This is a genomic window from Gordonia hirsuta DSM 44140 = NBRC 16056, from assembly GCF_000333015.1.
Lineage (GTDB): Bacteria > Actinomycetota > Actinomycetes > Mycobacteriales > Mycobacteriaceae > Gordonia > Gordonia hirsuta.
This window is the reverse complement of sequence record NZ_BANT01000025.1, coordinates 1-90,524: the sequence shown is the minus strand read 5'-3', so window position 1 is coordinate 90,524 and position 90,524 is coordinate 1. Positions and strand designations below refer to the sequence as shown.

Here is a 90,524-nt window from a genome sequence, read left to right as displayed (position 1 = left end):
CCGGGCGGAGGCGGTGGGCAGCGGACTGCCCGCGACGGCCCCGGAGCGTCCGGCGGCGGGGGAGCCGGCGCTACCGGCCTGCAGCGACCGGCGAACCTTCATCGCAGCACGGGCGCTGAGGATCATGATCGGCAGGAACAGGATGAAGCCGAGCATCACCAGCGACGAAAGCGCCACCTTGACCCAGCTGCCCAGCGGCAGCAGCCACAGCAGCAGCCCGCCGTTGATCACCAGCACCCGCCACAGCCACCAGCGATTCATCTGGGCCAGGCCGGCCGCGGTGACCGGGCCGCCGCCCATCATCGTCGGCAGGAGATGACTCATCACGCCGAACAGCAGCTGCGCGGCGAAACCGCCCAGGAACCACACGCTCAGAATGCTCAGGCGGTCGGTTTCGAAGGGCCCGTTCAACAGCATCACCAGGTAGGTGAGCAGCGAGCCGAGCAGCCATGCCAGCGCGGCGGTGATCGATGCAGAGGCATACGAATCCGGCGGGCGGTGCAGCAGGATCGGGACGAACGGCACCACGACGATCAGCCAGCCGGCCAGGTAGACGGCCACACCGGCCGCGGCCAGTGCGGGCAGATCGGTGAGCGCGCCGGCACAGATCACGGCGATACCGTCCAGTAGAACGACCAGGGCGTAGGGGCGACGGCGGGCATCCAGCGCCGGTCCGGTGGCGCCCAGCAGCCGCGGGAACATCAGCATCAGCACCCCGGCTGCGGCCAGCCCCAGGAAGCCCAAGATGTTCAGCGCCTGGTGGGTCAGCAGATAGCCGGCCTGCTGCGGGTCGGCGAAACCGTAGGCCATGGCGACACCGAAGCCGGCGCCGAAGGGCAACAGCGCCGCCGAGGCGACGAAGAACCAGGCGTTGAGGGCGTTCTCGGCCGGGCCCTCACCCCGTTCGGCGCGGGCGGTCTGCGCCTGCAGGATCAGCTGGGTCATCGCCACCGCATGCCAGGCCACCACCCCGCCGATCAGGACGGCGCCGACCAGGGTCACCTGCCAAGCGGCGGTGAGCATACCGACCATGGTGATGATCAGGCCCACGTTCAGGGTGTAGATGCGGCCCAGCTGCAGGGGGCGCCGTTCGTCCGGCAGGTGGTAGCCCAGGAAGCGCTCGGCCAGAGTCTGCGACCACAGCAGGATCGAGTTGGCCACCAGGCCGATGGTGAACACGTGCACCAGCAGCCAGCGGGATTCGGGAATCGTCCAGTGCGTCAGACCGATCGCGATCAACACCACCATCCAGATCCGGATCGGCAGTCCGGCGCGGCGATGCCAACTCATCGGTCGGCGTGGCGGCTGCTTGGCCCCTTCGGCGGTAGTCACACCTTTAGATATTACGGAGAACCCATCCGGTTAATCCTGGGTCGTTGGTCACATTTCTCAGGGCACCCTAACCCTGATCGACCGGTTCGGTGAACTGGGCGTTGTAGAGGCGGAAGTAAGCGCCGTGCGCCGCCAGCAGCCCCTCGTGGGTGCCCTGTTCGACGATGTGTCCGTCTTCCATCACCACGATCAGGTCGGCATTGCGGATCGTGGAGAGGCGGTGGGCGATCACGAAGCTGGTCCGATCGCTGGACAGATTCGCCATGGCCTGACTGATCAGCAGCTCGGTGCGCGTATCGACCGAGCTGGTCGCCTCGTCCAGGATCAGGATGGTGGGTTTGGCCAGGAAGGCGCGGGCGATGGTGATCAGCTGGCGTTCGCCGGCGCTGACACCGCCGCCCTCGTCGTCGAGCACGGTCTGGTAGCCGTCGGGCAGCGTCCGCACGAAATGGTCGACGTGGCAGGCCTTGGCCGCTTCGATCACCTGCTCGCGGCTGGCCGACGGGTCGCCGTAGGCGATGTTGTCGTAGATCGTGCCGCCGAACAGCCACGAGTCCTGCAGCACCATGCCGGTGCGGCCGCGCAGATCGTCCCGGGTCATCTGCCGGGCGTCGACGTCGTCGACCAGGATCGTGCCCGAATCGACATCGTAGAAGCGCATGATCAGATTCACCAGGGTGGTCTTTCCCGCACCGGTGGGCCCGACGATCGCGATCATCTGGCCGGGCTGCGCCTCCAGGGACAGGCCCTCGATCAGGGGGTGGTCGGGCCGGTAGCTGAAGCTGACGTCGTCGAAGACGATGTGGCCGGTGTCGCGCTGCGGGCTGACCGGGTCGACCGGATCGGGGCTCTCCTCCTGCGCGTCGAGGACCTCGTAGATGCGTTCGGCCGAGGCCACACCGCTCTGCATGAGGTTGAACATGGATCCGATCTGGCTCAGCGGCTGGGTGAACTGGCGCGAGTACTGGATGAAGGCCTGCACCTCGCCCAGGCTCAGCTGGCCCGAGGCGACCCGCAGCCCGCCGACCACGGCCACCGCGACGTAGTTCAGGTTCCCCAGGAACATGATGGTCGGCATGATGATGCCGGAGATGAATTGCGCCTTCCAGCTCGACTCGTAGAGCTTCTGGTTCTGCTCGTCGAAGACGGCCTCGACCTCGGCGCGCCGGCCGAACGCCTTGATCAGTTCGTGCCCGGTGAAGGTCTCCTCGACCTGCGCGTTGAGTGCGCCGGTGGCCGTCCACTGGCCGATGAAGTGCGGCTTGGAACGCCGGGCGATCAGGGCCGTGGCCAGGACGGCCAGGGGCACCGTCGCCACGGCGATCAACGAGAGCAGCGGCGAGATGGTCAGCATCATGATGAGGATCGCGATGACCGTCAGGATCGAGTTGAGCAGCTGACTGATGGTCTGCTGCAGGCTCTGGGACAGGTTGTCCAGGTCGTTGGTGACCCGGCTGAGCAGGTCGCCGCGGGCGGACTGGTCGTAGTACGACAGCGGCAGCCGGTGGACCTTGGCCTCCACCTCGGCGCGCATATCGGCGACGGTGGCCACCACCACCTGGTTCAGCAGGAATGCCGCCAGCCAGCCGAGGAGGGCGGCACCGACGTAGAGCATCAGGACCTGCAGCAGCACGGTGCCCACCGCGCCGAAGTCGATGCCCTCGCCCGGGACCACATCCATCGAGGCGACCATGTCGGCGAACGTGCCCTGGCCGCGCGCGCGTAATGCGTCGACGGCCTGCTCTTTGGTCAGGCCGGCCGGCAGGCGTGAGCCGATGAAACCGTCGAACAGCAGGTTGGTGGCGTGGCCGAGAACGCGCGGGGCGAATGCGGTCAACGTCACCGAGGCGATGATCGACGCCAGGATCACCAGCATGCGGACCCGGAAGGTGGCCAGGCGCCGGACCAGCCGTTTGAGGGTGGGCCGGAAACTCTTGGCCCGCTCGATCGCGGGGGCCTGACCGGGATGTCCGCCGGTCGCCGTGCGTCCGGGGCGAGTCATGAGGCCTGTCCGATCGCGAGCTGGGATTCGACGATCTCCCGGTAGGTCTCACACGACTGCAGCAGTTGTTCGTGGGTGCCCAGGCCGGTGATCATGCCGCGGTCGAGCACCACGATCTGGTCGGCCTGGGTGATGGTGGAGATGCGCTGGGCGACCACGATCACCGCCGACTCGCGGACGACGGGAGCCAGCGCGGCGCGCAGTGCGGCGTCGGTGGCCAGGTCCAGGGCCGAGAAGGAGTCGTCGAACAGGTAGACGGCCGGTCGGCGGATCAGCGCGCGGGCGATCGCCAGTCGCTGTCGCTGACCGCCGGAGACGGTGGTGCCGCCCTGCGCGATATCGGTGTGCAGACCCTCGGGCATGGCTCGCACGAATTCGGCGGCCTGAGCGATCTCCAGGGCTTCCCACATCTGCTCTTCGGTCGCCTCGGGCTTGCCCTGACGCAGATTGTCGGCGACGGTGCCGGAGAACAGGTAGGCCCGCTGGGGGACCAGTCCGATGTGCCGGCGCAACTCGTCCGGATCGGCGTCGCGCAGGTCCACACCGCCGATCCTGACGGCGCCGCCGGTCACATCCAGCAGCCGCGGAATCAGGTTGATCAGGGTGGTCTTACCCGAGCCGGTGGAACCGACGATGGCGGTGGTGGTCCCCGGTGCGGTGCGCAGCGTGATGCCCGAGAGCACCGGATCGTCGGCACCGGGGTAGCGGAAGGCGACATCGTCGAATTCGACGACGGCCGGATCTCCGGTCATCGGCCGTGGATCCAGCGGGGGCAGGACCGAGGTGGAGGTGTCGAGGACCTCGCAGATGCGGTCGGCGCACACGCCGGCGCGCGGGGCCATCATGGCCAGGAACGAGGCCATCATCACCGCCATCATGATCTGCATGACGTAGCTGATCATCGCGGTGAGGACACCGATCTCGACCCGGCCGTCGGCGATCTGGCGACCGCCGAACCACAGCACCGCGATCAGGGTGAGGTTGGTGATCAGCATGACCGCCGGGAACATCAGGGCCATCATGCGGCCGACCCGCAGGGAGGCGTCGGCCAGCCGGTCGTTGGCGACGCCGAAACGCGCGATCTCGTGGCGTTCTCGGACGAAGGCGCGCACCACCCGGATGCCGGTGATCTGTTCGCGCAGTACCCGGTTCACATCGTCGATGCGGGCCTGCATGGCGCGGAAGCCCGGGATCATCCGCCCGATGATCAGCCCCATCGTCAGACCCAGGACGGGGATCGCGACCACCAGGATCCAGGAGATCGGGAAGGCGACCTTCATGCCCATCACGATGCCGCCGATGCCCATGATCGGGGCCATCACCAGGATCGATACGCCCATCACGGCCAGTAGCTGCACCTGCTGGACGTCGTTGGTGGTCCGGGTGATCAGCGACGGGGCGCCGAACTGGCCGACCTCGCGAGCGGAGAAGTCGTTGATCCGGCGCATCAGATCGTGCCGGATGTCGCGGCCGGCCCCGAGGGCGGCGCGGGCACCGAAATACATCGCCACGACGGAACTGAGCACCTGGACGGCCGAGATCGCCAGCATCCAGCCACCGGTGGTCATGATGTAGCCGGTATCGCCCTTGGCGACGCCGTTGTCGATGATGTCGGCGTTCAGGGTGGGGAGATAGAGCATGGCGACGGTGGCCACCAGCTGCAACACGACGACCGCGACCAGCGGCCACCGGTAACGCACCAGATAGGTGCGCAGGAGTCGGATCAGCACCCGATCCAGCGTACTCGTCGCCGTTCGCGGTGCGGTCCGCCGACAGAAAGCGGCCGCCGGGCAGGTGCGGTCGCGGCGGCAGCACTATTTAGATGATCGCAGTTCCCTTATATTATGCGGGGGTGACCATGGTGGATATCAGGCAGGCGGTACTGGAGTCGCTCGCGCGGTACGAGGAGTCCCACGGTGATCCGACGCGGGCGATCTACGAGCGGTTCTACCGGGTGCATCCGGAGGCGATCGAGGAGCTCGCCTTCGACACTGTTCTGGAGAACCGCATGATGGCGGGCATCCTGGCGCTGCTCGCCGATGTCGCCGACGGGAGTATCGACCCCGGCGGCGCCGTCTACTGGGTCTCCGACCACGTGGCCTGGGAGGTGAGCGAGACGATGATCATGGGGATGTTCGGCGCGGTCCGCGATACCGTCCGCGAGGGCCTCGGACCCGAATGGACGGCCCGGATGGACGCGGACTGGGCCGGGCTGCTGGCCGCTCTGGCGCCGGCGATGCGCGATGCGGTGAGCGAGGCCGGCGGGATCGTGTCGGAGGGCTGAGCCCGCGATGCACCACGACCGCCGTCCGGGGGCCGGACGGCGGTCGTGGATCAGATGCGGGTCAGGAGCGCTGACGCAGCGGAACGGCCGCCTCGGGGCTGAAGGTCCGGTAGGTGAACGATTCGGTGAAGTACAGGCTCACCGAATCGGCGTCGTGCGAGTCGTAGCCGATCGAGACGTCCTGACCGATGGTCAACTCGAAGTCGCCGCCGCGGGTGCTGATCAGCACGGCGCCGTCGATGGCCGGAGCCCAGATGATCTCGCCGGAGCCGAGGATGCGCTTGAGGTGTTCCCGGATCGGGTAGCCGTCGTTCACCGACTCGCTGACCAGGCTGTACAGCTCGGCGGACAGCGCCAGCGAGTACGGGCCGTCGACCGAGGCCAGCCGCAGGGTACTGAGCGCATCGCTGAGCGCATCGGGGAAGTCCTTGGCGTCCTTGGGCACCGACAGCGTGGTCGGGGCGATCTCGGTCAGCCCGGTGATATCTGCCGCGGAGTATCCGGTGAAGATGGCCCGGTCCTCGGCCTTGGCCAGCTCGGCGGCGGCGTTGACCACCGGATCCCAATCCGAATCGGACGCGCCGCGGTCGACGTTGTCGATGGCCTCGCGGCTAACGGTGAACGGGACCTTCAGCTCCACCAGCGGTTGGGCCTTGCGCAGGTAGGCGATGATGCCCTCGCCGGGACTGTCGATCTTTCCACGATGCCCGACGGTGACGGCGTCCACGTCCAGGCCCAGCGGACCGTCGACGTCGACCAGACGCCGGCCGGCGCTGTTGCGCTTGAACGAGCGGCTCGCCTCTTCCTCGATCTCGGCCCAGGCGGCGGAGGAGATGGGTGCCAATTCGCGGTGCAGATTGTTCATGCGGAACTCCTTGAGCGGTGATGGATCGGGTTGACTGTGCAGCTGGGATCGACGTTACGCGGGCGACTCAGGTGTCGCGGCGCAGACTGCCGATGCCCAAAGAGCCGTCGGAGGGGCTGGTGCGCGGCGGAGTCGCCGGGGCCGGGGGTGCCGGGCGGGTGGGGGCCGGGGGCAGCTCGTCGAGAAAGTCGACGCTGGGAGCGAAGTACTCGTTGCCGGTCACCGCGGTGGTGAAGTCGAGCAGGCGGTCGTAGTTGCCGATGGGATCGCCGAGGAACATCTTCTCCAGCATCTGGCCGGTGATATCGGGATCCTTGCTGTAGGCGATGAAGAACGTGCCCTTGTCGCCGGACCCGGAGATCTGGCCGTAGGGCATGTTGTCACGGACGATTTCGAGCTCGTTGCCGTCGGCGTCTTCGATGACGTTGAGTGCGATATGCGCGTTGGATGGCTTCACATCGTCGTCCATCTCGATGTTCTCGGCCTTACTGCGGCCGAAGACGTCTTCCTGTTCGCCGACGCTGAGGCTGGTCCAGGAATCGAAATCGGTGACGTAGCGCTGGATGGTGACGTAGCTGCCGCCGCGGAAGCCCGGATCTTCGCCGTCGACGAGGATCGCCTCCAGGGCCTCGTCGCCGGTCGGGTTCTCGGTGCCGTCGACGAAGCCGGTCAGGTCGCGCAGGTCGAAGTAGCGGAAACCGTGGATCTCCTCGACGGTGCTGACCGCATCGCCGAAGTCGTTGGTCAGGATCTGGCCGACCTCGTAGCACATGTCCATCTCGTCGGACTTGATGTGCAGCAGGAGATCGCCGGGCGTGGCCGGCGCGGTGTGCACGTCGCCCTTGAGCTCGGTGAACGGTCGTAGCAGCTTGGGCCGGGGTCCGGCGAACAGCCGGTCCCACGCCGCCGAGCCGATGCCGGCCACGGCGGCCAGCGCCGCGTCGGGGTTGCGCGAGGAGACGGTGCGGAGTCGGCCGGAGAGCCCCTCCAGGGTCTCGCGTACCTGCTCTTCGCCGCCCTCGTTGATGGTGAGGACGAGGAAGATCGCATAACGCAACTTGCGGGTCAGGATGATCTGTCCGGTAGCCACGGTTACACCTTATCCCGGTAGCGGTGGCAGAAACGCCCGAGGCCGGGCTGATCGGTGTGATCAGCCCGGCCTCGGGGAGATTCGTGCGGGCGGTGCCGGTGTGCGCGGTGGGCGACCGGCGTCGTTATCGCCCGATCAGCGCAGTGCCGGAGCGAAGGTGGTGGCCCAGGACTGCTTGAAGCGGTCCTGCCAGTAGGTCCACCAGTGGTCGCCGTCGGGGGTGATGTTGGTGGTCAGCTGGACACCCGGAACCAGGGCGACGCGGGCGATGTACAGCTGGCTGCTCACCGACGCGGCGACCTCCAGCGGCACCATCTGGGCGAACTTGACGGCGTTGAAGCCCGGCGAGCCCGGCATGAGGGAGCTGTCGTAGCGGCTGCCCAGACCGGTGCCCGCGGAGATGTACACGCGCTTGCCGGCGAGGTTGCCTGCCGACAGGAAGGGGTCGTTGGCGGCCCATTCGCCGAACGGGTAGGTGCCCCACATGTTGGAGGGGTTACCGCCCATATCGGCGACCGAGGCCTGGATGCCCTGGGTGAAGCCGGGCATGGTGACGGTCGGGTAGCCCGAGTAGGAGGCGACGGCCTTGTAGAGGTTCGGGTGCCGCGAAGCCAAGTTCAGCGCCGAAGTGCCCGACATCGACAGACCGGCGATGCCGTTCTTGCCGCGTGCGGCACCGTGCTTGCGGGCCATGTAGTTCGGGAGCTCCCGGGTCAGGAAGGTCTCCCACTTGTTCTTGCCCAGGCGCGGGTCGCGCTGCTGCCAGTCGGTGTAGAAGCTGCCGCCACCGCCGTAGGGGATCGCCAGGTTGACGCCCTTGCCGCGCATGAACTGCGAGACGTTGGTGTTGATGTTCCAGCCGCTGTTGTTGTTCGGTGCGCGCAGACCGTCGAGCAGGTACAGGGTGCCCCGGCCCGGCTTGCCGGCGGCGACGATGCAGACCGGGATCGACTTGCCCATCGCCGGCGAGTGGACACGCTCGACGTTGCCGGCGCAGCCGCGGGCTTCGGCAGCCGGTGCGGTAGCGACGGTGAGACCACCGAGCACGGTGGTGGCGGCCAGGGCGGCGGTAAGCACACGCTTACGGGCGCTGGAGAACATACGCATTCCTTCGAGCGATCTCGGCCGGTGCGGCCATGGTCGTTGTGGTGGAACCCCGACGTTCCGGCTGCGCCGACGAGCGACACGCCTTCTGAGGGTACAAGGACCCAGGGTTTCATCCGAACTGAAGGGTAACGGAAACATAACGAGCGGGCAAAGGGTGGGGCCCGGTGCACTCCTGATTACGCTGTCCACCAGGGCGCTGTGCAACAGAACACAGTGGACAACCCAGACATGCGGGAAAAGAGGAGTCGGGCAGTGAGTTCGAGACAAGGACAGGTCGACGCGATCGTCGTCGGATCGGGGCTGGCCGGGCTGGTGGCCACCTACGAACTGACCCAAGCCGGTAAGCGGGTGATCGTCATCGATCAGGAGAACCGCAACAACCTGGGCGGACAGGCGTTCTGGTCGCTGGGCGGATTGTTCCTGGTCGACAGCCCCGAGCAGCGGCGACTGGGAATCAAGGATTCACCGGAACTGGCCCTGCAGGACTGGCTGGGGTCGGCCGGATTCGACCGGGAGGACCAGGACTTCTGGCCGCGGCAGTGGGCGCGGGCCTATGTCGACTTCGCCGCCACCGAAAAAAGGAACTACCTGCGCAAACTGGGGCTCAAGTTCACGCCGGTGGTCGGCTGGGCCGAGCGCGGCGGCGGATTCGCCGACGGGCACGGCAACTCGGTACCGCGCTTCCACATCACCTGGGGCACCGGCCCCGAGGTGGTGCGGGTCTTCGCCGAACCGGTACTCAAGGCCGAAGGCAAGGGACTGGTGGAGTTCCTGTTCCGGCATCGGGTGGACGAGCTGATCCTGGACGACGACGGCGCCGTGATCGGTGTGCGCGGGGCGGTGCTGGAGCCGACCGAGGCCGAGCGCGGGGTAGCGACCTCGCGGGTAGAGGTCGACGAGTTCGAGGTCTTCGCTCCGGCCGTGATCGTCACCACCGGGGGGATCGGCCACAACCACGAGATGGTGCGGGAGAACTGGCCGACCCAGCGGCTCGGCCCGGTGCCCGAGCACATGATCGCCGGAGTCCCAGCCTATGTCGACGGGCGGATGCTGCGGATCGCCGAGGGCGCCGGCGCCAATCTGGTCAACCGCGACCGGATGTGGCACTACACCGAGGGCATCCACAACTGGGATCCGATCTGGCCCGACCACGCCATCCGGATCATCCCCGGACCGTCGTCGCTGTGGCTCGATGCCAACGGCAATCGGCTCCCCGCGCCGAACTTCCCCGGTTTCGACACCAACGCCACCATGAAGGCGATCCTGGACACCGGCTTCGACTACTCCTGGTTCGTCCTGACCGGCGACATCATCGAAAAGGAGTTCGCCCTGTCGGGGTCCGAACAGAATCCGGACCTGACCGGTAAATCGTTGCGGACGGTGGCCAAGAGCCGGCTGTCGCGGGAGATCCCCGGCCCGGTGAAGGCCTTCATGGACCACGGTGTCGACTTCGTGGTGCGCGACAATCTCCCCGACCTGGTCGCGGGGATGAACGAGATCGGCCGCGGCGGGCACATCGATCTGCAGGATCTGGAACGCACCATCTCTGCCCGGGACACCCAGGTGGAGAACGGTTACGCCAAGGACGCCCAGATCATGGCGATGCACAACGCCCGCAACTACCTCGGCGACAAGGTGGTGCGGGTGGCCAAACCGCACCGGCTGCTCGACCAGGAGGCCGGGCCGCTGATCGCCGTGCGGCTGAACATCCTGACCCGCAAGACCCTCGGCGGCATCGAGACCAACCTCGAGGCGCAGGTCATGCGCCCGGACGGACACGTCTTCGACGGCCTCTACGCCGCGGGTGAGGTCGCCGGCTTCGGCGGCGGCGGCGTCCACGGCTACAACGCGTTGGAGGGCACCTTCCTGGGCGGTTGCATCTTCTCCGGCCGGGCCGCCGGTCGCGCCGCGGCGCGGCGGGGCTGACCGGGTCTGCGCGCAGCCCGGGCGGAGCGAAGACGCGGCAACGAACGAGCCCGGAGATCCTGTGCGGATCTCCGGGCTCGTTGTCTGCGTGCCGGCGGCGAGGGGACTAGTCGGGCTGACCGTGCCGGCCGCGCCGGACCGGATCGTCCTCGGCCGAGCGGACCACCAGCGGATTGTCCAGCACCGTCGTAGCGTCCTCGCCCTCCACGACGATCATGTCCTCGGCGCTGGGCTTCTGGATGATCGTGGTGTCGGCGTCTGCCTCGACCGGCGGGACCGGGATCGCCGCGATCGGGTTCTCGGCGACCGGCTGGAAATCGTCCCGGACCGTCTCGATCGTGACCGTGTCGACGGTCGAGTCGATCGGCGGTTCGGGGGCTTCCGGTGCCCAGTACTGGTCGGCGGCCAGGGCGGTGGTCGCACCACCGGGGCCGTCGGCGTAGCCCTGTTCGGTGGTCAGGACGGTGGTGTCCTGCTCGACGACGGGGGTCGCCGCGACGGACGCATCGTCGATCGGCGAGTAGCCGGACCGCTCGGCCGGATCGTCGCCCTTGCGGCCGCGGAAGACCAGCCATGCCCAGAGCGCGACCATCAGGGCGCCCAGGACGCCGAGGATGATCGGGATGATGGTGCCGCCCCAGCGGAGCAGACCCACGTACTTGTTCGCCCGGTCCACCTGCTGCGAGACGGTCAGATCCGACCACTTGAAGTCGGCGTTGAGCGCATCCATGCGGAATTCGGTGACGGCGGCCGGGATGTCGTCGGCCTCATCGACGTTCTTGAAGTACTGACGCTGCTCCTCCAGGCCGTCGACGATGGTGCCGGTGACCGGCTCCACCCAGACGTGGCGGATGGCCGAGCCGTGCCGGTGCATCTCGATCAGATCGTCCGGAGCGATGCCGCGGCCGGTGATGCCCCACCACTTGGCGGGCATGTTCAAGATGGTGCCCAGCGGAGCCTCGCCCTGCGGGTTGGGCAGCTCGGACAGGTCGGTCTCGGGGACATCGGTCTTGAAGTGGTAGACCTTCAGCCCGTTGATCGTGGTCTCCTCGACGAACGAGGCGACGGTGTCCTGACGCGTGTTCAGGTCGTAGTAGTAGTAGTCCTGCTTCTGCACGTCGAAGCCGAACTTGTACTGGAAGCCCTTGCGGTCGGCCAGGTGCACCGAGACATCGGCGACCGGGACGCCGGCCGGATCGGCTTCCAGCTGCAGCGAACTGACCTCGTTGTTGGGAGCCGAGGACTTGCGGTCCACCGACACCCGGTCGATGCTCGCGGTGAGGAGGCCGTCGTTGCAGGTGCGCGGTTCACCTGCAGCGGCGACGGTCGGGGTGGTCTCGGCACCGTCGGCGCCCTCGATGCGCTCGATCAGGACGGTCTGGGCGGACTGCAGTGTCGCCTGGTCGGCATTGGACGGCTCGACGATCACCGAACGACGCTGCTGCTTCAGATTGACGTTGAGCTGCGCGGCCTTGTCCTGCGAGACCGAGCACCGATCGAAGATCACGGCCGGGAAGCGGTTGGCCGGCTCGCCCGAGGGGGTGATCGTGCTGGCGTCGGAGGTGATGTCCAGGTCGAGCGGAACCACCTTGAGCTTGGGCACAAGATAGGTGGGGATCGTGATCGCCGCGGCGATGAAGGCAATCCCGAGGAAGGCTAACAGCGGCATCAAGATGCGTCTCATGTAAAAGACTCCAACTAGCAGGGGTCGTCCGTCCGGACCACGCGTGGACACCACACTATTAGGTCGCGGACGTAATCGGACTATTAGGTCGGGGAAATTACCGTTTCGTTTCGGATCCGCGGGCGCGCCGATCGCGTTCGGCTTCCTTCATGATCCCGGCCATGTACCCGTAGATCTCGCGATCGGAAATCGCCTTCCAGCGCGGGGCGAGCAGCTTCATGTACCTCTCCACGTACAGCAACTGCTTGCCCACCAGTACCAGTTCCCGGGGCAGGCGCGCATCGTGGGCCTTGGCCACGGCGGCCAGCTGACGGCCCAGATCGGTGTAGCTCATGGCGGCCATCTCGGTGGTCGACAGCGGGGCGGTGACCTTCTTCAGATCTTCGCCGCCCTTGGCGGTGGACCCGGGTTTGTGCACCGCGCCCAGGAGGAAGATGGCCCGCCCGGCCGAGTCGTAGTCCTGTTTGACGATCAGATCGACCACCAGCTGGCGCAGGATTCGGCGGGTACGGGCGTTGAAGCGTCCGACGATGCCGAAGTCCAGGAGCACCAGCTTGCCCTCGTCGTCGACCAGGACGTTGCCCGCGTGCAGGTCGCCGTGGAACAAGCCGCCGTGGAAGGCCGAGTCCAGCAGCGAAAGCAGCAGGTTGCGGCAGAGTGCCTCGCCGTCGTGCCCGGCGGCGCGCACGGCCTTCGCATCGTCGATACGGATGGCGTAGATGCGCTCCATCGTCATCACCCGGGCCGTGGTGAGGTCGTGATAGACCTTGGGCACGCGGACCCGATCGCCGAACTGTCCCGGCTGCAGGCAGGCGAACCATTCCTCCATGGTCGCGGCCTCGTTGCGGAAGTCCAGTTCGGAGTCCAGGCCATCGGCGAAGTCTTCGACGACGTGCCGGGCGCTGAGCATCCGACCGTACTCGGACAGTTCCATCAGACCGGCCACCCGCTCGAGGATGGCCACGTCCGGGGCCAGCCGCTCGGCGATCCCCGGTCGCTGCACCTTGACCACGACCTCCTCGCCGGTGATCAGGGTGGCGGTGTGCACCTGGGCGATCGAGGCCGAGGCGATGGGCTCGTCGTCGAAGGTCGCGAAGACCTCACTGGCGGGCCGGCCGAGTTCCTCGCTGATGATCCGACGGATCTCCCCGGCCGGGGCGGGCCGGACCTTGTCCAGCAGCGACTCGAACTCCTCGGACAGCGCCGGGGTGAACACGCCGGGGCTGGAGGCGATCAACTGGCCGAGCTTGACGTACGTGGGACCCAGGTGCTCGAAGGTCACCCGGACTTCGTGGGCGATATTCGCCGTGCCGGGAAGTTTGCCGTGGCGCAGGCCCTTGGCCGAATTGAATAGGAAACGCCCGACGCCGGCAGCGGCCTGCGAGGCGGTGGAGCCGAATCGGGTGACCTCCGAGGCGGTCGACACCGTCGGAAGCTGCTCCCGGACGACGTCGTCAACAGGCTTTTCAGTCATCACCTCTACGCATTGTAGTCGCCGCGGGGGTGAAATCGGCGTTTGGTGACCGGTGTCAACAATCATCGGCGGTTACCCCGGCGGCCGAGGACGGAGCGCTCAGGACGCGGGCGACCAGGCTGCGCACGCGACGGCGGTGGCGATGCTGATCGCGACCATCGAGATCTTCCACCACATCGGCGGGGACGTGTCCATGCGGGGGAGCCTAACGGTGCGAAAGGGGCAGGCCGGTGGGGTTCGACGCGCGGTGAGATCGGCGTACGCTGGCGGCGAGGTTTTCGATCAAGGGTCGATAACCTGGGAGAGCTGTTCTTGTCACGAACCGGAGGCGGGTGAAGACGGTGGGCGAAGAACTGCGGGCCGACGCGGTGGTGGTGGGCGCGGGAGTGGCCGGACTGACGGCGGCACTCACCGCGGCCCAGCGCGGACTCAAGGTGGTCGTGCTGAACAAGGGGCCGGCCTGGCTGCCGGAGCAGGCCGAGCAGTCCACGTCGACCTTCTACGCGCAGGGCGGGATCGCCGTCGTCGACCCGGACAACCCGGAAGACAGTGTGGCCCTGCATGTCTCTGACACCCTCGCGGCCGGTGCCGGGCTTACGGCAGAGCAGCCGACGGCGGAGATCGTCGCCGACGGCTGGCGCGCGGTGCGCCGGCTCGTCGACTGGGGAGCCCGCTTCGACACCGGGCCCGACGGCCGGTTCCTGCGTACCCGCGAGGGCGGGCATTCGGTGCGCCGGATCATCCACGCCGGCGGGGACGCCACCGGCGCGCAGGTGCAGGCGACCCTGGGAGCGGCACTGACCCGGGCTCCGGTCCGGTTGCTCGACGATTCGCGGGCCACAGCGGTGATCACCGATACCGGCGGCGAGGCGATCGGAGTGGCGTACCGGGACCTGGCCGGGGACGGTGTGGTGTGGGCGCCGACGGTTCTGCTCGCGGCCGGCGGCGTCGGTCATCTGTATGCGGCGACCACCAACCCGGCCGGTGCCACCGGTGACGGAATCGCACTGGCGCTGCGGGCGGGGGCGGCGGTGGCCGATCTGGAATTCATCCAGTTCCACCCGACGATGCTCTATGTGCCCGGGGCCCGTGGCCGCCGCACCCTGGTCAGCGAGGCGCTGCGCGGGGAAGGGGCCCGGCTGGTGGATGTGCAGGGCCGTTCGGTGACCGAAGGAGTGCATCCGCTCGGTGATCTCGCGCCGCGCGATGTGGTGGCCCGGGCGGTCACGGCCGCGATGGAGCGGACCGGCGCGGCACACGTGTATCTGGACGTCACCGCGATCGCCGATCTGGAAAGGCGTTTCCCCACCGTGCTCGCCGGAGTCCGGGCGGCCGGTGTGCCGGACGATACCGGCCGGCTGCCGGTGGTGCCCGGAGCGCACTACCTGTGCGGTGGAGTGGCCACCGATGCGGCCGGGCGCACCGGCGTCCCCGGGCTGCTGGCAGCCGGTGAGGTGGCGCGGACCGGGCTGCACGGCGCCAATCGGCTGGCTTCCAACAGTCTGCTCGAGGGCCTGGTGATGGGCCGGCGTGCCGCCGGTGTGGCCGTCGATCGCCGCAGCGCACCGGTCCGGCCGATCGCGTTCCAGGTACCCGCCGAGCTCCCGGCGGCTCCGCGCAGCACTCTGCAAGATCTGATGTCGGGCGAGGTGGCGTTGCGCAGGGATGCCGAGGGGCTGGAGCGGGTCGACGCTTTCCTTGCTGCCGCACCGCGCCGGGACCAGTCCGACGGTCAGGCAGCCGAAGACGCCGCGCTGACTCTGACCGCTCACGCGGTGGTCGCCGCGGCGAAGGCACGGACGGAATCGCGCGGCTGCCACTATCGTGTGGATCATCCGGATACGGCCGGATCGGCGGCGTCGCGGTGGTTCGTACTCCGAGACGGCGTCCTGCGGCCAGGATCGGTGCGGTCCTCGTAGACTGCGGGCGAGCAGAGATGAAGTGAGGTGGGCAGGGCATGGTCCGAGCTCGATGCTGGTCGTCAATCATCGCCGGTCCTGCCGACCGGGCCGCTCTGCACATCCGGCCGGGTGTCTCCTGGCCGATCGGCTGTGAACTGGCCGATGGGCATTCCGGTCTGCATGCCGGCGACGGCGGCGAGGGATCGGGGCGTCGATCCTGGCTCTTCTGGGGTGATTTCGCGGTGGCTCCGTACTCCTGCCGGGAACAGGATCCGTGTCCCGATCTTGCCGACGGCGGTGAGCGCTGTCGTCTGTTCGTCGGCCACCCGGGTGCGCATCGATCGGGCCGGCCGGTTCGAGCCGGCGGCTCTGCTGCGGCCTACGCCGGACCGACCGGGTACGTGGGCCTGCGGGAGGAAGGGGAGCACATGGGAAAGAAGTCCAAACGCCGCAAGCATCGGCTCGGTGACGGGGCTGCGGAGCACTCGGCTCACGCCCGGACACACACGCCGTCCCCGGCGGCGCCTCCGGCTCCACCTGTCGTATCGCCCCCGCCTGTATCGCCCCCGCCTGTGCCGACCCCGCCTGTGCCGACCCCGCCTGTGCCGACCCCGGCTGTGCCGACCCCGCCTGTGCCGACCCCGGCTGTGCCGACCCCGCCTGTGGTGAGTCCGGCCGAGCAGGTGCCGGCCGCCGATCCGGCGCTGGGGTCGATGATCCAGATCAACGAGTTCAACGATCTGACCCGGACCTCGATGGTGCAGGTGATTCAGCCCGACGGCCGCCGCCGCGTCGTCGTGCGGACGCCGTCGCAAGAACCGGTCACCCCGCTCCGGGAGGAGGTCCGATCCAGGACGGTTCCGCTTTCGGAACTGGAGATCACGAGCGTGCAGGCCTCTTCGGCGACGGTGACGGAGATGGTCGGTGCGGCCGATCGTGCGCTGAGCAGTGAAAAAGCCCAGATCACGGCCACCGCCGGTGATCAAGACCTGGTGCGGCGCCAGGTCGGCGACGCATTGCGCGACGTCGCTCAGGCGCTCGCCCGGCTGGCCGAGAGCCTGGACCCGCGCTGAGCGGTTTCGACCGAGAGGCTCCCGCCAAAACAGGAACGTGTTCTAGTCTGGCTGCATGAGCGGATTGGATATTCCCGAGACCGTGCCGGTCGGCGACGTGGCCGAATTCAGTGACACCGTCGATGTGCTGGTGATCGGTGCCGGGATGGGTGGCTGCTGTGCGGCGCTGGAAGCGGCCAGGGCCGGAGCCTCGGTGCTGGTGCTCGAACGATCGGCGGCCGCCGGGGGCACCAGTTGTATGGCCGGCGGGCACTTCTATCTCGGGGGCGGCACCGCTGTGCAGCGCGCTACCGGTCACGCCGACGACGCCGACGAGATGGCCAAGTACCTGACCGCCGTCTCGCGGGATCCGGAGCCGGAGAAGATCGCAGCCTACTGCGCCGATAGCGTCGAACACTTCGATTGGCTCGAGTCGCTGGGTTTCGAGTTCGAGCGCAGCTACTACCCCGCCAAAGCGGTGATCCAGCCGCAGACGCAGGGTCTGATGTACACCGGTAACGAACAGGTGTGGCCGTACCGGGAGCTGGCGACTCCGGCGCCGCGCGGACACAAGGTGCCGGTCCCCGGTGACACCGGAGGAGCCGGTTTGGTGATCGGTCTGCTGGTCGACCGGCTCACCGAGCTGGGAGTGCAGATCCGGTACGAGACCGGTGGGCGGCAGCTGATCGTCGACGGTGACCGGGTGGTCGGCGTGCAGTGGCGTGATGCGAGCGGGCGGACCGGAGCCATCGCCGCCGCGACCGTGGTGATCGCTGCCGGCGGTTTCGTCATGAACCCGGAGATGGTCGCCGAGTACACCCCGCAACTGGCGTCCAAGCCGTTCACCCTCGGCAGCACCTACGACGACGGGCTGGGCATCCGGCTCGGCGCCTCGGTGGGTGCCGAACTCAAGCACATGGACCAGGCGTTCATCACCGCGCCGGTGTATCCGCCGTCGATTCTGCTGACCGGTCTGGTGGTCAACGCCGACGGCCGGCGCTTCGTCGCCGAAGACTCCTACCACTCGCGCACCTCGGGGTTCGTCATGGATCAGCCCGGCGCCAAGGCCTTCCTGATCGTCGACGAATCGCACCTGGAACGCCCGGAGTTCCCGCTGTGCCCGTTCATCGACGGCTGGGAGACCATCGACGAGATGGCCGACGGTCTGGGGATCGACCGGACGACGCTGCAGGCGACGATGGACCGGTACAACACCTATGCGGCGCGCGGCGAGGATCCGGACTTCCACAAGAGCCCGGAGTATCTGGCGCCGCAGGACACCGGACCGTGGGCCGCCTTCGACATGACACTGGGGAAGGCGCTGTACGCGGGCTTCACCGTCGGCGGGATGGCCACCACCGTCGACGGCCAGGTGCAGCGACCGGGGGGCGAGGTGATCGAGGGGCTCTACGCCGCCGGAGCCTGCGCAGCGAACATCGCGCAGGACGGAAAGGGCTACGCCAGCGGCACTCAGCTGGGGGAGGGTTCCTACTTCGGCAGACGCGCCGGCCGGCATGCCGCCGCGGTCGCCGGGCACGTCGCCACCGCCGTCACGACCGGAGAGTGACCTGCGTTACCCGAACCGGGTAGGACTCGCGGTGCGTGTTATCTTACTGCCACGTTTTTGATGCGGACGGCTGCCTCACCTGGTGGCGCCGTGGAGAGACGCGCCGCGTCCGATCGGACTTCCGGCGAAAGAGCATCCGCCAGCTTCGCGACCCTTGCGTTGCTGGCTGTCGTGCTTGACCGCCGACGGCCCGGAGCGGGTTGTCGCTCTAGAAGACTTAGGTGAACGTAGAACAATGAGTGTGGGAGAGGCAGTGACATGCTGATCGGCATCCCCCGGGAATCCAAGCCAGGCGAGACGCTCGTCGCGGCGACCGGTAAGACGGTCGGGCAGCTGCAGCAGCTCGGCTACGAGGTCGTGGTCGAGGCGGGCAGCGGTGTGCTGGCCGAGCAGGCCGACGAGGCCTTCGCCGACGCCGGTGCACGAATCGGCTCGATCGACGAGGTCTGGGGTGCAGACATCGTCGTGAAGGTGAACGCCCCGGCCGACGAGGAGATCGCCCGCATGCGCCGCGGCGCCGTGCTGATCTCGATGATGGCCCCGGCCCGAAACCCCGAACTGGTGGAGAAGCTGCAGAACGCCGGCGTGACCGCGCTGGCCATGGACGCGGTGCCGCGGATCTCGCGTGCGCAGTCGATGGACGTGCTCAGCTCGATGGCCAACGTCGCCGGCTACCGCGCCGTCGTCGAAGCCGCCCACGAGTTCGGCCGGATGTTCACCGGCCAGGTGACTGCTGCCGGCAAGATCCCGCCGGCCCGCGTCTTCGTCGTGGGTGCCGGTGTGGCCGGTCTGGCCGCGATCGGTGCCGCCTCGGCGATGGGCGCGATCGTGCGTGCCTTCGATGTGCGGCCCGAGGTGGCCGAGCAGGTCGAGTCGATGGGCGCCGAGTTCGTGCACGTCGACTTCGAGGCGGAGAAGTCCGAGGACGGCTACGCCAAGGAGATGACCGCCGAGCAGGAGGCCGCGACCGCCTCGATGTACGACGAGGAGGCCCGTGCCGCCGACATCGTCATCACCACGGCGCTGATCCCGGGCCGTCCCGCGCCCAAGCTGCTGACCGCCGAGACGGTCGCCGGGATGAAGAACGGCTCGGTCATCGTCGATATGGCCGCGGCCAACGGCGGTAACGCCGCCGGCACCGTGACCGACGAGAAGGTCGTCACCGATAACGGTGTGACGATTCTGGGCTACACCGATCTGGCCGGCCGCCTGGCCGCGCAGACCTCGCAGCTGTACGGCACCAACATCGTCAACCTGCTCAAGCTCCTCACGCCGGAGAAGAACGGCGAGTTGACGCTGGACATGGACGATGTGGTGCAGCGCGGCATCACCGTGACCCAAGACGGCGAGATCATGTGGCCGCCGCCGCCGGTGCAGGTCTCGGCCGCCCCCAAGGCCGCCGCTGCCGCCGAGGTTCCGGTCGCCGCCGAATCCGAGCCGATGTCCGCAGGCAAGAAGATCGGCCTGGTGCTCCTCGGCGTCGTCGCCTTCTTCCTGGTCAACGCCTTTGCTCCGGGCGACATCCCGCGGCACTTCACCGTGTTGATGCTGGCGATCGTGATCGGTTACTACGTGATCGGCAACGTGGCGCACGCACTGCACACCCCGCTGATGTCGGTGACCAACGCGATCTCCGGCGTCGTGGTGGTGGGCGCGATCCTTCAATTGGCGACCAACAACACCACGGTGCTGGTGCTGTCGACCATTGCCATCCTGGTCGCCTCGATCAACGTGTTCGGTGGCTTCGCGGTCACCCGGCGCATGCTGTCGATGTTCAGCAAAGGGGCCTGACGCATGACTATCGAATCCATGACTTTCGCGGCGTACATCGTCGCCTCGCTGCTGTTCATCCTGTCGCTGGCCGGACTGAGCAAGCATGAATCCGCCAAGAGCGGTTTGACCTACGGCATGGTCGGCATGGTCATCGCCCTGGTCGCGACCATCACGATGATGGTCAAGGACCTCGACCACGTCGAGTTCGCCGGTGTCAGCTTCGATAAGTGGACGCCGATCGGGCTGCTGATCGGTGCCGTCGTCGTCGGTGCCCTGATCGGTCTGTGGCGCGCCAAGATCGTCGAGATGACCGGTATGCCCGAGCTCATCGCGCTGCTGCACTCGTTCGTGGGTCTGGCCGCTGTGCTGATCGGCTGGAACGGTGCGATCACCGGTGTCCACGCCCTCCCGACGGACCCGGACTACGGGGCCCTGGTCGGTATCCATGCCGCCGAGGTGGCCATCGGCATCTTCATCGGTGCGGTGACCTTCACCGGTTCGATCGTGGCCAACCTGAAGCTGTCGGCGCGGATGAAGTCGGCGCCGCTGATGCTGCCCGGCAAGAACTTCATCAACGTCGGCTCGATCGTCGTGTTCATCGTGCTGACCGGCATCTACGTCGCACGGGATGTGAAGGACGACACCACCGGCTACGTGCTGCTGGCCGTCATCACCATCCTGGCGCTGCTGCTGGGCTGGCACCTGGTCGCCTCCATCGGCGGCGGCGACATGCCGGTCGTGGTCTCCATGCTCAACTCGTACTCCGGTTGGGCCGCAGCCGCCTCGGGCTTCCTGCTCGGCAACGACCTGCTGATCGTCACCGGTGCGCTGGTCGGTTCCTCGGGTGCCTACCTGAGCTACATCATGTGCCGGGCGATGAATCGTTCGTTCATCTCGGTGATCGCCGGCGGCTTCGGCATCGAGGCCCCCGCCTCCGATGACACCGACTACGGCGAGCATCGTGAGATCCAGGCCGACGCGGCCGCCGAGCTGCTCAGCGAAGCCAAGTCCGTGGTCATCACGCCGGGCTACGGCATGGCCGTGGCGCAGGCGCAGTACCCGGTCGCGGACCTGACCGCCAAGCTGCGGGCCAAGGGCGTCGACGTCCGCTTCGGTATCCACCCGGTCGCCGGTCGTCTGCCGGGCCACATGAACGTGCTGCTGGCTGAGGCCAAGCTCCCGTACGACATCGTGCTGGAGATGGACGAGATCAACGACGATTTCCCCGAGACCGACGTGGTGCTGGTGATCGGCGCCAACGACACGGTCAACCCGGCCGCGTCGGAGGATCCGGGCTCCCCGATCGCCGGTATGCCGGTGCTCGAGGTCTGGAACGCCAAGGACGTCATCGTGTTCAAGCGCTCGATGGCCGCCGGCTATGCGGGGGTGCAGAATCCGCTGTTCTTCCGGGAGAACACCCAGATGCTCTTCGGTGACGCGAAGGACCGCGTCGAGGACATCATCGCCGGTCTATAGCCGCTGCGAGTGCCCGCGGGGCCGCACACCTTTTTCGGTGGGCGGCCCCGCGTGCATCTCTGATCCGTGAGATCTCCGAGGTGGGTGACTGGATCCAGGTCAGAGCACTCGGAGAAGGGAGCGGGGCGGGTCACTGGGGCCCGCGCCCCGGTGAGTCGGGCTTCTACCAGCTGGACAGGACCCGGAAGTGACTGGTCAGACGATGATCGTCGATCACGTGGAAGGCGATCCCGGGCCCCTGGGTGTGGTTGACCACGTCGGCGCCCTCGAAGGGCAGATTCAGGGTCGAGGACACTCCCGGAGCGACGATCATCGGTCGTCCGGCGAAGATCGATGCGGCCGGGGTGTGCGCGTGACCGGTCACCAGCCCCACCACGTTCGGATGGTCGGTGATCAGCGCGGCGGCGCGATCGGGTTCGTTGAGCCGCCGTTCATCCATCAACGGCAACCCGATCGGGACCGGTGGATGATGCCAGGACAGGAGCACATCGACGTCGTCACCGGCCGCGGCGATCTGGGTGCGCGCCCACTCCAGGCTTTCGTCGGAGAGGTAGCCGTCGGATCGGCCGGGAATCGAGGAGTCGAGCGCCAGAATGAGCAGATCATCGAGCCGCAGGGCCGAGTTGACCGGACCGGTGCTGGGTACGCCGTCGCGTTCTGCGGTGTAGGCGGCGCGGTCGTCGTGGTTACCCAGCAGCGTCAGCGTCGGAATATCGGTGACCATGGTCCGGGCCGCTTCGGCATACTCCGACGGAAGACCGACATCGGCCAGGTCACCGGTGACGAGCAGGGCGGCCAGAGGATGTCCGTTGGTTGCGGTGGAGTTGAGGTAGTTCAGGACGCCCTCGACGCGTTCGCGGTGTTCGGCGGTGCCGTTGAAATGCAGGTCGCTGATCTGTGCGACGACCACCATCAGTGCGCCCTTCCCGCAGTGGAACACCGCTGTCGCGGCTGCTTCGTATCAGGCTAGTCGGACCGCGGTCAGCTACACAGTTCAGGTCGTCGTCACCACCACGCCGTCGGTGAAACGGTAGGGGTTGGCCGCCAGCAGGCCACCCAGGTGTTTGCGGAGCCGGGACATCTCCGACCGCACCGCGATGCGCTGGTCGGCGTTGCCGAACACCGCAAGCGACAGCTGCGCTGCACTGAGACCCTCGGGATGGCGGGCCAACAGGTCCAGCAGCTGGGCGTGCCGCGGGGACGGCCGATGCACCCAGGCCGCGTTCGGGCCCGAGACCTTCACCAGGGGTTCCCTCCCGCCCACCAGCTCCACCCGGATCTGCTCGGGAGCATCGGCGGCGGCCACGCGGACCAGCCAGCCGCCGGGCATCGGTTCCAGATCGCAGTCGCCGATGCCGCGGAGGTACTGCCGGCCGGCCGCGGGATGGCGGGGCAGCGGGATCTGGGTCCGCGGCGCCACCCCGTCCAGGGCGGCGACCCAGCCGTACGGGTCGACGGCGAAGGCCGGTCCGGCCGAGCGCGCAAGAATCGGTGCGGCGACCGCACGCAGTTCGTCCAGCCGTGCCCGATGAGCCTCGCGCAGACCGGACTCGGCCAGCCGGGCCACGGTGTCGACCAGCGCCAGCGTCGTCGGATGGATGGTGGCCGCCGGCCCACTGACGTCGATGACCCCCAGGACCCGGCCGGTCCGCGGATCGTGGATGGGAGCTCCCGCGCAGGTCCATTCGTGATGGCTGCGCACGAAGTGCTCGGCAGAGAACACCTGAACCGCGCGCCCGGAGGCCAGAGCGGTGCCGATCGCATTGGTTCCCACGGAGTCCTCGGCCCAGGAAGCGCCCTCGGCGAAGCCCAGGCGGTCGGCTCGGTGCAGCACCCGGTTGACCCCGTTGCGCCACAGGACCCGCCCGGCAGCGTCGGCCACCACCAGGATGTTCTCGCCGTCGACGATCAGGGTGTCGAGGTGATGCATCAGCGGATCCACCAGTTGCTGCAGGCCGGAGGAGGCCCGGCGTTCGTGCAGGTCCATCGAGTTCAGGACCGGGGCCGTGGTGTCGATGTCGGGCAGAACACCTGCCGCGCGCACCCGTTCCCAGGATTGGCCGATCACCGACCGGGGTCGGGCAGGCGGCTTCCGGCCCGTCATCGAAGCGTCGTACACCGCTTGCAGGACCGCAGCGTACGCGCGCGGATCGTCCCCGGCGGCCAGCGCAGGTTCAGGAGACAGCGGCAGAGACACGACGACCCGTTCCAAAGAGTGTGGTTGCGATCACACACCACGGTCCCCTGCTCGCGCGGGTCCGTCAAGCGGTTCGCCATTGCAACCGGCTGCAACCCTTGCCGCGCCGGGGTGCGGCGACGTCTGCTGACAGGCACCACCAGAAGTGAGCTACCTCACTCGATATCGAAAGGGGTCCCCGTGACTTCGACACTCCAGCCCCCGGCCACGACCGCGGCCACCGCCCAGCAACGGATCGACACCTGGCTCCAGGACTTTTCGGCCGCCTTGACCGCCGGCGACGCCGACGCGGCGGCGTCGCTGTTCGCCGACGAGAGCTACTGGCGCGATCTGGTCGCCTTCACCTGGAACCTCAAGACCCTCGAGGGGCGCGCGGCGATCGCGGCCATGCTGCACGAACGACTGACCGATACGGCGCCGTCGAACTGGCAGACCACCGACGAGGCGACCGAGGCCGACGGCGTCGTCGAAGCCTTCATCGCGTTCGAGACCGCGGTCGGGCGCGCCGAGGGGCATCTGCGCCTGACACCGGGACCCGACGGCACCGACCGCGCCTGGACCCTGCTGACCACCCTGCAGGAACTCAAGGGCCACGAGGAGGCCAGCGGCTTCAGCCGGCCGCTGGGTGCGGTGCACGGTGCCGACCCCGACCAGCGCTCGTGGGCGCAGAAGCGTGACGATGAGGATGCTGCTCTCGGGCGATCGCAGCAGCCCTATGTCCTGGTGATCGGCGGCGGACAGGGCGGCATCGCGCTGGGAGCCCGGCTCCGGCAGCTGGGAGTGCCCTCGGTGGTAGTCGACAAGCACGACCGCCCCGGTGACCAGTGGCGAGGCCGCTACAAGTCGCTGTGCCTGCACGATCCGGTCTGGTACGACCACCTGCCTTACCTGCCGTTCCCGTCCAACTGGCCGGTGTTTGCGCCGAAGGACAAGATCGGCGATTGGCTGGAGTTCTACACCAAGGTGATGGAGGTGCCGTACTGGTCGCGCACCGAATGCACCTCGGCGTCCTACGACGAGGCCGCCGGAACGTGGACCGTGCACGTGAACCGGGACGGCGAGGAGCTGGTGCTGCACCCGACGCAGCTGGTCCTGGCCACCGGGATGTCCGGGAAGGCCAATGTGCCGCAGTTCCCCGGCCAGGACGTCTTCGCCGGCGAACAGCACCACTCCAGCGCGCACCCCGGACCCGATCAGTACGTCGGCAAGAAGGTCGTGGTGATCGGGGCCAACAACTCCGCGCACGATATCTGCAAGGCGCTGGTCGAGCACGGCGTCGACACCACCATGGTGCAGCGGTCCTCCACCCACATCGTCCGCTCGGATTCGCTGATGGAGATCGGCCTGGGTGCGCTCTACAGCGAACAGGCCGTCCAGGACGGCATGACCACCAAGAAGGCCGACTTCACCTTCGCCTCGCTGCCGTACCGGATCATGCACCGCTTCCAGATCCCGCTGTACGACCAGATCCGGGAACGGGACAAGGACTTCTACGACCGCCTCGCGGCGGCCGGTTTCGATCTGGATTTCGGCGACGACGATTCGGGGCTGTTCCTGAAGTACCTGCGCCGCGGCTCCGGCTACTACATCGACGTCGGCGCCTGCGACCTGGTGGCCGACGGCACCATCAAACTGGCCAAGGGCGGCGTGGACCGGCTGACCGAGGACTCGGTGATCCTCTCCGACGGCACCGAACTGCCCGCCGACGTCGTCGTCTACGCCACCGGATACGGCTCGATGAACGGCTGGGCGGCCGATCTGATGGGGCAGGACGTGGCCGATCGCGTCGGCAAGGTGTGGGGCCTGGGGTCGGACACCACCAAGGATCCCGGACCCTGGGAGGGCGAGCAGCGCAATATGTGGAAACCCACCCAGCAGCCGGGACTGTGGTTTCACGGCGGCAACCTGCACCAGTCCCGCCACTACTCGCTATACCTGGCGCTGCAGCTCAAGGCGCGGTACGAGGGGATCGACACCCCCGTCTACGGCCTGCAGGAGGTGCACCACCTCAGCTGAGCTGAGCCTAAAGGTCGCCAGGCAATTTATCGCGCCGGATACCGCGCCACGACGGGTGCCGCAGATGGCCGGTCGACGTCCAGTCGAGGAACTGGACGTCGGCCACCAGCGTGGGCAGCACCCAGGTCGCGCTGGAAGCCCCCGGCGCATCGACCCCGCCCACGAACGGGCAGGTACTGATCGTCAGCGGCCGGAGTTCGTCGAGCAGCTCGGCGGCCTGCGCCTGCGTCCAGCCGGTACCCACCCGCCCCAGATAGCGCAGCCCGTTCTCCTGCGGCAGTCCCACCAGCACCGAGCCCAGTGATCTGCCCGCGCGTTCGCGACCGTACCGGAAGCCGCCGATCACCACCTCGAGGTCGCTGAAGTTCTTCTGTTTGCGCCAGTCGGGGCTGCGTGAACCCTGCCGATACGCCGACGAGCGGCGTTTGGCCACGACGCCCTCCCAGCCGTTGCGGCGCGACTGGTCGACGGCGGCCTCACCCGGCGGATCCAGCAGTGCGGGGATCTGCACCGCCGGTGTCGAGGCGAACAGCGGCGCCAGTGACTCCAGGACCTCACGACGCTGCTCCCACGGCGCGGATTCCAGGTTCGTTCCGTCCCACTCGAGGACATCGAACAGGAACAGCCGGATGGTCGCCTCGCCCGGCTCGCGCCGCCGCGAGGCCAGCAGCCGGAAATCGGTTTGACCCGCCGCATTGAGCGCCACCACTTCGCCGTCGAGCACCGCCTCGTGGCCGTCCAGAACGCCGCCGAGGACGGCCAGTTCGGGAAAGTCGGCGGTCATGTCGATTCCCGACCGCGATTGCAGGCTCAGGCGACCGCCGGCCAGCTGCGCCAGGATCCGGTAGCCGTCCCACTTGCCCTCGAATGCCCAGTGGGTCTGGTCCAGACGTTCGACGGGTTCGTTCACCGCCAGCATCGGACGCAGCGGCACCACCGTCGCGCCGCGGATGCCCCCGGCCCCGGATGTCGGCGCGGGTGCGGTGGGCAGTGCCTGGCCGGCGGGGGAATGGTCGGCGGCGGCATCGCCGATCGCCGGGCCTTTCGCGGGATCGTCCGTCGACGTCCTTCGGCGCCGGTAGGCACCCAGATCGACGACGCCTTCGGCCGGCGGTACCGCGGGGCCGGGATCCAGACCGGACAGCAGATCGCCGGAGTCGGCGAGCCGGTCGAGGACCTGGCGGTATTCCAGCTGACTCAGGTCCGGCTCGGTCAGCTCGGACCAGGTGCGGGGTGCGGCCACCCACGGTCGTTCCCGGCCGCGCAGGGAGTACGGCGCCAACGTCGTCTTGGTGGCACTGTTCTGGCTCCAGTCGATGAAGACCTTCCCGGGCCGGGCGGCCTTGTTCATCGTCGCGGTCACATCGTCGGGGTAGGCCTGCGCCAGTGAAACCGCGATCTGTCTGGCGACGGTCCGGGCCGAATCTGCGCGCACCGGATCGGGCAGCCGGGCGTAGACGTGAATGCCGCTGCCGCCGCTGGTGACCGGGTACGACGACATGCCCGCGGCAGTGAGCACATCGCGGATCGTCAGAGCCACCTGCGCGCAGTGCTGCAGGGGCACGCCGGGCCCGGGATCCAGATCGAGTACCAGGCGCTGGGTCCGGCGTTCGGCTTCCTCGGGCAGCCGATCGGACAGGTCGATCCGCCACTGCGGTACGTGCAGCTCGAGTGCCGACATCTGCGCGAACCAGACCAGGGTCGCCGCATCGCGCACGACCGGATACGGCTTGTCCCCGCCCGCGTGCCCGATCGTGAAGCGGGCGATCCACGGTGGCGCCCCGGGTGGAAGCGCCTTCTCGAAGAAGGGAGCGCCGTCGACGCTGGCCGGCCAGCGCTTCCGGGTGACCGGACGCGAAGCGATGTGGGGCAGCAGTGCATCGGCGACGGCCAGGTAGTAGGAGATCACGTCGTACTTGCGGGTCCCGGTCTGCGGGTAGAGAACCCGGTCGAGATGGGTCACGGTGATCCGGTGGCCGTCGACGTCCAGTGCGGATCCGTTCATGAGTTCATTCTCACCTGTTCCCCTGTCGCCGGTAGCGGCCTACGGTGGAACCACGGCAGCGACGTCGGATGCAAAGAGTCCGGCTCCGAAACCTAGGAGTGGTCATGGACATCGGATATCGCAGACTTCTCGCCGGTGCTTTGACGGCGGTCGCGCTGGGTGCCGGCGCGCTGGTCGCCCCGTCGCCGGCGGCGGCTGCACCGGCCTGCCCGGTTAATCCGACCACCAGGGTGGCGCCGCGGGCGATCGCGGCCGCCCTCCGGGACAGCTGCACGCAGGCGCAGTTCGATCGGCTCTTCTCCCGCGCCGACGCCGGTCCGATCCCGCGCGGTGCCCTGCACGGACAGGCCCGTCCGGTCGGTGCTCCCGATGCGGCTGCCTCGGCGGCGATCGCCGCGATCTGGTCGGGTAAGACCTTCCACCGCGGCTGGCTCGCCAACCGGGCACTGGGCGGCCAGATCCTGCCCGCCGACGTCTACTACGCGCGCTCCGTGATCGACGGTCGCCGGGTGATCCGGATCGACTACCGGCGCAGCGGGTTGCCCTTTGCGCATGACGAACTGCGCCGCCTGCCCAACGGCGTGTACCTGGGATACGGATTCCTCGGCGCGACCAAAGCGGTGGACTTCTGGGTCTGGAAGTAGCGACGCAAGGCACAATGACAGCTATGCGTTCCATCTGGAAGGGAGATCTGAGCTTTGGCCTGGTGAATGTGCCGGTCAAGGTGTACTCGGCGACGCAGAGCCACGATCGTTCGTCCCACCAGGTCGATGCGAAAGACGGTACGCGGATCCGGTACCGGCGGGTCCGTGAAGGTACCGACATCGAGGTGGATTATGCGAACATCGCCAGCGCCTACGAAACCGATGACGGACGACCGGTGATCCTGACCAAAGAAGATCTGGCGACGCTGCCGGTCAGTCGCAGCCCGGAAATCTCGATCATCGAGTTCGTCCCGGCCGAACAGGTGGACCCGATCTATTTCGACAAGGCCTACTACCTGGAGCCGGCCTCGCGATCGCCGAAGGCCTACACGCTGCTCGCCCAGGCTCTGGCGAGCACCGATCGACTCGCCATCGCCACGTTCACACTGCGCACCCGCACGTCGCTGGCGGCGTTGCGAGTCCTGGACCGCGTCATGGTGCTGCAGACCCTGCTGTGGCCCGACGAGGTCCGCACGCCGGATTTCGGTTTTCTGGATGAGGACGTCGAGATCCGGCCGCAAGAGCTGGAGATGGCCTCGTCACTGATCGGCACCATGGCCACCGATTTCGATCCCGACCAGTTCGAGGACGTCTACGAGAACGAGCTGGCCAAGCTGATCGCGGCCAAAGCCGAGGGGGAGCAGGCCTTTCCGGAACCGGACGAGGCCGCCTCGGGGGTCTCCGACGACGATGAGGTGGCCGATCTTCTCGCGGCTCTGCGCGCTTCGGTGAAGGATCGTGCCGGTGACGGGCAGAACGAAACAGAAGCATCGGTGAGCACGGCAACGAAGAAGACCGCCGCGAAGAAGACGACAGCGAAGAAGACCACAGCGAAGAAGACGACCGCGAAGAAGGCGCCGGCAAAGCGGGCGCCCAAATCAGCCTAAGGAACTAACGAGAACTAATGCCGCACAACGATTCTGAGTACTACGACGTCCTGATCGTCGGAGCCGGGCTCTCCGGTATCGACGCCGCCTACCGGTTGACCGAACGCAACCCCGAACTGAAATACCTGATCGTCGAGCAGCGAGAGCGGATCGGCGGCACATGGGACCTGTTCCGGTATCCGGGCGTGCGCAGTGACTCCGACATCTTCACGCTGAGCTTCCCCTGGAACCCGTGGAAGGGGGACCGCACGTTCGGTGAGGGCGGTGAGATCCGCGACTACCTGGAAGCCACCGCTCGGGACTTCGGGATCTACCCGCACATACAGTTCTCCACCCAGGTGGTCTCGGCGGCGTTCTCTACCCAGACCGACCTGTGGACCGTCGACATGCTGGTCGACGGTGAGCCGCGCACGATCGCCACGCGGTTTCTGTACGCGTGCACCGGCTACTACCGGTACGACGCCGGATATCGGCCCGACTTCCCGGGTGAAGAGGACTACACCGGCCAGCTGGTGCATCCGCAGTTCTGGCCGGAAGAGCTGGACTACGCAGGCAAGAAGGTCGTCGTGATCGGTAGTGGTGCCACCGCGGTGACCCTGGTGCCGGCGATGGCCGAGACCGCCGACAAGGTGACGATGCTGCAGCGTTCGCCGACGTACATGTTCGCGCGCAACTGGTACGACCCGGTGACCAAACTGGCACAGCGCACCCTGCCGACCCAGTTGGCCCACGATGTCACGCGGCATCGCAACGCCGCCCTGACTCTGGCGATCTTCCAGATCGCCACGCGCTTCCCGAAGGTGTCGCGCAAGCTGCTGCGGCGCATGGCGATGCACCATCTGCCCAAGGGCTATGACGTCGACACTCATTTCAACCCCGACTACGACCCGTGGGATCAGCGACTGTGCCTGATCCCCGATGCGGATCTGTACAAGGTGATCGGTGAGGGCCGCGCCGACGTGGTCACCGCGACCATCGAGCGCTTCACCCCGACGGGTGTCGAGTTGGCCGACGGCCGCGAACTCGAAGCCGACATCATCGTCACGGCTACCGGTCTGGACCTGATCGCCTTCGGCGGCATCGCGCTGACGATCGACGGGGAAGCCGTCGACCCAGGTGACCACTACGGTTACCGCGCCTACATGCTCAACGATGTGCCCAACTTCGCCTGGTCGGTCGGCTACACCAACGCCTCCTGGACCCTGCGGGTCGACCTGACCAGCAAGGCCGTCGCCGATCTGATCGCCTACATGCGGGCCAACGGCTACACCCGCGCGTACCCGACGCTGCGCGGACAGCGGCCCACCGCACACGCCTTCTTCGAGTTGGACTCCGGTTACGTCAAGCGCTCGGCCGCGCGGATGCCCAAGGCGGGCGATCGGGCGCCCTGGCAGGTGCGCCATAACGCCCTGCTCGACGCGATCGACGCGCGACGCTACGACGTCACCGAGGAGATGGTCTTCTCCGAGCTGGGTGCGCCGGCGCGCCTGGAATCGGGGCAGGCGCAGTGACTCTGTCGCAGGAGCAGGCACGGACCCGGTTCTTCGAACGGGTGCAGAGTCAGCAGATCAGCGAACCGGCCGAGCTCGACGAGATCTGGGCGGCCCTGCCCACCGTCACCGTCGAGGAGATTCTGGGCGACTGGCGCGGCGGCGAACTGCCCTCGGGCCACCCGATGGACGGACAGTTGGCGAAGGTCCGTTGGCACGGGAAGTGGTTCCGTTCCTGGCATGACGTCGCGCCGATGGTGTGCCGCGACGACAGCGGGGCGCTGTATTCCGATAAGGAGATCGGCAAGGGTGAGGCCAGCCTGTGGCCGGTGGGCTTCCGCGGTGAGGTGACCGCCTCGATGGTGTACGACGGCCAGCCGGTGATCGACCACTTCAAGAGGGTCGATCAGAACACTTTGATGGGCATCATGAACGGCAAGACCTCCCTGGTGCGCGACCGGCACTTCTACTTCTATCTCGAGCGCGACGACGAGGAGGCAGTCGGCTAGATGGTGTCGGTGAATTTCGGGCGCTCTCGCCAGAACGAGGTCTATACCGGGGGGATCCACGGGCGAAAGCCGATCGTTCCCACCGATTTCGCTGAGCTCGAACGACGGGCCAAGGCGGTGATGTCCCGGCGTGGTTGGGCCTACATCGCCGGCGGCGCCGGCGAGGGCCGGACGATGGCAGCCAACCGCGCGGCCCTGGACCGGTGGGCGATCGTGCCCCGTGTGCTGCGCGATGTGAGTGAACGCAGTCTGCAGATCGAACTCTTCGGTCAGCAGCTGGCGGCCCCGGTGCTGTTCGCTCCGGTCGGCGCGGGCGCACTGGCGCATCCGGATGCCGACGTGCATATCGGGCGGGCCGCCGCCGAACTGGGCGTGCCGTACATCTTCTCCAACCAGGGGTGTGCGCCGATGGAAGATGTCGCCGAAGCAATGGACGGTGTCGTCCCGGGTGCTCCGCGCTGGTTCCAGCTGTACTGGTCCACCGACGACCGCCTCGTCGACAGCCTGATCGGACGCGCCGAGGAGATGGGCGCTGCTGCACTCGCCGTCACGCTGGATACCACGATGCTCGGCTGGCGCCCGCAGGACTTGAACTTGGGCTCGCTGCCGTTCGCCCGCGGCGAGGGGATCGATCAGTACACGTCAGATCCGTCATTCTGGGAGATCGTCGCCGAACGGCTCCGGGGGGCGGCGGACGAGAAGCCGGAGATTTCGCTCGGCGCAATCAAGACACTGTTCTCGATCGCCCGGAATGTGCCGGGTGGTCTGCGCAAGAATCTCACCGCGCCCGAGCCGCGGGCCGCGGTGCAGACCTTTTTAGATATCTACTCGCGCCCGTCGCTGAACTGGGGCGATATCGCCTCGCTCCGGGAGAAGACGACGCTGCCGATCGTGCTCAAGGGGATCCTGCATCCCGATGATGCCCGTCAGGCAGTCGATCTCGGAATAGACGGGATCATCGTCTCCAATCACGGTGGACGACAGGTCGACGGCTCCATCTCGTCTACCGACGCCCTGGTCGACGTCGTCGACGCGGTCGGCGGCAAGGCCAAGATTCTGGCGGATTCGGGGTTCTACACCGGTGCGGATGTCTTCAAGGCGCTGGCGCTGGGCGCTGACGCTGTCTGCATCGGCCGACCGCACATGTACGGCCTGGCTCTCGACGGTGCTGACGGTGCCCGCGATGCGGTGGCGAACATCATCGCCGAGCTGGATCTGACGCTGGGGCTGTCCGGACACACCGATGTCGCTGAACTAGATCGGACCGCACTCAGGAAACAGGATTGATCCGTACAGCGCTCAGCGGAACCGGGGGACACGCGGTCACACTAGGGACCGGTCCCGCTGAGCGGTGACTCACGCCGCGACGAATGCGTAGCCCATGCGGGCTTCAAGCAGTTTCTCGATGCGGGAACGTTCGTCGGGTGGCGCGTGAGCCGGCGGGTGAGCGAGACGCTCGTGGTGATGGAGCGGATTCAGTTGCCAGGGGCCGGTACGGCCGGCCGGACGCCAGACCATCCGGCCGGCGTCGGTGCCGTCGGTCAGGATCGTCGTCTCCCACTGCCCGCGTGCGGGGCCGACCCAGCGGTTGTTCGGACCACAGGCCGCTCCGAGATGGTTGATGTCGGTCGGGCCGCCATTCTGCCAGTCGGGGCTGTGATGGGCCTCGGTCCGAATGAACGGGGCGTCGCAGCCGGGCGCGGTGCAGCCGCCGTCGCGGGCGAAGAGCATGAGGCGTTGTCCCTTGGAGGCGAGCCGATGTTTCTTGGCTCGACCGAGGTACAAAGGCTCCTGGGTGTGTTGCCGGAACACCGCAAGATAGGAGGTGGTGTTGCTCTTCGCGGCCAGCTCGACCAGGTCGGCGACCGGCAACAGGGTGCCGGTACTGGTCAGCGCAATGCCGGCACGCCGGGCTAGATCCTCATCGGACACGGAGATGACCAGTTCGGTACTCAGCCGGCCTGGTTTCCCCAGGCCCTGACGCGCGATGACGAAGTCGCACATCGCCTCGAAAGCGTCGTGCCGGCGTTGTTCAGGATTGCGCTCGTCGCGTTCACGGGCCGCCGTCAGCGATGCGTCGTCGGCAGTCGTGCTGTCGGCACCGTGCACAGACTCCGGATCGTCAGGGTTGTTGACACCCGGGGCGGCCCAGGAGTGGGCGATGAGCTCCCACTTGGCCCGTGCAGCCGGGGTGAGATGCCCCATGAACTTGCTCATGAGCCGGTCGTCCTGCGGGAAGAGCCACAAGTCGCGCTGGCGCTGTCGGTCACTGGTATCGGTGAAGGAACCGTCGGGATCGAGATGCGCCAGCAACCGGGTGGCGACGATGCCCAGATCCTTCGGATTGAGGGTGCGCGCGAGTTCGGCGAGCTGCGCCTCGGCGTCTGACTTGACCGTCGCCCCGAGAGCGTCGGGGATCTTCTTGAGGGTTTCGGCAATGATCAGCGCGTGAGGTGCGCCGATATCGCCGTCGGCGATGGCTGTCGCGGTCGATGGCATTTGCGGCTCGAGCTTTTCGCCGGTGAGCGTGGTGCCAGACGTGAGCCGAGCGGCGAGCGCGGCGCGCCGCCGAGACTCGCCCTTGCCAAGACGCAGGCCCAGTGACAGGTAGAGATGCATGGACAGGTAGCCGGCGGCGGTGCAGACGCCGCGATCAGAACCTTCTCGGTACAGCTGTGCCGACACAGCGTCGAAGCGCCGCCGGCTGCGTTCGGTGATCTCGATGATGGCCGCGACGTCGTTCTCATTCTCCCCGCCCAGGTCGGCACCGGTGAGCTTATTCAGGGCGGTGTCGATGAGCTGGGCGAGTGCGGTCGGGGAGTCAGGCAGTACGACGCCGTGTTGCTCGGCGAGCTCGTCGGCGCTGAGAGGCTTGGCAGCAGCGGAGTCGTATCGCAGGGCGCAGTCCCGACCGAGTTCCATCGGACCCACCCCCGCCCCGCGATGTCTGAATCGCGCTGCCCACCAAACTAACGCCTAGCTCGAACGGTTGTTCGATACACTATCGATCATACGCCCTCGATTGAGAGAGGGCAAGGGAATTTTGAACGGCTTGCAGCGGGGCTCACCCGGGTGCGCGAGCGCGGTAATCGATGAGCTCGGCCGCAGCGTGTGCGGTCGAGCTCAGGCCAGGTCAGACCAGGGGGCGGCCGGTGCGGCGACGCCAGTTCAGGTCGGCCAGCAGTACGTTGAACGGGAACTGGCGGATCGGTTCGGGCATCACCTTGAGCGCGGCGCGAGCTACCGCATTGTGGGCGTCGAAGAACCGCCGCTGTGCCGGGGTCTGCTCCAGCCGCATCTTGTCCCGGAACTCCGGTGGCAGGTATCCGATGGTCATCGTCTCGGAGAACCAGCCGGCGACCCAGGACAGCGGTTTGAACGCGAACTGCACACGCATGATCTGCAGCAGGTACTCGCGGATCGTGTCGTCGATCTCGATCGAGGCCAGGGTCTCCTGCCAGTACTCTTCGAAGTCGGCCCGCGTGGCAGGCCACATGTCGCGCGGCATCTGCAGCGTGGTCCCCATCACCGAGCCCTGCTGGTATGCCTCTTCGGTGATCTTCGACGGATCGCCGTACAGCCGCTGCACGTCCTCCCAGCCGCGGTACAGGCAGGCCGCCACCCACAGCTGCAGCTTCGGGTCGAAGGCGTTGTACTCGACGGGGCTGTCCTCGGCTGAGCGCACGTGTACGTGCGCCTTGTTGATCGCATGCCGGTAGGTCTTGCGCAGTTCGGGTGTGCCCATGGCAGCCACCGCCAGGTAGGTCAAGGTGGTGCGGGTGCGTTTGATCGGATGCTTGAACAGGCTGCCGGATTCGACCCTGGACTCGTAGACGCCGTAGCCGACGGCGGGAACCGCCAACTGCATGATGACGTTCGCCGGGCCGGCCAGCAGTGCCAGCCCGATCATCTCCAGGTCGTCGATCTCGACCGCATCGAGCTTCTGTCGGGTGGACATCGGCATGTTCTCGGCGGCGTGGGCCAGTTTCTTCGCGCGCTCGGGACTCACGGTGTCGGCGGTCATCACGATCTCCTATATCTGATAACGGTCGTTACCACTTATTGTTGTAGATTCAACGCGCAAGCGAAGCCCGTGTCAATACTTCGGTGCCAAGATGGAGGAATGCCCCCGTCGAACCGTGCCCCCACAGAGCCGCCGCTGCGCGATTACGGCGGCGAGGCCGGCGATGCCCGGGTGGCTCGGCGCCGGGCCGCATTGATCGAGGCCACGCTGGATCTGCTCGCCGAACCGGAGGCCGGTGCGGTCACCGTGCGGGGGATCTGCAGCCGAGCGGGGCTGACTCCGCGGTACTTCTACGAGAGCTTCGCCGGGGTCGACGAGCTGGTCGCCGCCACCTACGACGAGGTGATCGGCGAACTCGCGCAGGCGGGGCTGACGGCCTTCGCCGCGGGAACCGACAGTCGGGACAAGGTTGCCCGGGCGGTGCGTGCTCTGGTCGACGTGGTCGATTCGGATCGGCGCAAGGGCAGTCTCATGTTCGCCGACACCATGCGCAGCCCCGTCGTGGCCGCCAAGCGGAACGAGTCGACGCAACTGTTCGTCGGGTTGACCACTGCGTCGGCGATTCAGGCGATCGGCGCGCCGCCCGGGCCGGTGACCACGGCGGCCGCGTACTTCCAGGTCGGCGGCCTGGGCAGGCTGCTGGCGACCTGGGTCGAGGGTGGGATAGATCTGGACCGGGAGGCGCTCATCAGCGTCTGCATCGGAATGCTGTTGCCCGATGGGCTGACAGATGCCTTCGCCGTCGACCGCTAGGTTCATTCTCATGACCACTTGGCGTGATTACGGCCCGCCGGACCTGACCGCACCGCTGGCCGCTGCCTTGGAGGCGTTCGCCGAGCACGGCTACCACGGCACCACGGTGCGCGAGATCGCTGCCCGCGCGGGACTGTCGGTGCCGGGGCTCTACCACCACTACCCGTCGAAGCAGTCCCTGCTGCAAGGGTTGTCGGAGCTGACGATGGGCGAGCTGCTCGAGCGCAGCGAGGCCGCGCTGGCCGAGGCGGGCGGGGATCCGCTGGCGCGTTTCGATGCCCTGCTCGAATCGCTGCTGCGTTTCCATATGTACCGCCGTGAGCAGGCCTTCGTCGGCTCGACGGAGATCCGCAGCATGGATCCGGACTACCGCGAGGTCTACGTCGGTCACCGCGACCGGCAGCAGCGGATGATCGACGACGCCGTCCAGGCCGGGGTGGATGCCGGCCTGTTCCGGACTGCGCACCCAGAGGATGCGGGCCGGGCGCTGGCGACCATGTGCGTCGGTGTCTCCAGCTGGTACCGTCCGGACGGGCCGCTCGGGCCCGATTGCCTGGTCGAGCGTTACCTGGAACTCGCTCGCGGTCTGGTCGGATATCGCGCAACTGCTTGACGTCCTCGCTCCGGGATGCGACGGTGTAGGTCACCGAACGATCGCTCGGTAGGGAGTGGAGAAATGGCTGTCGACCTGTCATACAGCGATGAGGTGCTCGACCTCGTCGACCGGACCCGCACTTTCATCGGTGATGTAGTGCTTCCGTTGGAGAACCTGCACGCCGGTGATATCGAAGCCGCCGGCGGCGACGGACTGCGCCGCGAGCTGAACGCACAGGCCAAGGCGGCGGGCATCTTCGCCCCACACGCGCCGGTCGAGTTCGGCGGCCTGGGCCTGAACATGTCCGATCGATCACCTGTTTTCACTGCCGCCGGACACTCCACCTTCGGGCCGGTGGCGCTGCACCTGGGCGCCCCCGACGAGGGCAACGTGCACATGCTGGCGCACGTCGCCAGTCCGGAGCAGAAGGACCGGTACCTGCAACCGCTGGCTACCGGCGAGATCCGCAGCGCCTTCGCGATGACCGAACCGGCCCCCGGCGCCGGCGCCGATCCGAACGCCCTGCGCACCCATGCCGTCCGGGCTCCCGGCGGCTGGAAGGTCAACGGTGTCAAGCGCTTCATCACCGGTGCCGACGGCGCCGGGATGTGGATCATCATGGCGCGCACCCGGGGTGAGCCCGGCGACCGCGGCGGAGCGACGATGTTCCTCGCTCCGGCCGATACTCCCGGGATCAGCGTCGACCGCTACGTGCACACCTACGACCGCGGGATGATCGGCGGTCACTGCGAGGTCACCTTCACCGATGTCTTTGTGCCCGATGAGGACGTCCTCGGCGAAGTGGACGAGGGATACCGCTACGCCCAGGTGCGGCTCGGGCCCGCCCGCATGACCCACGTCATGCGGTGGATGGGTGTGGCCGAACGGGCGCACGCGCTCGCCCTGGACTACGTCAGTGAGCGGGAGGGCTTCGGCGGCAAGCTCGGCGACCTCGGCATGATCCAGCAGATGGTCGCCGATAACGAGATCGACCTGGCGGCCACCAGTGCCCTGCTGACGCGCGCCTGCTACGAGCTGGATCAAGGCCGGCACGCGGCGAACGAGACGTCTATCGCGAAGACCTACGGCGCCGAAGCCTTCTCCCGCATCCTGGACCGCTGCGTCCAGATGTGCGGCGGTCTCGGCGTGTCCGAGGACATGCCGCTGGCGCGGCTGGCCAACGAGGTCCGCCCGTTCCGGATCTACGACGGCCCCTCTGAGGTGCATCGTTGGGCGTTGGCCAAACGCGCAGTCGGACGGGCCCGCAAGGAGCGCGACGCGGGAGTCAAGCATGTCTGATCATCCGGGCCTGGTGCCCGACGATCTGCGGAAGCTGCTGACCGCCAACCGGATCGATGTGACCGGCGAGCTGAAGATCGAATTGATCAGCGGTGGGCGTTCCAACCTGACCTTCATCGTCAACGACGACGTACATCGCTGGGTTGCCCGCCGCCCGCCGCTGGCCGGCCTCACCCCGTCCGCGCACGATATGGAACGCGAATGGGCCGTCACCTCCGCCTTGGTCGGGACCGGCGTACCGGTGGCCACCCCGGTGGCGATCGACCGCACCGGTGAGTTCATCGGCGCACCGTGCACCGTCGTCGACTTCGTCGACGGCCAGGTGATCCGGTCGGCGCAGGATCTGGACGCCTGGACCGACGACGAGGTCACCGCGAACTTCGATGCGCTGGTGCGCACCCTCGGCCGGTTGCACGAGGTCGACTACGCCGCAGTGGGGCTGGCAGACTTCGGCCGACCCGACGGATTCGCCGCCCGGCAGGTGAAGCTGTGGACACGGCAGTGGGGTCTGGTCAAGACCCGCGAACTGCCCGATGTGGAACGTCTTGCCGATCGGCTCGCCGAACGGATCCCGGGTCACGCGCGCTCGACCATCGTGCACGGCGACTACCGCGTGGACAACACGATCATCGCAACCGACGATCCCGCGCAGATCGCCGCCGTCGTCGACTGGGAGATGGCCGCACTCGGCGATCCGCTGACCGATGTGGCGATGATGTGCGTCTACCACGAACCGTTCTTCGCCCAGGTCCTGGGCTTCGACCCGGCCTGGACCAGCCCGCGCTATCCGTCGACCGAGCAGATGGCCCAGCGCTATGCCCAGGTCACCGGCGCCGACCTGGGCGACTGGGGCTTCTACATGGGGCTGGCCAACCTGAAGGTCGGCGTCATCGCCGAGGGAATCACTCATCGCGCGCTGCAGGGCGGATCATCGGGGGCGCAGGGTGCCGAACGCGCCGCCGAAGCCACCGCCACCTTCATCGCTGCCGGATTGGAGGCACTGTCATGACCGAGCGTAAAGCAGCACTCATCACCGGCGGGTCCCGGGGAATCGGCGCGGCCATCGCCGAACGCTTCGCCCAGTCGGGCTGGGATCTGACGATCAGCGCCCGCGGCCTGGACGCACTGGAGGAGACCGCAGCCCGGCTCCGCTCGATCGGCGGACGCGTCGAGGTGGTGCCGGCAGATATGACCGACGAGGATGCGATCACCGCGCTCGTCGCGGCACACAATGCCGCCTTCGGCCGCTGCGATGCGCTCGTGGTCAACGCCGGGATGGGCGTCATGGGCGCGGTGGCCGACTTCCCGGTCCGCCGGTTCGACAAGCTCTACCAGGTCAATGTGCGCGCCCCGTTCCTGCTGATGCAGGGCATGCTGCCGACCCTGCGCGCCACCGCCGGTGACAGCGGTGCGGCGAAGGTCATCGCGATCTCGTCGATCACCGGCGTCTACCCCGAACCGAACCTGACCGCCTACGGCGCCACCAAGGCGGCGCTGGCGTCGATGTGCGAGACCTTCAACCTGGAGGAATCGACCAACGGGGTATCGGCGACGTCGATCTGCCCGGGCTATGTCGACACCGATATGTCCGAGTGGACCAAGGGCGAGGACGCGATCCCGGCCGAGCAGATGATCTCCGGCGCCGACGTCGCGGCGATCGCCTACGCGGTCACCGAGTTGGGCCGGTACGCGGTGCTCCCGCAGGCCGTCCTCACTCGCTCCGGCACCAACCTGCACCGGGCCTGAGCCGTGGGCGTCCTGTATCTGGTGCGCCACGGGCAGGCTCCGGCGCACGCCTACGCGGCCGAACCGGTCGCTGCCGATGCACCCGGGCTCACCGATCTGGGTTTTGTTCAGGCCCGGCACACCGGCCTGGAACTGGCCCGGCAGGTGCCCGAGTTCACCGCGACCGTCAGCGGTGCTCTGCCGCGTCAGCAGGCGACGCTGACCGGGGTGATGGAGGCCTTCGAGGGCGCACCCGATCCGCTGGTCGATCCGGGCTGGGACGAGTACACGATCCCGGCTCTGCCGGGTGCCCCGACCACCGAGATGTACACCAATCCGGCGGCGTACCAGCAGATGCTTGACGCGGCGCTGGCCCGGTGGACCGCCGGTGCCGAACATGGAGGGGAGAGCTACGCCGACTACATCGCCCGGATGAATGCGGCCGCCGGCCGTGCGGTCGATCTGGCGGGCTCGGGTCAGACGGTGCTGGTGGTCTCGTCGGCAGGCACCATCACCGCGCTGCTGGCACGGCTCTGGGGTGTCCCGCCTGAGCAGTGGCCGATCATGGCGCGGGCGATGGTCAACGCCTCGATCACCAAGCTGCTGGTGGGCCGTCGCGGCCTCACCGTCGTCTCGATGAACGAGCACGGGCACCTGTCGGCTCGCGATGTGGGGCTGGCGACCTTCCGGTGACCAGGCCGCAGCAACGGTGACCGGCGCCAGGTATCGGACGCCGGGTGGGATGCTGCCGTAGCATCGAAGGATGAGCGAGCAACCCGAACTGAGTCCTGCCGACTGGGTCCGCGATCAGACACAGCAGATCTTGGCGACCGGCACCACCGACTCGGTCGGCATCGACGGAATGAAGGTGGTGCTCTACACGACCACCGGTGCCAAGTCCGGCAAGAAGCGCTACGTCCCGCTGATGCGCGTGGAAGAGAACGGCAAGTACGCGATGGTCGCCTCCAAGGGCGGCTCACCGGAGAACCCGGCCTGGTACTACAACGTCAAAGCGCACCCGCAGGTCACCGTGCAGGACGGCGACGTCGTCACGACGAAGACGGCCCGTGAACTGACCGGCGACGAGCGCGAGCACTGGTGGAAGCTGGCCGCTGCCGCCTTTCCGCCGTACGCGGAGTATCAGCGGAACACCGACCGGCAGATCCCCGTGTTCGTCGTCGAATAGTCGGCTGGTCGGTCTCGTACGCTGAGTGTCCTGCCGTGCGCTGGGTCCGCTGCTAGGCGTGGATCTTGCGGTACTCGCTGGGCGAGAGGCCGTATTCATCGCGGAACGCGCGCGCCAGATGGCTCGCATCGCTGAAGCACCACTGCTGGGCGATCGACGAGACTGCGGCCCCACTGTCGGTCAGGGCGCGGCGGGCGCCGGCCAGGCGACGTGACCTGATCGTCCCCATCACAGTCTCGCCGCTGTCGGCGAAGACCCGGTGAACCGAGCGGACCGAGACGTGGTGGAGTCGGGCGAGCATGGCGGGACCGAGTTCGGGGACCGTCAGATGCCGGTCGATGCTGGTCAGCATGCTGGCGCGCAGAGCTGCGCCGATGCCTTGAACGTGGTTCGCCGGCGCGTTCTGCAAGACTGCGGCGACCAGGCTCAAGGTGGCTTCCCTGGCGGCGCTCAGTGCGGCCGGCGCCATCCCGTCGACCGTCCGGGACAGGACATCGAGATAGCCGGTCAGCAGGGCCAGGCTCGAATCGTCGTGCAGTTCGATCCGCGAGGTCGAGATCCCTGGGACACCGACCTCGCCCAGGGCGCGGCGCGGGACGAAAAGACTTCGCTTGCGGACCGGGGTCAGCACCCGGAACGCGGCCGGTTCGGTGGTGTCCCAGAGGATCGTCGTACCCGGCTGCAGCGTTGCGGCCTGATCGTGTTGAGTGACGAGTTCGCGGCCGCTGCGAGTGATGAGGAAGACGATCTGCTCATCGTCTGACCGGTTGATCTCGTCGCTGTCGCGCCGGCCGCTGCAGGGGCTGCACTGGGCGTCGACCAATACCAGATCGCCGATCTGAGCGCGCCGGGCGCGTGCGCCGAACTGTGCGGCGGGCACGGCCGGATCCAGGCTGATCCGCATATCGGTGTGTGACCGGGACATGAGCTGTTCGAATGAGGCCTCGCGATGCTCGGATCCGTTGTCGACGACGAAGGTCTGCGTGACTGACGACGCCATGCGTCCTCCTAGCCCGTTACTCGGTCGCACCGGCAGAAGAAGATCGTGGCACTCCCGTTCAGGAGGCTGGCACTGGCATCCGCGCCGGTCTCACCCACTCTACGGAGCCTGGAGATGCAACTCACATAACGCTCTCAGGAGGGCTCATGACCAGGGAAGACATCGAATTCAACGGGCAGGGAGCGACTCTGCGCGGCTGGTTCTATCCGGCATCCACCGAGGCTTCGACGGCGCCGTGCGTGGTGATGCAGCACGGTTTCGCTGCGGTGAAGGAGATGTGGCTCGACGCCTATGCCGAGGTGTTCCAGGCCGCCGGATTGCACGTCGTCGTCTACGACCACCCGGGATTCGGGGCCAGCGATCCGGTACCGGGCACCCCGGCCCAGGAACTCGATCCGTGGCAGCAGATCCGGTGCCTCCAGGACGCGATCACCTATGCGCAGGGCCGCCCCGAGGTCGATGCCGACCGGATCGGTGTCTGGGGTTCCAGCTACGGGGGTGCCAATGCGATGGTGACCGCTGCGATCGACCGCCGGGTGGGGGCCGTCGTCAGTCAGGTGCCTGCGATCTCGGGATCGACGTCGTTCGGTCAGTTGGTGCGCATCGACAACTGGGCGGCGATGGATGCGGCCTTCGCCGCTGAACGGCAGAACCGGGCGGCCGGCGGCGCGCCGACGATGATTCCGGTCGTCGACGAAGACCCGACGGCCACGTCCGCGCTACCGACTCCGGACTCCTACGCCTGGTTCCACGACACGGCAGCCCAACGTGCACCGCACTGGCGCAACGAGGTGACGTTGACCTCGATGGAGTATTTCCGCGGCTATGAGCCCGGTATGTACCTTCCGCTCATCGCACCGACACCGCTGCTGATGATCGCCGCCCCGCTCGACCGGCTGGCCAGCGGGCAGCTCGCGACGGCGGCCTACGAGACGGCCGCACAGCCGAAAGAGCTGGTCCTGGTGCCGGGTGGACACTTCGATGCCTACACGGGGCAGGGGTTCGAGGTGACCTCGACCGCGGCGCTCGACTGGTTCACCGAGCACCTCGCCGGGCGGTGAGCCCTCGATCCAAGAATGCCGTGCGGGAGACGTCCGTCGGTGCTGAAAGGGGGATGCCTGTGCTATCTTGTCGATCATGACCGCCCAGCCGTACGCCATCCCTGAGGTCACCTATGTGACCTCTGCTCTGGGATGCCGCCTGCCGCTGGCTCGTGTCCTCTGTTGTCGTCGAATGCGCTGACCCAGCTTCCATCCCGCCTGCGGGCATTCGACCTCTGCTGCGCTTGATTCGCCGTTTCGGCAGCGCACCTGGCAATTTAGGACAACACCCATGACTTCCACTCTGGACCGCCGCGCTACGCTTCGTCAGACTCGTCCCGCAACGGGCGTCACTGTTCGACCTGGTCAGGGGGCGAGGAAGCTGCGTAACACCGTTCCGCCGGCCGGCGTCGCGAGCCTGCAGCTCTCGACCAAGGCCGCTGCTCTGGTGCTGCGGACCGCACGGGTGTCCGGCCCGGTCTTCCGGGACGACGCCGCGGCCCAGACCGGACTGTCGATCTCCACGGTGAACCGGCAGGTCAGCGCCCTGCTCAAGGCCGGGCTGATCCGGGAACGCGCCGACCTGACCCCGCCCGGGGCGGTCGGCCGGCCGCGGGTGCCGTTCGAGATCAACACCGGTGAGTTTCTGACCGTGGGGATCCACATCGGCTACGCCGTCACCTCGATCACCACCCATGACCTGCAGCATCGCGTGGTCGGGGCGATCAACATCCCCACGCCGCAGGCGGCGACGCCCGATCAGGTGGTCACCGCGATCGGGCACTCCGCGCGCCGGTTCGCCGACCGCTGGTCCGGCAAGCGACTGCTCTGGGGCGGAGTCGCGATGGGTGGTCGGGTCTACGGCAAGGGCGTCGTCGACCATCCGCGCCTGGGCTGGACCGGCGTGCGCGTCGGTGAGCTGATCGCCCAGTCGCTGGGGTTGCCGGTGTCGGTGGCGTCGCACGTGGAAGCCATGGCCGCCGCCGAACTCGTGGTGAATCCGGCTGACTCCGGCCACAACTTCCTGTATTTCTACGCGCGTGAGATGGCCGGTATCGCGTTCAGTGTGGACGGCACCGTGCACACGCCGGCCGCCGGTCCGCCGACCATCGGGCACTTTCCGACCGGTGGCACCCGGCTGCTCGATCCGGACAAGACCGGACGACTGGAAGAGGCGATCGGTGACTCTGGTGTGCTGCGGGCTGCGGCGGCGGCCGGACTGGAGATCGACTCGCTGGAAGGTCTGCGCAATGCCGCCCGTACCGGGAACGCCGTCGCGCACGACATCCTCGCCGAGCGCGCCGAGGTCCTCGGACGCACCGTCGCGTTGATCTCGGACATCTTCAACCCCGACCACGTGGTGCTCGGCGGCCAGGCGTTCACCGACTACCCGGAGGCATTGCCGGTGGTCTCCAAGGCGTTGCGGGCGACCTCGGTGATCACCAATCGTGATGTGCGGGTGGCGCGGTCGGCGATCACCGTGCAGCAGAAGGCCGCCGGTGCCGCCGCGCTCGATGCCGTCTACGCCGATCCGCTCGAGGCGCTGAGCCACACCGCGTAGGGCTCTCGCGCACCCGATGGGTGTCTCGCTCCGAATCCGTTGTGCCCCTGACGTTGTGCCCCTGAGTTCGGTCTCGCCCCCTCAGCTGAGGGGGCGAGACCGAACTCAGGATGCGCGGCACCCTGAATAAGGGGGCGGGCCGGGGGGGACTGGGGGACTACCGGGAGGACCGGCAGGACCGGACGGGCTGGGGGACTACCGGGCGCCGCTGCGCCTAGTGCTGATCCTGCCCGCTGCGCTTATGCGATCGCTTGGACTTCTTCGGGGACTTGTTCCCGCGGTCGTCGGTCCCCGCGGAGTCTGCCGAACCGGGCAGAGTCTCGGCGGGAGACAGGTGGTCGTCAACCGGGTCGGCGGCGGTCCGATCGCCCTGCAACGACGGTGCATACCGATTGCGTACCAGGGTGTGTGATTTGAGCCGGCGATAGCCCCGCACCGACTGGGTTCCGATCGGGTTCACGTAGAATTCGGGATCACCGTGCAAAGCCTCGGCCAATGTCTCGTCGATCAGCGTCGTACCCGAATACGCTGCGGCGGCCAGGCGTGCGGCGATGTTGACCGGCTCGCCGAAGACGTCGCCCAGGCGTTCCAAGGCGATCCCCGAGGCCATCCCGATCCTCAGCTGCGGCAGGTCCGAGTCGGCAGTCAGCGCATGCAGATCCAGGGCGATCTCGGCGGCGGAGGCGGCATCCGGAGCGGTGAACATCACCGCGTCGCCGATCTCCTTGACCACCGTGCCGCCGTGGCCGCTGATCACCCGGTAGGCGCCGGAGCCGAAGGTTTCGATGAGATCTTCCAGCTGCTGCAGGCCCAATCGCCGGGACAGTGAGGTGTAGCCGACGATATCGGCGAAGCCGATGATCACCGAGGAGCCGTCGGTGGCAGCCTCCACGGCGGTGGCCTCGTCCAGGTTGGCCAGGTAGGTGTCCAGGTGCCGGCGCCAGATGAGGCGCTGGATGTGCGAGAGGGCGGCGATGATCTGCTCGGTGGTCAGCGTGTTGTCGGGATCGTTGGCCAGCGTGTGGATCTCGGTGGCCTGCCACTGGGCGAGCCGGGAGGTGGATTGACCGATCACCCGTGCCGAAGCCAGCTGTGCGGCCGGTTTCAAGGCGCCGTCGAGGCCGACGAAGACCGCCAGTGCCGCCAGATCCGAGTCGTTGAACGCCTGGGCGTCGGCGTCCCCGGCGGTGAAGCCGAAGGCCGCCCACAGTCGCCGGGCGAAGTCCGGATCCACGCGCAGCCGGCCGATCATGTCGTCGCGGCTGTACTTGATCTCGAACTCCTCAGACACCCAGTAAGCCTTTCATGAGATAGGCCATGCGGGCGGCGAACTCGGGGCGGGGCGTGCTGCGCGGCATGCGCGCAGCATCGTTGACGATCGCCAGTGCCGCATGCACCGTCAGTGCGGCGACCTGCGGTGACTGCTCAGGTTGAGCGGCATTCAGGAGGTCGATCCAGCGGGCGACGTAGCGGCGCTGACTGGCCAGCAGCTCGGTGGCGTGCGGGTTATCGGCCAGGACGTGGCTGGAGGTCAGCGCCACGAGCAGGTCGGGGCTGCCGGTCAGGTTCTGCACATAGGAATCCACCAGCGCGCCGAGCAGTTCACTCGGGCCGGTCACCGTGAGCGAGGCGGCCATCGCCTCGGCCTCCAGCCTCAGGCTGCTGCGCTGACCGATCGCGACCAGGATCGCGTCCTTGGATGGGAAATGCCGGTACAGGCTGGGACCGGTGATTCCCACGGCCGCACCGATATCGTCCATGCCGGTGCCGGGAAAGCCTCGCCCGGCGAAGAGTTGTGCCGCGGCGTCGAGGATCTCGTCGCGGCGGCCCTCTGCGGTGGAGGCGACCAGGGGGTCTGACAGTGCCGGTGCCGTCGACGGCCGCAGCGTCAGGATCCGCCGGATCAGTTGTTGGACAAGGGATTCGACCAGGGCGCGGTCGCTCTTGGGGGCCCGGCTCATCAGGCTTCCCGAGACCGATAGCGCGGCCCCGGCCAGATACATCGATTCCCGTTCGGTCAGCTCGGGGCGGCCTTCGGCGATCGCCGCGGCCCAGCGTCGCAGCACCGACCGGGTGCGCCGGACCACCTCCCGGTTCTGTTCATCGGACAGGTGCTGACCCGACCACCGCCACAGGGAAGTCGCGCCGGGATCGGCCAGGCTCAGTGCGGTCACCGCGACGATCACCGCCTGTGCGGGTTCGGGGTCGGCCAGTTGGGATTCGGCTGCCAGGGCATCGTCGGTGACCGATTCGAAGGTGTCGACTCCGCACTCGGTGGCGGCGAACAGCAGTGCCTGCTTATCGGCGAAGTGCCGATAGAGGGTGGGGGCGCTGACACCGGCCCGCGCCGCGATGTCCGAGACCGCCACGTGTGGATAGCCGCGATCGGTGAACAGTGCCGTAGCAGCGGTGATCAGCTGTCGGCGACGGTCCTCCGCGCGGCTGCGTCGGGCACTCTTCGGAGTCGGCATCGTGAACAGACCATAACCGAAGAGGAAGCAGATTCATATGGAAGGACCTGCCGCTATAGCCAAATGCGTTATCGCGCGTTAGCCTGACGGGGTAACCATCTAGGTTCGTGTGAAAGGAACACAAGTGCCCGACCAAGCATTCATCTACGACGCGGTGCGCACGCCTCGTGGCAAGCAGCGCGGCGGTTCGCTCCACACCGTCAAGCCGATCGACCTGATCTCCGGCCTGATCAACGGACTCCTGGAGCGGCATCCCGATCTGGATCCGAAGGCCATCGACGACGTCGTCCTGGGTGTCGTCTCGCCGGTCGGTGAGCAGGGCGCAGTGATCGCTCGCACCGCGGCGCTGACCTCGGGCCTGGGCGAGAGCGTGCCGGGCACCCAGATCAACCGCTTCTGCGCCTCGGGCCTGGAGGCCTGCAACCTGGCTGCGGCCAAGGTCGCCTCCGGCTTCGACGATCTGGTGCTCGCCGGCGGTGTGGAGTCGATGTCGCGTGTGCCGATGGGCAGTGACGGCGGCGCGCTGTTCACCGACCCGGCCACCGCCTACGACAACTACATCGCCCCGCAGGGTATCGGCGCCGACATGATCGCGACCATCGAGGGCTTCAGCCGCGAGGACGTCGACGAGTTCGCGGCCGAGTCGCAGCGCCGCGCCGAGATCGCCTGGAACGAAGGCCGTTTCGACAAGTCGATCCTGCCGGTCAAGGACATCAATGGCGTCACGCTGCTGGAAACCGACGAGCACATGCGTCCGGGCACCACGGCCCAGGCCCTGGGCAAGCTGAAGCCCGCCTTCCAGGCACTGGCCGATATGGCCGGCTTCGACGACGTCATCATGCAGAAGTACCCGAACGTGGAGAAGGTCAACCACGTTCACACCGGCGGTAACAGCTCGGGCATCGTCGACGGCGCCGGCCTGGTGCTGATCGGCAGCGAGGAGGCCGGCAAGAAGAACGGCCTCACCCCCCGCGGCCGCATCGTCGCTTACGCCGAGGTCGGCAGCGAGCCGTCGATCATGCTCACCGGCCCCACCCCGGCCACCGAGAAGGCACTGGAGAAGGCGGGCCTGACCGTTGACGACATCGACGTCTTCGAGCTGAACGAGGCTTTCGCGTCGGTCGTCATGAAGTGGGAGAAGGATCTGAACATCCCCCACGAGAAGGTGAACGTCAACGGCGGCGCCATCGCCCTGGGTCACCCGCTGGGTGCCACCGGCGCGATGATCCTGGGCACCTGCCTGGACGAGCTGGAGCGCACCGGCGGCCGCTACGGCCTGGTGACCCTGTGCATCGGCGGCGGCATGGGTGTCGCGACCATCATCGAGCGCGTCTGAGACAAGACCAGAGACTAAGGAAACGACAGAACTCATGAGTGACAACATGATCGCGTGGGAGAAGGACGCCGACGGCGTCGTCATCCTGACGATGGACGACCCGAACCAGGGCGCCAACACGATGAACCAGCTGTTCATGGATTCGATCGCGGCCACCGTCGATCGCCTGGAGGCGGAGAAGGACGACATCACCGGTGTCGTGCTGACCTCGGCGAAGAAGACCTTCTTCGCCGGCGGCGACCTCAAGGACATGACCAGCGGCGCTCCCAAGGACAAGACCGCCGAGCAGGTCGCCACCGAGATCAACGATCGCACCAACGCCATGAAGGCCGTGCTGCGTCGTCTGGAGACCCTCGGCAAGCCGGTCGTGGCGGCCATCAACGGTGCGGCCCTGGGCGGCGGCCTCGAGCTGGCTCTGCACTGCCACCACCGCATCGCGGCCGATACCCGCGGCTCCAAGATCGGTCTGCCGGAGGTCACCCTCGGCCTGCTCCCGGGCGGCGGCGGCGTCGTCCGTACCGTCCGGATGCTGGGTCTGCAGAACGCCCTGATGGGTGTGCTGCTGCAGGGCACCCAGTTCAACCCGGCCAAGGCCAAGGAGACCGGTCTGGTCGACGTGGTGGTCGATACCGTGGAGGAGATGATCCCCGCCGCCAAGGCCTGGATCAAGGAGAACCCGGAAGCCCAGCAGCCGTTCGACGTCAAGGGCTACAAGATGCCCGGCGGCGCGCCGACCAACCCGAAGGTCGCGGCGAACCTGCCGGCCTTCCCGGCACTGCTGCGCAAGCAGATCAAGGGCACCAACATGCCCGCCCCGCGCGCCATCCTGGCCGCGGCCATCGAAGGCGCCTACGTCGACGTCGACTCGGCCGACCTGATCGAGACCCGCTACTTCGTCTCGCTGGTCACCGGCCAGGTCGCGCAGAACATGATCAAGGCGTTCTTCTTCGATCTGCAGCACATCAACGGCGGCGGCTCGCGCCCCGAGGGCTTCGACAAGTGGAAGCCGAAGAAGGTCGGCGTGATCGGCGCGGGCATGATGGGCGCGGCGATCGCGTACGTCAGCGCCAAGGCCGGGATCGACGTCGTCCTCAAGGACATCGACATCGATGCGGCCAACCGCGGCAAGGACTACTCGGTCAAGCTCGAGGAGAAGGCTCTCTCGCGCGGGCGGACCACCGAGGAGAAGAGCAAGGCTCTGCTCGACCGCATCCACCCGACGGTCGACGCGCAGGACTTCAAGGGCGTCGACCTGGTGATCGAGGCGGCTTTCGAGTCCGTCGAGGTCAAGAACAAGGTCTTCCAGGAGATCGAGGACATCGTCGAACCCGACGCCGTGCTCGGCTCCAACACCTCGACCCTGCCGATCACCGGCCTGGCCGAGGGTGTCAAGCGCCAGGAAGACTTCATCGGTATCCACTTCTTCTCCCCGGTCGACAAGATGCCGCTGGTGGAGATCATCTGCGGCGAGAAGACCAAGGATGAGGTGCTGGCCAAGGTCATCGACTACACCCTGGCGATCCGCAAGACCCCGATCGTGGTCAACGACAGCCGCGGCTTCTTCACCAGCCGGGTGATCGGCACCTTCATCAACGAGGCCATCGCGGCCGTCGGCGAGGGTATCGAACCGGCGTTCATCGAGCAGGCGGGCAGCCAGGCCGGTTACCCGGCCGCACCGCTGCAGCTGTCCGATGAACTCACGCTGACGCTGATGCAGAAGATCCGGAACGAGACCAAGGCCGGTGCCGAAGCCGCCGGCATCGAGTTCCCCTCGCACGGCTCGTACGCGGTGATCGACAAGATGGTGGACCTGGGCCGCACTTCGCGCAAGGACGGCGCCGGCTTCTACGACTACGTCGACGGCAAGCGGACCCTGATCTGGCCGGGTGTGCGGGAGAACTTCAACTCCGGCTCGGTCGAGATCCCGCTGGAGGACATGAAGGAGCGCATGCTCTTTGCCGAGGCACTGGAGACCGTCAAGTGCTTCGACGAGGGTGTGCTCACCTCGGTCGAGGATGCCAACATCGGTTCAATCTTCGGTATCGGTTTCCCGGCGTGGACCGGTGGCGTCGTCCAGTACATCAACCAGTACGACGGCGGCATCCAGGGCTTCGTCGCCCGGTCCAACGAGCTGGCCGACAAGTACGGCGAGCACTTCCGCCCGCCGGCCTCGCTGGTCGCCAAGGCTGAGGCCGGTGTCGACAAGCTGACCAACGAGAACCTGCGCCCCGCGTAAGTCTCAAGCGTCGCTTCGCGCGTAATGCGCAGTGGCTCCGATCGGATTCGTCCGGTCGGAGCCACTGTCGTTTTCCGGCTCGTGCCTCTCGGCTGAGCTTTCCGCACCTGTTCGGCAGGGGAAAGGCTTGACAAATTAGATACCCCCTGGGGTATGCTGATCATCGTTCACCAATACCCCCGGGGGTATACGTAGTATCGTTGAAGTCAACAGGACCGAAATCATCCGAGGAGTGCGTCATGTGCGGACCAGCCAACTGCCAGATCTGTGGAAAAACGACGTGGGCCGGGTGTGGCCAGCACGTTGAGATGGTGCGTCAGAGTGTTCCGGCCGCACAGTGGTGCGGCGGCGAGCACGCTCAGTCCGAGATCGTCGCGGCGAGGTCCGCGCGCGGAAACATCTACTCGCCCCTGTTCGCCCGCTAAGCCTTCACACTTACTCAACCGGAAAGAGTCTGATCATGCTGCTGGAACGCATCTACGACGAGGACCTGGCGCAGGCAAGCTACTTCATCGGCTGCCAGGCGAAGGGTGAAGCCATCGTCGTCGACCCGAGGCGCGATACCGGGGTCTACCTCGATCTCGCCGAGAAGAACGACATGAAGATCGTCGGGGTGACCGAAACCCATATCCACGCCGACTACCTGTCCGGTACGCGCGAGCTCGCTGCGGCCACCGGCGCGCAGATGTACGTCTCCGACGAGGGCGGTCCGGACTGGACCTACGGTTCCGACTTCGACGACGCGGTACGCATGAAGCACGGTCATCGGATCGATCTGGGCAACATCAGCCTGGAAGCGGTGCACACTCCCGGCCACACTCCGGAGCACATGTCGTTCCTAGTCACCGACGGGGCCCAGGCGTCCGCGCCCGGCTTCATGCTCACCGGCGACTTCGTCTTCGTCGGCGATCTCGGCCGCCCGGATCTGCTCGACGAGGCCGCCGGCTACGTCGACACCCGCTTCGCCGGCGCCAAAGACCTGTTCGCCAGCCTGCGCGATCACTTCCTCGCGCTGCCGGACTATGTGCAGGTGCTCCCGGCGCACGGCTCGGGATCGGCCTGCGGTAAGGCGCTGGGGGCGATCGCGGCGTCGACCGTGGGCTATGAACGCGAATTCTCATGGTGGGGCAAGTACCTGGCGGCCAACGACGAGCAGGGCTTCATCGACGAACTGCTCGACGGTCAGCCCGACGCGCACGCCTACTTCGGGCGGATGAAGATGCAGAACAAGTCCGGCCCGGCGGTGCTGGGTGAGGTCGCCGAGCTCGTGGAGTACACCACCGATGAGCTCAGCGCCGCGCTGGAGCGCGATGAGGTGATCCTCGTCGACACCCGCGAAGGCAGCGAGGTCCACGAGGGCACGGTGCCGCGTTCGCTGAACATCCCGGGAGTGGACAAGGCCGCCACCTACGGTTCGTGGGTCTACAACCCCGAAACCGAGCAGCGCCCCCTGGTCCTGCTCGCCGAGAACCGTGACGACGCCGAGGAGTTGCGCGACCATCTGGTGCGCGTGGGCATCGACTCGGTGCAAGGCTTCGTCACCTCGCTCGACGGCCTGGAACTGGTCGCGCCCACGCTGGTGAAACCCGAAGACCTCGACGGCTTCGAACGCAGCATGCTGCTCGACGTGCGGAACAAGACCGAGTTCTCCGACGGGCATGTGCCCGGCGCCTATCAGCTGTCCAGCGGGCGCCTGATGTGGCACCTCGACGAACTGCCGGCACCCGATGCGGGCACGATCGTCACCTACTGCCAGGGCGGAGTCCGCAACTGCGTCGTGGCCAGTGCGCTGCGCCGAGTCGGCTACGACGTGGCCGAGCTCGAGGGCAGCTACGCCGGCTGGATCGAGGTCCCCGGCAACGAACCCCTCGTCGCCTAACCGCCATCTCCCCAGGAGTCCCAGCATGGAAGCATCGCTCATCATCGTCGTGCTGGTCCTCGCCGGGCTGGTCGGCATCTCGCTCGGGCTCCTGGGAGGCGGCGGGTCCATCCTGACCGTGCCGATTCTCACCTACGTCCTCGGCATGGAGCCCCGTGCAGCGATCGCCGCTTCGTTGTTCATCGTCGGCACCACCAGTGCCGTCAGCATGATCGGACACGCCCGTTCCGGGCGGGTGCGGTGGAAGACCGGTCTCATCTTCGGCGCCGCGGGTATGGCGGGGGCGTTCGCGGGTGGACTGATCGGGGGTTTCATCTCCGAGATAGTCCTGATGGTCTTGTTCGCGATCATGATGATCGTGACAGCGGGCGCGATGCTCCGGGGCCGCAAGAGCGGACGGCCGGAGGATCCGGCCGTCGAACACAAGCCACCGGTGCTGCGCATCCTCTTGGACGGATTTCTGGTGGGCATCGCCACGGGGCTGGTCGGTGCCGGCGGCGGCTTCCTGGTGGTGCCCGCGCTCAACCTTCTGGGTGGTCTGCCGATGGCGGCGGCGGTCGGCACCTCGCTGCTGGTGATCACGATGAAGTCTTTTGCCGGGCTGGGAGGCTACCTGTTCTCCGTGCACATGGAGTGGGCGATCACCCTGGCCTTCACGGCGATGGCGATCGCGGGGTCGTTCGTCGGTGTGGCGCTGGCCGGTCGTATACCGGAGAAAGCCCTGCGTACCGGATTTGGTGTCTTTGTACTGGTCATGGGCGTCTTCGTGCTCGCCCAGGAAGTCCCCGCACTGGTTTCCTCGTTGTCCGGCAGCTGATTCCTCAACATCGGAAAGGACTGCACATGTTTCGCGTGATCTCGGGGGTCGGGTCTCCACTGCCCGGCGCCGCCCAGGTGTCTGGGAAAGCCTCCGGCGCTGCCGGCCGCACATCGAGTGAGGTGCGCCGATGACCGGCGTCGATCCCGCCGCGACCATCCTGGATGTTCGGACGGCGGCGGAATACGCAATGGGCCATGTCGACGGCGCTCAGCTGCTCGATTTCAGTCAGGGGTCGGTGGCCACGGTGCTCGCCGACCTCGATCCGGCCGCCAGTTACGTGCTGTACTGCCGCTCGGGGAACCGCTCCGGTCAGGCGGTGGCCGTGATGCGGCGCGCGGGGTTCGCCGATCTGACCAACCTGGGGTCGGTGGAGGAGGCATCCCAGGCCACCGGCCGGCCGATCGTGTCTTGAGCGTTCGCGGTCGGCGGATGGGCCGGTGGCGGCGCCGACGAAAGTCAGGGCATCGGATCCCGCCATCGGCGCTCTCGAGCGTCTAGGCTGCGACTATGGCAGCCGAAGATTCTCCGAGCACCGAATCCGATGTCACCGCGGGGAGCGCGGGGACCGGGGAAGCGGCGGCCTTGGAGGGGCTGCTGACGAACCCGCTCGCCGTCCCGTTCGCGGTCTTCACCCGCTCGCAGGAGCAGGCGATCAAGGTCGCGACCGACACCCTGAACAAGGTGCGGGCGATGACCAGTGCCGGGGTCGCGACGTCGTCGGATGTGCTGATGCAGCAGGTGACCGACCTCAGCGGCGCGGTCGTCGGCATGGCCGGCAGCGCCACCGGTCTGGCCGGGGCGGTGTCTCAGCCACTGCAGGAGTTCATCGTGCAGCAGCGGCAGATGAGTGAGACCATCGCGAAGTTCGCCGCGGCGCAGGCCGAGTTGGCCGCAATCGTCGCTGAATTCGCGCAACGCCAGGCGGCCACCGTCGCGGCGGTCGAACGCATCACCAATCCGGTGTTCGAGCTGGTCGGCACCAAGCACCCGGACGGCGACGCGCAGGACTGATCGGTCAGGCCGGACTGCTCGATCCGGAGCCGGTCCTGGCCTGGCCTGGATCGGCCTGGCCGGATTCACGAACCGGGGTGAGTTCTGGGCGCTTGGGCGGGCGGCCGTCGCCGAGTGAGCGTCCACGCATCTTCCGGATCATCCACGGCGTCAGGAACTGGACCGCCCACCGGGTGTCGGCGGTGTGCCGGAGCAGCCGACTCCGATCCGGCTGCGGCGGCAGCGGCTTGCCCCAGTCGGCCGAAGCTCCCGGCAGGCCCAGCGCGTAGGCCGCGCCGTCGGCGAACCGGGCATGCCCCAGCGGAGAGGCGTGCAGCCGGTCCGGCGCCCAGGCCCGCAGGTCGGTGAGGACCGGTGCGGAATACAGATCGACCAGGACGAAGCCGTAGCGGTCGGCGAAATCTCGCATCATCTCGTTCAGGGCAAGCAGCTTGGACTCGAGCCGCCGGCCCAGCGGGATGGTGCGCACCACGTCGGGGAATGTCGAGATCACCACTGTCGCACCCGTTCCGGCGAGTTGAGAGTAGACGTCATCCAGGTCGCCGTGCACCTGGTCCATGTCCGATCGTCCGATGACGTCGTTCATGCCCAGCGGGGCGGTGATCAGGTCGGGTGCCATCGCCAGTGCGGCCGGTAGCTGCTCTTCCCGTGCCTGTCGAGTGTTCTTCCCGCGTACCGCGAGATTCGCGTACTGCAGGTCGGGATTGTGCTGCGCGAGCTGCTCGGCGAGCCGGTCGGCCCAGCCGCGGAATTCATAGCGCGGATCGGGATCACACATGCCCTCGGTCTGACTGTCTCCGAGTGCGACGAATCGAGAGAACTGCACGGAGTCGATTGTAGTTCTCCCCAAGCACCGCTGCCCACTTCTGTACAAATCGGAGTAAATGTATAGACCGCCGACAGAAAGTGGCCTACTGTCAAAACAACCTCGTTTCTGTTGAAGGAGAAGGCATGACGCAAGCGAGTGACACCGATCGGTCGACCGATGTTCCACCCGTGGAGTGGCGCGATAAGAAGCGCTACCTGTGGTTGCTCGGCCTGATTCCGCCGACGGCGCTGTTCGTCGCGATGGGATTGATCGCCGCTCTCAACTGGGTGGGACACACCCTGGACTGGGGCTGGATGCAGTCGTTCACGCCGGTGTGGTGGTGGATCGGGCCGATCCTGCTGTACATCCTGCTTCCGATCCTGGACCGATTCTTCGGTCCCGACGGGCAGAATCCGCCCGACGAGCTCATCGAACAGCTGGAGAACGACAAGTACTACCGGTACTGCACGTACGCCTACATTCCGCTCCAGATCGCGAGCCTGATCTTCGCCGCCTACCTGTGGACCGCCGGCCCCGGCGGGCGCTTCGGCGATCTTAGCTGGCTGGGCATCGACAGCGGCTCGCTCGGCGTCATCTCGAAGATCGGTTTGGCGCTGTCGATGGGTGTGATGGGCGGCGTCGGTATCAACACCGCCCACGAGCTCGGGCACAAGAAGGTGTCGATGGAGCGCTGGCTGTCCAAGGTGACGCTCGCGCAGACCGTCTACGGGCACTTCTACATCGAGCACAACCGCGGCCACCACGTCCGGGTGGCGACTCCGGAGGATCCGGCCAGTTCGCGGTTCGGTGAGAGCTTCTGGACCTTCTTCCCGCGCTCGGTCTTCGGCAGTCTGCGATCGGCCTGGGAACTGGAGGCCAACCGGATGAAGCGGCTCGGCCGCCCGGTCTTCCACCCCAGCAACGATGTCCTCAACGCCTGGGCGATGTCCATCGTCCTGTGGGGTGTGCTGATGGCCGTCTTCGGCTGGCAGATCCTGCCTTACCTGGTGATCCAGGCGATCTACGGTTTCTCGCTGCTGGAAACGGTCAACTACCTCGAGCACTACGGTCTGCTGCGCAAGAAGAACGCCCGCGGCCGCTATGAGCGTTGCACTCCGCAGCACAGCTGGAACTCCGACCACATCGCAACCAACATCTTCCTGTATCACCTGCAGCGACACAGTGATCACCACGCCAACCCGACCCGCCGCTACCAGGTGTTGCGCAGCTTCGACGAGGCGCCGAATCTGCCCAGCGGTTACGCCAGCATGATCGCGGTCGCCTATGTGCCGGCCGTCTGGCGCAAGGTGATGGACAAGCGGGTCATTGCCCACTACGGGGGCGAGCTGTCCCGAGCCAACCTGCAGCCCGGTAAGGAGGAGCAGTTGCTGGCCAAGTACGCCGACCAGTGCGCGGCTCTGACCGGCGCGCCGGCGGCGGGCCTGCAGGCGACCAAGGCCAAGGATGAGGGCGCGGTGGCCGTGCTGGAGAAGCAGGCGGCGACCGCAGGTGTGGTGTACGCCTGCCCGAACTGCGCCTACGGCTACCGCGAGGTCGCCGGTGCTCCGCGGGAGGGATTCCCGGCCGGCACCGCGTGGGCCGATATCCCCGATGACTGGCCCTGCCCGGACTGCGGTGTCCGGGAAAAAATCGACTTCGTTCGGATCGGAGAGTGACATGACCGCGGTGACCGACTACAAGCTGTTCCGTTGCCTGCAGTGCGGCTTCGAGTACGACGAGGCCGAAGGCTGGCCGGAGGACGGTATCGAGCCCGGCACCCGCTGGGCCGATATCCCCGATGACTGGAGCTGCCCGGACTGCGGTGCGGCCAAGGCCGACTTCGAGGTGGTGGAGGTCGCCCGGTCATGACGGCTCCGGCAGGCGTCGTGATCGTCGGCGGCGGGGTGGCCGGCGCAACAGCTGCGCAGACGCTGCGGTCCGGGGGATACCCGGGGCCGGTCACGATCATCGGCGCCGAGCCGGGCCTTCCGTATCGCCGGACGGCCTTGAGTAAGGACCTGCTCTCGGCCGATCTGCGACCCGAGCGCATCGGGTTGCGTAAGCTCGAGGTCTGGGCCGAAGACGATGTCCAGATCCGAAGCGGTACCACGGTTCTGGAGATCGATTCGGCAGCGGCGACGGTGCGGCTCGACGACGGCTCGGTCCTCGGTTTCCAGGCGTTGATCCTGGCGACCGGAGCAGCGCCGGTCCGGCCCGGCTGGCTGGACCAGGACGTCCCGTGCCTGCGCACGCTCGCCGACGCCGAACGGATCCGGGACGCGATCAGCGCAGATCCGGGGCCGCTGGTGATCGTCGGCGGAGGTCTCATCGGACTGGAGCTGGCCGCCTCGGTGGTGGCGGACGACCGCGAGGTGATCGTCCTCGAGGCGGCCGAACGGTTGCTGTCTCGCGTTGCGCCCGAGGCGGTCTCGGGGTTCATCGCCGATCTGCACCGGGCCCGCGGGGTCCAGTGCAGACTCGGTTCCCCGGTGCAGTCCGCCGACGCCAGGCAGGTGCGGACCCGTGACGGCCAGACATTGCGCGGGACCGTCGTGGCGGCACTGGGCGCCGTTCCCGACACCGTGCTCGCACGAGCTGCGGGGCTGGCGGTCACCGAGGCCGGGATCGTCGTCGACGGTGCGCTGCGCACCGGTACCGCGGGGATCTACGCGGCCGGCGACTGTGCAGCCGTGCCCGATCCGCGCACGGGCGAACCCGCGCGCGGCGAGCACTGGTTCGGGGCGCAGGACCAGGGCGCGGCGGCGGCCCGCAGTGTTCTGGCGGATCTGGCTGGTCGACCGGCGCCGGTGTACGCCGAGGTGCCGCGCGCCTGGACGATGCAGTACGGAACCAATCTGCAGTTCGTCGGATGGCCGACCGCTCCCGGTGCGGTGACCGTCGACGGTGATCTGACAGTCGGTGATCTGACGGTCGGGCAGAAGCCGGAGGCGACGATCACGGTGGCCGGTCCCGGCGGCCTGGTCGGCGCGGTAACCGTGGGACGGGCCGCGGCCGCGCGCGACCTGCGCACTCGCATGGCCGAGTCTCTCGGCACCGTGGTGTGAGCCGCCGGGCAGCGCGCGATGACTACCCTGGAGCGAGTGACGGGTCCCAACAGCTATGCGCAGGCGAGCAAGCGGCTGTTGCGGACCACGCTGCTCGACGGCCTGCAAGAATTGCTCACCCAGCGTGACTGGTCGAAAGTCACGATGTCCGATGTCGCCAGACATGCCGGGGTGAGCAGGCAGACCGTCTACAACGAGTTCTCCTCGCGGAACGGTTTGGCGCAGGCCTACGCGCTGCGTCTAGTCGACCTGTTCACCGGCGAGATCCGCGATGCGGTGACCGATGCTCCCGGCGACCTCGACGGTGCACTGACCGATGGGTTCGTGCGCTTTCTGACCGGTGCGGCCGCCGATCCGATGATCGCCTCGCTGTTGAGCGGCGCGGGCAATGCCGATCTGCATCGGCTGGTCACCACCGACGCAGCGCCGCTGATCGCCGCGGCGAAGGACCGGATCACCGGCATCGTCACCGATTCCTGGATCGAGTTGCCGGTAGGACGTGCCGAGCCGATCGCCGGGGCGATCGCCCGGATGGCGCTGAGCTATGTGGCCATGCCGCCGGAGGTCCCGATCGAGCAGGTCGCGGCGAATCTGGCTGCCTTGTTCGCCCCTGCAGTTCGCGAGGCGATGGCCTGAGCCGGTGAGCCGGTGAGCCGGTGAGCCGTTGCCTACGACCCGAGCAAATGTCCGTATGTAAGGACATATTAGTCCGAAAGTCTTGCATGTGGTGCTCGTCACTGTCATCCTGAATGGAGCCGCTGATGCGGTGCGCAGCAGAAGAGCTGCACGACGACGGAGTGGGCGGTCCCCGGGGACCCCGCCGACCGGGTGAGCCGAGGGTTCGCCGCTGTCGTCGCCATCGTCCCCGCGGGGCCGAACCAAGGAGAGTCTCGTGTCACAAGGGACAGCCGCCTCATCGATCACCCTGCCGCCACTGAGGCCGGGGCCGCAGCAGCGCCGCATGGACCTGATCGCCGTCGTCGCCACTTTCGGCGGCCTGCTCTTCGGCTATGACACCGGCGTGCTCAACGGTGCGCTCGAACCGATGAAGCATGATCTGCATCTGAGCACCACCACCGAGGGTCTGGTCGTGAGCACCCTGTTGCTGGGCGCGGCCGCCGGCGCACTGCTCTGCGGCCGACTCGCCGACGCGATCGGCCGTCGCAAGACGATGATCATCCTGGCCGTGATCTTCTTCATCGGCACCGTGGGCGCAGTCGTCGCGCCCAATCTGGCGGTCATGCTGCCCTCGCGGGTGGTGTTGGGGCTGGCGGTCGGTGGTGCCTCGGTGGTCGTGCCGGTCTACCTGTCCGAACTCGCCCCGACCGAACGGCGCGGCCGGCTGGGCGGGCGCAACGAGCTGGCGATCGTCGTCGGACAGTTGCTCGCCTTCATCGTCAATGCGATCATCGCCGCCATCTGGCCGCCGGCCACGGCGACCAACCCCGACGGATACTCCAATATCTGGCGCCTGATGCTCGCCATCTGTGCGATCCCGGCGATCTGCCTGTTCGTCGGCATGCTCCGGATGCCCGAGTCGCCGCGCTGGTACCTGTCCAAGGGCAAAACGCTCGACGCACTCAAGGTGTTGCTGCAGGTCAGGACCGAGGACCGGGCGCGCGCCGAGATGGCAGAGGTCGCCGAACTGGCACACGAGGAGGAACTGCAGCAGACCGGCGGCTGGGCCGATATGGCCATTCCGTGGGTCCGGCGGATCATGCTTGCGGCGGTGATCCTGGCGATCGCCCAGCAGGTGACCGGGATCAACTCGGTGATGTACTACGGGACCCAGATGCTCAAGACCGCGGGATTCAGCGACAGTGCCGCACCGATCGCCAACATCTTCATGGGTGTGGCGGCCGTCGTGGGATCGGCGATCTGTCTGTTCTTCCTGGTCGACCGCATCCCGCGGCGCACCCTCATCATCTCGGGAATGATCGCGGTGACGATCTGTCACGGCCTGACCGTGCTCTCCTCGCTGATCTTCCCGACCGGCAGCGTTGCGCAGGCCTACGCGGTCCTGATCTTCGTCGCCTTATTCGTGCTGGCCATGCAGACGGCGCTCAACGTCCCCGTCTGGGTCTGTCTGTCCGAGCTGTTCCCCCTGCGACTGCGCGGCTTCGGCATGGGTCTGTCGGTGCTGGTCCTCTGGCTGACCAATGCCGCCGTGGGCCAGTTCTTCCCGGCGCTGATCGAGGCCGGGGGCATCACCGGTACGTACAGCACCTTCTTCGTGATCTGTGCGGTCTTCGCCTTCCTGATCTACAAGACGCTGCCGAATACCAGCGGTCGGTCCCTGGAGGAGCTGGAGGAGTCGTTCGCGGCGGGAGACTTCCGTTGAGGCGCCGCATGCGGACGTCCGTCCGCGCGCCTATGATTGTCCTGACAAATGATCAACATGTCGTGATCTCGGGCGGCGCCGCCGTCCGGGAGACCACCGGAGGAGAATTCCATGACCATCATCGTCGCTGTCGCCGATAGCCCCGAAGGAGCCGAGGCGCTCAAGGCCGCCGTCGCCGAGGCGCGCACGTTCGGTGCCGACCTGGTCGCTGTGAACCTGGGGTTGCGCACCCTCGACGTCTCCGGTCAGCCGGACGACGTCGCCATCACCGTCGTCGAGCGGGAGGGCCGCGAGGACCGGGATCCGGCCGATGCCGTGCTCGATGCGATCGCCGAGCACGACGGGCAGCGCCTGGTCGTCGGGATCAAACGTCGCTCCCCGGCCGGCAAGGCGCTGCTGGGCAGCATCAGTCAGAAGCTGCTGCTGGATGCGCCGATCCCGGTCCTGGGCGTGAAGGTCCCCAAGTAGCGGCGGCTGACTCGGCGCGAAGCTCTGGAAAGGACGGTGCGGGGCAGATGACCGAACAACGTGCCCTCGGTGTTGCGGTGATCGGCATGGGCTGGATGGGTGCGGTGCACGCGCGCGCCTACAGCAGGCTGCGGCAGCACTATCCAGACGCCGCACTCGTGCCGCGGCTCATCACCGTTGCCGACGATGTGCCCGGGCGAGCGGCGCAGGCCGCCGCCCAGTACGGCGCCCGGTGTGCCTACGAGGACTGGCGGGCGGTACTCGACGATCCTGAGGTCGAGGCCGTCTCGGTCACCGTGCCGAATTTCCTGCACACCGAGATCGGCTCTGCGGTCCTGAACGCGGGCAAGCATCTGTGGATCGAGAAGCCGGTCGGCCTGTCGGCCTCCGATGCGCAGGCCGTCGCCCAGGCCGCGGCGACAGCGGACAGGCAGACGGCGGTGGGGTTCAACTACCGGCACGCGCCGGCGGTCGCCGCGGCTCGGCAGATCGTGGCTGATGGGCGGATCGGCACGCCGACGCACGCGCGGTTCCGCCTCTTCAGCGATTACGCTGCCCATCCGGACGGTGCTCTGAGTTGGCGGTACTCGCGTGCTCGGGGCGGTAACGGGGTGCTGGGCGATCTGGCCTCGCACGGGGCCGATCTCGTCCGGTATCTGCTCGGCGACATCGCGGCAGTGGTTGCCGACACCGCGACGTTCGTCGGCCAGCGCCCGACACCGACCGCGGCCACCAGCGGACATCAATTGGCCACTGGCGGAGTGCCGGGGCCGGTCGAGAACGAGGACTACGCCGGGGTCCTGCTGAGGCTGGCCTCCGGCGCCCGCTGTGTGCTCGAGACCAGCCGGGTGGCCGTGGGCGAGCAGAACTCCTACGGCTTCGAGATCCACGGCACCGCCGGACTGGTCCGGTGGGATTACCGGCGAATGGGCGAACTCGAGCTCACCGGTTCGGCCGGCGGGCCGGCCGAACCATCGCCGGGGTACCAGGACGAGCCGGTCTCGGCGGTCTTCGTCGGTCCCGGTGCCGGCGACTACGGCAGCTTCCAGCCCGGCGCCGCCAACCCGATGAGCTATGACGATCTGAAGGTCATCGAGGCGCAGCGGTTCCTGACCTCGATCCATACCGGCGAACCAGTCGGTGCGACCATCGCCGATGCCGTCTACGCCGCGCGGGTACTGGATGCGATCACCGGCTCGGCGGCGACCGGGGCGTGGGTCGCCGTCGACGGCTGACCGATCGACGACGACTCACCGACCTCCGGTCAGGCGGGCGCCTCGGCCAGCTTCCGCTCGGCCGACAGCAGCACGTCGGCGGCCACCCGCAACCCCTCGATCGGACCGAACGAGGTGTCTTCGTGCTCGATATTGCAGGCCATGTCCGGGTCCACCCGGTACAACGCACGCAGGAACTCGGCCCAGAACGCGGCGTCGTGCCCCTGGCCCAAAGCCACGAAGTCCCATGCCGAATCCTGCGGCCACTCGTTGACCCATTCGTCACCGCCCAGATTCACCCGCGGCTCGTCGGGGCCCATCCGTCGGAAGCGCTCGTCGAGGACGCCGTAGATCCGGGCGTTCTGGTTGATCCGCACGTCTTTGGCAGCGGCATGGAAGACACGGTCGCCCAGGTGGTCGATGGCGGCGATCGGGTCGATCATCTGCCAGAACAGATGACTCGGGTCCATCTCGGCGCCGATGAAATCGGTACCGACCTGATCGATCAGGCGCAGCAGGGTGGGTGGGTTGAAGACCAGATTCTGCGGATGCATCTCGATCGCGATCTTCACATCGAGTTCTTCGGCCAGCCGGGCGATATCCGTCCAGAAATCGACGGCCAGGTCCCACTGGTAATCCAGCACGTCCAAGGAACCGGAGTTCCAGGCGTTGACCACCCAGTTGGGCCGCGAGGAGCCGGGCTCGCCACCGGGCAGGCCCGACATCGTGACGACGCGTTTCTGGCCGAGTGCAGCCGCGGCCCGGATCGCGCGCCGCAGATCATCGGCGTGCTTTCGCCCGATCACCGGATTCGGGTGCAGGGGATTGCCGTTGACGTTCAGGCCGGCCAGGCGGATGTTCTTCTCGGCGAAGACTCCGAGATAGTCCTGGGCGGCGGTGTCGGACTCGATGATCTGGTCGATCTGCGGGATATGTGTGGGAGGCAGGAAGCCGCCGGCGTTGATCTCCGCGGCGTTCAAGCCGAGTTCGCCGATCACATCGAGGGCTTCGGTCAGGGAACGGTCGTGCAGGACGGCGGTGTAAACGCCGAGGGTGTGGTCGGTCATGGCGGGTGCTCCTGAATCATTGAGGGTGGGGCGGTTGTCTGGGATTGGGTCAGGGGACGCGGACTTCGGCGCCGCCGGCCAGGGCCGATCGGGCGACGGCGTCGAGCAGCTCCATGTTGTGCAGCCCGTCGGCGAAGTCGGCGTTGCGCGGCAGGCCGCGACTCTGCGGCAGACCCGCCACCTCCTCGAGAAAGGCGCGGGCCTGGAAGACGAAACCGTCGTTCTGTCCGATGGCCACACCGGGGGCGTCCATCGCCAGGCTGTCGCGCCAGTAGGGGTGTTCTGGGCCGAGGACCACCGTGCGTGTGCCGCGCAGGTCGCCGTCGCCGTCGCCGAGCAGGTGCACGCGCACCTGGCCGGGATTGCGGAAGTCGAACGACGCCGAGCCGCGCTCACAGAAGACCTCGAACTTGAGGGTGTTCGGGTGGCCGGCGGCCACGCGGGAGACCTGCAGGGATCCGGTTCCGCCGGCCGCATAGTCGACGAAGAAACCGGCGACGTCGTCGTTCTCCACGGCCTCGCGCTGGTCGGAGACCGCGCCCCCTCGTGCCCGATCACCTGACCCAGCGGCGTCGGCCGGGTGTGGAAGGCCGTGTGCAGGGTTCCACCACGCACGGCGGTGACGCGCCCGCCGAACACTTCGCCGATATACGACAGGTGACTGCCGACGTCGGCCAGCGCGCCGGTGCCCGGACCGCCGCGGAAACGCCAGCTGATCGGACCGTCGGGGTCGCAGGCGTAGTCGGTCCAGTATGCGCCGTCGAAGTTCACGAACCGGCCGAGCCGGCCGCTGCCGACCAGTTCGCCGAGGAAGGCGATTCCCGGTGAACGCAGGAAGGTCAAGCCGATCCGCGCCACCAGGCCGCGGTCGGCCGCGGTGTCTGCGGCAGACACCATGGCGCGGGCGTCGTCCAGACCGGCCGCGAGCGGCTTCTCGCACAGCACGTGCTTGCCCGCCGCCAGCAGCGCCTCGACGATCTCGCGGTGCAGGTGGTTGGCTACCACCACGCTCACGACGTCGATGTCGTCGGCATGGGCGATGGCCTGCCATGAGGTGTCGTGCCGTTGATAGCCGAACCGGCGGGCCGCTTCGGCGGACAGGGGCTCGTAGGAGTCAGCCACCGTACCAGGTCGACCGGCGGCAGACCGGGCCCGAAGACGGCGGTGGCCTGACGGTAGGCGGCGGCGTGGGCCTTGCCGGCCATGCCGGCCCCGATGACGGCGACGCCGATGCTCTGGTTACTCATGACTCTCCCGGGTGCTGACTACAGTGTGAGGAACACGTGTTGGAACGCTCCAACTCGTTCATGTTCGATTGTGGGCCCGGCCACTATGTCCTGTCAATGGGACTTGCAGGGTCTGGTCGGGAGTGGAGTGATGATGGCAACGAAACGGCCGACGATCTACGACGTCGCGCAAGCGGCGGGGGTCTCCAAATCACTGGTCTCGCTGGTGCTGCAGGGTTCACCGCGGGTCGGGGAGGGGTCGCGCAAGGCAGTGGAGGCGGCCATCGTCGAGCTGGGGTATCGGCCTTCGCGTGCCGCGGCCAATCTGGCGGCCGGGCGAACTCGCGTGGTGGGTGTGCTGATCGACGATTACACCAACCTCTGGTTCGTCGACCTGGTCCGCGGCCTGCACGCCGCACTGGGGCCGCGCGGGTACCGGCTCAGCGTGGTCGATGTGGCGACCGATGGCCAGGCCGAAGATCCGATCGACTCGTTCCTGTCCATGCGGGTGGACGGGATGGTGGTCGGCATGGATCCACCGCGGGCGTTGAGCGGTGCGGGCCTGCCGCCGATCGTGGTGGCGGGTACCCGTGAGCTCCCGGAGGGAGTGGCGGCGTTCGACCGGGTGGCCAACGACGATGCGGAGGGAGGCCGGCTCGTTGCTCGTCACCTGGTCGACCTCGGGCATCGCCGGCTCGGCCACCTGGCGGCGGCCGGCGGGGCCGCGCGGGCCCGGCGCGAGGCCTTCGTGGCCCAGGCCCGGGATCTCGGGGCCGCAGTCGCCGGTACCGACTGGGTCGGCGCGGCTACCGACGAGGCCGGCTACCTGGGCACGATGGAACTGCTGCGGGCCGACCCGGAGATCACCGGGATCTTCGCGGCGAACGATGTGATGGCCGTCGGTGCGCTGGCGGCGGCGCGTGAGGTGGGCCGGGAGGTGCCCGGCGGGCTTTCGGTGGTCGGCTATGACGACACGAGTCTGGCCGCTTCCCGGCTGGTGAGCCTGACGACGGTGAACGACCTCAGCTTCGATGTGGGCCGGGAGGCCGGCGCCTTGCTTCTGCGCCGCATGCGTGGCGAGTCGGGTCCCGTCGCCCGGATCGTCCTGCCGCCGTCGATGACCTTGCGGGCCACCACGGCCACACCTGCGGTCACGGGCTCGGCGGCGGCCCGGTGAGCGCATGCGCATCGGATGGCCGCCGGTGCACGGGGGGCGGAGATCGGGACTTCACTGGAAGGGCTGGCCCTATGACTCCCTGTAAGACATATTGTATGGACAAAGACCGATAGGTGTGAGGTGGCGATGTCCGGAACGGCGGCAGAGGGCGCGGTCGTGTGGAGCCGGCGGTACCTCGACTACGCGTGGACGCCCTACCATCCGATGAACCCGATCCGTCTCGAACTGACGATGGAACTCGCCGGCTGCCTCGGAATCCTCGACGGGGCGACCCTGATCGAACCCGCCGCCGCTGCCGACAGCGATCTGCTCCGGGTACACGCGCCGGACTATGTCCAGGCCGTCAAGGATGCGGTGCCCTCGTCGTGGGACGAGCCGGACGAGTTCGGGATCGGCGGCGAGGACAACCCGGTCTTCCCCGGCATGCACGCGGCATCGGCGATGATCGCCGGCGGAACGTTGCAGGCCGCGCGGGAGATCGCCGCCGGGCGGGTACAGCGGTCGGTGAGCATCGGTGGCGGCATGCATCATGCGATGCCGTCGTCGACCGCCGGATTCTGCGTCTACAACGATGTCGCGGTGGCGATCGCGTGGCTGCTGGACAACGGTTTCTCCCGCATCGCCTACATCGACGTCGACGTCCATCACGGCGATGGCGTCGAATGTGCGTTCCGGGACGATCCGCGTGTGCTGACGGTATCGATCCACCAGGATCCGGACACGATCTTTCCGTCCACGGGCCGTGCTGAGGACGTGGGCGAAGGTGCGGCTGCGGGCAGTCTGGTGAATCTGCCGCTGCCGCCGGGCACCGACGACGGGCAGTGGTTCCGGGCGTTCTCCGCCGTGGTGCCGCGGGTTATCGCGGCCTTCGGTCCGCAGATCATCATCAGTCAGTGCGGAGCCGATACCCATCGCGAGGATCCGCTCGCCCAGTTCGCGCTGACCGTCGACGGGCAGCGCGCGGCCTATCTGGCGATGCGGGATCTGGCCGATCGCTATGCGCAGGGACGCTGGCTCGCCGTCGGCGGCGGTGGCTACGAACTGCTGAGTGCGGTTCCCCGGGCCTGGACGCATCTGATGGCGGTAGTGCTCGGCAGACCCCTCGATCCGGGGCTGCCGGTGCCGCAGGACTGGCTCGACTACGTGCGCGCCAAGGTGCCCGACGCCGAGCTCCCGGCGGCCCTCGGCGATAACGGTGACCTGTCGTTCACCCCCTGGCCCGGACCGGCGGAAGAATCCACCGACGAGTCGGACCGAGCCGCCAGGGTGGACGCGGCGGTGGCGGCCACCCGCCGGGCGGTGTTCCCGCTGTACGGCCTGGACCCGGACGATCCCCGTGTCTGACGCCGACCGGCCCGACCTGGCCGCCGATGCCGACTCCGCACCGGAGGAGCGGCCCAGCTACCCGGAGGACTGGCGCGCCGATGTGCTGGCCGCCGACGGCGGGGTGGTCCACCTGCGCCCGATCACCCCCGATGACGCCTTCAAGCTCGTGTCCTTCCACTCCAGACTCTCCGAGGAGACCCGGTTTCTCCGCTACTTCGAATCGCACGCCACCCTGTCAGCCGAAGAGGTCTACCGGGCGACGCATGTGGACAACCGCTACCGGGTGGGACTGGTCGCGCTCCTGGGTGACGAGATCATCGCCGTCGGGGTCTATGAGGGTCAGCCCGAGCAGACCACGGCCGAGGTCGCCTTCGTGGTCTCCGACGAGCATCAGCGTCGTGGACTGGGCTCGGTGCTGCTCGAACACCTCGCCGGGGCCGCCGCCGAGAACGGCATCGAACGCTTCGACGCCTATGTGCTGGCCGAGAATCCGAGCATGGTGCGGGTCTTCGAAGAGGCCGGCTATCAGGTCAGCGGCACCGCGGACGGCGAGATCCTGGAGCTCGAGTTCGCGATCGACCCGTCGGAGGCGCTGCTGCAGGTTCGTAACGCGCGGGAGCGGGCCTCGGAGTCGCGCAGCGTCCGGAACCTCCTGTCGCCGCGGTCGATCGCGGTGATCGGGGCATCTCCCCGGCCGGGGAAGGTGGGGCAGGCAGTCCTAGCGAACCTGCTCGCCGGAAAATACACGGGTCCGGTCTTCCCGGTGAACGCCACCCGCGGTGCAGTTCAGGGGGTGCGGGCCTATCCCACCGTTCGCGATATCCCCGATCGCGTCGATCTGGCGATCGTGGCAGTCCCCGCCGCCGATATCGACGACGTCCTCGACGACTGCCTGGACAAAGGGGTCAAGGGGCTGCTGGTGCTCTCGGCCGGATTCGCCGACTCGGACGCGGACGGCTACGCCGCCCAGCGCCGGCTGGTCCGGGAAGCCCGGTTGCACGGCATGCGCCTGGTCGGGCCCAACGCGCTGGGCATCGCCAACAACGCCCCGGATGTGGCGATGAACGCCACCCTGGCTCCGCAGATCCCGGGGCGGGGGCGGGCCGGCTTCTTCTGCCAGTCCGACCCGCTGGGGGCGACGGTCCTGCGGGAGGCGGCGGCACGGCGACTCGGGCTGTCGACGTTCGTCTCGGCGGGTAACCGCGCCGACGTGTCCGCCAATGATCTGCTGCAGTACTGGGACTCCGACCCGGACACCGACGTGGTGCTGCTGTATCTGGAGTCGCTGGGCAACCCGCACAAGTTCGTGCATCTGGCGCGCCGGATGGGCCGGGACAAACCGATCGTGGTGGTGCGCAGCAGCCGGATCGATCGCCCCGATGCGCACGGTAGTGCGCCGGCGATCGACAACACCGTCGCGGCCAACGTCTTCTCCCAGGCCGGGGTGATCGCGGTCGACTCGATCGTGGAGATGTTCGACTGTGCGACGGTGCTGTGCCATCAGCCTCTGCTGGCCGGTCCGCGGATCGCCGTCATCAGCACCAGTGCGCCGCTGGGCTGGCTCGCGGTCGACGTCGCCGGCTCCGGGGGCCTTACGGCGGTGCGCACCGAGATCATCGGCCCGACCGCCGAGCCTGCGGAGTTCGGTGAGACCCTGGCCGCCGTGGTGGCCGATCCTGCCGTGGATGCGGTGGTCGCGCTGGTGGTGCCGCCGGTCCCGATTCCGATGGAACCGTTCGCCGCACCGCTGCGGGAGGTGGCGAAGAGTTCGGACAAGCCGATCGTCACGACCTTCTCCGGGGCGAATGGAATCCCCGAAGCACTGGCCGTCAACGGAAACGACGGTATGCCGGCCTTCGGATCGGTGCCGTCGTTCCCCGACCCCGACCGTGCGGTGCGCGCGCTGCAGCGGGTGTGGCGGTATGCGGTCTGGCGGAGTCGGCCGGTCTCGGAACCGCGGGTGCCCGACGGGATCGATCTGGAGCGTGCGCACGGGCTGGTCGTGACCGCCCTGCGGCACGGGGTCTCCGCCGGCGGCTGGCTGTCGGACACCCAGGTGGCCGCCCTGCTGGAGTGCTTCGGAATCCACCTGGTGGATTTCCGGGAAGCGCTGACCGCTCAGGAGGCGGTCGCCGGCGCAGAGGAACTCGGCTATCCGGTCGCGCTGAAGGCGACGAGCCACGGTTGGCGTCATCGCGCCGACCTCCGGGGAGTGCGGCTGGATCTGGAATCGGCCGCCGAGGTCCGTCGCGCGTATCAGGATCTCGCCGGAATCTCTGGTTCCCCGTTACTGCACGTGCAGCAGATGGCGGACAAAGGTGTCGGCTGCGTGATCGCGATGCACGACGATCCGTCGGTCGGGTCGGTGATCTCCTTCGGCCTGTCCGGGATGGTCACCGAGCTGCTCGGCGATCGGGCATTCCGGGCGCTGCCGCTGGGGCCCGAAGATGCGCGGCAACTGGTCGTAGCACCGCGCGCGGCGCCACTGCTCGGCGGCCTGGCCAACACCGAGGCAGCCGATACCGAGGCGCTGGCGGATCTGGTGGAGCGGGTCTCGGCGTTGTGCGAGGGGATTCCGGAGATCCGGGAACTGCGGTTGGAACCGATCCTGGCCTCGTCCGCCGGGGCGGCCGTGCTGACCGGTCACGTGCGGATCGGGTCGGAGTCCTCGCGCCGCGGCCTGGTCCCCAGGCGAATCACCTGACCGGATTCGGCGGCGCACGTTCAGCGGCTCTGCACCGAGACGTCGAAGAAGTACAGCGACGAACGATAGACGTGGCGGCCCAACTCCACGGCCTTGCCCATCTCGTCGAAGGCGACGCGCTGCATGGTCAGGACCGCGCAGCCCGCGTCTTCGTTCAGCAGCCGACTCTCGTCGCCTTCGGCGAGCCGGGCGCCGATGCGCTGCCGGGCCAGCTGAATGGTGATGCCGCGCGAACGCAGGCCCTGGTACAGGCCTTTCTGCCGCAGTTCGTCGGGTGCGGGCGCGAAGTCGGCGGGAAGATAGTTCGTGAGAATGGCGATCGGTTCATCGTCGGCCAGCCGGAGCCGGCGCATCTCGACGATCGACGCACCGGGCTCGATGCCGAGCTCGTCGGCGATCTCGTCTTCGGCCGGTCCGAGGCGGTAGTCGAGCAGTTCGGTGGTGGGCATGCGACCCACGTCGGCCAGATCCTCGTACAGGCTGGTCAGTTCTACCGCACGATGCACCTCGTTACGCACCACCTGGGTGCCCACGCCGCGCTTGCGGACCAGCAGTCCCTTGTCGACCAGGGACTGGATCGCCTGACGCGCGGTGGGCCGGGACATGTTCAGGCGTTTGGCCAGGTCCACCTCGTTTTCGATGCGGTCCCCCGGCTGCAGCCGCCCGGATACGATCGCCTGTTCCAGGGCCTGTTCGAGTTGGAAGTACAGCGGGACCGGGCTCAGTCGATCGAGTTCGACGTCGATCTCGATGGCGCTCATTCTGCTCATGATAGGTCAGTTCCCTCGTCGATCAGACTGGACAGCCACGTCAAGCATCTTCAACATGTCCAGACAAAGATGTCACCGTCCCGTGCGATGTGAACGGCGAAGTGCGCAACCTGTCGTGAGAGTATGCAGCTCAGAGGGCGTAGACAAACAACCGCTACCTAGGCTAGATTGTCATTACAAAGAACGAGAATGTAGCTGACATCACTCCCGCTCCGTCAGGAAGGATCCCGATCGGCATGACGACCACAGCACCGTACGACCTGATCACCATCGGTCGCATCGGCGTCGACGTCTACCCGCTGCAGGACGGCGTCGGCCTCGAAGACGTCGAGACCTTCGGCAAGTATTTGGGTGGCAGTGCGACCAATGTCGCGGTCGCCGGTGCCCGGCACGGCCTGCACTCGGCCGTCATCACCGCGACCGGTGACGATGCCTTCGGCCGCTACCTGCACCGCGAGGTGGCTCGCCTCGGCGTCGACGATCGCTTCGTCGGGACCGTCGCCGGCCTGAACACTCCGGTCACCTTCTGCGAGATCTTTCCGCCCGACGACTTCCCGCTGTACTTCTATCGCGATCCGATTGCGCCGGATCTGATGCTGGCGCCCGACGATCTCGACGAGGGGGCGGTAGCCGCGGCCCGCATCTACTGGTCGACCGTCACCGGACTGTCCCGCGAACCCAGCCGCCAGACCCACTTCGCTGCCTGGTCGGCGCGCAAGCGTGTGCCGCACACCGTCATCGACCTGGACTACCGGCCGATGTTCTGGAACTCGGCAGCCGAGGCCACCGAGCAGGTCGGTAAAGCGCTCGAACAGGTCACCATCGCCATCGGCAACAAGGAGGAGTGCGAGGTCGCCGTCGGCGAGACCGAACCCGATCGGGCCGCCGACGCGTTGCTCGAACGCGGCCTCGAGGTGGCCGTGGTCAAACAGGGGCCGAAGGGGGTGCTGGCCAAGACGCGCGAGGAGCGTGTCGAAGTGCCGCCGTACTTCGTCGATGTGATCAACGGCCTCGGTGCCGGGGACAGCTTCGGCGGGGCCTTCTGCCACGGCCTGCTGCAGGGCTGGGACCTGCAGCGCATCCTTCGATTCGCCAACATCGCCGGGGCGATCGTGGCCTCCCGCCGCGAATGCTCGACCGCCATGCCTACCACCGCCGAGGTGGAGACCATCCTCAAGGAGCTCGATTCATGACCGCACCCGCGACGCTGGCGCTACCGGCGCTGACCACCTCCGGCCCGATCACCGAGGCGCAGTTCGACCGGCTGCGCCGCGACCGCCTGGAGGATCCCGAGCGGCTCGGCCGGGTGCTGGCGGAACGTCAGCGCCGGCCCGTCGTCCGCGGTGACGGCCGGCTGATGATCGTGGCCGCCGATCATCCCGCGCGAGGTGCGCTGGGCATCGGAACGGATCCGATGGCGATGGGCGACCGCTACGACCTGCTCCAGCGACTCGCGACCGCGCTGGCGCGGCCGGGTGTCGACGGGGTGCTGGGTACCCCGGACATCATCGACGACCTGGCTCTGCTGGGGCTGCTCGACGACAAGATCGTCGTCGGTTCGATGAACCGGGGCGGACTGCGCGGGGCCGCCTTCGAGATGGACGACCGCTACACCGCCTACGACGTGCCGGCGATGGTCCGGGCCGGCGTCGACTTCGCCAAGGTGCTGGTGCGTTTCGATCTGGACGACCCCGACACCGTGGTGACGATGGAGGCCACCGCCAAGGCCGTCGACGCCGCCGCGGCAGCGAAGCTGCCGATCATGCTGGAACCCTTCCTCAGCCGCCGGGTGAACGGCCGCGTGGTCAACGACCTGTCCACCGATGCGGTGATCGCCTCCATCGCCATCGCCGCTGGGCTGGGCGGCAGCTCCGCCTACACGTGGATGAAGCTCCCGGTGGTCGAGGACATGGCCCGCGTGATGGCCGCGACCACCCTGCCCACGCTGTTGCTCGGCGGCGAACCGGCCGGCGACCCCGACGCCGCCTTCGTCACCTGGCGCAACACCCTCGCGCTGCCCGGAGTCCACGGTCTGACCGTGGGCCGCAGCCTGCTCTACCCGCACGACGGCGATGTGGTCGCCGCCGTGGATGCCGCCGCGGACCTCGTGCACGGCTGAGACCTGACAATCACTATCCACCCGGAAGGGGACCCCCACAATGACTGATCTGCCCATCGTCCCGCACTGGATCGACGGCGCGCCGTACACCTCGGCCGACGACCGCACCGCAGACGTCTATGACCCCGCCCTGGGCACCGTCACCAAGAAGGTGGTGCTTGCCGGCCAGCGGGAGATCGAGGCGGCGGTCGCCTCGGCCAAAGCGGCCCAGCACGCCTGGGGCGACCTCTCCCTGGCCCGTCGGCGGGCGGTGATGTTCCGATTCCGGGAGCTGCTGGAGGCACGCAAACCCGAGCTCGCCGAGATCATCACCGCCGAGCACGGCAAGGTGCTCTCCGATGCGCTCGGCGAGATCAGCCGTGGTCAAGAGGTCGTGGAGTTCGCCTGCGGTATGGACGAGCACCTCAAGGGCGAGTACAGCGAGCAGGTCTCCACCGGCGTCGACGTCTACTCGACGCGGCAGCCCCTGGGCGTGGTGGGCATCATCAGCCCCTTCAACTTTCCGGCGATGGTGCCGGCCTGGTTCTTCCCCATCGCGATCGCCGCCGGCAACGCGGTGGTGCTCAAGCCCAGCGAGAAGGACCCGTCGGCCTCGATCTGGGTGGCCGAACTCTGGAAGGAGGCGGGTCTGCCGGACGGTATCTTCACGGTGCTCAACGGCGACAAGGAAGCCGTCGACGGGCTGCTGAGCCACCCGGACGTGGCGGCGATCTCGTTCGTCGGCTCCACCCCCATCGCCCGCTACGTCTACGAACAGGGTGCCAAGTACGGTAAGCGCGTCCAGGCCCTGGGCGGCGCCAAGAACCACATGCTGGTGCTCCCGGACGCCGACCTGGACCTGACCGCCGATGCCGCGATCAACGCGGGGTTCGGTTCGGCCGGTGAACGCTGCATGGCGGTGTCGGTGGTGGTGGCCGTGGAACCGGTCGCCGATCCGCTGATCGAGAAGATCGTCGAGCGGATGCACACCCTGAAGGTCGGCGACGGCCGCCGCGGATGCGATATGGGTCCGTTGGTGACCCTCGAGCATCGGGACAAGGTCGCCTCGTACATCGACGTCGCGATCGACGACGGGGCCACCGTGGTGGTCGACGGCCGTCAGGTGCAGGCCGACGGTGCGCCGTCCGGATTCTGGCTCGGCCCGACCCTGATCGATGCCGTACCCACTACCTCGCGGGTGTACACCGAAGAGATCTTCGGGCCGGTACTGGCGACTGTGCGGGTGGAGACGTTCGAGGAGGGTGTCGAGCTGATCAACGCCGGTGCCTTCGGCAACGGCACCGCGATCTTCACCAACGACGGCGGTGCCGCCCGGCGCTTCCAGCGCGAGATCCAGGTCGGCATGGTCGGCATCAACGTGCCGATCCCGGTGCCGGTGTCCACCTTCAGCTTCGGCGGGTGGAAGGCCTCGATGTTCGGCGACACCAAGGCGCACGGTGCCGAAGGGGTCAAGTTCTTCACCCAGCTCAAGGCGATCACCAGCCGCTGGCTGGATCCCAGCCACGGCGGCATCAACCTGGGCTTCCCGCAGAACGACTGATCCGTCCCCGCGATCGCCGGCACCGTGCGATCGTCCGAACAACACGACCACGACCGATCCGATGAGCCAGACGAGGAGCACGACGATGGCACCCACCCCGAACGAGTGGTTCCACCCCCGGGGCGCTCTGACGCGCCACGACTGGGAGTCCGTCGTCGACGGCGACATCGACGGCTGGAGTCATACCGGCCTGCGGATCGCGGTGCTCGACGACGATGCCGCACTCGACCTGCCGGCCGGGCAGGTGGAACGCATCGTCGTGCCCCTGGCCGGATCGTTCACCGTGGCGCACGAGGACACCGTCACCCGGCTGCACGGCCGGCCCGGCGTCTTCCACGGTCCGACCGACGTGCTGTACCTGGGAGCCGGCACCGGCGCTACGGTGCGCGGCTCCGGTCGGGTGGCCGTGACCGAAGCGCCGACGGCGATCGGCAAACCGACCGTGTACCTGGCCGCCGCGGACGTCCCGGTGGAGGTTCGCGGTGCCGGCCGCGATACCCGTCAGGTGCACAACTTCGGTACCCCGCAGGCCCTGGATGCGGCCGCGTTGATCGTCTGCGAGGTGATCACCCCCGGCGGCAATTGGTCCTCGCACCCGGCGCACAAACACGACGAGCACGTGCCCGGGCATGAATCCCGCTTGGAGGAGATCTACTACTTCGAGGCCGCCCCGGCCCGGCAGTTCGCCGACGCGGGGGTGGTTCCCGAACACACCGATGCCTTCGGCAGCTTCGTGACGTACTCCTCCCCGGCCGGGGACATCGACACCAACGTGATCGTGCGAACCGGCGACATCGCCCTGGTGCCGTACGGATACCACGGGCCGGCCATGGCCGCACCCGAGTACGACCTCTACTACCTGAACGTGATGGCCGGACCCGACCCCGAGCGGATCTGGCTGATCAGCGATGACCCCCAGCAGGCCTGGCTGCGCGATACCTGGCCGCTGCAGGACCCCGACCCCCGACTGCCGTATCTGCCCGACCCGGCCTCCGCGCCGGCCGACCCGACCGACTCGCCCGAAGGAGCCGCACAGCCATGACCACCACGCGAAGTATGACCGTGTCGCAAGCGCTGATCGAATTCCTGGGACACCAGTGGACGGTCGACGGTGACCTGCGCGAGCGCACGGTCCCGGGTACGTTCGGGATCTTCGGACACGGCAACGTCGCCGGGGTGGGCCAGGCGCTGCTTCAGTACGCCGAGACCGAGCCGGGTCTGATGCCCTTCTACCAGGCGCGCAACGAGCAGGCGATGGTCCACCAGGCCGTCGGGTATGCGCGGATGCATCGCCGTCGCGCGACGCTGGCCTGCGCCGCTTCGGTAGGGCCGGGTGCGGCGAATATGCTGACCGGGGCGGCACTGGCCACCGCCAACCGGCTGCCGGCGCTGCTGCTGGTCTCGGACACCTTCGCCACCCGCGTGGCCGATCCGGTGCTGCAGCAGCTGGAGCATCCGCACGACATCGGCATCCAGGTCTCCGACGCCTTCCGACCGCTCTCACGATTCTTCGACCGGGTGCAGCGGCCCGAGCAGCTCTTCTCGATCGCGCTGGCGGCGATGCGGGTCCTCACCGATCCGGCCGAGACCGGGGCGGTCACCATCGCCCTGCCCGAGGACGTGCAGGCCGAAATGGTCGAGGTACCCGCCGAGTTCCTCGCCGACCGCGACTGGCATCTGCGCCGTCCGCTGCCCGAACGCGGCCCGTTGGCCCGTGCGGCCGCCGCCATTCGCCGGGCCCAGCGTCCACTGATCATCGCCGGCGGCGGGGTGCTCTACTCCGGCGGGGAGAAGGCCCTGCGGGAACTGGCCGAAGCAACCGGGATTCCGGTCGCCACCACCCAGGCCGGTGGCGGCGTACTGCCGTGGGACCATCCGCTCAACCTCGGTGGCGTGGGCGCGACGGGCAGTGCCGCCGCGAACACCATCGCCGAGCAGGCCGATGTGATCATCGGCGTCGGCACCCGCTACAGCGACTTCACCACCTCCAGCCGTAGTGCGTTCCAGAATCCCGACGTGCACTTCGTCAACATCAACGTCGCCTCGTTCGACGCCTACAAGCACGGCACGCAGTTCCCGGTGATCGCCGATGCCAGGGAGGCGCTCACCGCGCTGAGCGATGAGCTGTCCGGTGACCGGGTGACGGCGGCGCACGCACAGGCCGCCGCCGAGGCCAAACGCGACTGGGATGCGTCGGTGGACAAGGCCTTCGAGCCGACCGGCGGCGAACTGCCGGGCCAGCCGGAGATCATCGGCACCGTGCTGGCGGCGATGGATCCGGCGGACGTCGTCGTCCAGGCCGCCGGATCCCTGCCGGGAGACCTGCAGAAGCTGTGGCGACCACGCGATCCGCTGGGTTACCACGTCGAGTACGCGTTCTCGTGCATGGGTTACGAGATCGCCGGCGGCCTGGGCGCCAAGCGCGGGCTGCTCGCCGACGGCGACGACCGCGATGTCGTGGTGCTGGTCGGCGACGGCTCGTACCTGATGCTGCATACCGAACTGGTGACCGCCGTCGCCGAGGGCATCAAGCTGATCGTCGTCATCATCCAGAACCAGGGCTACGCCTCGATCGGGCATCTGTCGGAGACCGTGGGCAGCCAGCGGTTCGGTACCCGCTACCGCTACGCCCAGACTCCCGACGGCGATCCGGCCAAGGTGACCTTCGAGCACGGCGAGTTCCTGCCGGTCGACCTGGCGGCCAATGCGCGCAGCTACGGGTGCGCGGTGATGGACATCGCACCCGGCCCCGAGGCCCTGGCCGAACTCGGTGCGGCGATCGGCACCGCGAAGGCCGCCGACGGCCCCACGGTGATCCATCTGCACAGCGACCCCTTCGTCTACGCCCCGGACGGGCTGGGCTGGTGGGATGTGCCGGTCGCACAGGTCTCCGAAATCGACAGCACCGCCACCGCCCACACCGAATACCTCGACCAGCAGCGTCGCCAGCGACCGCTCCTGGGCTGACAACAGCGACACGTCCTCCACGAAAGGCACCGACCATGACCGACACCGCCGCGCGCACCGAAGGCCTGCGCATCGGTACCGCACCCGACTCCTGGGGCGTCTGGTTCCCCGACCATCCGCGCCAGACCCCCTGGGAACGCTTCCTCGACGAGGTCGCCGAGGCCGGCTACCACTACATCGAGCTGGGTCCCTACGGCTACCTGCCGACCGACCCGATCCGGTTGAAGGAGGAACTGGACAAACGGGATCTGGAGATCTCCGGCGGCACCATCTTCACCGGCTTCCAAAAGGGAGAGGGCCAGTGGGAACGGGCCTGGCAGCAGGTCAGCGATGTGGCCACCCTGGTGCGTGCCATGGGGGCCGAGCACATCGTCGTCATTCCCGATCTGTGGCGCAGCGATCTGACCGGCGAAGCGCTCGAGGCCCGCACCCTCGACGACGAACAGTGGACGGCGCTGGCCGCCGGGCACGACCGGCTCGGCAAGGCGCTGATGGAGGAGTACGGCATCCGCCAGCAGTTCCACAGCCACGCCGACAGTCATGTCGGCACGACCGGCGAGGTGGAGCGGCTGCTGGCCGAGACCGATCCGCGGTACGTGAACCTGTGCCTGGACACCGGCCACTTCGCGTACTACGGCGGCGACAACGTCGCACTGATGCAGGCGCACCCCGACCGCATCGGCTACCTGCACCTGAAGCAGATCGATCCGAAGCTGATCTGGGAGATCCTCAAGAACGACGTGCCCTTCGCCGACTGCGCCGCCGAGATCATGGTGGAACCGCCCAACGGCATCCCCGACTTCGCCCCGGTGATCGACGAGGCGCTCAAGATCGACCCGGACATGTTCGCCATCGTCGAGCAGGACATGCCCGGGTGTGACATCGACGCACCGCTGGGGATCGCCGACCGCACCCGGCAGCACATCTTCGGCTGTCACTCGCTCACCCGTACCCACTGAATCGCACACCTCCGCACCACCGCAGCCCCTGAAATCCCGGATCCTGTGGACCGGCTCACCCGAAAGGCTCACTGAAATGCTCACTTCCGCACTGCGGGTCGGCGTCGTCGGCGCCGGCGCCATGGGGTTCGACCACATCAAGCGGCTGTCGGGCACCATCACCGGCGCCGTTGTGAGCGCCGTGATCGAACCCGACGAGGACCGGCGCGACATCGCACTCGCGCATGCACCCGAGGCACAGGGATTCGCCAGCGTCGACGAGGCGATCGCCGCGGGTGCGCTGGATGCGGCCCTGATCGCCACACCGGGCCAGTTCCACGAGGCGGGTCTGCTGACCTGCCTGCAGGCCGGTCTGCCGATTCTCTGCGAGAAACCGCTGACCAAAGACCCAGAGTCGTCGTGGCGGGTGGTGGAGGCCGAAATCGCCGGCGGAAAGAAACTGGTCCAGGTGGGCTTCATGCGCCGCTTCGACCCTGAATACGAGCAGCTCCGGGAGCTGATCGCCTCGGGCCGGGTCGGCGAACTGCTGATGATCCACGCGGTGCATCGCAACCCGTCGGTACCCGACAGCTACGACCAGCCGATGCTGATCAACGATTCGGTGGTTCACGAGTTCGATGTGGGGCCGTGGCTCGCCGGTGGCTCGGTGACCTCGGTCGAGGTACGGCACGGGCGGCGCAACCCGAACACTCCGGCGCATCTGAAGGAGCCGATCCTGGTGCTGATGGAACTGGACAACGGGGTACTGATCGATGTCGAGATGAACGTCTCGGTGCGGTTCGGCTACCAGGTCGCCACCGAAGCCGTGATGGCCGACGGCATCGCGCGGATCGGGCAGCCGTCGGGTCTGCAGGTCTGGCAGAACGCGACCTTCTCGATCCCGGAGCACGCCGACTTCACCACCCGGTTCACCCAGGCCTACGACCGCCAGGTGCAGGCCTGGGTCACTGCGGCCCGGCGGTTCCTCACCGGGGAGGCCGCCGAGGCGGTCGCCGGCCCTTCGGCCTGGGACGGCTACCGGGTTGCGGTGTGTTGTGCGGCCGGAGTCACGGCACTGGACCGGTCCGGACCGGTCCCGGTGGAACTCCCGCCGGTCCCCGAGTTCTACCGCTGACCGCGGCCATTCGACCGTCGTCCGCTGATCCTCGAGAACAGGAGCCCCCGATGGTGCACATCGCCCTCGACCCCACGCCGTACCACGCCACCCACGATTTTCTGGACTTCTTCGATGTCGCCGCGGCGAACGGATACGAGTGGATTCAACTGACCCCGCATCCGGATTGGATCCCCTTCTTCGGACACCCGCGCGTCGATGCCGCACTGATCGCCGCGGTCGGGAAGCGTGCCGCGGCTGCGGGAGTCCGGATCACCTCGCTGCTACCGGTGCAACGGCTCTCCTGGCCCGAGGAGCCGCTGCGGCAGGCCGCCGTCCGCAACCTGACGCGCACCATCGAGATCGCCGCCGAACTGGAGGTCCCGGTGATCAACACCGAGTTCTCGGGACGTCCGGAGCGCGCCGAGGAGTCCGAAGCCGGCTTCTACCGCTCGATGGAGACCTTGATTCCGGTGCTCAAGCGGCACGGGGTGACCTTGAACATCGATCCGCATCCGGATGACTTCGTCGAGGACGGACTGGCGGCCTGGCAGATCATCCGCGGCCTGGATTCGCGATCGGTGGGCTTTGTCTACGTGGCCAGTCATACCTTCCACATGGGCGATCGGGCCGAAACGCTGATCCCGATGCTCGGCGACCGGCTCGGCGCGGTCTACTGCGCGGACTCCTTCGACCACCACCGCTCACACGGTCTGCGCTACATCACCAACCCGCCGGGCAATGCCGTGCGCGTGCACCAGCACCTGGCGATCGGCGACGGCGACGTCGACTGGGATCAGCTGTTCGCGGCGCTGGGTGCCTCCGGCTTCCTGGACCGCGAGGGTGCGATCTTGTGCTCCAACGTCTTCGGTGAGGACGAACGGGCCGACGAGGTCTCGGTAGCGCAGGCGGAACGGATCCGGGAACTCCTCGCCCGCCACCGCTGAGCTTCGGTACCGGGCGGCACCCCGTTGCAGAGTGCGGGTGAGGTGCACAGTGCCGGCCGGAGGCGCGGAGCTGACCTGCCCGCCGACCTCCTCAGCTGCGAGCGGTGACGACTGCGGTCAGGGCGGTGGCGGCCGCGGTGACCGTGAGCACCGACGGCCAGGCGCCGATCTTCTTCGCCAGGGGATGCGATACGCCGAAGGCGCCCAGGTAGGCGGCGGTCAGTCCGGTGGTGACAGCCGCACCACGCGGCAGCCAACTGCGGCCGGCCACGACGCCGGCGGTGGCCAGGGCCACGCCGCCGAGTTCGCGGCGACCGGTGTAACGCGCGACGGAGTAGCCGCCGATCAGACCTGCGGCGACAGCGGGAACAGAAGGGTCGATGGCCATGTCTTCACCCTACCCGGCACTGAATTGGAACACGTTCTACTACACTGGCGGCCGTGGACGTGAGCTACGAGGGCACCAAGCGTGAACTGCAGACCGACGAGGGCGTGATCCGCTATCACGAAGCGGGTGCAGAGCACCAGAAGGTGCTGCTGCTGCTGCACGGCAGCGGCCCGGGCGTCAACGGATGGCGCAATTTCCGCGGCAACCTGGGTTTCTTCGCACAGACCCACCACGTCTACATCATCGAGTTCCCCGGTTTCGGCGTCTCCGACCCGGTGCAGGGGCACCCGGTGCTCACCGCCGGGGCCGCGGTGCTCCGCTTCATGGATGCGCTGGGTATCGAGTCGGCGGCGGTTATCGGTAACTCCATGGGTGGCGTCGTCGGGGTGAATCTGGCGATCAAACACCCCGAACGGATCACCCGACTGGTCACCATCGGAGGGGTCGGGCCGAATGTGCTCAGCCCCAGCCCGAGCGAGGGATTGCGGCTGCTGCAGGAGTTCACCGACGCCCCCGACCGGGACAAGCTGGTGCGCTGGCTGGGCTCGATGGTGTACGACCGCAGCCTGGTCACCGACGAGCTGATCGAGGAGCGCTGGGTCGCGGCGACCGATCCGGCGGCCCGCAAGACCGCCGCGATGATGTACAGCTCCGCGGCGTTCGAGATGCAGCAGAAGTTCCTCGCCTCCTCCGATGCCCCGCCCTACTGGTCGATGCTGCACAAGGTCCAGTGCCCGACGCTGCTGACCTGGGGTTTGGATGATCGGGTGAGTCCGCCGGATATGGCGCTGCTGCCGGCGCGCCTGATCCCCGATGCGCAGCTGCACGTGTTCCCGCGGTGTGGACATTGGGTGATGATCGAGGCCAAAGCGGCGTTCGAGGCGACGGTCGCTGCCTTCCTGGCGGGCTGATCGCCCCAGCGCCGTGCCCTCGTGTGCGGCAGCGGCTCAGTCCTGAGCCTGACTGGCCCGGAGCCGGGCGGTCACGACCATGCCGAACAGCCGGGCGCCCAGACCGAGCAACACCAGGTTCGCCGCCATCTGGAAGGAGACCGCGATCCGGGCGGCCTGGGAGAGTGCGTCGATGTCACCGAAACCGGTCGTGGTGAACACGGTCAGGCAGAAGTAGAGGGCGTCCATCCGGGTCAGCTCCTCGTTGAAGCTGCCCGGGTGATAGTCCGACAGCAGGAAGTACACGGTCGAGAACGACACCAGGTACAGCGTCACCAGTGCGACCAGCATCTCCAGCGCGGCCGCCAGAGGATACTTCGCATGCAGGAAGGTGCGGATCTCCCAGAGGCAGAAGGCGACCAGGAGCAGGCCGCCGACCACCGAACCGAGCAGCGTCAGATCGCTGTCGTGGTTGAACGGCAGCAGAAAGTACCCGATCAACAGGACGCAGGCAGCGCCCAACGGGCGCAGCAGCGCACGGGCCAGCCATCGGGGGTTGACGTGGTCCAGGGCCGCACTTTCGACCGGCCCCACGGTCTTGATCCGCCGGATGCCGTGGCGGCCGGCTCGTCGGGAGTTCCGGCGGCCTGAGCGGCGGCCGGCTCCCCGGAGGTGCCCGGTGGGGTCATCGTCCCTGCGCGTTCACCGGGGCGCCCCCGGACCTGTCGAGGCGGCTGGGCCACCAGATCCGGTGGCCGAAGTCCAGGGTCACCGCCGGGACCAGCAGCGAACGCACGATCAGGGTGTCGATCAGGACGCCGACCGAGACCAGGAAGGCCACCTGCGCCAGGAACAGCAGCGGAATCACCGCCAGGGCGCTGAAGGTGGCCGCGAGCACTATCCCGGCGGCGCTGATCACCCCGCCGGTGGTGGTCAGCGCGATGATCATGCCCGTGCGGGTGCCGTGGGTCTTGGTCTCCTCCCGGGCGCGGGTCATCAGGAAGATGTTGTAGTCGATACCCAGAGCGACCAGGAATACGAAGGAGAACAGCGGCACCGTGGGATCGGCGCCGGGGAAGCCGAACGGCCCGTTGAACAGCAGTGCGGCGATGCCCAGCGTCGTCGCGAACGAGAGCACCGTCGTCGCCAGCAGCAGCACCGGTGCGGCCAGGGAACGCAGCAGCAGGATCAGTACGGCCAGCACCACGATCAGGACCGCCGGGATCACGACGTTGCGATCGCGGGCCGCGGTCTGGCGGGTGTCCAGGTCCACAGCGGTGGCCCCGCCGACCTGCGCTCCGGAGATCGGCGCCAGTCGGTCACGCAGATGTGCCACGGTCTCCTGGGCGGCGATGGAGTCGGGATCGTCGGCCAGGGTCACCTCCACAGCGGCTTGTCCGTCGCGCACCACGGGGCCGCCGTCGCGTTGCAACACCACGGCCCCGGCGACACCGGGGGTGGTGCGGGCGGTCTCGGCGGCCGCCGGCGCCTCGCCGTCGGGCACCAGGATCCAGGTCGGGGTGCCCGACCCCGCATCGAAGTGGCTGGCGTGTATCTGAGCCCCGTCGACCGACTCGACGCTGCCGAGGAAGAAGTCGTTGGTGGATACCCCGTCGGACCGGAACATCGGGGCGAAGGCGGCGCCCAGGATGAGCAGGGCCACCGTGCCGATCCACACCTTGCGCGGGGCGGCGGCCACGAAGGCGGCCACCTTGGCCCAGATGCGGTGTGTCCCTCCCTGGGCGGCGGCCTCGGCGGTGGCCGGATGAGGGCGACGCGGCCAGAAAGCCGTGCGCCCGAACAGTGCGAGCACCGCTGGCAGGAAGGTGATCGAGGCCAGCAGGGATGCGGCGATACCGATCGCGGCGATCGGCCCGAGGCTGCGGGTGGAGTTCAGGTCACTCAGCAGCAGGCACAGCACGCCCAGAATGACGGTTCCCGCCGAGGCGGTGATCGGCGGCAGCGTGGCCCGCCACGCCCGGATCAGCGCCGCGCGGGCGTCGTCGTGGTCGGCGAGTTCCTCGCGGTAGCGCGCCACCAGCAGCAGCGCGTAGTCGGTCGCGGCACCGAAGACCAGGATGAACAGGATGCCCTGGCTCTGCCCGTTCAGTTCCAGGACGTCGGCATCGGCCAGCCAGTAGACCACCCCCGAAGCCAACGCCAGCGCCAGGATCGCCGAGATCAGCACCACGATCGGCAAGATCGGTGAACGGTAGACGACGATCAGGATCGCCAGGACCAGTGAGCCGGCCACGAGCAGCAGCAGACCGTCGATACCGGCGAAGGCGCTCGACAGGTCGGCGGCCTGCGCGGCGGGCCCGGTCACCGCGACGGTCAGGCCCGCCGGCGGATCGGCCAGGGCCTCGCGCAGTCGTTTGATCGGCTCCTTGGGCTTCCCGTCGGTGGAGACCGGGACGAACTGCTGCAGTGCATGCCGGTCGGCCGAGGGCAGCGGCGGCGAAAACGCCGGTGCGAAGCCCTCGGTCCCGGCCAGCGGGGCGGTCGCCTCGGTGAGCCAGCGAGTCTCGGCCGCGGTGATGTCCCCGGAGCTTTCGGCGACGACGATCGCCGGGAAGAATCCGGTATCGGTGAACGCCGGCAGTTGCTCGCCCACGCGGGTCGATTCGGCCGAGGCCGGCAGGAAGGCACTCGAGTCGGTCGTGGTGACCTGGTTGAGTTTGCCGGCCAGCGGTCCGGTCGCCCCACCGATACCCAGCCAGATCAGCACCGCCAGGGCCGGCAGCAGCCAGCGCGCAGCCCGGCGGGCGGAGGTGCCGGTCACCAGATCCGCACTCGGTCGGCGGGTGCCAGGAACAATGCGGCCTCGCCGGGCACGTCGAAGGCCTCGTAGAAGGCGTCGATGTTGCGGACCACGCCGTTGCAGCGGAACTCCGGCGGCGAGTGCGGGTCGATCGACAGCCGCCGGATCGCCTCTTCGTCCCGGGTCTTGGTGCGCCAGATCTGCGCCCAGCTGAAGAACACGCGCTGGGGGCCGGTCAGCCCGTCGATCACCGGAGGCTCCCCGCCGTCGGCTTCGCCGGCGATGGCGTAGGCGACCAGCGCGATGGACAGCCCGCCCAGATCGCCGATGTTCTCGCCCAGCGTGAACTCGCCGTTGACGGTGTGTTCGGGGCTCAGGCCGGTCGGCGTGTACTGCGCATACTGGGCGGCCAGGGCCGCGGTGCGCTTGCCGAATTCGGTGCGATCGTCATCGGTCCACCAGTCGACCAGGTTGCCGTCGCCGTCGTACTTGGCGCCCTGGTCGTCGAAGCCGTGCCCGATCTCGTGGCCGATCACCGCGCCGATGCCGCCGTAGTTGGCGGCGTCGTCGGCGTCGGCATCGAAGAACGGCGGTTGCAGGATCGCCGCCGGGAAGACGATCTCGTTCATCCCCGGGTTGTAGTAGGCGTTGACCGTCTGCGGCGTCATGAACCACTCGTCCCGGTCCACCGGCTGCCCGATCTTGGCCAGTTCGCGGTCGGTCTCGTAGGCGGCGGCGCGGGCGACGTTACCGAGCAGGTCCTCCCGGTCCACGATCAGCGCGTTGTAGTCGCGGGTGGTGGCCGGATAGCCGATCTTCGGGGTGAATCGATCCAGTTTGGCCAGGGCGCGTTCGCGGGTGGCCGGGGTCATCCACTCCAGGTCGGTGATGTTGCGGCGGTAGGCCTCAATCAGGTTCGCGATCAGCTCGTCCATCCGGGCCTTAGCCGCCGGTGGGAAATGCTTCTCGACGTACTTCTCGCCGACGGCGAAACCCATCGCGTCCTCGACCAGCCCCACACCGCGTTTCCAGCGATCCCGGTTCTCCGGGGCGCCGCTGAGGGTGGTGCCGTAGAAGGCGAAGTTCTCGTCGACGAACTCCGGCGACAGATACGGCGCGGCCGACCGCAGCAGCCGCCACCGCAGCCAGGTCTTCCAGTCGTCCAGCGGGCGTTCGGCGAGCAGCCGGGCAGCGGCGGTCAGGAACGACGGCTGGCCGACGTTGACCTCGGCGAAGGCCCCGGGGACCGCATCGTCGCCGGCGACGGCGGTGATCCAGGCGCCGACATCGAATCCCGCCGCCGCCGCGACGAGCTCGTCGTAGCTGTGCAGGTTGTAGGTGGCCTGCGCATCGCGGCGACGGACCACATCCCAGTGGTGTTCGGCCAGCGCGGTCTCCAGGTCCAGGACGGTCGCGGCGGCCCGGGCCGGCTCGTCCAGACCGGCCAGGGCGAACATCTTCTCCACATGGTCCAGGTAGGCGGCGCGGGTTGCGGCGTGCTTGTCCTCGCGGTAGTACGACTCATCGGGCAGACCCAGGCCGCTCTGCACCAGATGCACCAGGTAGCGGTCGGAGTCCTTGGCGTCGGTGTCGACATAGAAACCGAACAGGCCGGGGACGCCGCCGCGGCCCAGCCGGCCCAGCAGCGCCGCGAAACCGGTGGTGTCGGAGAGCGCCTCGATCGCGGCCAGATCGTCGGCGATGGGCTCGGCGCCCAGCGCCGCGATCCGGTCGGTGTCCATGAAGGACGTGTACAGGTCGCCGATCGGTTCGCCCGGGGTGCGGGCGGCCTCCTCGACGATCTCGCGCACGTGTGCCTCGGCGTTGTCGCGCAGGACGTGGAAAGCGCCGTCGATGCTGCGGTCGGCGGGGATCTGGTGTTCGGCGAGCCAACGTCCGTTGACGTGGGTGAACAGGTCATCGCCGATGGCGACGGACTCATCGATCCACTGCAGGTCGAGGCCGGAGGGAAGGGGGGTGTTGGCGGTCACCCGGTCCATACTGCCTGACCCGCGCCCCGATTTCCCGGTCGGTCACTCACCCAGGGCGCGGTCCATCGTCCAGATCAGGATCTCCGCGTCGGTCAGGGCGGTCAGTATGCTGCCGCCCAGGTCTGCCGCCCGCACGGTATCGCCGGTCTGCAGCGTCGCCGACTCCACCCGGGCCGCCCCGGTGGCGGCGTACAGGTGGGTGAAGCGGGCGGCCGGCAGCGTGATCTGCTGTCGGGCCGGCAATCGGGCGACCCACAGGGTGGCGCCGGCGTTGCGGATGCGGATCGCCGAGTCGTGCCGCCGGTCGCCGGAGGCCAGCGCCAGCAGGCCGCCGGCGGCCAGTTCGCTGCGTACATCGCACTGTTCGTAGTCGGGGCCGGTGCCGGTCTGATCGGGCAGCAGCCACATCTGCAGGTAGTGGACCGGTTCGCCTCCGCCGGAGGCGCCGTCGCCGGCATCGGTGCGCCACATACCGTCTCGCCAGGTGTCATTGCGTTCGGAGTGCTCGATCCCGGTGCCCGCACTCATCCGCTGCGCCAGCCCCGGATAGACGACGCCGCTGTGCCCGCGGGAGTCCTGATGCACCAGCGAACCCGACAGCACCCAGGTGATGATCTCGGTCTCCCGATGCGGATGGGTGTCGAATCCCTGTCCAGCGGCGACGGTCTCGTCGTTGTGCACCAGCAGGACACCGTGGTGGGTGTTGCCGGGATCGTAGTGGTCACCGAAGGAGAAACCATGCCGCGAGGTCAGCCATTCGGTGGTGGTCACCGGGCGGTCTGCGGATCGCAGCAGGTGTAAAGCCATGCGTCCATTATGGTCGGATGCACGATCGTGACCAGTTAGACGCAGGACTGTAAACCATCTGACTGGCCCCGCACCTGTTAAAGGAGTGAAGATTGGGACTGTGAGACTGCTGTCGTGGCGTTCGGTGATGGTGCTGTGCCTCAGTGCCGTCCTGACGCTGGCACTCGTCGCCTGCGGGGGCGGCGAGACGAGTGCCCCGGCCAAGGCCGCGCAGGCCTTCGCCCGGGCGATGTCCGGACAGGACGTCGCGGCGGCCTCGGACCTGACGACCTCGCCGTCGCAGGCGGCCGAGACGCTCGGGGAGACCTTCGCCGGAATGCATGCCCGCACCGTGGATGCGCAGGTCCTCGACACCGTCGAGTACAGCGACGGCACCGCCTCGTTCGTGCTGCGTACCCGGTGGTCCTGGCCCGACGATCGGGAGTTCACCACCAAGACCAACGGCAGCATCCGGCGGCTGGAGTCCGGCTGGCGGGTGCAGTGGGACCCGGCGCTGCTCAACACCGGTATGCCCGTCGGGGGCCGATTGCAGCTGATCCGCACCGACGCTACGCCGGCGCCCACGGTGCGCAGCGCCTCGGGTAAGGCCTTCATGCAGATGCAGCCGGTCAACGAGATCATGATCAATCCGGCGGCCACCCGGAACCTGCAGCGCTCGGTCAACGCCTTGGCGGCCGCGCTCAAGCCGATCGCCCCCCTGATCACCGCGAAGGTGATCAACGACAAGATCGCCGATGCCAACGGCGGACAGACCCTCGCGGTGACTCTGCGCGACCCCGATATGAAGGTGCTGGCCGCCGACCCCGAGCGCATCGCCGGGGTGACGGTGGTCAAGACCGGCATGCTGGTGATGAGCGATCGGCGGATCTCTACTCCGCTGGCGACCGGACTGACCAACTACTGGCAGGCGGTGCGCGACGCTACCGCCGGCTGGCAGGTTCAGCAGGCCGCCCCGGGCGAGGCCCCGCAGCGTCTTGCAGGTGAACAGGGCCGGCCGGGCCCGGACATCATGACCACCGTCAACCAGCAGGAGCAGTTGGCGCTCGGGGACGCCGCGGTAGAGGTGGCGCAACCGGCCACGATCATGAGTTTCGACGCGAAGTCCGGAGCGATTCTGGGGATGGCGCAGAACTCGGCCGCCGGTGACAAGCGGATTCTGGCCGATGTGGCCTATCCGGCCGGCAGTACGCTGGATCCGGTCTTCGACGCGATCGACAAGAACGCCAAGACCAAAGACGCCGCGACCGGGCAGATGCAGCACCTGGGCCTGGGCCTCACCTTTGCGGTGCCGGGAGTGGCGGCCCCGGAAGGGGAGCCGTCCGGGTCGATCCAGGCGGCCTCGTTCCGGCCGCAGAACTTCACCGCGACGATGCTGAACATGGGGGCGCTGGGCGTCGCGGTGGCCCGATCGCTCGACGGCGGCTCCGATTCGGTGGCGCCGTACCTGATCAAGGGATCACCGACCAAGGTGACCGGCGGCAAGCTCGGCGCGATGAACGATCAGACGGTGCGCCGGATCGCCGCGGCCATGGCCACCACCGCCCGCAGCGGTGACGCCAGCGACATCTCCGGGGCGCCGGGCCTGCGCGCGCTGGTGGGTACCAACGGGCCGGAGGGGCCCGGCTGGTTCGTCGGCATCTCCGGTGGAAAGGTGCTCGTGGTGTACTGCGAGGATGCGCGGTCGGGTACCGCGGCGCTGCAGGTGGCGCAGAAGTACTACCGGCTGACCTGACCGCGTCCGACCTGAGCGGCAAGCAAACGCCAGCCCAGTAGCAGCACACCCGTCGCCAGCGTGGCGACGATCACGAAACTGGCCGCGATGCCCTGGCCGTCGGCCCAGCGCAGCAGCATCCCGATGGCGATGGTGCTGACCCAGCAGAGGATTCCGGCCGGAAACAGCCGCTGCAACGACCATCCGACCCGGCCGGAGGCGGTCAGCGCGATCGATACCAGTGCGGCCACGGCCCACCCGGCCAGGAACGGCCACAGGGTGCCCCAGAATCCGCCGAAGGAGAAACCTTCCTCGTGGTTGATGCGGCCGATCGTGACGAACACGATCACCGCGATCACGTCGAACAGCACCGACAGAGCGATCCATCGTGTCGGGAACGAGGCAGGGGCACCAGCAGCCGTCATGGCTTCACGCTAGCGTGCGACGCTGCTCAGGCCGGTGCCGGCCCGGGGTCGATGTCGCTCTCCTCACGTTCCATCTCGCTGCGGAGGTCTTCGCGGGAGCCGATCGCGCTGCGATAGCGGAAGGCGATCACCACCCAGCCGATCAGGGCGATCAGCAGATAGCTGACGACGCGGTAGATGATCACCGCGAGCACCGCATCGCCCAACGACAGTCCGGCGCCGCGGCTGAGCGCCGGAACGAGCACGGCATCGACGACGCCGATGCCGCCGGGCAGCAACGGGATCGCTGTGCCGACCGCCTTCCCGGCCGCATACGCCACCATCAGGCCGGCAAAGCCGGGCTGCGCACCGATCGCATAGCAGGCGAAGGCCAGGCAGGCGACGTCGGCGACCCAGTTGAAGAAACTCCAGCCGAATGCGGCGCCGGCGGACCGGCGGTTCAGCTGTACCGCACGCAGCTGGCCCAGAATCCGCCGGAACCGCGCCACCCCATGATCGGCGGGTTTGTCCCGCAGATTGTTGATCCAGCCCAGGATTCGGCGGCCGGTACCCTCGAGCACCTCCGGATGAGAGGCCAGATACTGCATGACCAGCACGAAGGAGATGAAGCCGACGACGCTGAAGACCACTGAGAACGGGTTGGTCTGGCCCCCGGCCAGGATGGCTCCGCCCAGGCCGAGGACGGCCAGACCGACTCCGGCCAGCAACCCCGACATCACCAGCTGCCAGGCGGCCACCACCGGGCTGGCCCCCCACTTGCGGCTCTCCCGGTAGATGAACGCCGGGGCCAGGACCTGTCCGCCGGGCATGGTCTGGGAGATCGAATTGGACGCCAGAATCACCGCGAGGGACTCGCGCTGGCGCACCCGCACACCGGCGGACCGCATCAGCACCCGTTGCACCTGCGCATAGCTGTCCATCGACAGCACGGCGGCGACGATACAGGCGATCACCCATCCCCAGCGGATCTGACCGAGGTTGTCCCAGGCCGGTGCCAGATGCGGCCAGACCAGCACCGCCTCGACGGTGAGGATGGCGATCACCGCCAGCAGGACACCGATCCGCAGCCAGCGATGCCACCCCGGACGAGACACCGCGTCGCCGGTGCTCGCACCGGGTCGGGGACTGTCCTCGGCGGTCATGTGGTCGGTCGGCCTCAGTCCTCGTCGCCGCTGTCGCGGGTACGGCGCAGAAGCTCCTGCACGCTGATCTGTTCGCTGCGGTCGGCGCGACGTTCCCGGGGGGCATGCCCGGTCAGTTCCGAGAGCCGCACATTCGGATCGAGGGGATCGGCCGGCCGGCCGTACTGCGGAGGCATCCGGGTCTCCCCGCCGCCGACGACGCCGGGGTAGGGCCCGGCCTGCGACTGCGGTGGTTCCGGGACCGCGCGGGGGGTGGTGGCTGCGGGTGTCTGCGGCGAGGCCGAGCGCGGTGCCGCGTGACCCTGCGGTGCCGCGTGACCCTGCGGTGCCGCGGGTGCCTG

The 90,524-nt window shown here is 67.9% G+C and carries 75 protein-coding genes and 2 pseudogenes; 49 read left to right on the top strand and 28 right to left on the bottom strand.

Features of this window, described 5'->3' with window-relative positions; translation table 11 throughout:
- From GOHSU_RS10150 to GOHSU_RS10140, 3 genes and pseudogenes are all read right to left on the bottom strand, one after another.
- Positions 1 to 1,332: pseudogene (locus GOHSU_RS10150) on the bottom strand (hypothetical protein); the annotation flags it as partial.
- A 67-nt stretch (positions 1,333 to 1,399) separates the two neighbouring features.
- Complete coding sequence (locus GOHSU_RS10145; protein ID WP_005940770.1) at positions 1,400 to 3,334, bottom strand: ABC transporter ATP-binding protein; 1,935 nt, start codon at positions 3,332 to 3,334, stop codon at positions 1,400 to 1,402.
- On the bottom strand, positions 3,331 to 5,064 hold the full coding sequence (locus tag GOHSU_RS10140; protein ID WP_005940768.1) for an ABC transporter ATP-binding protein: 1,734 nt from the start codon (positions 5,062 to 5,064) through the stop codon (positions 3,331 to 3,333). The genes GOHSU_RS10145 and GOHSU_RS10140 overlap by 4 nt, the downstream gene beginning before the upstream one ends.
- Before the next feature lie 122 nt (positions 5,065 to 5,186).
- On the opposite strand from GOHSU_RS10140, the gene GOHSU_RS10135 reads away from it, so the two are divergent.
- Positions 5,187 to 5,618, top strand: coding sequence for a hypothetical protein (locus GOHSU_RS10135; RefSeq protein ID WP_024332552.1), 432 nt, complete (start codon positions 5,187 to 5,189; stop codon positions 5,616 to 5,618).
- 61 nt (positions 5,619 to 5,679) lie between these two features.
- Here GOHSU_RS10135 and GOHSU_RS10130 read toward each other — a convergent pair whose 3' ends face one another.
- From GOHSU_RS10130 to GOHSU_RS10120, 3 genes are all read right to left on the bottom strand, one after another.
- A complete protein-coding gene (locus GOHSU_RS10130; protein ID WP_005940764.1) occupies positions 5,680 to 6,483 on the bottom strand; it encodes a family 1 encapsulin nanocompartment shell protein in 804 nt (267 codons plus the stop codon).
- Between the two features lie 67 nt (positions 6,484 to 6,550).
- Positions 6,551 to 7,573, bottom strand: coding sequence for a Dyp-type peroxidase (locus tag GOHSU_RS10125; protein ID WP_005940762.1), 1,023 nt, complete (start codon positions 7,571 to 7,573; stop codon positions 6,551 to 6,553).
- Between the two features lie 135 nt (positions 7,574 to 7,708).
- Complete coding sequence (locus GOHSU_RS10120) at positions 7,709 to 8,674, bottom strand: alpha/beta hydrolase (protein WP_024332551.1); 966 nt, start codon at positions 8,672 to 8,674, stop codon at positions 7,709 to 7,711.
- Between the two features lie 258 nt (positions 8,675 to 8,932).
- Between GOHSU_RS10120 and GOHSU_RS10115 the strand changes: the two genes are divergently transcribed.
- Positions 8,933 to 10,606: an FAD-binding dehydrogenase gene (locus tag GOHSU_RS10115; RefSeq protein ID WP_005940755.1), complete on the top strand. Its 1,674-nt coding sequence runs from the start codon at positions 8,933 to 8,935 to the stop codon at positions 10,604 to 10,606.
- Positions 10,607 to 10,712: 106 nt separating this feature from the next.
- Here the strand turns inward: GOHSU_RS10115 and pgfA are convergent, their stop codons facing one another.
- Positions 10,713 to 12,290: a cell envelope lipid trafficking protein PgfA gene (gene pgfA / locus GOHSU_RS10110; protein ID WP_024332550.1), complete on the bottom strand. Its 1,578-nt coding sequence runs from the start codon at positions 12,288 to 12,290 to the stop codon at positions 10,713 to 10,715.
- A gap of 97 nt (positions 12,291 to 12,387) precedes the next feature.
- Positions 12,388 to 13,764 (bottom strand): ABC1 kinase family protein, encoded by a 1,377-nt coding sequence (locus GOHSU_RS10105; RefSeq protein ID WP_005940751.1) that lies wholly within the window; start codon positions 13,762 to 13,764, stop codon positions 12,388 to 12,390.
- Positions 13,765 to 14,096: 332 nt separating this feature from the next.
- On the opposite strand from GOHSU_RS10105, the gene nadB reads away from it, so the two are divergent.
- The 5 genes from nadB to pntB all read left to right on the top strand — a co-directional run bounded on the left by nadB (position 14,097) and on the right by pntB (position 21,533).
- The gene (gene nadB / locus GOHSU_RS10100) at positions 14,097 to 15,683 is read left to right on the top strand and encodes an L-aspartate oxidase (RefSeq protein ID WP_005940749.1); all 1,587 of its coding nucleotides are present in this window, start codon (positions 14,097 to 14,099) and stop codon (positions 15,681 to 15,683) included.
- 629 nt (positions 15,684 to 16,312) lie between these two features.
- Entirely contained in the window at positions 16,313 to 16,738 is a 426-nt protein-coding gene (locus tag GOHSU_RS10090) for a hypothetical protein (RefSeq protein ID WP_162138712.1), read from the top strand.
- 55 nt (positions 16,739 to 16,793) lie between these two features.
- A complete protein-coding gene (locus GOHSU_RS10085) occupies positions 16,794 to 18,284 on the top strand; it encodes an FAD-binding protein (protein WP_005940745.1) in 1,491 nt (496 codons plus the stop codon).
- A 258-nt stretch (positions 18,285 to 18,542) separates the two neighbouring features.
- Entirely contained in the window at positions 18,543 to 20,075 is a 1,533-nt protein-coding gene (locus tag GOHSU_RS10080) for a Re/Si-specific NAD(P)(+) transhydrogenase subunit alpha (protein WP_005940743.1), read from the top strand.
- A gap of 3 nt (positions 20,076 to 20,078) precedes the next feature.
- On the top strand, positions 20,079 to 21,533 hold the full coding sequence (pntB, locus tag GOHSU_RS10075; protein ID WP_005940742.1) for a Re/Si-specific NAD(P)(+) transhydrogenase subunit beta: 1,455 nt from the start codon (positions 20,079 to 20,081) through the stop codon (positions 21,531 to 21,533).
- A 163-nt stretch (positions 21,534 to 21,696) separates the two neighbouring features.
- Here the strand turns inward: pntB and GOHSU_RS10070 are convergent, their stop codons facing one another.
- Both GOHSU_RS10070 and GOHSU_RS10065 read right to left on the bottom strand, forming a co-directional pair.
- On the bottom strand, positions 21,697 to 22,446 hold the full coding sequence (locus GOHSU_RS10070; RefSeq protein ID WP_024332546.1) for a metallophosphoesterase: 750 nt from the start codon (positions 22,444 to 22,446) through the stop codon (positions 21,697 to 21,699).
- Positions 22,447 to 22,527: 81 nt separating this feature from the next.
- Positions 22,528 to 23,730, bottom strand: a complete 1,203-nt coding sequence (locus tag GOHSU_RS10065; protein WP_005940739.1) for a helix-turn-helix domain-containing protein — start codon at positions 23,728 to 23,730, stop codon at positions 22,528 to 22,530.
- A gap of 180 nt (positions 23,731 to 23,910) precedes the next feature.
- Here GOHSU_RS10065 and GOHSU_RS10060 point away from each other — a divergent pair, with 180 nt between their 5' ends.
- Positions 23,911 to 25,746 carry an NAD(P)/FAD-dependent oxidoreductase gene (locus GOHSU_RS10060; protein WP_005940737.1) on the top strand — a complete coding sequence of 612 codons (1,836 nt, stop codon included), beginning with the start codon at positions 23,911 to 23,913 and terminating at the stop codon, positions 25,744 to 25,746.
- A 7-nt stretch (positions 25,747 to 25,753) separates the two neighbouring features.
- Here GOHSU_RS10060 and ligD read toward each other — a convergent pair whose 3' ends face one another.
- On the bottom strand, positions 25,754 to 27,751 hold the full coding sequence (gene ligD, locus GOHSU_RS10055; RefSeq protein WP_005940734.1) for a non-homologous end-joining DNA ligase: 1,998 nt from the start codon (positions 27,749 to 27,751) through the stop codon (positions 25,754 to 25,756).
- Positions 27,752 to 27,855: 104 nt separating this feature from the next.
- Here ligD and GOHSU_RS10050 point away from each other — a divergent pair, with 104 nt between their 5' ends.
- The 5 genes from GOHSU_RS10050 to GOHSU_RS10030 are packed head-to-tail and all read left to right on the top strand — an operon-like array spanning position 27,856 to position 32,628.
- The gene (locus GOHSU_RS10050) at positions 27,856 to 28,395 is read left to right on the top strand and encodes a hypothetical protein (protein WP_005940731.1); all 540 of its coding nucleotides are present in this window, start codon (positions 27,856 to 27,858) and stop codon (positions 28,393 to 28,395) included.
- 23 nt (positions 28,396 to 28,418) lie between these two features.
- Complete coding sequence (gene ku / locus GOHSU_RS10045) at positions 28,419 to 29,342, top strand: non-homologous end joining protein Ku (RefSeq protein ID WP_005940728.1); 924 nt, start codon at positions 28,419 to 28,421, stop codon at positions 29,340 to 29,342.
- A 17-nt stretch (positions 29,343 to 29,359) separates the two neighbouring features.
- Positions 29,360 to 30,853, top strand: a complete 1,494-nt coding sequence (locus GOHSU_RS10040; RefSeq protein ID WP_005940726.1) for a flavin-containing monooxygenase — start codon at positions 29,360 to 29,362, stop codon at positions 30,851 to 30,853.
- Positions 30,850 to 31,341: a DUF4334 domain-containing protein gene (locus tag GOHSU_RS10035; RefSeq protein WP_005940724.1), complete on the top strand. Its 492-nt coding sequence runs from the start codon at positions 30,850 to 30,852 to the stop codon at positions 31,339 to 31,341. Before GOHSU_RS10040 ends, GOHSU_RS10035 begins: the two co-directional genes overlap by 4 nt.
- The gene (locus GOHSU_RS10030) at positions 31,342 to 32,628 is read left to right on the top strand and encodes an alpha-hydroxy-acid oxidizing protein (RefSeq protein ID WP_005940722.1); all 1,287 of its coding nucleotides are present in this window, start codon (positions 31,342 to 31,344) and stop codon (positions 32,626 to 32,628) included.
- 69 nt (positions 32,629 to 32,697) lie between these two features.
- On the opposite strand, the gene GOHSU_RS10025 is transcribed toward GOHSU_RS10030, so the two are convergent.
- Both GOHSU_RS10025 and GOHSU_RS10020 read right to left on the bottom strand, forming a co-directional pair.
- A complete protein-coding gene (locus tag GOHSU_RS10025) occupies positions 32,698 to 34,263 on the bottom strand; it encodes an HNH endonuclease signature motif containing protein (protein WP_005940720.1) in 1,566 nt (521 codons plus the stop codon).
- A 211-nt stretch (positions 34,264 to 34,474) separates the two neighbouring features.
- Entirely contained in the window at positions 34,475 to 35,365 is an 891-nt protein-coding gene (locus tag GOHSU_RS10020) for an oxygenase MpaB family protein (protein WP_005940717.1), read from the bottom strand.
- 99 nt (positions 35,366 to 35,464) lie between these two features.
- On the opposite strand from GOHSU_RS10020, the gene GOHSU_RS10015 reads away from it, so the two are divergent.
- The 7 genes from GOHSU_RS10015 to GOHSU_RS09985 all read left to right on the top strand — a co-directional run bounded on the left by GOHSU_RS10015 (position 35,465) and on the right by GOHSU_RS09985 (position 40,923).
- Positions 35,465 to 36,118: a TetR/AcrR family transcriptional regulator gene (locus GOHSU_RS10015; RefSeq protein WP_005940714.1), complete on the top strand. Its 654-nt coding sequence runs from the start codon at positions 35,465 to 35,467 to the stop codon at positions 36,116 to 36,118.
- Between the two features lie 10 nt (positions 36,119 to 36,128).
- Positions 36,129 to 36,731 carry a TetR/AcrR family transcriptional regulator gene (locus GOHSU_RS10010; protein WP_005940712.1) on the top strand — a complete coding sequence of 201 codons (603 nt, stop codon included), beginning with the start codon at positions 36,129 to 36,131 and terminating at the stop codon, positions 36,729 to 36,731.
- 63 nt (positions 36,732 to 36,794) lie between these two features.
- Positions 36,795 to 38,012, top strand: a complete 1,218-nt coding sequence (locus tag GOHSU_RS10005; protein ID WP_005940710.1) for an acyl-CoA dehydrogenase family protein — start codon at positions 36,795 to 36,797, stop codon at positions 38,010 to 38,012.
- Positions 38,005 to 39,021 (top strand): phosphotransferase family protein, encoded by a 1,017-nt coding sequence (locus GOHSU_RS10000; RefSeq protein WP_005940708.1) that lies wholly within the window; start codon positions 38,005 to 38,007, stop codon positions 39,019 to 39,021. The genes GOHSU_RS10005 and GOHSU_RS10000 overlap by 8 nt, the downstream gene beginning before the upstream one ends.
- Entirely contained in the window at positions 39,018 to 39,758 is a 741-nt protein-coding gene (locus GOHSU_RS09995; RefSeq protein WP_005940706.1) for an SDR family NAD(P)-dependent oxidoreductase, read from the top strand. Before GOHSU_RS10000 ends, GOHSU_RS09995 begins: the two co-directional genes overlap by 4 nt.
- Before the next feature lie 3 nt (positions 39,759 to 39,761).
- Positions 39,762 to 40,430 carry a histidine phosphatase family protein gene (locus tag GOHSU_RS09990; protein WP_005940705.1) on the top strand — a complete coding sequence of 223 codons (669 nt, stop codon included), beginning with the start codon at positions 39,762 to 39,764 and terminating at the stop codon, positions 40,428 to 40,430.
- A 70-nt stretch (positions 40,431 to 40,500) separates the two neighbouring features.
- Entirely contained in the window at positions 40,501 to 40,923 is a 423-nt protein-coding gene (locus GOHSU_RS09985) for a nitroreductase family deazaflavin-dependent oxidoreductase (RefSeq protein WP_005940703.1), read from the top strand.
- Between the two features lie 52 nt (positions 40,924 to 40,975).
- Here the strand turns inward: GOHSU_RS09985 and GOHSU_RS09980 are convergent, their stop codons facing one another.
- Positions 40,976 to 41,923, bottom strand: a complete 948-nt coding sequence (locus GOHSU_RS09980; protein WP_005940701.1) for a helix-turn-helix domain-containing protein — start codon at positions 41,921 to 41,923, stop codon at positions 40,976 to 40,978.
- Between the two features lie 146 nt (positions 41,924 to 42,069).
- Here GOHSU_RS09980 and GOHSU_RS09975 point away from each other — a divergent pair, with 146 nt between their 5' ends.
- On the top strand, positions 42,070 to 42,984 hold the full coding sequence (locus tag GOHSU_RS09975) for an alpha/beta hydrolase (RefSeq protein ID WP_005940699.1): 915 nt from the start codon (positions 42,070 to 42,072) through the stop codon (positions 42,982 to 42,984).
- A 271-nt stretch (positions 42,985 to 43,255) separates the two neighbouring features.
- Positions 43,256 to 44,524, top strand: coding sequence for an ROK family transcriptional regulator (locus GOHSU_RS09970; RefSeq protein ID WP_005940696.1), 1,269 nt, complete (start codon positions 43,256 to 43,258; stop codon positions 44,522 to 44,524).
- 214 nt (positions 44,525 to 44,738) lie between these two features.
- Here GOHSU_RS09970 and GOHSU_RS09965 read toward each other — a convergent pair whose 3' ends face one another.
- Positions 44,739 to 45,815: an adenylate/guanylate cyclase domain-containing protein gene (locus GOHSU_RS09965; RefSeq protein WP_005940695.1), complete on the bottom strand. Its 1,077-nt coding sequence runs from the start codon at positions 45,813 to 45,815 to the stop codon at positions 44,739 to 44,741.
- Positions 45,808 to 46,995 (bottom strand): TetR/AcrR family transcriptional regulator, encoded by a 1,188-nt coding sequence (locus tag GOHSU_RS09960; RefSeq protein WP_005940692.1) that lies wholly within the window; start codon positions 46,993 to 46,995, stop codon positions 45,808 to 45,810. Before GOHSU_RS09960 ends, GOHSU_RS09965 begins: the two co-directional genes overlap by 8 nt.
- A gap of 124 nt (positions 46,996 to 47,119) precedes the next feature.
- Here GOHSU_RS09960 and GOHSU_RS09955 point away from each other — a divergent pair, with 124 nt between their 5' ends.
- The 7 genes from GOHSU_RS09955 (at position 47,120) to GOHSU_RS09930 (ending at position 54,277) form a co-directional block, all read left to right on the top strand.
- The gene (locus tag GOHSU_RS09955) at positions 47,120 to 48,331 is read left to right on the top strand and encodes an acetyl-CoA C-acetyltransferase (protein WP_005940689.1); all 1,212 of its coding nucleotides are present in this window, start codon (positions 47,120 to 47,122) and stop codon (positions 48,329 to 48,331) included.
- A gap of 34 nt (positions 48,332 to 48,365) precedes the next feature.
- Positions 48,366 to 50,567 carry a 3-hydroxyacyl-CoA dehydrogenase NAD-binding domain-containing protein gene (locus GOHSU_RS09950; protein WP_005940684.1) on the top strand — a complete coding sequence of 734 codons (2,202 nt, stop codon included), beginning with the start codon at positions 48,366 to 48,368 and terminating at the stop codon, positions 50,565 to 50,567.
- A 239-nt stretch (positions 50,568 to 50,806) separates the two neighbouring features.
- Positions 50,807 to 50,992: a DUF8730 family Cys-rich protein gene (locus GOHSU_RS17430; protein ID WP_005940680.1), complete on the top strand. Its 186-nt coding sequence runs from the start codon at positions 50,807 to 50,809 to the stop codon at positions 50,990 to 50,992.
- A 35-nt stretch (positions 50,993 to 51,027) separates the two neighbouring features.
- On the top strand, positions 51,028 to 52,446 hold the full coding sequence (locus tag GOHSU_RS09945) for an MBL fold metallo-hydrolase (RefSeq protein ID WP_005940678.1): 1,419 nt from the start codon (positions 51,028 to 51,030) through the stop codon (positions 52,444 to 52,446).
- Positions 52,447 to 52,471: 25 nt separating this feature from the next.
- Positions 52,472 to 53,263 (top strand): sulfite exporter TauE/SafE family protein, encoded by a 792-nt coding sequence (locus tag GOHSU_RS09940; protein ID WP_005940675.1) that lies wholly within the window; start codon positions 52,472 to 52,474, stop codon positions 53,261 to 53,263.
- 130 nt (positions 53,264 to 53,393) lie between these two features.
- Positions 53,394 to 53,678 (top strand): rhodanese-like domain-containing protein, encoded by a 285-nt coding sequence (locus GOHSU_RS09935; RefSeq protein ID WP_005940673.1) that lies wholly within the window; start codon positions 53,394 to 53,396, stop codon positions 53,676 to 53,678.
- A 95-nt stretch (positions 53,679 to 53,773) separates the two neighbouring features.
- Positions 53,774 to 54,277, top strand: coding sequence for a hypothetical protein (locus GOHSU_RS09930; protein ID WP_005940670.1), 504 nt, complete (start codon positions 53,774 to 53,776; stop codon positions 54,275 to 54,277).
- Between the two features lie 4 nt (positions 54,278 to 54,281).
- Here GOHSU_RS09930 and GOHSU_RS09925 read toward each other — a convergent pair whose 3' ends face one another.
- Complete coding sequence (locus GOHSU_RS09925) at positions 54,282 to 55,103, bottom strand: SGNH/GDSL hydrolase family protein (protein WP_005940667.1); 822 nt, start codon at positions 55,101 to 55,103, stop codon at positions 54,282 to 54,284.
- A 125-nt stretch (positions 55,104 to 55,228) separates the two neighbouring features.
- On the opposite strand from GOHSU_RS09925, the gene GOHSU_RS09920 reads away from it, so the two are divergent.
- The 7 genes from GOHSU_RS09920 (at position 55,229) to GOHSU_RS09890 (ending at position 62,194) form a co-directional block, all read left to right on the top strand.
- Positions 55,229 to 56,761 (top strand): fatty acid desaturase, encoded by a 1,533-nt coding sequence (locus GOHSU_RS09920; RefSeq protein WP_005940665.1) that lies wholly within the window; start codon positions 55,229 to 55,231, stop codon positions 56,759 to 56,761.
- A gap of 10 nt (positions 56,762 to 56,771) precedes the next feature.
- Positions 56,772 to 56,954: a rubredoxin gene (locus GOHSU_RS09915; protein WP_024332545.1), complete on the top strand. Its 183-nt coding sequence runs from the start codon at positions 56,772 to 56,774 to the stop codon at positions 56,952 to 56,954.
- A complete protein-coding gene (locus GOHSU_RS09910; RefSeq protein WP_005940659.1) occupies positions 56,951 to 58,150 on the top strand; it encodes an NAD(P)/FAD-dependent oxidoreductase in 1,200 nt (399 codons plus the stop codon). Before GOHSU_RS09915 ends, GOHSU_RS09910 begins: the two co-directional genes overlap by 4 nt.
- A gap of 18 nt (positions 58,151 to 58,168) precedes the next feature.
- Positions 58,169 to 58,786, top strand: coding sequence for a TetR/AcrR family transcriptional regulator (locus GOHSU_RS09905; RefSeq protein ID WP_005940656.1), 618 nt, complete (start codon positions 58,169 to 58,171; stop codon positions 58,784 to 58,786).
- Positions 58,787 to 59,042: 256 nt separating this feature from the next.
- Positions 59,043 to 60,491, top strand: coding sequence for a sugar porter family MFS transporter (locus GOHSU_RS09900; RefSeq protein WP_024332544.1), 1,449 nt, complete (start codon positions 59,043 to 59,045; stop codon positions 60,489 to 60,491).
- A gap of 111 nt (positions 60,492 to 60,602) precedes the next feature.
- Positions 60,603 to 60,959, top strand: a complete 357-nt coding sequence (locus tag GOHSU_RS09895) for a universal stress protein (protein ID WP_005940650.1) — start codon at positions 60,603 to 60,605, stop codon at positions 60,957 to 60,959.
- A gap of 47 nt (positions 60,960 to 61,006) precedes the next feature.
- Complete coding sequence (locus GOHSU_RS09890; RefSeq protein ID WP_005940648.1) at positions 61,007 to 62,194, top strand: Gfo/Idh/MocA family protein; 1,188 nt, start codon at positions 61,007 to 61,009, stop codon at positions 62,192 to 62,194.
- A gap of 29 nt (positions 62,195 to 62,223) precedes the next feature.
- Here the strand turns inward: GOHSU_RS09890 and GOHSU_RS09885 are convergent, their stop codons facing one another.
- Entirely contained in the window at positions 62,224 to 63,240 is a 1,017-nt protein-coding gene (locus tag GOHSU_RS09885) for a sugar phosphate isomerase/epimerase family protein (RefSeq protein WP_005940645.1), read from the bottom strand.
- Positions 63,241 to 63,289: 49 nt separating this feature from the next.
- Positions 63,290 to 64,487, bottom strand: a pseudogene (locus GOHSU_RS09880) (Gfo/Idh/MocA family protein).
- Positions 64,488 to 64,620: 133 nt separating this feature from the next.
- On the opposite strand from GOHSU_RS09880, the gene GOHSU_RS09875 reads away from it, so the two are divergent.
- From GOHSU_RS09875 to GOHSU_RS09865, 3 genes are all read left to right on the top strand, one after another.
- The gene (locus GOHSU_RS09875; RefSeq protein ID WP_005940636.1) at positions 64,621 to 65,643 is read left to right on the top strand and encodes a LacI family DNA-binding transcriptional regulator; all 1,023 of its coding nucleotides are present in this window, start codon (positions 64,621 to 64,623) and stop codon (positions 65,641 to 65,643) included.
- A gap of 126 nt (positions 65,644 to 65,769) precedes the next feature.
- Positions 65,770 to 66,987, top strand: coding sequence for an acetoin utilization protein AcuC (locus GOHSU_RS09870; RefSeq protein WP_005940634.1), 1,218 nt, complete (start codon positions 65,770 to 65,772; stop codon positions 66,985 to 66,987).
- Positions 66,980 to 69,673 (top strand): bifunctional acetate--CoA ligase family protein/GNAT family N-acetyltransferase, encoded by a 2,694-nt coding sequence (locus GOHSU_RS09865; RefSeq protein WP_005940630.1) that lies wholly within the window; start codon positions 66,980 to 66,982, stop codon positions 69,671 to 69,673. The genes GOHSU_RS09870 and GOHSU_RS09865 overlap by 8 nt, the downstream gene beginning before the upstream one ends.
- A gap of 20 nt (positions 69,674 to 69,693) precedes the next feature.
- On the opposite strand, the gene GOHSU_RS09860 is transcribed toward GOHSU_RS09865, so the two are convergent.
- The gene (locus tag GOHSU_RS09860) at positions 69,694 to 70,434 is read right to left on the bottom strand and encodes a GntR family transcriptional regulator (RefSeq protein ID WP_024332542.1); all 741 of its coding nucleotides are present in this window, start codon (positions 70,432 to 70,434) and stop codon (positions 69,694 to 69,696) included.
- 245 nt (positions 70,435 to 70,679) lie between these two features.
- On the opposite strand from GOHSU_RS09860, the gene iolC reads away from it, so the two are divergent.
- From iolC to GOHSU_RS09820, 8 genes are all read left to right on the top strand, one after another.
- Positions 70,680 to 71,636, top strand: a complete 957-nt coding sequence (gene iolC, locus GOHSU_RS09855; protein WP_005940624.1) for a 5-dehydro-2-deoxygluconokinase — start codon at positions 70,680 to 70,682, stop codon at positions 71,634 to 71,636.
- Positions 71,633 to 72,562, top strand: coding sequence for a Cgl0159 family (beta/alpha)8-fold protein (locus tag GOHSU_RS09850; protein WP_005940621.1), 930 nt, complete (start codon positions 71,633 to 71,635; stop codon positions 72,560 to 72,562). Before iolC ends, GOHSU_RS09850 begins: the two co-directional genes overlap by 4 nt.
- Before the next feature lie 40 nt (positions 72,563 to 72,602).
- Positions 72,603 to 74,102 carry a CoA-acylating methylmalonate-semialdehyde dehydrogenase gene (locus GOHSU_RS09845; protein WP_005940618.1) on the top strand — a complete coding sequence of 500 codons (1,500 nt, stop codon included), beginning with the start codon at positions 72,603 to 72,605 and terminating at the stop codon, positions 74,100 to 74,102.
- Between the two features lie 85 nt (positions 74,103 to 74,187).
- Positions 74,188 to 75,144 (top strand): 5-deoxy-glucuronate isomerase, encoded by a 957-nt coding sequence (gene iolB, locus GOHSU_RS09840; RefSeq protein ID WP_005940615.1) that lies wholly within the window; start codon positions 74,188 to 74,190, stop codon positions 75,142 to 75,144.
- Positions 75,141 to 77,069 (top strand): 3D-(3,5/4)-trihydroxycyclohexane-1,2-dione acylhydrolase (decyclizing), encoded by a 1,929-nt coding sequence (iolD, locus tag GOHSU_RS09835; RefSeq protein WP_005940612.1) that lies wholly within the window; start codon positions 75,141 to 75,143, stop codon positions 77,067 to 77,069. The genes iolB and iolD overlap by 4 nt, the downstream gene beginning before the upstream one ends.
- Positions 77,070 to 77,104: 35 nt before the next feature.
- Positions 77,105 to 78,028 (top strand): sugar phosphate isomerase/epimerase family protein, encoded by a 924-nt coding sequence (locus GOHSU_RS09830; protein WP_005940609.1) that lies wholly within the window; start codon positions 77,105 to 77,107, stop codon positions 78,026 to 78,028.
- Positions 78,029 to 78,104: 76 nt separating this feature from the next.
- Entirely contained in the window at positions 78,105 to 79,142 is a 1,038-nt protein-coding gene (locus GOHSU_RS09825; RefSeq protein ID WP_005940606.1) for a Gfo/Idh/MocA family protein, read from the top strand.
- A gap of 50 nt (positions 79,143 to 79,192) precedes the next feature.
- Positions 79,193 to 80,068 carry a sugar phosphate isomerase/epimerase family protein gene (locus GOHSU_RS09820; RefSeq protein ID WP_005940603.1) on the top strand — a complete coding sequence of 292 codons (876 nt, stop codon included), beginning with the start codon at positions 79,193 to 79,195 and terminating at the stop codon, positions 80,066 to 80,068.
- Positions 80,069 to 80,159: 91 nt separating this feature from the next.
- Here the strand turns inward: GOHSU_RS09820 and GOHSU_RS09815 are convergent, their stop codons facing one another.
- Positions 80,160 to 80,456, bottom strand: a complete 297-nt coding sequence (locus GOHSU_RS09815; RefSeq protein WP_005940600.1) for a hypothetical protein — start codon at positions 80,454 to 80,456, stop codon at positions 80,160 to 80,162.
- Between the two features lie 53 nt (positions 80,457 to 80,509).
- Here GOHSU_RS09815 and GOHSU_RS09810 point away from each other — a divergent pair, with 53 nt between their 5' ends.
- A complete protein-coding gene (locus GOHSU_RS09810) occupies positions 80,510 to 81,367 on the top strand; it encodes an alpha/beta fold hydrolase (protein ID WP_005940597.1) in 858 nt (285 codons plus the stop codon).
- Between the two features lie 36 nt (positions 81,368 to 81,403).
- Here GOHSU_RS09810 and GOHSU_RS09805 read toward each other — a convergent pair whose 3' ends face one another.
- From GOHSU_RS09805 to GOHSU_RS09790, 4 genes are all read right to left on the bottom strand, one after another.
- A complete protein-coding gene (locus GOHSU_RS09805) occupies positions 81,404 to 81,940 on the bottom strand; it encodes a potassium channel family protein (RefSeq protein ID WP_005940594.1) in 537 nt (178 codons plus the stop codon).
- A 91-nt stretch (positions 81,941 to 82,031) separates the two neighbouring features.
- Entirely contained in the window at positions 82,032 to 84,128 is a 2,097-nt protein-coding gene (locus tag GOHSU_RS09800; protein WP_005940591.1) for an MMPL family transporter, read from the bottom strand.
- On the bottom strand, positions 84,125 to 86,107 hold the full coding sequence (locus GOHSU_RS09795) for a M13 family metallopeptidase (protein WP_005940588.1): 1,983 nt from the start codon (positions 86,105 to 86,107) through the stop codon (positions 84,125 to 84,127). Before GOHSU_RS09795 ends, GOHSU_RS09800 begins: the two co-directional genes overlap by 4 nt.
- Positions 86,108 to 86,140: 33 nt before the next feature.
- Complete coding sequence (locus tag GOHSU_RS09790) at positions 86,141 to 86,905, bottom strand: pirin family protein (protein ID WP_005940584.1); 765 nt, start codon at positions 86,903 to 86,905, stop codon at positions 86,141 to 86,143.
- 127 nt (positions 86,906 to 87,032) lie between these two features.
- On the opposite strand from GOHSU_RS09790, the gene GOHSU_RS09785 reads away from it, so the two are divergent.
- Positions 87,033 to 88,637, top strand: a complete 1,605-nt coding sequence (locus GOHSU_RS09785; RefSeq protein WP_051139457.1) for an NTF2-like N-terminal transpeptidase domain-containing protein — start codon at positions 87,033 to 87,035, stop codon at positions 88,635 to 88,637.
- Here the strand turns inward: GOHSU_RS09785 and GOHSU_RS09780 are convergent.
- From GOHSU_RS09780 to GOHSU_RS16890, 3 genes are all read right to left on the bottom strand, one after another.
- Complete coding sequence (locus GOHSU_RS09780; protein ID WP_005940579.1) at positions 88,622 to 89,041, bottom strand: DUF3054 domain-containing protein; 420 nt, start codon at positions 89,039 to 89,041, stop codon at positions 88,622 to 88,624. The two genes, GOHSU_RS09785 and GOHSU_RS09780, sit on opposite strands and share 16 nt — an antisense overlap.
- A gap of 26 nt (positions 89,042 to 89,067) precedes the next feature.
- The gene (locus GOHSU_RS09775; protein WP_005940576.1) at positions 89,068 to 90,183 is read right to left on the bottom strand and encodes a lysylphosphatidylglycerol synthase transmembrane domain-containing protein; all 1,116 of its coding nucleotides are present in this window, start codon (positions 90,181 to 90,183) and stop codon (positions 89,068 to 89,070) included.
- 14 nt (positions 90,184 to 90,197) lie between these two features.
- Positions 90,198 to 90,524 (bottom strand): hypothetical protein (locus GOHSU_RS16890; protein ID WP_005940572.1); only part of this gene is annotated, 327 nt, incomplete at its 5' end.

Coding starts and splice junctions, on each gene's coding strand:
- GOHSU_RS10145 (WP_005940770.1), bottom strand. CDS start 3,334: ATGACTCGCCCCGGACGCACGGCGACCGGCGGACATCCCGGTCAGGCC.
- GOHSU_RS10130 (WP_005940764.1), bottom strand. CDS start 6,483: ATGAACAATCTGCACCGCGAATTGGCACCCATCTCCTCCGCCGCCTGG.
- GOHSU_RS10120 (WP_024332551.1), bottom strand. CDS start 8,674: ATGTTCTCCAGCGCCCGTAAGCGTGTGCTTACCGCCGCCCTGGCCGCC.
- pgfA (WP_024332550.1), bottom strand. CDS start 12,290: ATGAGACGCATCTTGATGCCGCTGTTAGCCTTCCTCGGGATTGCCTTC.
- GOHSU_RS10105 (WP_005940751.1), bottom strand. CDS start 13,764: ATGACTGAAAAGCCTGTTGACGACGTCGTCCGGGAGCAGCTTCCGACG.
- GOHSU_RS10085 (WP_005940745.1), top strand. CDS start 16,794: ATGAGCGGATTGGATATTCCCGAGACCGTGCCGGTCGGCGACGTGGCC.
- GOHSU_RS10080 (WP_005940743.1), top strand. CDS start 18,543: ATGCTGATCGGCATCCCCCGGGAATCCAAGCCAGGCGAGACGCTCGTC.
- pntB (WP_005940742.1), top strand. CDS start 20,079: ATGACTATCGAATCCATGACTTTCGCGGCGTACATCGTCGCCTCGCTG.
- GOHSU_RS10070 (WP_024332546.1), bottom strand. CDS start 22,446: ATGGTGGTCGTCGCACAGATCAGCGACCTGCATTTCAACGGCACCGCC.
- ligD (WP_005940734.1), bottom strand. CDS start 27,751: ATGAACGGATCCGCACTGGACGTCGACGGCCACCGGATCACCGTGACC.
- GOHSU_RS10050 (WP_005940731.1), top strand. CDS start 27,856: ATGGACATCGGATATCGCAGACTTCTCGCCGGTGCTTTGACGGCGGTC.
- ku (WP_005940728.1), top strand. CDS start 28,419: ATGCGTTCCATCTGGAAGGGAGATCTGAGCTTTGGCCTGGTGAATGTG.
- GOHSU_RS10040 (WP_005940726.1), top strand. CDS start 29,360: ATGCCGCACAACGATTCTGAGTACTACGACGTCCTGATCGTCGGAGCC.
- GOHSU_RS10030 (WP_005940722.1), top strand. CDS start 31,342: ATGGTGTCGGTGAATTTCGGGCGCTCTCGCCAGAACGAGGTCTATACC.
- GOHSU_RS10025 (WP_005940720.1), bottom strand. CDS start 34,263: ATGGAACTCGGTCGGGACTGCGCCCTGCGATACGACTCCGCTGCTGCC.
- GOHSU_RS10020 (WP_005940717.1), bottom strand. CDS start 35,365: ATGACCGCCGACACCGTGAGTCCCGAGCGCGCGAAGAAACTGGCCCAC.
- GOHSU_RS10015 (WP_005940714.1), top strand. CDS start 35,465: ATGCCCCCGTCGAACCGTGCCCCCACAGAGCCGCCGCTGCGCGATTAC.
- GOHSU_RS10010 (WP_005940712.1), top strand. CDS start 36,129: ATGACCACTTGGCGTGATTACGGCCCGCCGGACCTGACCGCACCGCTG.
- GOHSU_RS10005 (WP_005940710.1), top strand. CDS start 36,795: ATGGCTGTCGACCTGTCATACAGCGATGAGGTGCTCGACCTCGTCGAC.
- GOHSU_RS10000 (WP_005940708.1), top strand. CDS start 38,005: ATGTCTGATCATCCGGGCCTGGTGCCCGACGATCTGCGGAAGCTGCTG.
- GOHSU_RS09995 (WP_005940706.1), top strand. CDS start 39,018: ATGACCGAGCGTAAAGCAGCACTCATCACCGGCGGGTCCCGGGGAATC.
- GOHSU_RS09985 (WP_005940703.1), top strand. CDS start 40,501: ATGAGCGAGCAACCCGAACTGAGTCCTGCCGACTGGGTCCGCGATCAG.
- GOHSU_RS09980 (WP_005940701.1), bottom strand. CDS start 41,923: ATGGCGTCGTCAGTCACGCAGACCTTCGTCGTCGACAACGGATCCGAG.
- GOHSU_RS09975 (WP_005940699.1), top strand. CDS start 42,070: ATGACCAGGGAAGACATCGAATTCAACGGGCAGGGAGCGACTCTGCGC.
- GOHSU_RS09970 (WP_005940696.1), top strand. CDS start 43,256: ATGACTTCCACTCTGGACCGCCGCGCTACGCTTCGTCAGACTCGTCCC.
- GOHSU_RS09960 (WP_005940692.1), bottom strand. CDS start 46,995: ATGCCGACTCCGAAGAGTGCCCGACGCAGCCGCGCGGAGGACCGTCGC.
- GOHSU_RS09950 (WP_005940684.1), top strand. CDS start 48,366: ATGAGTGACAACATGATCGCGTGGGAGAAGGACGCCGACGGCGTCGTC.
- GOHSU_RS17430 (WP_005940680.1), top strand. CDS start 50,807: ATGTGCGGACCAGCCAACTGCCAGATCTGTGGAAAAACGACGTGGGCC.
- GOHSU_RS09945 (WP_005940678.1), top strand. CDS start 51,028: ATGCTGCTGGAACGCATCTACGACGAGGACCTGGCGCAGGCAAGCTAC.
- GOHSU_RS09940 (WP_005940675.1), top strand. CDS start 52,472: ATGGAAGCATCGCTCATCATCGTCGTGCTGGTCCTCGCCGGGCTGGTC.
- GOHSU_RS09935 (WP_005940673.1), top strand. CDS start 53,394: ATGACCGGCGTCGATCCCGCCGCGACCATCCTGGATGTTCGGACGGCG.
- GOHSU_RS09930 (WP_005940670.1), top strand. CDS start 53,774: ATGGCAGCCGAAGATTCTCCGAGCACCGAATCCGATGTCACCGCGGGG.
- GOHSU_RS09920 (WP_005940665.1), top strand. CDS start 55,229: ATGACGCAAGCGAGTGACACCGATCGGTCGACCGATGTTCCACCCGTG.
- GOHSU_RS09910 (WP_005940659.1), top strand. CDS start 56,951: ATGACGGCTCCGGCAGGCGTCGTGATCGTCGGCGGCGGGGTGGCCGGC.
- GOHSU_RS09905 (WP_005940656.1), top strand. CDS start 58,169: ATGACTACCCTGGAGCGAGTGACGGGTCCCAACAGCTATGCGCAGGCG.
- GOHSU_RS09895 (WP_005940650.1), top strand. CDS start 60,603: ATGACCATCATCGTCGCTGTCGCCGATAGCCCCGAAGGAGCCGAGGCG.
- GOHSU_RS09890 (WP_005940648.1), top strand. CDS start 61,007: ATGACCGAACAACGTGCCCTCGGTGTTGCGGTGATCGGCATGGGCTGG.
- GOHSU_RS09885 (WP_005940645.1), bottom strand. CDS start 63,240: ATGACCGACCACACCCTCGGCGTTTACACCGCCGTCCTGCACGACCGT.
- GOHSU_RS09875 (WP_005940636.1), top strand. CDS start 64,621: ATGGCAACGAAACGGCCGACGATCTACGACGTCGCGCAAGCGGCGGGG.
- GOHSU_RS09870 (WP_005940634.1), top strand. CDS start 65,770: ATGTCCGGAACGGCGGCAGAGGGCGCGGTCGTGTGGAGCCGGCGGTAC.
- GOHSU_RS09860 (WP_024332542.1), bottom strand. CDS start 70,434: ATGAGCGCCATCGAGATCGACGTCGAACTCGATCGACTGAGCCCGGTC.
- iolC (WP_005940624.1), top strand. CDS start 70,680: ATGACGACCACAGCACCGTACGACCTGATCACCATCGGTCGCATCGGC.
- GOHSU_RS09850 (WP_005940621.1), top strand. CDS start 71,633: ATGACCGCACCCGCGACGCTGGCGCTACCGGCGCTGACCACCTCCGGC.
- GOHSU_RS09845 (WP_005940618.1), top strand. CDS start 72,603: ATGACTGATCTGCCCATCGTCCCGCACTGGATCGACGGCGCGCCGTAC.
- iolB (WP_005940615.1), top strand. CDS start 74,188: ATGGCACCCACCCCGAACGAGTGGTTCCACCCCCGGGGCGCTCTGACG.
- iolD (WP_005940612.1), top strand. CDS start 75,141: ATGACCACCACGCGAAGTATGACCGTGTCGCAAGCGCTGATCGAATTC.
- GOHSU_RS09830 (WP_005940609.1), top strand. CDS start 77,105: ATGACCGACACCGCCGCGCGCACCGAAGGCCTGCGCATCGGTACCGCA.
- GOHSU_RS09825 (WP_005940606.1), top strand. CDS start 78,105: ATGCTCACTTCCGCACTGCGGGTCGGCGTCGTCGGCGCCGGCGCCATG.
- GOHSU_RS09820 (WP_005940603.1), top strand. CDS start 79,193: ATGGTGCACATCGCCCTCGACCCCACGCCGTACCACGCCACCCACGAT.
- GOHSU_RS09815 (WP_005940600.1), bottom strand. CDS start 80,456: ATGGCCATCGACCCTTCTGTTCCCGCTGTCGCCGCAGGTCTGATCGGC.
- GOHSU_RS09795 (WP_005940588.1), bottom strand. CDS start 86,107: ATGGACCGGGTGACCGCCAACACCCCCCTTCCCTCCGGCCTCGACCTG.
- GOHSU_RS09790 (WP_005940584.1), bottom strand. CDS start 86,905: ATGGCTTTACACCTGCTGCGATCCGCAGACCGCCCGGTGACCACCACC.
- GOHSU_RS09785 (WP_051139457.1), top strand. CDS start 87,033: ATGGTGCTGTGCCTCAGTGCCGTCCTGACGCTGGCACTCGTCGCCTGC.
- GOHSU_RS09780 (WP_005940579.1), bottom strand. CDS start 89,041: ATGACGGCTGCTGGTGCCCCTGCCTCGTTCCCGACACGATGGATCGCT.
- GOHSU_RS09775 (WP_005940576.1), bottom strand. CDS start 90,183: ATGACCGCCGAGGACAGTCCCCGACCCGGTGCGAGCACCGGCGACGCG.